The 115,343-nt window shown below is 47.1% G+C and carries 106 protein-coding genes, 1 tRNA gene and 2 pseudogenes (2 of these 109 running past the window's edge); 47 read left to right on the top strand and 62 right to left on the bottom strand.

The window, feature by feature from the left end:
* The 35 genes from aspS to ald form a co-directional block, all read left to right on the top strand.
* Positions 1–1,603, top strand: partial view of an aspartate--tRNA ligase gene (gene aspS / locus BN2373_RS06990; RefSeq protein ID WP_053943371.1) — the 3' portion only. It extends 176 nt beyond the left edge of the window; only the last 1,603 of its 1,779 coding nucleotides appear in the window; its start codon lies beyond the left edge, outside the window; its stop codon occupies positions 1,601–1,603.
* Positions 1,604–1,648: 45 nt separating this feature from the next.
* Positions 1,649–2,134, top strand: a complete 486-nt coding sequence (locus BN2373_RS06985) for a SoxR reducing system RseC family protein (protein ID WP_053943370.1) — start codon at positions 1,649–1,651, stop codon at positions 2,132–2,134.
* Entirely contained in the window at positions 2,127–3,452 is a 1,326-nt protein-coding gene (gene der, locus BN2373_RS06980) for a ribosome biogenesis GTPase Der (protein ID WP_053943369.1), read from the top strand. The genes BN2373_RS06985 and der overlap by 8 nt, the downstream gene beginning before the upstream one ends.
* Entirely contained in the window at positions 3,449–4,042 is a 594-nt protein-coding gene (plsY, locus tag BN2373_RS06975) for a glycerol-3-phosphate 1-O-acyltransferase PlsY (RefSeq protein ID WP_053943368.1), read from the top strand. Before der ends, plsY begins: the two co-directional genes overlap by 4 nt.
* A 6-nt stretch (positions 4,043–4,048) precedes the next feature.
* A complete protein-coding gene (locus tag BN2373_RS06970; RefSeq protein WP_053943367.1) occupies positions 4,049–5,242 on the top strand; it encodes a biotin/lipoyl attachment domain-containing protein in 1,194 nt (397 codons plus the stop codon).
* A gap of 21 nt (positions 5,243–5,263) precedes the next feature.
* Positions 5,264–5,956 (top strand): YggS family pyridoxal phosphate-dependent enzyme, encoded by a 693-nt coding sequence (locus BN2373_RS06965; protein WP_053943366.1) that lies wholly within the window; start codon positions 5,264–5,266, stop codon positions 5,954–5,956.
* A 9-nt stretch (positions 5,957–5,965) separates the two neighbouring features.
* Positions 5,966–6,478, top strand: coding sequence for a cell division protein SepF (locus BN2373_RS06960; protein WP_053943365.1), 513 nt, complete (start codon positions 5,966–5,968; stop codon positions 6,476–6,478).
* 139 nt (positions 6,479–6,617) lie between these two features.
* Entirely contained in the window at positions 6,618–7,115 is a 498-nt protein-coding gene (gene lspA / locus BN2373_RS06955) for a signal peptidase II (RefSeq protein WP_053943364.1), read from the top strand.
* Complete coding sequence (locus BN2373_RS06950; RefSeq protein ID WP_053943363.1) at positions 7,093–7,773, top strand: uracil-DNA glycosylase; 681 nt, start codon at positions 7,093–7,095, stop codon at positions 7,771–7,773. The genes lspA and BN2373_RS06950 overlap by 23 nt, the downstream gene beginning before the upstream one ends.
* Complete coding sequence (locus BN2373_RS06945; RefSeq protein ID WP_053943362.1) at positions 7,763–8,722, top strand: RluA family pseudouridine synthase; 960 nt, start codon at positions 7,763–7,765, stop codon at positions 8,720–8,722. Before BN2373_RS06950 ends, BN2373_RS06945 begins: the two co-directional genes overlap by 11 nt.
* 25 nt (positions 8,723–8,747) lie before the next feature.
* Entirely contained in the window at positions 8,748–10,238 is a 1,491-nt protein-coding gene (locus tag BN2373_RS06940; protein WP_053943361.1) for a YifB family Mg chelatase-like AAA ATPase, read from the top strand.
* A gap of 161 nt (positions 10,239–10,399) precedes the next feature.
* Complete coding sequence (locus tag BN2373_RS06935) at positions 10,400–13,789, top strand: adhesin domain containing protein (RefSeq protein WP_053943360.1); 3,390 nt, start codon at positions 10,400–10,402, stop codon at positions 13,787–13,789.
* Between the two features lie 270 nt (positions 13,790–14,059).
* Positions 14,060–14,617, top strand: a complete 558-nt coding sequence (gene efp, locus BN2373_RS06930; RefSeq protein WP_053943359.1) for an elongation factor P — start codon at positions 14,060–14,062, stop codon at positions 14,615–14,617.
* A gap of 30 nt (positions 14,618–14,647) precedes the next feature.
* The gene (gene nusB, locus BN2373_RS06925; protein WP_053943358.1) at positions 14,648–15,040 is read left to right on the top strand and encodes a transcription antitermination factor NusB; all 393 of its coding nucleotides are present in this window, start codon (positions 14,648–14,650) and stop codon (positions 15,038–15,040) included.
* Positions 15,037–16,269, top strand: coding sequence for an exodeoxyribonuclease VII large subunit (xseA, locus tag BN2373_RS06920; RefSeq protein WP_053943357.1), 1,233 nt, complete (start codon positions 15,037–15,039; stop codon positions 16,267–16,269). The genes nusB and xseA overlap by 4 nt, the downstream gene beginning before the upstream one ends.
* Positions 16,253–16,510 carry an exodeoxyribonuclease VII small subunit gene (xseB, locus tag BN2373_RS06915; RefSeq protein WP_053943356.1) on the top strand — a complete coding sequence of 86 codons (258 nt, stop codon included), beginning with the start codon at positions 16,253–16,255 and terminating at the stop codon, positions 16,508–16,510. The genes xseA and xseB overlap by 17 nt, the downstream gene beginning before the upstream one ends.
* Positions 16,494–17,435 carry a polyprenyl synthetase family protein gene (locus BN2373_RS06910; protein WP_053943355.1) on the top strand — a complete coding sequence of 314 codons (942 nt, stop codon included), beginning with the start codon at positions 16,494–16,496 and terminating at the stop codon, positions 17,433–17,435. Before xseB ends, BN2373_RS06910 begins: the two co-directional genes overlap by 17 nt.
* A gap of 16 nt (positions 17,436–17,451) precedes the next feature.
* On the top strand, positions 17,452–17,904 hold the full coding sequence (locus BN2373_RS06905) for an arginine repressor (protein ID WP_053943354.1): 453 nt from the start codon (positions 17,452–17,454) through the stop codon (positions 17,902–17,904).
* Positions 17,904–19,589, top strand: coding sequence for a DNA repair protein RecN (gene recN, locus BN2373_RS06900; RefSeq protein WP_053943353.1), 1,686 nt, complete (start codon positions 17,904–17,906; stop codon positions 19,587–19,589). Before BN2373_RS06905 ends, recN begins: the two co-directional genes overlap by 1 nt.
* Positions 19,590–19,609: 20 nt before the next feature.
* Positions 19,610–20,236 carry an NUDIX hydrolase gene (locus BN2373_RS06895; RefSeq protein ID WP_238379636.1) on the top strand — a complete coding sequence of 209 codons (627 nt, stop codon included), beginning with the start codon at positions 19,610–19,612 and terminating at the stop codon, positions 20,234–20,236.
* A 12-nt stretch (positions 20,237–20,248) separates the two neighbouring features.
* The gene (locus BN2373_RS06890) at positions 20,249–20,872 is read left to right on the top strand and encodes a site-2 protease family protein (RefSeq protein ID WP_074017981.1); all 624 of its coding nucleotides are present in this window, start codon (positions 20,249–20,251) and stop codon (positions 20,870–20,872) included.
* A complete protein-coding gene (locus BN2373_RS06885) occupies positions 20,873–21,667 on the top strand; it encodes a segregation and condensation protein A (RefSeq protein WP_053943352.1) in 795 nt (264 codons plus the stop codon).
* Positions 21,636–22,193: an SMC-Scp complex subunit ScpB gene (scpB, locus tag BN2373_RS06880; protein ID WP_053943537.1), complete on the top strand. Its 558-nt coding sequence runs from the start codon at positions 21,636–21,638 to the stop codon at positions 22,191–22,193. Before BN2373_RS06885 ends, scpB begins: the two co-directional genes overlap by 32 nt.
* Positions 22,183–22,959, top strand: a complete 777-nt coding sequence (locus BN2373_RS06875; protein WP_053943351.1) for a pseudouridine synthase — start codon at positions 22,183–22,185, stop codon at positions 22,957–22,959. Before scpB ends, BN2373_RS06875 begins: the two co-directional genes overlap by 11 nt.
* Before the next feature lie 2 nt (positions 22,960–22,961).
* Positions 22,962–24,266 (top strand): BaiN/RdsA family NAD(P)/FAD-dependent oxidoreductase, encoded by a 1,305-nt coding sequence (locus tag BN2373_RS06870; RefSeq protein ID WP_053943350.1) that lies wholly within the window; start codon positions 22,962–22,964, stop codon positions 24,264–24,266.
* Complete coding sequence (cmk, locus tag BN2373_RS06865) at positions 24,263–24,925, top strand: (d)CMP kinase (protein ID WP_053943349.1); 663 nt, start codon at positions 24,263–24,265, stop codon at positions 24,923–24,925. Before BN2373_RS06870 ends, cmk begins: the two co-directional genes overlap by 4 nt.
* The gene (locus BN2373_RS06860) at positions 24,913–25,509 is read left to right on the top strand and encodes a lysophospholipid acyltransferase family protein (protein ID WP_053943348.1); all 597 of its coding nucleotides are present in this window, start codon (positions 24,913–24,915) and stop codon (positions 25,507–25,509) included. Before cmk ends, BN2373_RS06860 begins: the two co-directional genes overlap by 13 nt.
* A gap of 21 nt (positions 25,510–25,530) precedes the next feature.
* On the top strand, positions 25,531–27,711 hold the full coding sequence (locus BN2373_RS06855; RefSeq protein ID WP_053943347.1) for a bifunctional 4-hydroxy-3-methylbut-2-enyl diphosphate reductase/30S ribosomal protein S1: 2,181 nt from the start codon (positions 25,531–25,533) through the stop codon (positions 27,709–27,711).
* A 79-nt stretch (positions 27,712–27,790) separates the two neighbouring features.
* A complete protein-coding gene (miaB, locus tag BN2373_RS06850) occupies positions 27,791–29,113 on the top strand; it encodes a tRNA (N6-isopentenyl adenosine(37)-C2)-methylthiotransferase MiaB (RefSeq protein WP_053943346.1) in 1,323 nt (440 codons plus the stop codon).
* A gap of 63 nt (positions 29,114–29,176) precedes the next feature.
* A complete protein-coding gene (mutS, locus tag BN2373_RS06845) occupies positions 29,177–31,834 on the top strand; it encodes a DNA mismatch repair protein MutS (RefSeq protein WP_074018040.1) in 2,658 nt (885 codons plus the stop codon).
* Positions 31,831–33,729: a DNA mismatch repair endonuclease MutL gene (gene mutL / locus BN2373_RS06840; protein WP_053943344.1), complete on the top strand. Its 1,899-nt coding sequence runs from the start codon at positions 31,831–31,833 to the stop codon at positions 33,727–33,729. The genes mutS and mutL overlap by 4 nt, the downstream gene beginning before the upstream one ends.
* 8 nt (positions 33,730–33,737) lie before the next feature.
* Positions 33,738–34,694 carry a tRNA (adenosine(37)-N6)-dimethylallyltransferase MiaA gene (gene miaA, locus BN2373_RS06835; protein ID WP_053943343.1) on the top strand — a complete coding sequence of 319 codons (957 nt, stop codon included), beginning with the start codon at positions 33,738–33,740 and terminating at the stop codon, positions 34,692–34,694.
* On the top strand, positions 34,691–35,980 hold the full coding sequence (locus BN2373_RS06830; protein ID WP_238379635.1) for a methionine gamma-lyase family protein: 1,290 nt from the start codon (positions 34,691–34,693) through the stop codon (positions 35,978–35,980). The genes miaA and BN2373_RS06830 overlap by 4 nt, the downstream gene beginning before the upstream one ends.
* Before the next feature lie 117 nt (positions 35,981–36,097).
* Positions 36,098–36,427 carry a LysM peptidoglycan-binding domain-containing protein gene (locus BN2373_RS06825; RefSeq protein ID WP_053943342.1) on the top strand — a complete coding sequence of 110 codons (330 nt, stop codon included), beginning with the start codon at positions 36,098–36,100 and terminating at the stop codon, positions 36,425–36,427.
* Between the two features lie 191 nt (positions 36,428–36,618).
* Positions 36,619–37,737 (top strand): alanine dehydrogenase, encoded by a 1,119-nt coding sequence (gene ald, locus BN2373_RS06820; protein ID WP_053943535.1) that lies wholly within the window; start codon positions 36,619–36,621, stop codon positions 37,735–37,737.
* Positions 37,738–37,787: 50 nt separating this feature from the next.
* Here ald and BN2373_RS06815 read toward each other — a convergent pair.
* Positions 37,788–37,870: transfer RNA gene (locus tag BN2373_RS06815), tRNA-Leu, on the bottom strand.
* A gap of 130 nt (positions 37,871–38,000) precedes the next feature.
* Between BN2373_RS06815 and BN2373_RS06810 the strand changes: the two genes are divergently transcribed.
* Genes BN2373_RS06810 through BN2373_RS06800 form a run of 3 tightly spaced genes read left to right on the top strand, consistent with a single transcriptional unit; the run spans position 38,001 to position 39,568 of the window.
* Positions 38,001–38,789 (top strand): threonine/serine exporter family protein, encoded by a 789-nt coding sequence (locus tag BN2373_RS06810; protein ID WP_053943341.1) that lies wholly within the window; start codon positions 38,001–38,003, stop codon positions 38,787–38,789.
* 9 nt (positions 38,790–38,798) lie between these two features.
* The gene (locus BN2373_RS06805) at positions 38,799–39,290 is read left to right on the top strand and encodes a threonine/serine exporter family protein (protein ID WP_053943340.1); all 492 of its coding nucleotides are present in this window, start codon (positions 38,799–38,801) and stop codon (positions 39,288–39,290) included.
* Positions 39,291–39,310: 20 nt separating this feature from the next.
* On the top strand, positions 39,311–39,568 hold the full coding sequence (locus BN2373_RS06800; protein ID WP_053943339.1) for a kinase to dihydroxyacetone kinase: 258 nt from the start codon (positions 39,311–39,313) through the stop codon (positions 39,566–39,568).
* On the opposite strand, the gene BN2373_RS06795 is transcribed toward BN2373_RS06800, so the two are convergent.
* Positions 39,565–40,560, bottom strand: a complete 996-nt coding sequence (locus tag BN2373_RS06795; protein ID WP_053943338.1) for a tyrosine recombinase XerC — start codon at positions 40,558–40,560, stop codon at positions 39,565–39,567. The genes BN2373_RS06800 and BN2373_RS06795 overlap by 4 nt on opposite strands.
* A 188-nt stretch (positions 40,561–40,748) precedes the next feature.
* Between BN2373_RS06795 and BN2373_RS06790 the strand changes: the two genes are divergently transcribed.
* From BN2373_RS06790 to BN2373_RS06765, 6 genes are all read left to right on the top strand, one after another.
* Positions 40,749–41,717 (top strand): AAA family ATPase, encoded by a 969-nt coding sequence (locus BN2373_RS06790; protein WP_053943337.1) that lies wholly within the window; start codon positions 40,749–40,751, stop codon positions 41,715–41,717.
* On the top strand, positions 41,714–42,922 hold the full coding sequence (locus BN2373_RS06785; protein ID WP_053943336.1) for a DUF58 domain-containing protein: 1,209 nt from the start codon (positions 41,714–41,716) through the stop codon (positions 42,920–42,922). The genes BN2373_RS06790 and BN2373_RS06785 overlap by 4 nt, the downstream gene beginning before the upstream one ends.
* Entirely contained in the window at positions 42,912–45,290 is a 2,379-nt protein-coding gene (locus BN2373_RS06780) for a transglutaminase TgpA family protein (protein ID WP_053943335.1), read from the top strand. The genes BN2373_RS06785 and BN2373_RS06780 overlap by 11 nt, the downstream gene beginning before the upstream one ends.
* A gap of 235 nt (positions 45,291–45,525) precedes the next feature.
* Entirely contained in the window at positions 45,526–47,217 is a 1,692-nt protein-coding gene (locus BN2373_RS06775; RefSeq protein ID WP_053943334.1) for a glutamine--tRNA ligase/YqeY domain fusion protein, read from the top strand.
* Between the two features lie 22 nt (positions 47,218–47,239).
* Complete coding sequence (locus BN2373_RS06770) at positions 47,240–50,062, top strand: YfhO family protein (RefSeq protein ID WP_053943333.1); 2,823 nt, start codon at positions 47,240–47,242, stop codon at positions 50,060–50,062.
* Positions 50,059–50,385 carry a hypothetical protein gene (locus BN2373_RS06765; RefSeq protein ID WP_053943332.1) on the top strand — a complete coding sequence of 109 codons (327 nt, stop codon included), beginning with the start codon at positions 50,059–50,061 and terminating at the stop codon, positions 50,383–50,385. Before BN2373_RS06770 ends, BN2373_RS06765 begins: the two co-directional genes overlap by 4 nt.
* On the opposite strand, the gene brnQ is transcribed toward BN2373_RS06765, so the two are convergent.
* The 25 genes from brnQ to rpsB form a co-directional block, all read right to left on the bottom strand.
* The gene (brnQ, locus tag BN2373_RS06760; protein WP_053943331.1) at positions 50,382–51,677 is read right to left on the bottom strand and encodes a branched-chain amino acid transport system II carrier protein; all 1,296 of its coding nucleotides are present in this window, start codon (positions 51,675–51,677) and stop codon (positions 50,382–50,384) included. The two genes, BN2373_RS06765 and brnQ, sit on opposite strands and share 4 nt — an antisense overlap.
* A 140-nt stretch (positions 51,678–51,817) precedes the next feature.
* On the bottom strand, positions 51,818–53,359 hold the full coding sequence (gene rny, locus BN2373_RS06755; RefSeq protein ID WP_053943330.1) for a ribonuclease Y: 1,542 nt from the start codon (positions 53,357–53,359) through the stop codon (positions 51,818–51,820).
* Positions 53,360–53,408: 49 nt separating this feature from the next.
* Positions 53,409–54,515, bottom strand: coding sequence for a recombinase RecA (recA, locus tag BN2373_RS06750; protein ID WP_053943329.1), 1,107 nt, complete (start codon positions 54,513–54,515; stop codon positions 53,409–53,411).
* A 52-nt stretch (positions 54,516–54,567) separates the two neighbouring features.
* Positions 54,568–55,122: a CDP-diacylglycerol--glycerol-3-phosphate 3-phosphatidyltransferase gene (gene pgsA / locus BN2373_RS06745; RefSeq protein ID WP_053943328.1), complete on the bottom strand. Its 555-nt coding sequence runs from the start codon at positions 55,120–55,122 to the stop codon at positions 54,568–54,570.
* A complete protein-coding gene (locus BN2373_RS06740; protein ID WP_074017980.1) occupies positions 55,106–57,448 on the bottom strand; it encodes a DNA translocase FtsK in 2,343 nt (780 codons plus the stop codon). The genes pgsA and BN2373_RS06740 overlap by 17 nt, the downstream gene beginning before the upstream one ends.
* 162 nt (positions 57,449–57,610) lie before the next feature.
* Positions 57,611–59,704, bottom strand: a complete 2,094-nt coding sequence (pnp, locus tag BN2373_RS06735) for a polyribonucleotide nucleotidyltransferase (protein ID WP_053943327.1) — start codon at positions 59,702–59,704, stop codon at positions 57,611–57,613.
* An 86-nt stretch (positions 59,705–59,790) separates the two neighbouring features.
* Entirely contained in the window at positions 59,791–60,711 is a 921-nt protein-coding gene (locus BN2373_RS06730; protein ID WP_053943326.1) for a diacylglycerol/lipid kinase family protein, read from the bottom strand.
* Positions 60,712–60,773: 62 nt separating this feature from the next.
* A complete protein-coding gene (gene rpsO / locus BN2373_RS06725) occupies positions 60,774–61,040 on the bottom strand; it encodes a 30S ribosomal protein S15 (RefSeq protein ID WP_019134364.1) in 267 nt (88 codons plus the stop codon).
* 102 nt (positions 61,041–61,142) lie between these two features.
* Complete coding sequence (locus BN2373_RS06720) at positions 61,143–62,078, bottom strand: bifunctional riboflavin kinase/FAD synthetase (protein ID WP_053943325.1); 936 nt, start codon at positions 62,076–62,078, stop codon at positions 61,143–61,145.
* 56 nt (positions 62,079–62,134) lie between these two features.
* Entirely contained in the window at positions 62,135–63,016 is an 882-nt protein-coding gene (gene truB / locus BN2373_RS06715; RefSeq protein ID WP_053943324.1) for a tRNA pseudouridine(55) synthase TruB, read from the bottom strand.
* A gap of 1 nt (position 63,017) precedes the next feature.
* Positions 63,018–64,010: a DHH family phosphoesterase gene (locus tag BN2373_RS06710; protein WP_053943323.1), complete on the bottom strand. Its 993-nt coding sequence runs from the start codon at positions 64,008–64,010 to the stop codon at positions 63,018–63,020.
* Positions 63,988–64,407, bottom strand: coding sequence for a 30S ribosome-binding factor RbfA (gene rbfA / locus BN2373_RS06705; RefSeq protein WP_053943322.1), 420 nt, complete (start codon positions 64,405–64,407; stop codon positions 63,988–63,990). Before rbfA ends, BN2373_RS06710 begins: the two co-directional genes overlap by 23 nt.
* Before the next feature lie 26 nt (positions 64,408–64,433).
* Entirely contained in the window at positions 64,434–66,659 is a 2,226-nt protein-coding gene (gene infB / locus BN2373_RS06700) for a translation initiation factor IF-2 (protein WP_053943321.1), read from the bottom strand.
* A gap of 9 nt (positions 66,660–66,668) precedes the next feature.
* Positions 66,669–66,926 (bottom strand): RNase P modulator RnpM, encoded by a 258-nt coding sequence (rnpM, locus tag BN2373_RS06695; RefSeq protein ID WP_053943320.1) that lies wholly within the window; start codon positions 66,924–66,926, stop codon positions 66,669–66,671.
* A 1-nt stretch (position 66,927) separates the two neighbouring features.
* Complete coding sequence (nusA, locus tag BN2373_RS06690) at positions 66,928–68,070, bottom strand: transcription termination factor NusA (RefSeq protein ID WP_053943319.1); 1,143 nt, start codon at positions 68,068–68,070, stop codon at positions 66,928–66,930.
* 8 nt (positions 68,071–68,078) lie between these two features.
* Positions 68,079–68,591 (bottom strand): ribosome maturation factor RimP, encoded by a 513-nt coding sequence (locus BN2373_RS06685; protein ID WP_053943318.1) that lies wholly within the window; start codon positions 68,589–68,591, stop codon positions 68,079–68,081.
* 97 nt (positions 68,592–68,688) lie between these two features.
* Entirely contained in the window at positions 68,689–72,726 is a 4,038-nt protein-coding gene (locus BN2373_RS06680; protein WP_053943317.1) for a PolC-type DNA polymerase III, read from the bottom strand.
* Positions 72,716–73,780: a flavodoxin-dependent (E)-4-hydroxy-3-methylbut-2-enyl-diphosphate synthase gene (gene ispG, locus BN2373_RS06675; RefSeq protein ID WP_053943316.1), complete on the bottom strand. Its 1,065-nt coding sequence runs from the start codon at positions 73,778–73,780 to the stop codon at positions 72,716–72,718. Before ispG ends, BN2373_RS06680 begins: the two co-directional genes overlap by 11 nt.
* Before the next feature lie 28 nt (positions 73,781–73,808).
* Positions 73,809–74,810 (bottom strand): M50 family metallopeptidase, encoded by a 1,002-nt coding sequence (locus BN2373_RS06670; RefSeq protein WP_053943315.1) that lies wholly within the window; start codon positions 74,808–74,810, stop codon positions 73,809–73,811.
* Between the two features lie 158 nt (positions 74,811–74,968).
* The gene (locus tag BN2373_RS08110; protein ID WP_420795657.1) at positions 74,969–75,727 is read right to left on the bottom strand and encodes a phosphatidate cytidylyltransferase; all 759 of its coding nucleotides are present in this window, start codon (positions 75,725–75,727) and stop codon (positions 74,969–74,971) included.
* Between the two features lie 23 nt (positions 75,728–75,750).
* A complete protein-coding gene (gene uppS / locus BN2373_RS06660) occupies positions 75,751–76,479 on the bottom strand; it encodes a polyprenyl diphosphate synthase (protein WP_082338335.1) in 729 nt (242 codons plus the stop codon).
* Positions 76,480–76,502: 23 nt separating this feature from the next.
* A complete protein-coding gene (frr, locus tag BN2373_RS06655) occupies positions 76,503–77,054 on the bottom strand; it encodes a ribosome recycling factor (protein WP_053943312.1) in 552 nt (183 codons plus the stop codon).
* A 51-nt stretch (positions 77,055–77,105) separates the two neighbouring features.
* A complete protein-coding gene (pyrH, locus tag BN2373_RS06650) occupies positions 77,106–77,822 on the bottom strand; it encodes a UMP kinase (RefSeq protein ID WP_053943311.1) in 717 nt (238 codons plus the stop codon).
* A 92-nt stretch (positions 77,823–77,914) separates the two neighbouring features.
* Positions 77,915–78,580 (bottom strand): translation elongation factor Ts, encoded by a 666-nt coding sequence (tsf, locus tag BN2373_RS06645; RefSeq protein ID WP_053943310.1) that lies wholly within the window; start codon positions 78,578–78,580, stop codon positions 77,915–77,917.
* 58 nt (positions 78,581–78,638) lie between these two features.
* Entirely contained in the window at positions 78,639–79,481 is an 843-nt protein-coding gene (gene rpsB / locus BN2373_RS06640; RefSeq protein WP_053943309.1) for a 30S ribosomal protein S2, read from the bottom strand.
* A gap of 269 nt (positions 79,482–79,750) precedes the next feature.
* Between rpsB and BN2373_RS06635 the strand changes: the two genes are divergently transcribed.
* Positions 79,751–80,590, top strand: coding sequence for a hypothetical protein (locus BN2373_RS06635; protein ID WP_053943308.1), 840 nt, complete (start codon positions 79,751–79,753; stop codon positions 80,588–80,590).
* A gap of 81 nt (positions 80,591–80,671) precedes the next feature.
* On the opposite strand, the gene BN2373_RS06630 is transcribed toward BN2373_RS06635, so the two are convergent.
* The 26 genes and pseudogenes from BN2373_RS06630 to rpmF form a co-directional block, all read right to left on the bottom strand.
* A complete protein-coding gene (locus BN2373_RS06630; RefSeq protein WP_053943307.1) occupies positions 80,672–81,406 on the bottom strand; it encodes a response regulator transcription factor in 735 nt (244 codons plus the stop codon).
* Complete coding sequence (locus BN2373_RS06625; RefSeq protein ID WP_053943306.1) at positions 81,400–83,112, bottom strand: sensor histidine kinase; 1,713 nt, start codon at positions 83,110–83,112, stop codon at positions 81,400–81,402. Before BN2373_RS06625 ends, BN2373_RS06630 begins: the two co-directional genes overlap by 7 nt.
* Before the next feature lie 48 nt (positions 83,113–83,160).
* Complete coding sequence (locus BN2373_RS06620) at positions 83,161–84,819, bottom strand: ABC transporter permease (RefSeq protein WP_053943305.1); 1,659 nt, start codon at positions 84,817–84,819, stop codon at positions 83,161–83,163.
* The gene (locus BN2373_RS06615; RefSeq protein WP_053943304.1) at positions 84,816–85,922 is read right to left on the bottom strand and encodes an ABC transporter ATP-binding protein; all 1,107 of its coding nucleotides are present in this window, start codon (positions 85,920–85,922) and stop codon (positions 84,816–84,818) included. The genes BN2373_RS06620 and BN2373_RS06615 overlap by 4 nt, the downstream gene beginning before the upstream one ends.
* Before the next feature lie 89 nt (positions 85,923–86,011).
* Positions 86,012–87,061, bottom strand: coding sequence for an extracellular solute-binding protein (locus BN2373_RS06610; protein ID WP_053943303.1), 1,050 nt, complete (start codon positions 87,059–87,061; stop codon positions 86,012–86,014).
* A 471-nt stretch (positions 87,062–87,532) separates the two neighbouring features.
* On the bottom strand, positions 87,533–87,775 hold the full coding sequence (locus BN2373_RS08105; RefSeq protein ID WP_420795656.1) for an LPXTG cell wall anchor domain-containing protein: 243 nt from the start codon (positions 87,773–87,775) through the stop codon (positions 87,533–87,535).
* Positions 87,687–87,887: a hypothetical protein gene (locus tag BN2373_RS08030; protein ID WP_053943302.1), complete on the bottom strand. Its 201-nt coding sequence runs from the start codon at positions 87,885–87,887 to the stop codon at positions 87,687–87,689. Before BN2373_RS08030 ends, BN2373_RS08105 begins: the two co-directional genes overlap by 89 nt.
* A gap of 55 nt (positions 87,888–87,942) precedes the next feature.
* Positions 87,943–88,653 (bottom strand): hypothetical protein, encoded by a 711-nt coding sequence (locus BN2373_RS06600; protein WP_053943301.1) that lies wholly within the window; start codon positions 88,651–88,653, stop codon positions 87,943–87,945.
* Positions 88,650–88,814 (bottom strand): hypothetical protein, encoded by a 165-nt coding sequence (locus tag BN2373_RS07905; protein ID WP_162200063.1) that lies wholly within the window; start codon positions 88,812–88,814, stop codon positions 88,650–88,652. The genes BN2373_RS06600 and BN2373_RS07905 overlap by 4 nt, the downstream gene beginning before the upstream one ends.
* A 298-nt stretch (positions 88,815–89,112) precedes the next feature.
* Complete coding sequence (gene topA / locus BN2373_RS06590; protein WP_053943299.1) at positions 89,113–91,206, bottom strand: type I DNA topoisomerase; 2,094 nt, start codon at positions 91,204–91,206, stop codon at positions 89,113–89,115.
* A 39-nt stretch (positions 91,207–91,245) separates the two neighbouring features.
* Positions 91,246–92,373, bottom strand: coding sequence for a DNA-processing protein DprA (gene dprA / locus BN2373_RS06585; protein ID WP_053943298.1), 1,128 nt, complete (start codon positions 92,371–92,373; stop codon positions 91,246–91,248).
* The gene (locus tag BN2373_RS06580) at positions 92,373–92,834 is read right to left on the bottom strand and encodes a YraN family protein (protein ID WP_162200062.1); all 462 of its coding nucleotides are present in this window, start codon (positions 92,832–92,834) and stop codon (positions 92,373–92,375) included. Before BN2373_RS06580 ends, dprA begins: the two co-directional genes overlap by 1 nt.
* Entirely contained in the window at positions 92,800–93,471 is a 672-nt protein-coding gene (locus tag BN2373_RS06575) for a ribonuclease HII (RefSeq protein ID WP_053943296.1), read from the bottom strand. The genes BN2373_RS06580 and BN2373_RS06575 overlap by 35 nt, the downstream gene beginning before the upstream one ends.
* Positions 93,461–94,312 carry a ribosome biogenesis GTPase YlqF gene (ylqF, locus tag BN2373_RS06570; RefSeq protein ID WP_053943295.1) on the bottom strand — a complete coding sequence of 284 codons (852 nt, stop codon included), beginning with the start codon at positions 94,310–94,312 and terminating at the stop codon, positions 93,461–93,463. The genes BN2373_RS06575 and ylqF overlap by 11 nt, the downstream gene beginning before the upstream one ends.
* Positions 94,313–94,371: 59 nt before the next feature.
* Positions 94,372–94,719, bottom strand: coding sequence for a 50S ribosomal protein L19 (gene rplS / locus BN2373_RS06565; protein ID WP_053943294.1), 348 nt, complete (start codon positions 94,717–94,719; stop codon positions 94,372–94,374).
* Positions 94,720–94,735: 16 nt separating this feature from the next.
* Positions 94,736–95,449: a tRNA (guanosine(37)-N1)-methyltransferase TrmD gene (trmD, locus tag BN2373_RS06560; RefSeq protein ID WP_202904633.1), complete on the bottom strand. Its 714-nt coding sequence runs from the start codon at positions 95,447–95,449 to the stop codon at positions 94,736–94,738.
* Entirely contained in the window at positions 95,439–95,960 is a 522-nt protein-coding gene (gene rimM / locus BN2373_RS06555) for a ribosome maturation factor RimM (RefSeq protein WP_053943293.1), read from the bottom strand. The genes trmD and rimM overlap by 11 nt, the downstream gene beginning before the upstream one ends.
* Complete coding sequence (locus BN2373_RS06550) at positions 95,953–96,192, bottom strand: KH domain-containing protein (protein WP_053943292.1); 240 nt, start codon at positions 96,190–96,192, stop codon at positions 95,953–95,955. The genes rimM and BN2373_RS06550 overlap by 8 nt, the downstream gene beginning before the upstream one ends.
* Positions 96,193–96,391: 199 nt before the next feature.
* Positions 96,392–96,640, bottom strand: a pseudogene (gene rpsP, locus BN2373_RS08025) (30S ribosomal protein S16); the annotation flags it as partial.
* 9 nt (positions 96,641–96,649) lie between these two features.
* Complete coding sequence (ffh, locus tag BN2373_RS06540; RefSeq protein ID WP_053943291.1) at positions 96,650–97,978, bottom strand: signal recognition particle protein; 1,329 nt, start codon at positions 97,976–97,978, stop codon at positions 96,650–96,652.
* A gap of 3 nt (positions 97,979–97,981) precedes the next feature.
* Complete coding sequence (gene ylxM / locus BN2373_RS06535; RefSeq protein ID WP_053943290.1) at positions 97,982–98,335, bottom strand: YlxM family DNA-binding protein; 354 nt, start codon at positions 98,333–98,335, stop codon at positions 97,982–97,984.
* 108 nt (positions 98,336–98,443) lie between these two features.
* The gene (gene ftsY / locus BN2373_RS06530) at positions 98,444–99,358 is read right to left on the bottom strand and encodes a signal recognition particle-docking protein FtsY (RefSeq protein ID WP_053943289.1); all 915 of its coding nucleotides are present in this window, start codon (positions 99,356–99,358) and stop codon (positions 98,444–98,446) included.
* Between the two features lie 2 nt (positions 99,359–99,360).
* Positions 99,361–102,903, bottom strand: a complete 3,543-nt coding sequence (gene smc / locus BN2373_RS06525; RefSeq protein ID WP_053943288.1) for a chromosome segregation protein SMC — start codon at positions 102,901–102,903, stop codon at positions 99,361–99,363.
* On the bottom strand, positions 102,896–103,630 hold the full coding sequence (rnc, locus tag BN2373_RS06520) for a ribonuclease III (protein ID WP_238379646.1): 735 nt from the start codon (positions 103,628–103,630) through the stop codon (positions 102,896–102,898). Before rnc ends, smc begins: the two co-directional genes overlap by 8 nt.
* Positions 103,623–104,657 carry a phosphate acyltransferase PlsX gene (gene plsX / locus BN2373_RS06515; protein WP_053943286.1) on the bottom strand — a complete coding sequence of 345 codons (1,035 nt, stop codon included), beginning with the start codon at positions 104,655–104,657 and terminating at the stop codon, positions 103,623–103,625. The genes rnc and plsX overlap by 8 nt, the downstream gene beginning before the upstream one ends.
* A gap of 111 nt (positions 104,658–104,768) precedes the next feature.
* Positions 104,769–104,951: a 50S ribosomal protein L32 gene (gene rpmF / locus BN2373_RS07715; RefSeq protein ID WP_074017978.1), complete on the bottom strand. Its 183-nt coding sequence runs from the start codon at positions 104,949–104,951 to the stop codon at positions 104,769–104,771.
* A 169-nt stretch (positions 104,952–105,120) separates the two neighbouring features.
* Here rpmF and BN2373_RS06510 point away from each other — a divergent pair, with 169 nt between their 5' ends.
* A complete protein-coding gene (locus BN2373_RS06510; protein WP_162200061.1) occupies positions 105,121–106,260 on the top strand; it encodes a nucleotidyltransferase family protein in 1,140 nt (379 codons plus the stop codon).
* Here the strand turns inward: BN2373_RS06510 and BN2373_RS06505 are convergent.
* From BN2373_RS06505 to BN2373_RS06475, 7 genes are all read right to left on the bottom strand, one after another.
* A complete protein-coding gene (locus BN2373_RS06505; protein WP_053943284.1) occupies positions 106,257–107,795 on the bottom strand; it encodes a Mur ligase family protein in 1,539 nt (512 codons plus the stop codon). The genes BN2373_RS06510 and BN2373_RS06505 overlap by 4 nt on opposite strands.
* A gap of 91 nt (positions 107,796–107,886) precedes the next feature.
* Entirely contained in the window at positions 107,887–108,357 is a 471-nt protein-coding gene (locus tag BN2373_RS06500) for a hypothetical protein (protein ID WP_053943283.1), read from the bottom strand.
* Positions 108,358–108,370: 13 nt separating this feature from the next.
* On the bottom strand, positions 108,371–108,889 hold the full coding sequence (gene coaD, locus BN2373_RS06495) for a pantetheine-phosphate adenylyltransferase (protein ID WP_053943282.1): 519 nt from the start codon (positions 108,887–108,889) through the stop codon (positions 108,371–108,373).
* Complete coding sequence (gene rsmD / locus BN2373_RS06490) at positions 108,880–109,434, bottom strand: 16S rRNA (guanine(966)-N(2))-methyltransferase RsmD (RefSeq protein ID WP_053943281.1); 555 nt, start codon at positions 109,432–109,434, stop codon at positions 108,880–108,882. Before rsmD ends, coaD begins: the two co-directional genes overlap by 10 nt.
* 27 nt (positions 109,435–109,461) lie before the next feature.
* A complete protein-coding gene (locus BN2373_RS06485) occupies positions 109,462–111,528 on the bottom strand; it encodes an ATP-dependent DNA helicase RecG (RefSeq protein ID WP_162200060.1) in 2,067 nt (688 codons plus the stop codon).
* Positions 111,529–111,542: 14 nt separating this feature from the next.
* The gene (locus BN2373_RS06480; protein WP_053943279.1) at positions 111,543–113,159 is read right to left on the bottom strand and encodes a DAK2 domain-containing protein; all 1,617 of its coding nucleotides are present in this window, start codon (positions 113,157–113,159) and stop codon (positions 111,543–111,545) included.
* Positions 113,160–113,168: 9 nt separating this feature from the next.
* Entirely contained in the window at positions 113,169–113,522 is a 354-nt protein-coding gene (locus tag BN2373_RS06475) for an Asp23/Gls24 family envelope stress response protein (protein ID WP_074017977.1), read from the bottom strand.
* A 147-nt stretch (positions 113,523–113,669) separates the two neighbouring features.
* On the opposite strand from BN2373_RS06475, the pseudogene rpmB reads away from it, so the two are divergent.
* Positions 113,670–113,855: pseudogene (gene rpmB / locus BN2373_RS08020) on the top strand (50S ribosomal protein L28); the annotation flags it as partial.
* Between the two features lie 238 nt (positions 113,856–114,093).
* On the opposite strand, the gene BN2373_RS06465 reads toward rpmB, so the two are convergent.
* Together BN2373_RS06465 and rpe are read right to left on the bottom strand one after the other, a co-directional pair.
* Positions 114,094–114,774: a thiamine diphosphokinase gene (locus BN2373_RS06465; RefSeq protein ID WP_162200059.1), complete on the bottom strand. Its 681-nt coding sequence runs from the start codon at positions 114,772–114,774 to the stop codon at positions 114,094–114,096.
* Positions 114,775–114,815: 41 nt separating this feature from the next.
* Positions 114,816–115,343 carry the 3' portion of a ribulose-phosphate 3-epimerase gene (gene rpe / locus BN2373_RS06460; protein WP_053943277.1) on the bottom strand. It continues 135 nt past the right edge of the window, so 528 of the gene's 663 nt are visible here — the last part of the coding sequence; its start codon lies beyond the right edge, outside the window; its stop codon occupies positions 114,816–114,818.

The following is a 115,343-nucleotide window of genomic DNA, read 5'->3' as shown; positions in this document are numbered from 1 at the left end:
AGACCGGGAAAGTCTTTATCAAAAATCAAAAGAGGTTCACCAGGAATATGTTCTGGCTGCAAGGGGAATAGTCCGGGAACGGTCAGCAAAAAATCCTGATCTTGCGACCGGGGACATCGAGGTGGAATGTTCAGAGCTGAGGATTTTGGATGTGGCAAAAACGCCGCCTATTTATATCAAAGATGATGATAATGCCAGTGAAGAAATTCGATTAAAGTACCGGTATTTGGACCTCCGTAAACCTCGGATGCAGGATATGTTGATCAAGAGGGCGGAGATCACCCGCTTATTCCGGGAATTCCTCCATGACCAGGATTTTATAGAAGTGGAAACGCCTTTTTTAGGCAAGCCAACTCCGGAGGGGGCCCGGGATTATCTTGTTCCCTCCCGTGTTAATCCCGGTTATTTTTATGCCCTGCCCCAAAGCCCACAGCTCTTGAAACAGCTTCTGATGATTGCCGGGACTGACCGCTATTACCAGGTGGCACGCTGCTTCCGAGATGAAGACCTCCGGGCAAATCGACAGCCGGAATTCACCCAGGTGGATATCGAAATGTCTTTTGTGGATATGGATGATGTGATGGCCATGAATGAAGAACTTTTGGCTTATCTCTTCAAGGAATTTAAGGGCATTGAACTGAAGCGTCCATTCCCTAAGATGTCCTACGATGAAGCCATGGCAAAGTATGGGTCGGATAAGCCCGACCTCCGTTACGGTTACGAAATTCACGACCTTTCCGGGATTGGCCAGACGACTGAATTTGACCTCTTGAATCTTTCGCCTGAGAGTGAGGATGCCGTATTAGGGATCAATTTTAATGGCTTAGCGGAAAAATATACCCGAAAGAAATTGGACAAACTCGCTTCCTATGCCAAGGGAATTGGAGCAAGCGGACTCCTTTGGCTGAAGAAAGACAAGGGAGAAATTTCGTCTTCCTTTAATAAATTCCTGACCGAAGACCTGATCGCTTACTTGGAGGAGGAAATGGGATTGGAAGACGGGGATTTAGCGATTTTAATGGTTGGCAATCGGTCAAAAATTCAAGAGTATTTGGGAATGGTCCGGGTTCATATGGCAGGAGAGAATCTGACCTTTGATCCGGATGATTTTGCCCTGACTTGGATTGTCGATTTTCCCATGTTTGAATACTCTGAAGAGGAAGGCCGGTACGTGGCCATGCACCACCCCTTTACCCATCCGGTGGAGGAAGATATTCCCCTTTTGGAAAATGAACCGGAAAAGGTTCGGGCTAAGGCCTACGATATTGTGATCAATGGCGATGAATGCGGTGGGGGATCCATTCGTATCAACAATGCTGACCTTCAAAACAAAATTTTTAACCTCCTGCAGTTAAGTCAGGAAGATATTGAGAATCGCTTCGGCTTCTTCACGGAGGCTCTTCAATATGGAACTCCTCCGCATGGAGGAATTGCCTATGGATTGGACCGTTTAGTAATGACCTTGATTGGCAGAGATTCCATTAAAGATGTCATCGCCTTCCCTAAAACCCAGACGGCCTCGGATTTAATGACCCAGGCACCGACTTCTGTCACCAAGGATCAGTTGGATGAATTACATCTAAGGGTTCAACTTGATCAATAGATCTTGACGGGTCACTTTCTATCGCTATGAGAAAGGGGACGCACCATGAAAAATAACGGATTTGTAATGGAAAATAAAGAAGGTCTTTCCCATATTCTGGTTTACCGGGAAGAGGCCTGTGGAAACTGTTCTGCTTCCGGTATCTGTAAAAGTAAGAAAGCCTCAACCCAGTGGGTGAGGAATTCTTTGGATGCCCAACCGGGGGATACGGTCTCTTTGGATATGCCCGACCATATCTTTATCGGTTCGGTTTTTATCCTCTATGTCTTTCCTCTCTTGCTTTTTCTTTTGGGCCTTTTGGTCATTTACATGACAACGAAGAATGAGATTTACTCTTTTCTGGGAGGAATGGTCGGGCTGGGCATCTTCTATATCATTGCTCGTCGTATCGATGGGTCATCTTCCCGGGATATGGTCAAGATGGTTCGGATTCTTTCTCAAGAGGAATTGGGAGCAGTGACCTCCTGTTTGGATAAGAAAGAAGATGACCACAAGGGTGATGAACGAGATTTGGGGGCTTCCCATGTCTAGGCCTGTTGTTGCCATTATTGGTCGCCCCAATGTAGGTAAGTCAACCCTTTTTAACCGGCTAGTTGGAGGACGGGTGTCCATCACCGAAGATACACCCGGTGTCACCCGTGACCGACTTTATCGGGAAGTGGAGTGGCAAAACAACTACTTCCTCCTCATGGATACGGGAGGTCTGGAAATGGGTTCTGATGATGTCTTTGCTAAGGAGATCGAAATCCAGGTGGATATGGCTCTGGAGACGGCGGATCTTATTCTTTTCCTCGTTGATGGTCGAGAGGGGGTTTCCAACCTTGATCGGATGATCGCTGATAAGCTCCACAAAGGAGGGCGGGATCCCCTCCTGGTTGTTAACAAGGTGGATACCCACCATACCCCGGATACTGTCTATGAATTCTATGAACTGGGCTTTTCCGATATGGCCATCATCTCTGCTGAACAATCCTTCGGTCTGGGTGACCTTCTTGACGATATCATGGATCGGCTTCCCAAAGAGAGCAGCCGGTCTATTGAATCGGATGCCTTGAAAATATCGGTTATCGGAAAACCCAATGTGGGAAAATCTTCACTGATTAACCGGCTATTAGGCGAGAATCGGATGATCGTCACCAACATACCCGGGACTACACGGGATGCCATTGACTCTTATTACGAAAGAGACGGAAAAGAGTACATCCTGATTGATACAGCAGGTATGCGCCGACAGCGGTCCATCGACAATTTGGTTGAGCGTTACTCTGTTATCCGGACTCTTTCTTCAGTCGACCGGTCTGAGATGTGTCTTTTTCTCATCGATGCGACTAAGGGGGTAACCGAACAGGATAAACGCATTGCCGGCTATGCCCATAATAATGCAAAGGCCTCCATTATTGTTGTTAATAAATGGGACCTCGTGGAGAAAGAAACGAATACCATGAAAGAGTATGAAGATAAGATCCGCAATGACCTGGCTTTCATGCCCTATGCACCGGTTGTTTTTATCTCCGCCAAGACCGGTTACCACATTCCTGCTCTTTTTGAGACGATTAACCGAGTGGATGAGAATTACTCCTTCCGCATGTCTACCTCTCTTTTCAACCAGGTTCTTCGGGATGCAACGATCATGAGTCCACCGCCCACAGATAAGGGAAAACGACTTAAGATTTACTATGGGACCCAGGTTACCACTCGTCCACCAAAGATTATTTTTTACTGTAATGATGCCGACATGTTTCACTTCTCCTATATGCGTTATTTGGAAAATACCATCCGAAAGAATTTTTCTTTTGAAGGCGTTCCCCTTGTTCTTGAAGCGAGAGAAAGAAAGGAGCGAGAAGAATGATTCATTTTCTTCTAATCATAGGTGCTTATTTACTTGGCTCATTCCCATCGGGTTACCTGGTCGGTAAGTGGTTGGGTAATAAAGATATTCGAAATTATGGGTCCGGAAATACCGGTGCGACAAATGCACTTCGGGTTCTAGGTCCTAAGGTGGGACTTATTACCTTCCTTTTGGACTTTTTTAAGGGAGCCTTTCCCTGCTTTCTTGCCCTCCATTTCCATCTGCCGGAGTGGACTCTTGCCTTCACCATGATCGCAGTGAGTTTAGGTCATTGTTATTCGATTTTTTTAGGCTTTAGCGGAGGAAAAGCGGTTGCGACTACCTGTGGCATCTTCTTCATTATGGACTACCGAATGCTGGTTGTCTTTGCGATTGTCTTCTTTATCCTTGTATTCACAACGGGCTACGTTTCCTTGGGCTCCTTAACATCCAGCTTATCAGGTGCAATTTTCGGCCTTTTCTTCTCTCCTTATGGTCCATGGGTCAAATTCGCTTTTCTCCTTTTGGTTGCCATTATCTTCTACCGTCACTCCTCAAATATCGGTCGTCTCCTCAGGGGAGAAGAGTCCTCTTTCAAAAAGAAAAAGTAGGTTTTTATGACCCACATCAAGTTTTCCGAGAAAAGTAAATTCTTTCTGGCCGGTCTCCTTGTTTTACTGATTCTGGTTTTTGTACTTTTTAGCCTCTTTGGCCATACCAAGGTCTACACGGTCATGCCCCAGGAAAACCTCCGGAGTGTGGAGGAAGGGGAGGGTCTCTTTGTCTTCTATCAATATGCACCTCTTCTTTATTCGGGAGAAGACATGAGTGGACTTGATGTAGATCTAAACCGGCGTTACCCTGACTTAACCCCCCTTGGCAAGTTACCGGATGCTCTTCGGAAAAAAGGAAAAGAAATTCTAGCTCATAGAGAGATGTTGAGAAGTAAGGGTGATCAGCTTGTCTCTGATCAATTTCATCATGAAGAGGAAAGAATTCTTCTACTTCCTTCAGCCATTGGCGAAGAAGGTGACCGAAAAAAATACACCACATCATTTTCAACGGCAGAGCGAGAGGGAAATCATCAATATCCTCTTTTAGGTGATGATCGACCGGTAGCTGACCTTAACGAGAAAGGAAGGGAATGGGAAGAGGATTATATTATCAAATGCCTTTCTTCAGGAAATATCCTTACCAGTCCCTATGGACGGGTTGTCCTTTCAACCGATGGATTAGAGGAGTTCATTACTCCTTCTATCCTCTCCGCCTTGGGGCCCGGAGATGTGAGAGGAAAAAAATTGGGCCTTCCTCAACGACAGAATGGACTAAGCTTTGTTGAAGACCGAGTTTTTTACCTCGCTGTTGATCTGGGGCAAAGTGTGGGGCAAAGAGATTTTGAAATTGGTCAAGGAATTGCCATTACCATTGATGGATCCATTGAATTGGAAGGACGTTTGGACCGAAAGGTTGAATCCAAAGAAGGAGAGTCTCTCTATATTTTTTCAATCCGGGATGGATTTTCACGAATTTCCTCAAAAAGATACTGCTCGGTCAGCCTTCTGAAGGGACAGGAAGATGCTTTTCTTCTTCCCATAGATACTGTGGCAAGTGACGAAAGGGGACAAAGCTATTGTTACCGCCTGGACCGAACCCATTCGGCAGAAAAGGTTCCGGTCACCATCTTGGAAAAAAAGGATAACCACCTTTATGTTTCGGCTAAGGCTCCCGAGGACCCTAAGCTTCCTCGGCTTTCCGCCTACGATCAAATTCTTTATCATCCGACCAAAATTCAAGAGGGAAAAAACTATTGATAATAGGAAAGGGGAAAGACCATGTCAGTGGGAGAGAACTTAAATGAGATTCAGGAACGAGTCAGCCGATCGGCTGAAAAATTTGGCCACCGATGGGAAGATATTCACCTGGTGGCAGTAACGAAGTTTGTGGACCGGGATAAGATCCAAGAAGCTATCGACTGGGGAATACGGGAGGTCGGAGAAAATCAGGTTCAGGAAATTGAACGCAAGATGGATTTTTTTCAGGGTGCCAGGATTCACATGATCGGTCAACTCCAATCCAATAAAGTTCGAAAACTGACCCGGGGAGTGACATTGATTCAATCCATTGATCGGAAATCTCTCCTCAAGGAAATGGATCGGATCGGCAAAAGAGAAAATATTATTTTTAAGGGTCTGATCCAGGTGAATAATGCCCGGGAAGAAGGCAAAGGGGGAATATACAAAGAAGACCTACCTGCTTTACTGGACTATATTGAGGGTCTTGACCATATTCAGATTGAGGGTCTGATGAACATCGCTCCTTTTTTGGATGATGTGGAAGAAGTCCGTCCCTACTTTCGAGATATGCGAAATTTATTCGAAAAAATTCAGAAGATAAGCTATAATCAAATCAAAATGAATATTTTATCGATGGGAATGACTCACGATTATGAAGTAGCTCTGGAAGAAGGAGCGAACATGGTTCGTATCGGACGAGCAATTTTCGGTGAGAGAGATTACAGCAAATAAGGAGGAAGCATGGGATTTTTTGACAAAATGAAAAACGTCATCGGTGTTGAGGATGACTACTATGATGATGATTACACAGATGATTTTGACCACGACTATGGACGTGAAGAGAAAGATGATTTAGAGACTCAGGAGCCCGCTTCTGCCCCCAGCTATTCTTCGACTTATTCCGCATCATCTTATACTTCCGGAACATCCACCAGCCGGCGGACCCCTAATGTCGTATCCATGGCCGGTGCAAATGCCAAAAACCGGATCAATATTCACGAAGCCATTGAATACGATGATGGTGCTAAGGTCATCCAGTCCATTGCCCAGGATAAAACTGTGGTTCTTAACCTGGAGCTGGTTGAACCTGATAAAAAGCAAAGAATTTTTGACTTTGTCAATGGTGGTCTTTTCGCCCTGGACGGAAAAATTGAAAAAGTCACCAAGGATATTTACATTCTTACACCCAAAGGTGTTCAGGTAGACAAAAAGACCAAGGAAACGGTCGAGAAGGATTCTCCCTACCAGCTTTAGTATTCATTCCACTTTGGCATTCCGTGCCCTACCGGTCGGAATGCCTTTTTTTCTTATAAAATGGGATATTTTGGGTCTCTGAAAAGGAATTTTGGGCCTATTTTGCCGCTCATTTCGTTTAAGATAAGGATGGTTACGTATGTTCATTGTGGTGATCAGCCTGGTCGCTATCGTTTTAGACCAGGCCAGCAAATGGTGGGTAGTCGAAAACCTTAGCTCAGGAAAAACAGCGCCGGTTTTGGGCTCATTTCTCGAGCTTTCTTACCTGGAAAATCGTGGTGTGGCTTTTGGGATGGGACAAAGCCTTGCTCCATTTTATCCCCTCCTGGCTCTGGCGATTATCATCGGGCTTCTTTACTTTTATAAAAAAGAGCTCAAAGGAAAATCAAGGGTTATCGACATGGCAATTGGTTTTATCGTAGGAGGGGCTCTCGGGAACGTCATTGACCGCCTTGTCCATTCTTTTGTGGTGGATTTTATCAGTCTCCACTTTGGGACCTATTCTTTCCCTGTTTTCAATGTTGCTGACTCTTTCGTCACGGTTGGCGTTATCCTTCTTCTTCTATATTTTTTCCTGGATGATCAAGAAGATAAAAGGAAAGGAGGAGAGAGCCATGAGCGTACAAATTGGAAATGACTGGGATGAAATTTTGGCCGGAGAATGGGAAAAGCCATATTATCGGGAATTACGGACTCTGCTTATTGAAGAATATCGACATTACACTGTATATCCTCCCGCTGACCAAATTTTCGATGCCTTAAAATACGTTCCTTTTAGCGATTGTAAATTGGTGATTTTGGGCCAGGACCCTTATCATGGCCCTAACCAGGCAAACGGCCTGTCTTTTTCTGTTCAAAAGGGTGTCCCTATTCCCCCCTCTCTTCAGAACATTTACAAGGAGTTGGAAGCGGATTTGGGCATTGCTCCTCCAAACCACGGTGACCTGACTTCCTGGGCAAGACAGGGTGTTCTCCTCTTAAATGCCTCTCTTACCGTCCGAGCACACGCTGCTAATTCCCATGCCAATATTGGTTGGCGGGTCCTGACCGACCGAATTATCCGAGCCTTGGGAGAACGGGAAAAACCCTTGGCTTTTCTACTCTGGGGGCGATTTGCTCAATCGAAGGCAAAATATGTAACCAATCCCCGATCCCTTGTTCTTGAATCTGCACATCCTTCTCCTCTTTCCGCCTATCGTGGATTTTTCGGTTCACATCCTTTTTCTAAAATTAACCGATTCCTGGAAGAATCAGGTCAAGAACCTATTGACTGGAGCATTCCCGATGCCTATTGAGGAAAAAAGGGATTGGATTTCCTTCCATCTCCTGGATGAGGATGAGCTGGGGGAGAGGCTGGACCGGGTACTTTCCAATCGCTTTGAGGACCTCTCCCGGTCCCAGATTGCTCGTGCTATAAAAACCGGTGCCGTTCAACTCAATGGAAGATTAGTTAAACCCTCTTATTCTGTCAACTACGGGGAAGAGGTCGATCTGGATCGCTCTTTTTTTATTCGGGCAGAAATTGGTCCCGAGGTCATGGATATTGAACGCATCTATGAGGATAAGGATATTCTTGTCATTAATAAAAAGGCCGGCCTTATTGTTCATCCCAGCGATCATATTCGGTCAGGGACTTTGGTTAATGGCTTACTTTATCTTAGAGATAAAGAAGGCTTAACCCTATCTGATCTGAATGGGGAAGAGAGGCCGGGTATTGTTCATCGTCTGGATGCGCAAACTTCAGGTCTCCTGATCGTAGCAAAGAACAACCGGTCTCACCGGGTTCTTGCACAAGCCTTCCAGGACCGAAAGGTAAAGAAGACATATCTTGCCCTGGCAGAGGGGGAATGGCCGGTCAGGGATTTTCAGGTTGACTTGCCTATAGGGCGTAGTCCATCTCATCCAAAACAAATGGCAGTCATTCAAGGTGGAAAAGAGGCGAAAAGCAGCTTTACCTGTCTGGCTCACCAGCCTAAAGCCAGCTTACTTCAGGTAAATATTGAAACGGGACGTACTCATCAAATTCGTGTCCACCTTGCTCACTATCATCATCCTATCATTGGAGATGGAGTTTATGGTTTTCGAAAGCAGAAGATAAAAACTGACCATCAGATGCTGCATGCATGGAAAGTGGCTTTTCACCATCCCGGTACAGGAGAGTGGATTCAATTTGAATCCGACCTCGACCCGGAATTTTATCAAGTTGCGGACCGGCTGGGATTATTGAAGGCCGGTATATGTTAATTGATGAGGAAGGAAAGGAAATGATATGTTAGGACGCACCATGACCTGTCAGCTTGACGGTCTATCGGTGGGGATTGTTCAGGTAGAAGCGGAGACCCTTGGCGGGTTCTCCGCTTTTTCTATTGTCGGTCTGGCCGGTCCCTCCATTCAGGAATCAAAGGAAAGGATTCGCTCTGCCATGCGGGCCTCCAATATTTCACTACCTCCGGGAAAGATTTTGGTCAATCTTTTCCCGGCGGATGAACGAAAAACCGGAACGCAATGGGATCTCCCCATTGCCATGGCCTTGGCTTCGTCCATGGGCATGGTTGACCCCAAAAAGATGGAGGGATCGGCTTTTATCGGGGGGCTTGGTCTGGACGGCAGTCTACGTCCCATCCCCGGAGCCTTGCAGATGGTTTTAGGTTTAGTCGGTAAAGTAAAAGAGATCTATTTGGAGGAAAGTCAGGCAAAACTGTGTTCCTTTATCGAGGGAATCACCGTGTACCCGGTAAGAAAACTGGACGGACTTCTCCATCACTTCAGAGGTCAGGAAGGAATCAGCCCCTGTCCTCGCCGGCCTCTTCCACAGAGTAAAGACTCGGATGAAAGCGTGCCTGTGAATTTTAAGGAAATAAAAGGACAGGGCGTCCTAAAAAAAATCATGGTTCTTTCCGCTATCGGACGGCATCATCTTCTTTTGATCGGTCCACCCGGTAATGGGAAATCCATGGCCTTAGAAAGGGCAGGAACCATTCAACCTGATCTAAAGGGCAAAGTACTTCGCGATGTTATGGGTATCCGGTCCATCTTTACCGGGACAGAGAAGACCATTCTTTCTACCCGTCCTCCGCTACTTATGCCCCATTATTCCATCACTCCGGCAGGCCTGGTCGGAGGAGGTAGCCCTATCCAACCGGGGATAATCACCCGTGCCCATGGAGGCGTTTTAGTCTTAGATGAACTTCCTCATTTTTCATCAGAGTGTCTCGATGCCCTCCGTTTACCTTTGGACCGAAAAGAGATTGCATTAACCCGAAACCATAGAACAAGGACCTACCCTTCAGATTTTCTTCTTCTTTCCGCCATGAATCCCTGCCCTTGCGGCTATTATGGTTCACCTGACCATGACTGTGCCTGCTCTCCCCACAGGGTCAGGACCTATCGGGGAAAAATCTCTCAACCGCTTTTGGACCGCTTTGATATGGTGGTTGAAGTGGGACCGGCAGAGAAATCGAGGGAGAATTCGTCTAAGGAGAAGGATTCAAAAACGATGAGAGAGGAAGTGGAGGAGGGGATCGACCGGATCCAATCGATGAAGGAGAGAGGACTTTGGCCCTTGGAGGTGAGCCGGGAAGGACACAGTTTTTTGGATGATATTTCCAGCTACTTTCATCTGTCAAGCCGGAGTAAGAGGAAGCTGATTTCCCTGGCAAGGACTATCGCAATCCACCGGGGAGGTGACAAAGTCTTGGATGAAGATCTTGCTCAAGCCTTTCAGTATCGAAGGGCCCGCTATAAGTATTGGGAAAAATAACAAATAGGCTATTCTGTAGATTTATGACTTCATTAAGGGTATAATAGGATTCCATAGTGAAGATTAAATGCATATATCTAGTGTTTTGTCAAGATGTCATTGAATATAAATCCAGATCTTTTAATTTTAGTTAAGTTTTAGAGAACCATGGAGGTGGAATTGTGAAGAATCAAAAAATCAAGCGTCAAGCAACTCGGACAATATTGGGCGTATCTTTGGCCGGCTTGGTAGTTTCCAGTGGACCAGTTGTCCAAGCAAACCCCATAGACTTGCCACAAAATTTGGAAGGAAAAGCTACTTATGGCCATGCAGATTCACGCAATGTACTTGCGGAGAGATTATTAGGCCTTGATATCAGCGAGGTAACTGTTCCCGGAAGACTTAGGGCTCCTAATGAAATTACTTGGCCAAACTATGCGGAAGATGAAGCTAAGATCAAAAACTTTAGCGGAAAAGAACGCTATCGCTCTACTCAAATGGAGCAAGGTAACGGCCCGGCTTTTACTATAAGCGCACCTGAGATGGATTATATCGATGGATTCCGCTACCAGACATTAGAGCCATCTGCAACCAGTGATGACAAGACTCTATGGGGGGTTGAGATTGAATTCAATAAGGAAAAGGGTCAAAGAACTTTTACTGATTTTTACTTTACGAACACTGGTGGGTTTGGTCGACCTACGTTGCTTGAAGCCGGAAAAATCCCAGCCAATGATGTAGGCAATAAGCTTTCGGATAAAGGCGGTTTTCACGATCCCACCTATAAAGCAAAAGCGGAGATAGACATATTCGCCAGTAATGTTAACAGGAACTTAAATCTTTATTCGACGAAAGATGACCTTGAACATATCAATAATATTGATAATAACAATACCATAATGGCATGGAAGGGAAACTATACCAAAGATAATCCAAACGGTCCAAAAGCGACCCAAGGGTCCAGTTCTGCGTTCGGATTCACCGTCAATCCATGGCCGAATGAGAACGACCAGCTTTCAGTCATTAAGCTGAATGGAAGTTATAATGATAAAATCTTTGTTCAAGGTCAAACGATAACTACCAGCATATCAGTAGAAAACCTTGATAATAATGCTAGAGAAAGACTGGTTGGCCAAGTCTACCACCCACTTACTGGCGAGATTGTACCCGGTGCCAAAGCCTATATCAATGACCAGGATAAAGTCGTTATTGAAATGCCTGAGGGTGCGGTCGATGAGAATGGAAAGATTAACGAAGATTCCATTTTCTATAGTGACCCTAAATACAAAGCTCTTCAAAACCTGGAAGTGAAATTCTTTGCCCGCCCTAGAACCGCAGAAGAGTTCAGAGCCATTGCGAAAGAGGCAAACTACGATGTAGACAACTACACATCAACAGGTGCCGGAGAAGCAACAATAAATCATAAGGGTCAAGATATAGTGATAGATAAGCAGGGCATTGACCGTTATGATCACTATAATCTTATCGGTAGTTTCAAGCTTAATCTTGACGATACCAGATATTACGATCAAGGATTTATTGATGGGAATAGTGATGATACATCAAAGCACACATCTTCCAAAGTTAGACCGGGAGAAGAGTTTGAAGTAAAGCTTTATGTTCCGGAAGATAAAAAAGATAAAGATGCATTTCCCAACCAAAAGACCCCTGAAGAAATGGAAGCGGCTAAGGATGAAAATCAGGCAGTAGGCTCGATTGATTGGCAATTTATTAATAAAATCAACAAAGGAAAGGAAGAGAAAGACCAGTGGAAGCTGGTCTATGATGAAAGCACTCTTCCAACAACCTTTAAAATTACTCCGCCGGCATCTGCTAAGGCTGGAGAATTTGTTGCCATACCTCTGACCTATACTTATACCAATGGATCTACTGATGTTCATTGGTTCCACTTTGTTGTTCAAGAGTCAACCAACAATAGGCCGGAATACTATGTCCAAGTTGAATATCCATCAGAAGAACAAAAATCAAACCCAAAAGTCCCGGAAGACGACAAGAAACTCAATCCCGTTAGCTACTCTATACCGGAAGGAACAGAGTTTAAGGATGATAAGGGCAATGTATGGACAGTTTCTATCAACGAGAAAACCGGTGAAGTTACAGCGAAACCGGATGATCCATCTCAATTTGACGGTGGCGAAAAACTTCAAGTTCCGGTAGTCGCTCATTATAAGGATCCAAATGATCCGGACAAGGATATTACGGAAGAAACCACCGCTGAATTTGTCATTAAAGAAAAATATAACCTTGATGTCCGATACAACGCCAAAGTCGGTAAAGCAGGTGATGAACTTTCATCGGATCTGATCGTAGATCAAAATGACAAGTTCAACAGAAAACCAACGAAATTCACCTTAGACTCTAATACCTTTACAGACGATAAAGGCAACACTTGGACTGTCACCATTGATGAAGACACAGGTAAGGTGACAGCAACAGTGCCGAATGCTGAAGAGGGTAAGACAATTGACGGTGCTTTGTTGAATGTTCCGGTAACTGCTCATTATTATGAAACCGGAAGTGATAACGAAATCGCTGCTAAAAAAGTGGAAGTTCAATTTATCGCTTCCGGCTCGGATGGAACTGTTGAAAAGACGGAAAAGATTCCTTTTCATTATGATGTCCAATATGATCCGGACTTCTATACAAATTATCCTGAAGCAACAGACAACTTCAAGATCGTAACTAAAGGAGAAGCTGGTGAAAAGAAAACGACTTGGACGATCAAGGACTCTCAAATTGTAGGAGAACCAAAAGAAGTTGTAACGAAGGAACCAGTAGATGCCGTAATTAAGGTCGGTCAAAAAGACTTTAATGGAACCTTTACCAGTAAGGAAACCAGTACGATTCAATTCAAGACCCAATATATTGTCGACAAAACATTAGAGCCAGGCGAAGTGGTCGTTGATCAGGAAGGCTCACTGGGTGAAGAAGAGGTGACAATTACCCATACCATTGAAAATGGTAAGCTTATCAAATCAGAAAAAGGCCAGCCAGTACAAACGAAGGAACCTGTCGACAGAATTGTTCGGGTTGGTGCGAAGCCAACTGAAGGCGAAATCACCTTCGACAGTGAACAAGCTTTTGATATCCAGGTAATTGAAGATCCTAACATGGAAGCCGGTAAGACGGAAGTCATCCAAGAAGGCGTCGTTGGGAAAACGAAGACTACGGTGAAGATTGAAAACAGTAAGGAAGTTTCCAGGGATACGGATACCATCCAAGAAAAGAAAGATAAGATCATCAAGGTAGGAACGAAGAAAGTCTGTCCAATCCCGGATGATCCGAAAGATCCCACGGACCCAACCTATCCAAAGGATCCAACGAAGCCGACGGATCCAAAGAACCCGACCGGTCAGGATAACCCGGGTGGTCCAGGGACAAAAAAACCAGGTGGTGAGAAGCCGACTACAGGAAAACAGAAGGCAAATTCAAAAACAAGCACTTCACCAAAGACCGGGGATGAAATGAATAGGTCATTGTATGCATACGCTGCTGGACTGGTAGGGTCTGCTCTTCTCGCTCTGGGTGTTCGTAAGAAGAGAAAGCAATAATTGAGGAATTGATGATTGTTTTGTTAAATGGGATTCTATAAAATGACTTAATAAAAACCGCTATAACGATGAGCTATCGTTGTTATAGCGGTTTTTTACTTATAACTTTTTAGAATAAGAAGAGAGAAAAAGGACATTTTCGGACGATTTTCTTTTGGAAAAGTAAAGAATAGCAGAGGCTTTTTTATACAGAAATTTCCGGAAAGATTGTATAATAATGAAACAATTGTTATAATAGCCTTGACTGTTTATTTCTATGAGGAGGTAATTATGATTTCAGCCAATGATTTGAGAAAAGGAACAACTTTTGTTTATGAAGGTGATGTTTATGAAATCATCGATTTTCAACATGTCAAGCCCGGGAAGGGGGCTGCCTTCGTTCGGTCTAAAATTCGTTCGGTCATGAGTGGAGGATCCAAAGAAGTCACCTTCAACCCCAATGACAAGTTTGAAGAAGCACGGATTGAAACCCGTGAGATGCAATATCTCTACAAAGATGGTAACCTCTATTATTTTATGGATCCTGAATCCTATGAGCAGATTCCCCTGGAAGAAAAAATGGTGGAGGAGGCGATGAAGTACGTGAGAGAGTCTGATTCGGTGACTATGCGTTTTTACCAGAACCAGCCCTTCGATGTTGCTCCACCAAACTTTGTTGAGCTTGAAGTAACCCAAACGGAACCCGGCGTAGCGGGAAATACGGCGACCAATGCCAACAAGCCTGCCACCGTTGAAACCGGTGCCACCTTTGATGTTCCTCTCTTTGTTAACATTGGCGATGTCATTAAAATTGATACCCGGTCGGGTGAATACCTGTCTCGTGTATAATTTCTCAGAATACCACCGGGGAGGTCCGACATGAAACGTGCGGAACAACGAGAGTGGTTGGTGAAAATCACTTATGAGGTCCTGTCCAACCAGTGCGAGATTGAAGATATTCCTCAACGACTGGAAAATTACGGTTTGCCCAGGGATAATACCTATTTGAATCAATCTCTCCTCTCTCTTCAAGAACATAGGGGAGAGATTAACCAGCGAATTGAAGATCGCCTGGTTGGCTGGACCCTTGACCGCCTCAGTTTGGTTGATAGGGCGATCCTCCAGGTAGCAACCAATGAAATCCTCTTTATGAAGGATATTCCCTATGCAGTTACGATCAATGAATGCGTGGACATTGCTAAGCGATTTTCAGACGATCAAGCTTACCGCTTTATCAATGGAGTCTTATCAGGGATTGTGAGCCAACAATGAGGAAGGCCATTACCGTATCCCAACTCACCCTTTACCTGGAAAGTCTCTTCAAGCGAGATGTTCACCTACAGGGACTACTGGTCAAAGGTCAGGTAGTCAATCTTAAAAAAGCCCGTTTTCTCTATTTTGATCTCCGGGATGAGACCTCTTTAATTCATTGTGTTTCCTTTGATCGATCCTTAGATTGGTCTATCATTCAGGAAGGCATGGAATTTCTGGTCACAGGCTCTCTAGCCCTTTATAAGGCGGGTGGGATTTATCAAATCCGTGTGACCGGTATCCATCCCATCGGCCAGGCAGCTGACTTCCTGGAGCTTATGGCACTAAAAAAGAAACTGGCGGAAGAAGGTCTGTTCAATCCGGACCGAAAGCGACCCCTGAAGGTTTACCCTCGAGGGATCGGCCTGATCAGCTCTGCCAGTGGGGCGGTCCTCCATGATTTTTGCAACGAGGTCAATCTCCGCTACCCCCTGGTCCCTGTTTATTTTGCCCCGGCTTCTGTCCAGGGTCAGGCGGCCAGCAAAGAAATTATTCATGCCTTGAGAGATTTAGTCACCTTCTCCGCCCAAAAGCCTATTGATGTCGTTGTTATTGCTCGGGGCGGAGGATCCGGCCAGGATCTTTCCTGTTTTAATGAGGAAGCTCTAGTCCGAGCCATCGCTCGTTCGCCCATCCCCGTTGTCACCGCTATCGGTCACCAGGTGGATACAAGTTTATCGGATCTGGTTGCCGATCGGAGGGCATCCACACCCACGGAAGCCGCCTCTCTAGTCACCCCGGACCGCCTACAGATTCTTCAGGAAGTCGATGGATGGTTGACCCGGGCTCAGTCTCAAACTCTGGAGATGATCCATCAAAGAAGAAGGAATCTTTTCCACCTCCAACAAAGGAGTGAAAACCTTCATCCCCGGGTACAGATTCACCATTCTCTTCTGACCTTAAATCGTCTACAAACCCGACTTAATCGGTTAATGCAAGACCAGCTTGACCAAAAGCGAGGATCACTTAACCAGCTAAAGACCTTGGCCTATGATCGCTATGAAAAAGTTCTGGAAAATAAAAACCAGGATTTGTGCGACCGGACGACCTGGTCTTTATTTCACATGGGGGGAGACTTGGTAAAGGGAGATGAGGAAGTAAATGTCGACAAGACCTATCTCTTGAAGTCCATGGCCTATACCTACCGGGTGGCCGTAGAAAAGAAGGAAAAAAATGACCCAGATGACTGATAACAAGCTAACTTTTGAAGAAGGGATGGTCCGGTTAAAAAAACTGGTGGAGTCCCTTCAAGACAATCATTCCCTGGAAGAAAGTCTGGCTATCTATAAAGAAGCTAAAGCTCTGGCCGGCCACTTGGAGGACCGGTTGGAGGAGGCTGAGCTTTCCGTTCGTCGGCTGGAAGGGGATCAAGTTGATGTCACCCTGGATTCTTCAATAGTAGGGGGACTTGACCATGGACGGATGGACTGATTGGAGTAAGGCATACCGAGATTTTACTTCTGTTTTCGACCAACACTTAAAGATGATCTTTTCCGAACTCGACCCTGACTGGATTAATCCTCTCAGGGAGGCTGAGGAAAGGATGATTTCCGATGAAGAAACGATAAATATGAGTCGGAGTTTGAAAATGGGAGAGGCCTACACCTATGCTTCCTTCGGAGGAAAGAGGGTTAGACCCTTTTTAATGGCTCTGGCTTATGGACTTAAGGGTTCAAATCCTATAAATAATTCAATTTTGCTTAATCTTGCGGCCAGTCTGGAACTCATTCATTCCTATTCCCTTGTCCACGATGACCTTCCTGCTATGGACAATGATAGCCTTAGGCGAGGACAAGACACCTGTTATATCCGGTACGGAGAGGATAAGGCAATTTTAGTAGGTGACGGCCTCCTCAACCTATCGATGGAAGTTGGTCTGAAAGCTTTATTAGCGGCTCCCCATAAAGAAAAGGAGAGACTTATCCGGGCTATGGGGGTTCTTTACCGCTTGTCCGGACTTCATGGAATGGTGGGGGGACAGGCTTTGGACCTCCGTCCCGACCTCATCCAATCCCCGTCTTGGGTCAAAGTTATGGTGGAGAAAAAAACATGTGCCCTCTTCATCGCAGCTTGTCGTATGGGGGTCATTTTAGGAGGAGGAAGCCCTGAGGAAGAAGATCGAGCCGGAGAATTTGGCTACCATTTGGGTATGGCTTTCCAGATGAAGGATGATATTTTTGACCGGGCTGAGGATAAGGAACGAAAGAAGAAAACTCTTGTTGACGACCTTGGGGTAGACGGTTTGCAATTGGCTTTGAAAAAGGAAACACAAACCGCCTTAGCTCTATTAGAGGGCTATGATCACCCTGAATTAATGATTGAATTTGCTCGAGCTCTGGTTGAACGCAATAAATAGAAGTGAGGAAGAAGCCATGAAAAAATATAACCGACAACGGTTGATCCTGGACCTGATTGAGAATAACAATGTGCAAACACAGGAAGAACTATCAGAACTCTTGAAAAAAGAAGGGGTAGAAGCCACCCAGGCTACCATCTCCAGGGATATCAAGGAACTCCGGATCACAAAAATTCAACTGTCCAATGGTCTCTATAAATATACTGTTTTGGACCCCATCCAGGATTCCCTGAATGAACGGCTAACCAATATTCTTCGCTCAGCGGTTCTTTCCGTTCATCATAATGAAAATTTGATCATCATTCAGACCGTTCTCTACTGTGCAGCGGTTTGTGGCATGGCCATCACCAACGCCAAGATTGAAAATATTGAAGGCATGGTTACCGGCATGGATACCATTTTCGTTGCTGTTGATGATAAGTCGAAGATCGATTTGACCGTTAAGGATATTCAGGAGCTCTTAAAATAATGCTAGATCAACTCCGGATAAAGAACTTTGCTCTCATTCAAAACTGGATCCTTGATATTGAAGATGGAGAGACCGTAGTCACCGGGGAAACCGGGTCCGGAAAGAGCCTTTTCGTTTCCGCCATCCAATATTTATTAGGGGGAACAATTGACAGGGAGACCCGCCGGACTCCTGACCAGGACCTGGTTGTCGAAGGTCTTTTTCGGATGGACCACATCACTGAGGATTTTCGTGATTTTTTACAATCTAACGATATTCCTTTGGATGAAGAAAGGACTTTCCTTGTTCGCCGGACGATGGATAAGAGGGGAAATCGCCAGCAGATCAATGACCGGGGGATCACTCGAAATCTCCTTCGATCTTTTAGTAGTTTTCTTCTTGATATTCATGCTCAAAATGCTCAAAGTCTTTTGAAATCCAAGGACCGCTATCTTCCTCTTTTGGATAGCTATTTAGGGGATCAGGCTGAAGAGATTAAATCTCAACTATCACTTCTCTTAAAAAAGCGTAAAGTTTACCTCTCCAAGCTGGAGGATCTGAATTTAGCTCCGGATGAACTGGCCAGAGAGAAGGACCTTTTAGCCTATCAGATTAACGAAATTCGCCAAGCGAAGTTGGAAGACATCAATGAGGATGCCTTAAACCGGGAATATCGCACCCTGGCGTCAGCTGAAGAGAGGGCAAAACTGTCCGGTCAGGCCCTTTCCGGCCTTCGGTCTGATGGTCAGTCCTTACGCTGGGGACTGCAGTCTCTGGCTCAGATTTTAGAGGACCTCTACCGAAAGGATCCGGACTGCCAATCCTTGAAGGATTTAGCCTGGCAGATGGAGGCTGAAGCAGAAAGCCTGGAAGATCAGATAGAGACCTACCGAGATAATATTCTCCTTGATGGACGGAGGATGGCTGAAATTGATGAAATTTTTCAGACCCTTCAATCTCTGCGGAAGAAATACGGGCAAAGTTTTGAAGACATTCTTGCCTATTTGAATCAGGCGGAGCGGAAAAAGAAAGAGTTGGACTCCATAGAAAGTTACCGTGCCTCCATTTTCAAGAAAATGAAGGATTTGGATGAGGAGATCCGAAATCAGGCGTTAAAACTTTCTCAACTCCGAAGGGAGTCTGCTAACCGGCTGGAAGATCGGATCCGGAATGAACTTCAGGAGATGGCCATCAAAAAGGTGGAGTTTTTGATTGATTTTCAACAAAAGCCGATTGGACCGGATGGTCAGGATGAGGTGGATTTCATGATTTCCACGAATCCCGGTCAAGCTCCCGAATCTCTTTCAAGGGTGGCCTCAGGGGGGGAAATGTCCCGGTTTATGTTGGCGTTCAAGATTGTGGTGGCTCAAATTCAAAATACACCCACTTTGATCTTCGATGAAATTGATACGGGCATCTCCGGACGGACAGCCCAGGTCGTCGCAGAAAAGATTGGCCGACTGGGTGAAGACCGGCAAGTTTTGGTCATTACCCATCTTCCCCAAATCGCTGCTCTGGCCGACCATCACCTGAAGATTGATAAAAAGGTGGAGAATTCCTTTACCTATTCCTGTATTCAGAACCTGAATTTCATGGAAAGAGTTGAGGAACAGGCTCGCTTGATAGGCGGAGCCCATGTGACGAAAACCACTAGAAAATCAGCGGAAGAAATGTTGAATCAAGCCCAGGAGCTCAAGCAAAACTAGAAGGGCGAGAGGAGAGAATAATGGCGGATAAAGACGATCATTTGGAAAGTATGATGGAAACAACGGTAAAATCCGATACCATCTATGATGGAAAAATCCTTACGCTCAAGGTAAATACAGTCGAACTTCCAAATATGAAATATGCAAAAAGAGAAATTGCTCTTCATGCCCGGGGGGTGGGCATCATTGCCCTGACGAACCGTGGAACGATGTATATGGTTCGTCAATATCGGGCCGGTGTAGGGGAAGTCCTTTTGGAAATTCCCGCAGGTCTTGTGGATCCGGGAGAAAGCCCCCAGGAAGCTGCTGTCCGTGAACTTCAGGAAGAAATTAAACGGCAGCCGGAAAGTCTGGTTTACCTTCTGGATGCCTATTCTTCTCCGGGATTTACCAACGAAAAGCTTTCACTTTTTCTCGCCCGCGGTTTGAATTACAGTCCTAAGGACCTGGATTCTACAGAATTTTTAGAAGTGGAAGAATACCCAGTAGAGGATCTTTTTGAGATGGTGAAGAATTTTGACATTGTTGATGCGAAGTCCATTATCGCCATCCAATACGCCTACTATGAATGCTACTTGCCCAATAGAGAAGAATTCCTGAAACATCGGGAAGGAATGTCAGCACAAAGGGATGACGATAATTTGTAGAAAGAGGCCTTAATGGTAAGGAATCTGGAAAATCTGGATATCATAGATACGGTGGCGATGATGGTTGCCTTGCTTTACACCATCGTTTCCCATGAGTTGGCTCACGGGGCGGTGGCTTATGCCAATGGCGATCCTACTGCCAAGGAAGCCGGTCGATTGACGCTGAATCCCATTCCCCATATTTCCTGGACGGGACTGGTATCCTTGTTGATTTTTCGTTTCGGTTGGGCCAAGCCTGTTCCGATCAATCCCTACCGGTTTCGAAAACGCCGCGTGGGTCTCTTGACAACTTCCCTTGCCGGGGTGATGACGAATTTGATTTCAGCTTTTATTGCCCTCTTTTTGCTTTCACACTTCTATGGACACTACTTACTCATTGATCGCCTGTTTACCTATATTGCAATCTATGGGGTTTCTTTTGCTGTTTTTAATCTTATCCCCATACCGCCTTTAGATGGATCCAAGGTAGTCATGTCTTTTCTGCCGGATGATTGGACAAATTGGATTTCTCAACGAGAAAGGTACTTTAACTACCTTCTCCTTGCCTTAGTTTTTACAGGAGTCCTCTCCAAGTTCATGATCCCTATTATTGACCGAATTTTTTCCTTTATGATTTCTTTATTTATGGGTGTATAAATGGCTGTTATTCAAGTCAATGGCCCTCATTACTCGGGCCCAATGGACCTTCTTCTTGACCTTATCAAAGAATCAAAAATTAACATTTATGATATAGAAATATCATCTATTACAGAAGAATACCTGGAAGCTATGCAGAGATTGTCGATTCCACCGGAGGAGGTCAGCGACTTCATCCGCATGGCAGCTCTCCTGGTCCTCATGAAAGCTCGGAGCCTGGTTAAGGATCAGGAGGAGACGGATGACGACCTTCCCAGCCGAGAGGAAATGATTGAGCGATTGATTCGTTACCAGGTTTATAAGGAAGTTGCCGGACGGTTGGGTAAAGCTTTTGACCGGGCCTCGCTTATTATGAGAAAGTTGCCCGAGGATTGGGCTAAGTACCGAAAGGATGAGGAAGTGATCCCGGAGGATCCCGGAGCCCTGTATTTTGCTTTTCAGGCTATTCTTCATCGAAAAGAAGAAGGAGAAAAGGAGGACTTTCAAGCCTACCGTATCCTTTCTCTGGAAAAGTATCCGGTAGAAAAAGTGGCTGCTGAGATACGAGAAAAACTTCGAACTGGACAACATTTTAGCTTTTTTGACCTTCTTCCCCTTGCCCAGTATAATCGCCCCAGAGCGATCGCCACATTTCTGTCTTTATTAGAGATGACACGGTCACGAACGATCAGGCTCAGACAGGAAGAGGGGGAGCCAGCCTTTCATGTGGAAGTGATTGACAAGGATAGATTAGAGGAAAAGGAGGAGGACGATGGAGGGGGAAATGAAGAAAAAAGAAACGAAGGGGATTATTGAAGCTCTTCTCTTTGCCTGGGGTGACCCCCTGGCTTTTTCTGAAATTGGAAGAATCGTGGGCATGAACCAGCGACAGGTCAAGGAAATACTGGATGAAATGGCCCAGGAATTCGATGAAGAGGGTAGGGGTTTGGTTATTCGTTTCTATGAGCAGTACGCTCAATTGACCACCAGAGAGGACGATTTCGAATACATTTCTCAACTTTACACCCAAACCCGAATGGACCAATTGACGAACTCTTCTTTGGAAACTTTAGCCATTATTGCCTATGAACAACCCGTGACAAGGATTGAAATTGATAACCTTCGGGGGGTGACCTCTTCCTCCACAATTGACACCCTTATGAAAAAGGGTTTAGTGGAGGAGGCGGGTCGTTTAGACCAACCCGGACGGCCCATCCTATACCAGACAACCCTTCGGTTTATGGAAAAATTCAACCTCCTGTCCTTAAGTGAACTCCCCAATTTTAATGCGGTTAAGGAGGCGATTTTGGATATGGAGGAAGGGCTATCCGATGCGGATTAACCGCTATTTGGCAAAGTGTGGTCTGGCTTCCCGCCGAAAGTCTGAAGACTTTATCCGGGAGGGAAGGGTGATGGTGGCCGGGAAGGTGATCCGCGACCTCTCCTACCAGGTTCAACCCGGTGACAAGGTTTTTGTTGATGGGAAGGAAGTCCGATTTGAAGAGGAGGCCTTCTTCCTCTATCATAAGCCACGGAAGGTCCTGGTTTCCCACCACGACCCCTTCCATAGCCGAGTGATCTATGAAGATTTGCCTAAAATAGATTCCCTGTTTGCTGTAGGACGTTTGGACTTCGATAGCGAGGGGCTTCTCTTTGTAACCAACCAGGGGGATTTAGCCCAGACTATTGCTCATCCTTCTTACCAAATGGACAAGGAATATTGGGCTCTTTTAGATCGCCCCCTGCCGGCGATTGATGATGCCTGGACAGAAGAAGGCCTGATCTACCAGGGAATCCAATATAAACCTGACCGGGTTGAATGGTTAAGTGAGGAAGACATCCTTTCTTCCTCCTATCATTTGCCGAATTGGCCACCCCGGGGGCCTCATCAAAGACAATTTATACGCCTCCAACTCCATGAAGGAAAAAAGAGAGAAGTTCGTCGCTTTTTCAAGGCCTTGGGCTATGAAGTCATTCGCTTGATACGAGTTCGCATTGGTCCTCTTGATTTAGGCGAACTCGGGCCGGGAGACTACCGGCCCGCCAAGCCGGAAGAAATTCAGGCTCTGGAGAATCAACTACAAATGATCCGGAATCAGAAAGGTTAAGCATGGTTCAAGACAAGAATAATATCCTGCCCCTGGCGATCATCGGCATGGGAGCTGCCGGATCCATGGCAGGAATAACTGCCGGTAAAATGGTGAAGACGGTTCTTTATGATGGCAATGAAAAGCTGGGTAAGAAGATTTATATCACCGGAAAAGGCCGGTGTAATTTAACCAACACAGCATCCATGGATCTCTTTCTCAAAAACGTCACCCGGAACCCCAAGTTTCTCTTTTCCGCCTTCCACCACTTCACCAATCTTGACCTCATGACTTTTTTTGAGGATCAAGGGGTTCCCTTAAAAGAGGAGAGGGGAGGGAGGGTTTTTCCCTCTTCCGACCATGCTTCAGATATCAATCGAGCTTTGGAATCTCGCCTAAAACAAGAAGGAGTAATCCTTCAGAAGAATTGGCGGCTAATATCCTTGGAGCCGGTAAGCCATAGCGATACTGACCAAGCTTCAACCCTCTATTCACTCCTCTTTGATGTTTGTGGGCAGAGGAGGAGAGTCTGTGCCCGAAAGGTGATCCTTGCTACGGGCGGCCTTTCCTATCCTTCCACCGGGTCAAGAGGGGAGGGATATGATTTTGCCCGTAAACTGGGACACGAAGTCACTTCTCTCACTCCTTCTCTTGTGGGAATCCGTCTTTGGGATCCCTGGATCCCTTCCCTCCAAGGCCTTAGTCTTCGCAATGTTTCTTTAGAAGCCAGGTTGGGGAAAAAAAGTTGGAAAGAGTTCGGCGAAGCCCTATTTACAAAACAAGGGATTTCCGGCCCCATCGTTCTAACTCTTTCTTCGCTACTTTCGGGTAGGAATTTGGATAAACTGGAACTGACCCTGGATTTCAAGCCGGCTTTGGATACTGCAAGCTTATCTCAGCGGTTAAAAAGGGAAAGAAAAAACAGCCCCAATCGTTCGTTGAAAAACCTTTTTGCTTCTTTCCTTCCTAAGTCCATCGTCCCGGTTTTTCTTGACCTTGGAGAGATGGATGGGGATAAACCCTTCCACCAAATGACTTTGGAGGAAGAAAATCACTTTATCCGGCTTCTTAAGAGTTTTCCCCTGACTTTTGCCGGCCTGGAAGGATTTAACCAGGCGGTCGTCACCAGGGGTGGGGTTTGTGTAAAAGAAATCAATCCCTCCACCATGGAATCAAGAATCTGTCCCGGCCTCTACTTTGCCGGTGAAATTTTGGATGTCGATGCCATGACCGGAGGTTATAACCTTCAAATAGCTTTTTCAACGGGCTACCTGGCCGGCCTTTCCGCCAGTCAGGTTTTAGCGGAGAATAACCAGGAGGAATTATGAAACGACAAGCTATCGCCATTGATGGACCTTCCGCTTCAGGCAAGTCAACGATCGCCCGATTATTGGCTGACCGTCTGAATATGGATTATCTGGATACGGGAGCCATGTACCGAGCTATCACCCTTTTTGTTCTGGAATCCGGTGCAGATCCGAACAATGAGAAGGAGGTTAATGCCCTGCTTGACCGGGTGGACATCACTTTTCAAAAGGGTGACATTTTCGTGAATGGCAAAAACTCCAGCCGAGAAATCCGGACGGATGCGGTAACAGGGGCCGTTTCCGCTGTTTCCTCCTATCAAAAGGTTCGAGAAAAAATGGTGGACCAACAGAGAAAGATCGCCGGCGATCAACCTGCGATTTTGGATGGACGGGATATTGGAACGGTTGTTCTCCCTGATGCTCTGTTGAAGATTTTCTTGACGGCTTCACCTGAAGTTCGGGCCCAAAGGAGGGTCAATGATGAGCGGTCATCTTCTACTATGGATTATGAAGCCATTCTTCAGGCGATTAAAAGAAGAGATCATTTTGACAGTCATCGGGCAATTTCCCCCTTACGCCCGGCAGAAGATGCCGTATACATTGATTCTTCAGAGATGACCATCGACCAGGTTCTCGAAAAAATCCAGGAACTCTGGGAGGAAAGACAATGTACCATGTGATCCGGGCAATCCTTCGCTTTCTGTGTTTTTTTGCCTTTCAAATTAAGGTGGTCAACCGACCCCATTCCGATCCCGATGAGGGACTGATCATCTGCCCCAACCACCAATCCATCATGGATATTGTGGTTATGGCTGTAACCTATCCCGGCAGGATAACCTTCGTTGGAAAAAAAGAGTTGGAGAAAAGTCCCCTGGCCTTTTTTTACCGGTCCATGGGTACCATATTTATTAACCGCGACAAGGTCGAAATGGAAACCATTCGGACCATCATCCACCGATTGGGAAAAGGAGAGACCCTCTGTATATTTCCTGAAGGAACCCGGGTTAAGGAAGTGAACCCCCGCAACATGAAAGAGGGGGTGGGCCTGTTCGTACAGCGGACCCAATGTCAAGTTTTACCGGTCCATATACAAGCAGACTATCGATTTCGGGGGAGAATTACCGTAGAATACCGGGATTTTTTGGATGCTCACGATGTGAAAGCTTTACCCCGTAAGGACCAGCGTCCCTATCTTTCGCAAAAAATATTCAATGCCATCTATGGGACGGATTATCCTATTAGTGATTTTTCGCAGAAGGACTAAACCGGAGATGAGGAGGAGAGGATGAAGATAAGGATAGCGGATTCCGCCGGTTTTTGCTTCGGTGTAAACCAGATCGACCGAAAAGCTTTAGAGGCCATAAAAAAAGACGGGAGGCTATATTCTTACGGGCCCTTGGTTCACAATCCCCAATACGTAAAAAAAATGAGGGATTTGGGAATTACTCCTATTGAAAATCTTAACCATATTGACCGGATTCCACCGAATTCCACATTAATCCTTCGGGCTCATGGTATAAAAAAAGAGGAAAAAGAGCTTTTGGAATCCAAAGGATTCCACCTGGTGGATGGCACCTGCCCTATCCTCTTATCGATCTATAAACGGGCAAAGAAGGCCAATTTTGAGGGCAGGCAGGTCGTTATCATTGGAGATCCTGACCACCCTGAGGTAGAGGCCATGAAGTCCTACCTGGATTCGGACACTCGGGTCATTCAGACAGAAGAAGACGGGGAAGCTTTCCGAGCTGATCGTCCACTGTACATCATTTCCCAAACGACAAATCGAAGGGATTATTTTGAAGCCGTCGGAGAAAAAATTTTATGTCATAATACCGGCGTTTTGGAAAATACCATATGCAACGCCAGCAGAGACCGCCAAATTGCCGCTAAAAAATTGGCTGAAGAATCCGATGCCATGATCGTCATTGGAGGCAGAAATTCTTCAAATACCGAGAAACTTTACCAGGTTTGCCGAAAATACTGTCCCAATGTGGTAAAAATCGAAAAATTTGATGATTTATCTTTGCAAAAATGGGCATTTTTTAATAGAATAGGGATTACAGCTGGTGCTTCGACACCAGATTGGATTATTGAGGAGGTCGTCAAAGGAATGGACAATTTTACAAGTGAAGATTTCATGGAACAAATCGAAGACAGTATGGTAAGAGTTTCGCCGAGAGATATTGTTAAGGGCGAGGTCATTACCGTAAAAGAGGATGAAGTGTTCGTTGACATCCACTTTCGTGCGGATGGCATCATCAAGTCAGATGAAATGACGGATGAAGAACAAGCAAATCCTAAAGAGGCCTTCCATGAAGGGGACGAGATCGACGTCTATGTCATCAAATTGGATGATGGTGACGGCAATGTGGCATTGTCGACACGTCGTGTTGAAGGGCTGAAACATTGGCAACAATTAGTGGATAAGTTTGAAGCAGGCGAGACAGTCGAAGCCTACGTCAGTGGTGAGAACCGTGGCGGTCTCGTTGTGAAAGTTATGGGTATCAACGGCTTTATTCCTGCCTCACAAATTACCACTTATTTTGTGAAAAACTTCAAGCAATTTGTTGGTCAGACATTGGATTGTAAAGTCCTTTCGATTGACGAGAGAAAACGCCGTGTTGTCCTATCCAGCCGTGCGGTTCGCGAAGAGCAACTGGATGATGTTTGGGAAAACATCGTGGTTGGTGAGCAAATTAAGGGCAAAGTCGTTCGTATGACCGACTTTGGTGCATTTGTTGATCTTGGCGGCGTTGATGGACTTATCCATGTTTCCGATATTGCATGGCAGAGGATTGAGAAACCTTCCGATGTTCTTACTGTGGGACAGGAATTAGAGCCTGTCGTACTTAAGGCTAATCGTGAACGCAATCGGATTTCTTTAGGTCTCAAACAACTTCAACCCAAACCGTTTGATGTCTTTGCCGAAAACAACAAGGCCGGGGATGTGGTGACCGGAAAAGTGGTTAACATGCTTGAATTTGGTGCTTTCGTTCGTCTGAAAGAAGGTGTCGAAGGTCTTATTCATGTTTCTCAGATTGCCAACCACCATGTTGAAAAGCCCTCAGATGAGTTGAATATCGGTGATACCATTGAAGTAAAAATTCTCGACATTGATACCGAACGTCAGAGAATTGCCCTTTCCGCTCGTGCCCTTCAGGAGCCTGAGGAGAAGGAAGAAGCCGGAAGAACCGCTGCACAGGATCCCTCTCGCTATGAAAGACCCTCACGCGATTCTGAGGATTTCAAGCCCAAGAGAGCACCGAAGAAGGAACATACTCCGAAGAAGCAGGAATCAACAATTGACTTCGAGTCTACTTCTGATATTGGAACCAACCTCGGTGACCTGATTGCCGCCAAACTGGGACAGACCGAAGAGACTATTCCTGCTCAGGAAAGCGAAGATAAAGGTGCAGAAGTTTCGGAAGAAGTGGAGAGTGCTGAGGATTCTTCCTCTGAAGAGTAAACAAATACCTTTAAGTAATAAATCTTTAAGAGGAAGCAGGCTTCTGCTTCCTCTTTTTATTCGAGACGAGGATGTGTAAATGAGGAAATACCATATCATCACCCATGGTTGCCAAATGAATGATCATGACAGCGAACGGATAGCGGCTATCCTGGAGTGCATGGGCTATGAAAAAACAGAAAATCCTGATCTTGCAGATTTTATTTTATTTAATACCTGCCTGGTTCGTGAAAACGCCGAACTCAAAGTTTTCGGTCAAGTAGGTGCATTAAAAGGATGGAGAGAGAAGGATCCGGACCGGATATTAGCGATTTCCGGTTGCATGATGCAGACGGGGCCAGCCGTGGAAATTATCCGTGAAAAATATCCCCAGGTTGATCTGGTCTTTGGAACAAAAAATATTGAAAAGCTTCCCCTTCTTCTCCATCAACTGAAAGAGGAAGGAAGAGTATTTGATACTTCCGCCTATTCTGTTGACGGGACGGACCAGGAACTACTCTTCGACCGAAAGAGCTCGTTTTCCGCCTATGTCAACATCATGACCGGCTGTGATAACTTCTGTTCCTATTGTATCGTTCCGTATGCGAGAGGTCGGGAGTCTTCCCGTCCACCACGTGAAGTTCTTGACGAGGTGGAATCTTTAGTTAAATCGGGTTATAAGGAAATTACCCTATTAGGACAGAATGTCAATTCTTATGGAAAAGACTTTCAGGTGGACTTTCCTTCCCTTCTCCGCAAGGTGGCAGAGACATCCGGAATTGATAGGGTTCGCTTCATGTCCTCCCATCCTAAGGATTTATCTGATGATCTTATCCGGGTCATGACTGAATTTCCCAACATTGAACGACACTTCCACCTTCCTCTCCAATCCGGGTCAAATAAGGTCCTTCAAGAAATGAACCGCCACTATACGAGGGATGATTATCTACATCTGGTTAATAAACTTAGAAGAGCCATGCCGGACATCACCATTACGACCGATATTATTGTTGGCTTTCCCGGTGAGAGTGAAGAAGATCACCAAGAAACCTTGGACCTCTGTCGCCAGGTGGAATTTGACAATGCCTTTACCTTCATTTATTCCATCCGTCCCGGAACCCGAGCAGGGAAGAGGGAAGACCAGGTTCCTGACGCAATAAAATCTCGTCGCTACCAGGAACTTTGTGATGTCCTCTATCCCATTTTTAATCGAAAAAATCGGGCTATGGTCGGAAAGAAAGTATATGTTCTTTTTGACGGACAATCAAAAAATGATCCGGAAAAAATTTCCGGAAGAGATTCCGGCTACCACCTCATCCATGTCCCCGGAGATGAGTCTCTTGTCGGACAGATTTGTGAAGCAGAGATTATTGAAGCAAATTCCTTTGCGTTGATGGGGAAGGTCCTGGACGTCAAAAAATAGAAGAGAAGAATATCTTCTGTCAGAACAATACTATGAATGACGGAATGGAAAGGGGGTGGAAATATGACATGGGACTATATCGATATAGAGACGCTATCACCGATGATGCAGCATTATGTATCAACAAAGCGAGCTTACCCGGATGCCTTGATCCTTTATCGGCTAGGTGATTTTTATGAGATGTTCTTTGAGGATGCAGAAGTCGCTTCTAAAGTTTTGGAAATCGCTCTAACCGGAAAATCTTGCGGTTTAGAGGAGCGAGCACCGATGTGCGGGGTACCCCATCAGGCCATCGAATCCTATAGCTCCAAGCTGGTCGATAAGGGATATAAGGTGGTAATCGTGGATCAAATGGAGGATCCTGCCCAAGCAGTGGGCCTGGTAAAACGGGCGGTTACCCGTATCCTAACCCCCGGTACCTTGACGGACACCGATGCTCTTGAGGGAAAAGAAAATAACTTTCTACTCTGCCTTTACTTTTACCTGAATAAAGCGGCGCTGTGCTATGCTGACCTGTCTACCGGAGAAATCGCAACGACAGAAGTTAACCTTAAGGAAGATCCGATAACCTTTGTCCGCAACTGGATGGCCACGATAAAACCTTCAGAAATCCTCATTCTGAATGATGAGAATAATCAGGAAATATTGGGAGCCCTGTCACCGGTTCTGGATAAGCTACCTGTTTTTCTGAGTCGCCTTGATGTGGATCCGAAAAAAGCTACCCAGGCCAGGGATAGGGTGGAGGGCTATTTAGGCCCGAGTGGAAGGAAGGAGGTGGAAAGGCATTTCGTCGCTGCGATTGCTGTGGCCTCTCTTCTCGACTATATTTACTCCTTCCAGGAGGAAAAGTTAAGCCACCTCAACCAGCTCCAATGGTTGGAAACCGATCGCTATATGCTGGTTAACGCAACCAGTCGTGAAAATCTGGAGTTGGATCGAAACCTCTTCAACCATACACGTAAAGGGAGCCTTCTGGATGTCATGGACAGGACCAAGACGGCAATGGGAGCTCGCCTTTTGGGTCAATGGTTGGATATGCCCCTTATGGATATCGGGGAGATCAACCGCCGTTTGGATCTTGTAGAGGCCTTCAAAGATAAGGTAACCCTCAGTCTGCCTCTTCGAGAAAGTCTGTCTAAAGTTTACGACCTGGAAAGGCTCCTTGGAAAGTTCTCCTACCAACGGGGAAATGCCCGTGATCTCCTTTCCCTGTCTCTTTCCCTTAGCCCTCTTCCGGAAATCCTTCGCTTGGTGGATACTTCAGACTCTAGCCCGGTCCGTACTTTCTTTGGTCACATGGACCCCCTGGCCGACATCAAAGACCTGATTGACCGGGCCATCGTGGAAGAGCCTCCCATCACCATCACGGATGGGGGGATGATCCGGATGGGCTTTTCAGAAGACTTGGACCGGATTCGGTCGGGCTCGGATGAAGCGAAAAAGGCCCTGGTGAAATATGAGGCTGAGGAAAAAAAGAGAACAGGAATTAACAACCTACGGATTATCTACCGGAAAAACGCCGGTTATTTTATCGAAGTCACCCAATCCAACCTGTCGAAGGTTCCCTCCAACTACCAGCGTAAACAAACCTTAAAAAATACTGAACGCTATACGACGGACTTTTTGGAGGCCCAGGCAGGGCGAATTACCGGAGATGAATCGGCGATTAAAGAAATGGAATACGCCATCTTTCAGAAGATCCGTCAGACCATTTCCGACCAGGCCATCCGGATTCAGGAAACAGCAAAACTTTTGGCCAAGCTTGATGTTCTTCTCTCTCTGGCTGCCTTAGCATCCGATGAGAACTATGTCCGCCCCCATTTTTACCCAAAAGGAAAGTCTTCCGGTCAGGACCGAATTACAATTGTTGAGGGGAGACACCCTGTTGTCGAGGTGATTCAAGACGAGGAATTTATCGGCAATGATCTGGATATTGGGGCTAAAGACAACCGGATCCAAATTATTACAGGACCCAATATGGCCGGCAAGTCCACATATATGCGGCAAAACGCATTGATTTTGATCATGGCCCAGATGGGATCCTTCGTACCGGCCAAGTCCTGCTCCCTTCCCATTACTGATAAAATTCTGACCCGGATTGGAGCCCGTGACCACCTCCAAAGAGGGGAATCTACCTTTATGGTGGAAATGAAAGAGATGGCGGAAATCCTGGATGAAGCCACTTCCTCTTCTTTTTTAGTCCTGGATGAAGTGGGACGGGGAACATCCACCAATGACGGTTTATCCATCGCTTATGCCATCTTGGAATACCTGGATGCTCATAAAAAACCCAAGACCCTCTTTGCCACCCATTACCATGAGCTGACCAGCTTAGCGAATAAACAGAATTCGATTAGCAATCGAAAGGTGGATATCAAAGAGGAGGAAGGTCAACTGATCTTTCTCCGCAAGGTAGTTGAGGGAATGACCGACCGGTCGTATGGAATCGAAGTGGCCAAACTCTCAGGTTTGCCTTCGGAAATATTGGTCCGGGCAAACTACATCCTGTCAAATATTGACGCCATCAATGACCTTTCCTTTGTCAAGGAGACACCCGAGATTTCCGACCACCAGGAGGACTTCACCGACTTCAAACGTCGAGCCTTTCTTCATTCCCTGGCAGAAATTAATATCAATGATCTTTCCCCGGTTCAGGCCTTGACGACCCTGGACGATTTGGTCCGTCAAGCACGGGAAATGACAGAGGAGGATGATCAATGATCCAACGTTTAGATGGAAAAACTATAGAAAAAATTGCTGCCGGTGAAGTCATTGAGGGACCACTCTCCGTAGTTAAGGAGGCGGTAGAGAATGCCATTGATGCCGGAGCTGATGACATTTCTGTAGATATCATCGATGGAGGAAAGAAAAAAATTATCATCACCGATAATGGAGTCGGCATCCCAAAGGACCAGGTCCCTCTGGCCTTTGAGCGTCATGCGACCTCCAAGATCCGAAACGTTGAGGATCTTTATCAAACCCTCAGCCTGGGCTTTCGCGGTGAGGCCCTGGCTTCTATACTGGCTGTTGCTCAGGTGACTTGTCGTACACGGACAGAAGACCAATCCTCCGGCTATGAATTCATTTTTGAAGAGGGAAAGAGCAGAGCGGTCAACCCCGTGGCCATGTCCGTAGGAACCCAGCTTGTGGTTGAAGATCTTTTTTACTCTCTTCCTGTCCGAAAGAAGTTTATGAAGTCGGATACCGCTGAAGGAAATAAAGTATCACGTCTGATGTATGCCTTTGCTGTGGGAAACCCGAATATTTCTATCCGCTATACGAGGGAGTCCAAGAGGATTTTCCAAACCCATAAAGACCGTTCCCTGGATGAAAATCTTATGGTTCTTTTCGGAAGTCAATACTTCCAATCCCTCTTACCCATTGAAGGCAAAAGTCCTCATTTCACCATCAAAGGTAGGATTGGAAATAACACCTTTTACCGGGGAAACCGACAGATGGAATTCCTCTATATCAATGGTCGCTATATTGTCGATGAACAAATTCAGGAAGTCGTGGAAGATATCTATAAATCCATCATTCCTAATGGTCGTTTTCCTGCCTATCAGATTTTTATTGAAACGGATGCGAAAAACCTGGAAGTGAATATCCATCCCAGCAAGCAGAAGATCACCTATGATTTCCCGGACGAACTGGTGGACCTCTTAAAGAACTTGATGACAAAGGCTTTGACCCATAAGCCTTCTCTTCCTGATGGTCAGGCAGAAAACCCTCATCAGGGCCTCTTCCGGGATCTATCTTCTGAAGATGCTTATCGGGAGATTGTTTCGTCTTATGCCTGGTCGGATACGAGTGCCTCTCCTTTAGGTGAGCTAAACCGGGCCTATGGTCCCGACACTGAACCCTCTCGGGATTATTCAAGGAGAATGGGGGAATCCGAACCTGACAGATCCGGAGAAGAAGCTCTGGAAGTTTTTGAGGATGACCAGGAGGTTCTGGATCTTTTCTCAGGTCAAGAGGACATAAACTTGCCGGAAAAGAATTCAAAGAACCCTGATGATTCCCTTCTTCCTCCCTATGATGATCTCAACTTTGTAGGCATTCTTTTCAAAACCTATATCCTTTTGGAAGACAGGGGAGGTGACCGGGTCTTCTACATTGACCAGCATGCTGCTCATGAAAGAGTTAACTATGAGCACTTTCGACAGATCATGAAAGAATCCAAACCCCATGTTCAGGTTCTCCTTGAGCCCCTGACCCTGGAGCTCAATGACCTCCAGCTAAGTGCTTTAGATGAGCGAAAAGATGCCCTGGAGGAGATGGGCTACCACTTTGACCTTTTTGGTGGAAAAACCCTCCTTTTGCGGGAAATTCCCCTTTTATTCAAGACTCCTCGTGATGACCGGATTTTTTATGATCTCCTGGATTTTGATATTCCACAGGAGTGGACGGATTTGGATGATATGGTCGATCAGTTAGCCATGAAAGCCTGCAAAGCTTCCGTAAAACAAGGCGACCTCCTCCATGCCCAAGAGGTGGAAGCCCTTTACAATGCCCTCCGATCCTGTGATTATCCCTTGACCTGTCCCCATGGTCGGCCAACGGTAATTGTAAGGACGAAACGAGATTTGGAAAACCGCTTCATGCGAAATAAATAGGGGAGACTATGGGAGAAAAAATTATTTTTTTAGTCGGCCCGACGGGAGTGGGAAAAACTTCTCTTTCCTTATCTCTGGCCAAGGCCATCCATGCCCAAATCATCTCTATGGACTCCATGCAGGTCTACCGGGGGATGGACATTGGGACAGCTAAGGCAACCCCGAAGGAGAGGGAGGAAGTGGTCCACTATCTCTTGGATGTGGTTGATCCCGGTGACCGGTTCACCGCTGAGGACTATCAGTCTCTGGCCTACCGGGCCATTGACAAGATTCGAAAACAAAACAAAGTCCCTCTGTTTGTAGGGGGAACCGGACTATATATGGATGCCATCCTGCATGATTTCCAGTTTGGTGGACTGAATATCAACAAGAATCTAAGAAAAAAGCTTCACGCTGATTATGAGAAGGAAGGAGGACAGGCTCTATTAGACCGTCTGGCAAAGGTTGACCCGGTCTCTGCTCGTACTCTTTTTCCCGGTGACCGAAAAAAGATCATACGAGCGCTGGAAATTTTTTACTCGACAGGCAAGCCCATGTCGGCGAAGAAACGGGAGGAGAACTTCTCTCCACGTTGGGAACCTCTGATCTTTATCCTGGACAAGGAAAGGCAAGAACTTTACCAAGACATTAACGACCGGGTTCTTGCCATGGTGGAATCCGGTTTAGTTGAAGAAAATCTGAGCTTACGTAACCGGCATTGGCCAAGGAAGTCCCAAGCAGCATCGGCCATTGGCTACCAGGAGGTCGGTTGGTATTTTCGAGGGTTAGTTACTGAAGGGGAAATGATCCGCCTGATCCAACAGTTTTCCAGGAATTATGCCAAGCGACAGGTGACCTGGTTTAAGCGTTATGACAATGCTTATCGTTTCAATATCGACAAGGAAACGAATCGGGAGGATATTCTCCGCCTGATGGTCGATTTAACAGAGAATTTTTTATCAAAAGAGAAGGAATCAACACAGTGAAAAAAACAAATGTACATGATATTTATCTTTCCTCTTTCGGTCTACGAGAAAATACCATTGAAAGAATCGAAAAGGCCGAAAAAAAGTTGCAAGCTCGCTTTAAGGCTTTAGAGGAAATCCGGTCCTACAACCAGCTCAAAGTTCTTCGAGCCCTTCAGGAAAATCGTCTTTCTCAAGCAGACTTTTTCTCAGCTACCGGTTATGGCTATGGCGATAGCGGTCGGGATAAGACGGAGGCCATCTTCCGGGATGTTTTTAAGGCGGGGGCCTGCATCGTTCGTCCCTCCATCGCATCAGGTACCCATGCTCTTTCTACCATTCTATTCGCCCTCCTGTCTAAGAGGGACCGGATGGTGGCCGTCACCGGTCAGCCTTATGATACCCTTCAGGAAGTCATTGGCGTTAAGGGGAAGGAGGTGGGTACCCTTCTGGAAAAAGGGGTCAACTATTCCGCCATCCCTCTCAAAAAAGGAGGGACCATCGACTATGATGCTCTTGACCTTGCCTTAAAGACGCCGGTTCGTTTGGTCGAACTTCAACGTTCCACCGGGTATACTGATCGAAGAGCCTTTACTATAGATGAACTGGGGCAGGCAATTTCCTTCATTAAAGCCCGACAGCCGAAGGCTATAGTTATGGTTGACAATTGCTACGGTGAGTTTACGGAAACCAGGGAGCCTATCGAAGTGGGAGCTGATATTATCGCCGGTTCTCTGATTAAAAATCCGGGAGGCGGAATTGCTGTCTCCGGCGGTTATATTGCGGGAAGGGAAGACCTGGTCAACCGCTGCATGAACCACCTGACCGCACCCGGTTTAGGCAAGGATACGGGACTTACCTTTGGAACGACCCGGACCACTTTACAGGGTTTATTCCTGGCCCCCCACGTTACCATAGAGGCATTAAAAGGTGCCCTTCTCTTTTGCAAAGTCTATGAAGATTTGGGCTATACCTGCTATCCTTCTTTGGATGATCCACGGTCGGATATCATTCAGGCCATTGTTTTGGAAGACCCTGACCGTTTGATTTCTTTTGTTCGGGCCATCCAGCAGGCAGCCAGTGTAGGAGCTGAGGTTGTTCCTTATCCCTGGTCTATGCCCGGATATAGTGACCAGGTTATCATGGCGTCGGGAGGATTTATCGATGGTTCCTCCATTGAGGTTTCGGCAGATGGTCCCCTTCGACCTCCTTACCTTGCTTACTACCAGGGGGGACTGGTCTATGACCAGGCCAAGCTTGCCCTTCTGCTTAGCATTCAATCTCTTGAAGATAGCAAAGAAATCTAGAAGTGATCTCGAAGAAAGTGATTTTATCACTTTCTTCTTTTTTTTTCTTGACAAAGAACATTTGTTCGTGTATTCTTAATACAGATCGAACAAATGTTCTTAAAAGGAGAAATCGTCATGAAAAAAAGAACTCTGATTGTTAATAAAAAGAGGTTTCTTACCTTCCTCTTTATTGCCGGCCTTTTTTTATTTTCCGTATTTTTTGCCTCTTTTAACTGGATGTCAAACCGAATGGCCTATGGGATGACGGAACAGGAAGTAAGAAAAAATCAATCCTATCAGAAGGTTATTGTTCAGGAAGGAGATACCGTTTGGGCCCTGGCAAAAGGACTGGCCAAAGGGAAGAATATTGATACACGTGATCTTGTTCGAGAAATTTATCGGTTAAATGATTTGGGTAAGTCGACCCTGCACCCGGGTCAACCCCTACTTATCCCAAATATTTAATAAATTAATGCTGCCCATAATAACGAGTCGGCCTGATCACCGGCTCGTTAGGCAGCGTTTTTTATTGCAAAAAATAGGATATTATTTCTCCCTATGTCTTCTCTTATGGTAAGCTTAAAAGGAGTTTTTCCCGGCCGAAAAGTTCTTGCTCGTCCGGTTGAAGGGAATTGAGGAAAGAGAGGATCTTTGCCATGAAAGTGGGCTGCGTAAGAGAGATTAAAAACAATGAATTTCGTGTAGGATTAACACCGGATGGAGCCCGGGATTTTATTGCCCATGGCCATGAGGTTTTTCTGGAAAAAAATGCCGGTTTTGGTTCCGGATTCCCTGATGAGGACTACCGGGTTCTGGGCGTAACCATTCTTGATCAAGCGGAGGAAGTATGGAACACTGTTGACCTTATGATCAAGGTTAAAGAACCTCTGAAGGAGGAGTATACCTTCCTTAGGGAGGGGATGATTCTTTTCACCTACTTCCACCTGGCTGCCGCTCCTGACCAGCTTAGGGCTCTTTTGAACCATAAAATCAAGGCGGTTGCTTATGAGACCATTGAAGATGAGGACGGATCCTTACCTTGCCTTGCCCCGATGTCCCAAATTGCAGGGAGACTCTCTATTCAGGAGGGGGCTAAATATTTGGAAAAGCCCTTTGGTGGGGCCGGGATCCTTCTTGCCGGTGTTCCCGGTACGCCCAAAGCCAATGTCGTTATCCTTGGAGCCGGGGCAGTAGGAACCAATGCCTGCAAGATTGCTTTAGGTATGGGAGCTAACGTTTCTATCCTTAACCGGTCAGTGAAAAAATTGGAATATCTGGATAATATTTTTGGAGCCCATGTCCAAACTTTGGTTTCCTCCGATTCCAATATTGAACGAGTCCTTAAGAATGCAGATTTGGTCATCGGATCTGTCCTGGTTCCCGGTGGATCAACCCCCAAGCTGATCCGCCGCCACCATCTCAAGATGATGAAGAATGGTGCCGTCTTTGTGGATGTATCCATTGACCAGGGCGGCTGTGCGGAAAGTTCAAGGCCAACTACTCATGATGACCCTATCTATATCGAAGAAGGGGTCATTCACTATTGCGTGACCAATATGCCGGGAGCTGTACCTAGAACCTCAACCATTGCTTTGACGAATGCCACGCTCAAATACGCCCTGAAAATAGCCGATATGGGTTTGGAAAAGGCAGCGGAAGAGGATATGGCACTGGCTAAAGGCGTTAACTGTTATCTGGGTGAATTAACCAATAAAAATGTCGCTGAGGCTACCCACCAGGAATATCTCCCATTAAAACAGGCAATCCACGCTTAATCCATTGAAATAGGCATAAAAAAAGAGGACCTTAAGGTCCTCTTTTTTTATGCGGGTGAAAGGATTTGAACCTTCACGAGATTGCTCTCACTAGTCCCTGAAACTAGCGCGTCTGCCGTTCCGCCACACCCGCATACTGGGTAACAAAGACATTATAAGAGATGATGAGGTAAAATGCAAGAAAATTTTTTGCCTTTTTGCCACTTTCTTTTTCCCATCCTCTGATATAATAAGCAAAGACCAAGAGGGGAGGAGGATGCTTGATGGAAACGGAAATTCGGGAGGGACAACTGCATAGTCGAGACAAAGAAATCCTCCAGATTGCTCTTTTAGCCGGGTCTATCTTGACCTCCTCAGCAGCAGAAACCTACCGGGTGGAAGATACGATGGAAAGGATCCTGGCTTTATCTGACCACCAGGAAGTCGATGTTGTAAGCCTGCTCACCGTCCTCATGGTAACCATTACCTTTGATGATAAAACCTATATTACGGCAACTAAGCGGATCAAGTCCCGTTTTTTTGATCTCTATAAAATCCAAAGGGTTAACGAGATCTCCCGAGCCTTGACATCAAATCAAATGACCTTGGATGAGGCCTACATGGACCTGGTTCTTCTTTCCACGCAAAAGAAGCAAGTACCCTACGCTAATTTGATGAATTTCCCCTTTGCCTGGGGCTTTTGTATGATGGGGGGTGGAGGGATCCTGGAGTCCTTTCTTGCCGGTGTTGCCGCTTTTTTGACGGTCATCATCGACTATGTCTTACCCAAGAATATCGACCAGACCTTTACCCCTGCTTTTTTCAAGACTGTTATTGCCAGTTTTTTCCTGGCTTTTTTCTCCAAGCTCATTCCCTCAGTCCGGATGGATCCCATGATTTTGGGCTCCCTCATCATGCTCTTCCCGGGAACAACCTTTACTAACGGTATTCGGGATATGATGAAGGGGGATTATCTCACTGCAGGCGGTAACCTGCTTTCCGCTCTGGCTACGGCCTTAGCCCTGGCTTTTGGAGCAGGTTTCTCTCTCTTAATCATCAATTGGATATTTTAGGAGGAGCCTATGATTGAAGATTTTTTCTTTTCCAATCCTTATCTATTCGTTTTTTGGGAGTGTTTGGGTGCTCTCCTTGGGGTGACCTTCTTCGCCTTAGCCTTAGGTGATTCATGGAAGATTTCCCTATCTGCAGGAGTCATGGCTTTTTTCGGTTGGGGTATCTATACTTCTACCTGGCAAAAAATCGGAATTGTCCCGGCGGCCTTTCTCTCCTCTGCTTTCATTGCCTGGTGTGCCCAGGAGGGGTCCAGAATATTAAAAGGACCGGTAACTCTTTTTCTGATCCCGGCTTTGGCATCTTTGGTCCCGGGCATGCAGCTTTTCCAGATGGTCGTGGGGTTCATTACCGGTGACTCCGGCTTAGCAAACACAAAAATGATGGAGACCCTTTCCTTAGCCTTGTCCATCGCTCTCGGTGTGATCATGGTGGAAGCCTTATACATTATGAAAAAAGGAATTGTCGATCGGATACAAAAACGAAATGCCTCCCGTTTTTAGGAGGCAAGAAAGGATGAAAAATGCAAGAGACGGAATATCGCTATGATACCCAGCTCCTCATTGAAGGAGAGAATCTGGATGAGGATGCTATTCATGACTATATCGAAGAAAACTTTCAAGGTGACTGCCTCCTGGCAGTGGGAGGAGACGATCTCATCAAAATTCACTATCACACAAATGAGCCTTGGGATGTCTTAAAATACTGCCGAAGCCTGGGCGAAATCTTTGATATTGTCGTAGAAGATATGGACCGGCAATCCCGGGGACTCAAGGGTTAATGTTCCTGGTCCCGGTCGGAACCGGGATGGGGGAGGTCCATTTGTGAAAGCGGGTTTTTTTCCATTCCCTGCTTAACCATAGGATCATCTACATGGGTGTAAATTTGGGTCGTGCCGATGGAGGCATGACCCAATATTTTTTGTAGGGTTCTGATATCCACTCCTTCTTTATACATCAGGGTTGCTGCCGTGTGACGAAGCTTGTGGACAGAATATCGAGTGGTATCAAAGCCGGCATCCCTGAGGATTTTTTCAATCCTGTGCTGGACAGCTCTTTGACTCATCCGCTTCTTTCGAGAGGACAGGAAAAGGGCACTTTCGCCAGCGACAATGGGGCGAACAGAAAGGTAAGAGGAAAGAGCAGCACTGAGGGCATCCGTAATATAGACAGTTCTTTCTTTGTCACCCTTACCGACCACGTTGAAGTGATCTTCCTTCAATGAATTGAGGTTGAGCGAAACCAATTCGCTCAGTCGAATTCCTGTCGTTAAAAAAGTCACCAGGATAGCCACATCTCGCAGACGGAAGAATTGATTTTCTTCCCGGCCGGCCTGGTCAATGAGCTGGATGGCTTCGGGAAGAGTTAGGTAGACCGGCTGTCTTTTCTTTTTTTTCGGCGAACTGAGTTTATCCATGGGATTTTTGTCGAGGACCTCTTCGATGACCACTAAATACTTAAAGAAACCGCGGAGGGCTGAAGTCTTCCTTGCTCGACGGTTAGCTGAGGGCATTTCTCCGTCTTCGCTGAAAGCCAGAAAGGCCTGAATGTCGTGAAGGTTAGCTGACTGAAGGTCTTCAAGATCCATGTCTCCAATGGGAATTTTTTCAAAATCCATACGGCGAAATTCCGAACCGCCCTTTCTCCGCCGAAGAAAGCGGAAGAAAGAGGATAAGTCATAGGTATATTCTCTAATTGTCGTCGGGGCAAGACCCCGTATCGTTTTTAAGTAATTGATATAATCTTCGAGAAGAAGTGGTAAGTAATCGGTCATGTGGTCCTCTTTTCTTTCTTCCTGCATTTTACCACAGAGGGGGAGGGAGGGGGAAAGCGGAATTTGTAGCCCGTCTTCTCATGAGGTATAATAACAAAAGATATGTAACAAAATAGATACAAGCTCAAACTTGTTGGATTTAGCTGTTTACCGGATAGAGTAATTTGTTTATTGAGGAGATATTGGTCATGAACATAGGAAAAATCACTGTTAAAGAGGCTGCCGACCTGACCCAGAAGATCACGGAAGACGTACTGGCATCCATCAAAGAGTCCGTTGTGGGTAACCAGATAGTTATTCGTAAAATGCTTATTTGTCTTTTGGCCGGCGGTCATGTCCTATTGGAGGATGTGCCCGGGATTGGGAAAACCACGGTTGCCAGAGCCCTGGCTCGTGCTGTCGGTCTGGACTTCCAGCGTATTCAATTTACCCCTGACCTTATGCCTTCAGATGTGACAGGATTTAATATCTACAACCCCAAGACATCGGAATTTGTCTTCCGTGAGGGAGCAGCCATGACACAGATCCTCCTGGCGGATGAAATCAATCGATCCTCTCCGAGGACCCAGTCAGCCCTTTTGGAAGCGATGGAAGAAGGCCAGGTGACCGTAGAAGGAAAGACATACATCCTGCCTCAACCCTTTATGGTCATGGCGACACAGAACCCGGTTGAACATGTCGGAACCTATCCCTTACCGGAAGCCCAAATGGACCGATTTATGATGCGTTTATCCATCGGTTATCCTTCAAAAGAAGAAGAAATGCTGATTATGGATAAGGATGCCCTTAAGCATCTCTCGGAAACGGTTCGCGTAGTTGCTGATGCCAATGAAATCCGCCAAATTCGTGACAGTGTGGAAAATGTCACTGCCTCAGATGAGGTTAAACGCTACCTCTTGTCCTTAACCCGGGGAAGCCGGGAGTCGGAATGGGTGGAGTTGGGGGTAAGCCCCCGTGCCTCCATCATGCTTCTAAAGGCCGCCTCTACCTTGGCTCTTATGGAAGGACGCACTTATGTAAAGCCGGATGATATTCAGCGGATGGCTCATGATGTCCTCGATCACCGGATGATCATGAAGGCCCAGGCTCGGGGACAGGGGATTTCTTCGGCCAAGGTTACTGACCGGCTTTTGAAAGAAATGGTTGCTCCCCGATGAAAGCAATCCGACCCCGCCTTATCTTCTGGGCTTTGGGTTGGCTGGTTCTACTCGTCCTGGCCAACCTGCAACTGCGGCCATTTCCCCATATTTTTATGATCTTTTGGACTCTTTTACCTATCCTGTCGATCATCTTCTCAAAATTGTCCGATCGAAAGCTCAAAGCCAATTTGACCATCCGACCTCAGGTTCTCAGCCGGGGGCAGGAAGGACATTGGATTTGCCAGCTGACCAACGAATCACCCTTCATGGCTTTTTTCCTTCTCTTTCCTGACTTGAAGATTGTTCAGGGGAAAAAGGAAAAACCCATGGAAGTCATGCTTCAAGCCAAGGAGAGCCGAAAAGTTGACCTGGCTTTCATGTTGCCTTTTACCGGAACCTATACCCTGGAAACTCAGGAGCCTATTTATGAGGACTTTTTGGGTTTTATTCGGATGTCTTTCGGTCAAAAGCGTCTTAACCACATGGCCCATTGTTATGCCCTTCCCAGTCTCAGTCAGGGAGAAGCCGGGTCCCGACTCACTGCACTGGCCAATGACCTCGGTGATCCCATCCAGAAAAAGAACATGACTTCGGTAACGGATGACCTTTTTTCCATCGACCCCTTAACACAGGGGGAGTCCATGGCCCATGTCCACTGGAAACTAACAGCCCGGCTCCAGGAGTTTATGGTAAAACGCTATTCGGATACCGAACAGGAACCCTTACGAGTCCTTGTTCACACTGCCGATGTCGAAGGACCGTCTCCCCATTTCATGCTGGCAAAAAAAACCACCCTTCACGGGGACCAGCTTGACCTCCTAAAAGACCGTAATTTTTTTCTGGATCAAATTTATACTTTTACAAAAACTATGCTTGAACGGAGACAGGTGGTTCGGATTTCCGACGTTCAGGGACAATATCAAACATTTCCTTCAATCGAGGAGGAAGGTAAACTCCGGCTTTGGTTGGCTAAACTTCCCTTTCAAAATAGAGGAATCACTTGGAAGATTGAACCGATGGGTGATAAGGCGCAGGTCATCTTCATCCAACGGTTTGATCAGGAATCCTTAGGTGCCCTGATCCAAGCTTATGAGTCAGGGGTTTATTTTATCTGCCTATCCTACCTGTCCATGAATGATCCAAGTATGGTTGATCAGGTAAAAAAGGCTGATTTTACCTGTTACTGGTTGGATGAAAAGAAGGGAGCTGGCCATGAAAAATAAAATAGAATGGGCACAGATCCTCCAATCCTGGTTAACCTCCTCCATTTTTGCCTTCTGTTTAAGTTATTTTAGTCTCCGCCTTGTCGGTCAGTATTCTTCTTCAATGAATCTTAACCTCCAAATCGGACTACTGATTATTCTATCCGTCTGTCTTCTTTCAGGAATCTTTTTTGATCACTGGAAAATTTCCTTGCCGGTCATCGGCCTTGCCCTTCTTTTTTTTATCGTCCAACTTTTCACCGGCTCAGATTTTCGGCTTTCTTTCTTATCTCCATCATTCTGGATGTCAAAAGAAGGTAGCTTTCAACAAGTTCTTGATTGGATTCAAGTCACCTCCCTTGATCATCCGGTAGCTATGCCACCGTTTCTACCCACGATTATTCTATTCGCTACCGCCCTTCTTTCCGTATTCACCATTTGGGCCCTGCCCATCCCCCTATTAAATCTTCTTTTTTTGATTGGTCCTCTATTCTTCATTGAAGACCTTACTCTTGATCCAAGGTGGATCTTCGCCCTCCTTGCCGGCCTGTTTTGCGTCTATGCTTCCTATGCCTTTCGCCAGGACCCGGCTGGAAGAGACCAGAGGCCTCCGATCACCTTCGGTTTAACCCTGGTCGGCCTGACCTTCCTTCTTTCACTGGTCATCCCCGCAGAGACCTTTTTTTATCCCGGACTCCATCGATTTCTTAATGACCGTCGGCCAATGGAAGGGGGAGAGGTAACTGCATTTTCCTTGAAAGAATTAGGTTTTTATCCCCAGGGAAATCTCCGCGTAGGCGGTCCCGTGACGCTTAATCAAGACCCCTATATGGATGTGGCAGCCGGACCCGATTCGCTCTACCTTCGCGGATCCAGCTATGATGCTTTTGATGGCCATTCCTGGTCCTATAAAGAAGAACAACGGTTGAAAGTATTCCCTTGGGATGAAAGTTTCTTTGATGATGTTACTTCAGAGAAGGCTCAGGCTTTCTGGTTTACGGATAAAACCATTCGAGATCAAGCCATTAAAGATAAGCTCATTCGACCTACAGTTCTTTATCAGAGAACCTATCGGGATAATAAGATTGTCTTTACTTCCGGGAAACCGGGACTGTTAGGACGCCTTCTTCAAGCCTCTGATCATCCTATCAATCTCTCCGACCCATTTGCCGGGCTTCGAATTGACACCGGCTTCTTATATAGTGATAGCGGGATGGTTATTTCCGAATCCCCCTATAACAAATTCGGTTTAGTCTCTGTTGACCATTTTATCCCTCTTGAGAAAGTGTCTGATCCTAAGAATCTTTCTGCCTATACACCAACGAAAGGAAAGGGGGAAAGAGGGCTGGAAAGTAAAGTTGCTGACTTGGATCCAACTCTCCATAAGATTGTCTATGGAGAGGAAAAGGACTTTTCCAGCCTGGTGACTCAAATTCATGATCACTTTTCCAATCGCTACAAATACAAGCTGGATGTCTCAAGAATTTCTGATGACGAATTGTTTATTGATAACTTTTTAACAAATAAAGAAGGCTACTGCGTCTACTTTGCCACAACCATGACCTTACTCCTAAAGGATCTTGGCTATGAAGCACGCTATTGCGAAGGTTTTGTTCTTCCTTTTATGGATATCGCCCAGGACGGGATGGCTTACCGTAGCCTGAATGCCAACCAGGCTCATGCCTGGTGTGAGATTCATATTGACGGTTTAGGATGGATTCCTGTCGAAGCCACACCATCTTCACATATGGAAAACCTATCCGGTTTATCCTTAAATCATACGGATAATAGCAGTGAAGAAGTATCTGAAGAAGAATCAACCGAGTCATGGGAATCTTCAGAAGAATCATCGTCTGAAGCCTCTGTAGATGAAGAAACTTCCATGTCAATGGACAATGATACCTCTGAGGACGAAAAATCGCCTAAAACGCATCTGAGCGCCTCTCAAGCGAAATTACTGGTTATGGCACTCATCATATCCATTATCATGCTTGGATTTTTCCTTGAAATCCAGGTAAAGCGACATCGTTGGGAAACTCGTCAATCACCGTTATCTCTGACCATGGCAAAGACAAAGAATAAGGAAACTATGGGAAGAATATGGGCCGAAATTCAAAGGATGACCAAAGAGGAAGGTCTAAAAGTCGAACGAAAAGATACGGTGAAGGACCTGCTGAGAAAACTCCAAGATGAATATCGTTGGGAAGAAATCGAAGCTGCCCAAGCCGGCCTTGAAGCATTCCGTTACGGAGAAGAAGAACCGGATAAGGAAGACCTCCAAGCTCTTCATCGGCTCTACGTCAAACTATCGGCTGAGCGAAAAAAGAATCTAACCAAGACCGCTTGGCTCTTTAGGGAGGTTCTTAAAGTTCCGAGACAAACCTGGTGATCGGTGACAATAGCTTCTTTCAGCAAGCCCCCTCTGTTGTCACAAAATATGTATTTTGTGACATAATTTAGCTTTTGAAATAAAAGACCCCGATTCGTCCTCCTCTCCCCTCCGAATCAATTTTGAGGTTGATAAGAGGAGACCGATATCATTTACCGGAGATACCAACTTCATGTTATGCCTTCATACGTGGTAAAATAGACCAATCCGAACAGGTCATTAGAGAGGAGTTTTTATGAATCCCAATATCGATACCAAGTCAATTCAGGATGATGCGTCCAGCAATTTCATCCATCAAATTATTGATGAAGAACAAAAGCCCGGCGGACGGACTTATGGACATGATATTCACACCCGTTTCCCCCCGGAACCCAATGGCCTCCTTCACATCGGTCATGCTAAGGCCATTTGCCTCGATTTCGGAACGGCAGAAAAGTACGGGGGCCTCTGCAACCTTCGTATGGATGACACCAATCCGGTAAAGGAAGACGAAGCCTATGTACGGGCAATCAAAGATGATATTCGCTGGTTGGGCTTTGATTGGGGTGATCGGTATTTTCACGCTTCAGATTATTTTGATCGGATGTATGCTGCCGCCCTCCATCTCATCCGCAGAGGTAAAGCCTATGTTGACGACCAAACGGCGGAGGAAATTCGAGAAAGTCGGGGTGATTTTAACCGACCCGGCAAGGAATCTCCTTATCGAAACCGGTCTGTGGAAGAAAATCTGGACCTTTTTGAGCGGATGCGGGCCGGTGAATTTCAGGATGGTGAAAAGACTTTACGTGCCAAAATTGATATGGCTTCCGGGAATATGAATATGCGGGATCCTGTCCTCTACCGGATTGCCCATAAACCCCACCATATGACCGGAACAAAGTGGTGTATCTATCCCATGTATGATTTTGCTCACCCTTTGGAGGATGCTTTTGAAGGGATCAACTACTCCCTTTGTACGGTGGAATTTGAAGCCCATCGCCCCCTCTATAACTGGGTTATTGAAGAAACCCAGGTAGAAAACAAGCCCCGCCAGATTGAATTTGCCCGCCTCAATATGACCTATACCGTCATGTCTAAACGTAAACTCCGCTACCTGGTTGAGGAAGGTTTAGTTGATGGTTGGGATGATCCCCGCCTCCCCACCCTAATTGGCATGCGGAGAAGGGGTTACACGCCTCAGGCTATTCGGAACTTCATCGATGCTGTGGGCGTATCCAAGACCGATTCCATCGTCGACTTCCAGTATCTGGAATACTTTGTCCGGGATGACCTCAACCAACATGCTCCGCGAGTGATGGGTGTACTTGACCCGGTCAAGTTGATTATTGATAATTTTCCGAAAGACGAGACCGTCCTCTGCACGGTAAAAAACCATCCGAAAGATGAATCTATGGGAACTCATCAGATTCCTTTCAGCAAAGAAGTTTGGATTGACCGGGATGATTTCATGATCGACCCACCCAAAAAATACTTCCGCCTCTTCCCCGGCAATGAAGTCCGGCTCATGAACGCCTTTGTGGTCAAATGCACCTCCTATGAGGCGGATGAAAAGGGCCGAGTGACCTGTGTCCATGCCGACTACGATCCCGATTCCCAGGGTGGGAATCCCGCTGACGGCCGGAAGATCAAGGGGACCATCCACTGGGTTCCGGTGAAAGAAGGGATCGAATGCCAGGTCAACCTCTATGACAAACTCTTCACTGTGGAGAATCCGGATGGGGATGACCGAGACTATACGGAGCTCATCAACCCGGACTCCCTCAAAGTTCTGAAACCCTGTTATGTGGAACCCTATTTGGCTCAGGAAGGCCGAAAACAGGTCCAGTTCATGCGGAAGGGCTTCTTTATTGAAGACACTAAGTCAACGGCTGACCATCGAATTTTCAACGAAATCGTCTCCCTCAGAGATTCGTATAAAGCAAAGTAAAGATTCATTAAAGGAAGTATCCATGAGTGAAAAAAAAGTTTATCGAGGCATGGACACCATCTTACAAGTACGGACCAAGCCCGCTTTCTCCAAGCGGGCTTTGATTCTTCTTGCCTCCTTTCTTCTGCCTATCCTGCTTTTAATTCCCGGCTTTGTGGTGTCCGGCATTTTCCCCTTCGGCCCCAACACCACCATGGCTGTGGACCTCCGCCATGAATATGTTGGCTTCTATGAGGCCTTTCGACACAGCTTTTCTGATCCGGGAGGCTTCTTTTACAATTGGACAAAATCTTTGGGCGGAGGGATGGCCGGTAGCTTCTCTTACTATATGCTGAGCCCCCTTCATTTGATCTTTTTCCTCTTTTCCAGGGAGGACCTCCCCTACGCCATTCAGATCGTCCAGTGTCTTAAGATCGGGCTGGCCGGTCTCAACTTCTCCATCTTTTTGATGGGCCACGAAAAAGGTCAGGATAGTAAGGTCATCCTCTTTTCCACTCTTTACGGAGTGCTTTCCTTTTCCGTTGCTTTTATGCTCAATCATATGTGGCTGGATGCGATCCTGATTTTTCCTTTAGTCGTATTGTTCTTAGAACGTCTATTGGAAGGGAAAAATCCTCTCCCCTATGTCCTTTCACTGGCGTATATGATTTGTGTGAATTACTATATGGCTTACATGGCCTGCTTGTTTTTAGGGGTCTATACCATCTTCAGCTTAATTCGTTCGCCCAGGGATAAGAGTTTTTCAAAAAAAGAATGGGTAAAGAACCGCTTTTTCCAGTTTGTCCGCTTCCTTCTTTATTCGGTCCTTGGAGCCGGTTTGGCTGCCGTTGTTCTCGCACCCACACTCTACTCCATTGTTCTTTCCAAGGGGTCCTACACCCAAAAGGTCTTGCCGAAAATTGAATGGAATTATCCGCCCTTGGACTTTTTTGCCAAATTGATTCCCGGTGCATTTTCCTATGACCAGGTTCCCTTTGGTTTGCCGAATATTTTTGTAGGAAGCTTGGTCAATGTCCTGATCATCCTCTACTTTTTTCAGAAAAGCCTTTCTTTCCGAGAAAAATTGGCAGCTTTCTTTGTTTTGGCCGTTCTCTATTTCTCCATGGGGATCGATGCCTTAAATTTAATATGGCACGGAATGCAGCATCCCCTCTGGTACATCTACCGATACTCCTGGCTCATGTCTTTTTTCATGGTCTATCTGGGTTATCGTTCCTATGTTCGGATACAATCAACCCGGCCCATAGGTTATCTTGTGGCTCTTCTCCTTTATGGTGGGCTCCTGGCCTATCTTTATACCAACCTCGAACGATTCAATGACTTTTTAACGCCCTACCACCTTGTGGCAACCGGGGTTATGGTCATTATCCTGGTTTATATGGTCCATGCAAGAGCATCTTCCCCGTCTCTTTCCTTCCGACGACAATTAACGGGAATTCTGGCTATGGTCACCCTGGTTGAGATGGGCATTCATGGAGCCTTCCTCACCGGTTGCTATGAGTACGAAAGCTACCAGCAATTCAGCTTTTTTGAGCAAGCCTTAGCTGAATCAACAAAGACACTGGCTCCCGGAAATAAAGAGTTTTATCGCATTGAAAAAGACTTCCAGCATGACAATAATGACGGTATGCGGTTCGGCTATCCCTGTCTTTCTCATTTTAATTCAGACTTGAACCGGACCACGGTCGATGTTCTGTCCGGTCTTGGTTTTCCGGTAACCTCCAATGCCGTCAACGGATCAAACCCCACTAAGCTAACTGATGGTTTGTTCGCTCTCCGCTATTACCTGGTCTCTACGGTAAAGGACAATGGGCAGGTTCCCTATTACTCTCATTTTCGAAAAAATTCATATCGTCCCGACTTACGGGATATGAGAAAAATAGGATCAACGCCATACATGGATATCTATGAGTTGGACCAGGCCCTTCCCCTGGGCCTTTTAGCCGAAGAAGGAATTCAGCACTTTCACTTCGGGCGGAAGAATCCCATGGACAGTCAAGATATGATAGCCAACTATCTGGATGGAAATCCCGGGTCGATTAACTACTTCCAAAGAGAAGCCTGTGATCTGACGGAAAGGGTAAATATGAAGGAAAGCCAAATGAATGATCATCTTTCCCGCTTCCGCCAGATTGAAGAGGGAAAAGAGGCTTTCCTTAACTATCATTTCAAAACAGAAAAAGGGGCTTCCTATTATCTTTCTGTATCTAATACGCTGAATAAGAAGAATTCTTCCCTTTATCTGAATGGAGACCTTCTCCCCTCGAAACGCAACTCCTCATCAAACTTTTCTCAAATTTACAACGTGGCGGCAAAATCCGATCCCACCCGTTTCCAAGACTTGAAAGTTAAGTTAGGTGAGAAAAAAAGTAACTTCACCATCAACAACATTTCCCTATTTCGCTTTAACGAGATGGCTTGGGATCAGGCTAAAAATTTCCAGAATGCCAATGGACTTAAGGTGACCTATTGGGAGGATACCTATCTGGAAGGACATTTTCAGGCTCAGAGAAACACCCCCTACCTTCTCCTTTCCATTCCCTATGATGAAGGTTGGGAGGTCTTTGTGGACGACCATATGGTCAACACCCAGAAGGGTCTGGATGGGCTAACTTTGGTCTCGGTTCCGGAAGGAAGTCACCGTCTATCCATGACCTATACTCCCCCCTATCTGAATTATGGAGCGATCACCTCTGCCCTTTCCCTGGTCGTTCTTCTTATTTTTGAAATGACCTACCTTCGCCTCAGACAGAATCGAAAGCGGAACCTCCGCCGGGGCAGCTTGCGTTATCTCATTGCCTATGATTCGGAGAAATCCATTATCAACAATGAGGTGAACAAATGAAACTTCGAACGACACGTACACTCCATATCCTGGCCCGTCTGGGGATGGTACTAAGCCTTATTCTCATTTTTATCGATAAAAATAAGGACCAGCTCCACCTGGTGGAGCCGGTCCTTTTCTTCCTTTTTATTCTCGCTGCTTATCTGGATTATAACCTATGGCGGTGTCCCCACTGCGGTTACCACCTGAGAAAGATGATCCCTTTCCCTTCTTCCTGTCCCCACTGCAAGCGTAGCATTTATCTGGATGATCGGGTCCATGTTGAAGAAGCCAAACGAAGACAAAAGGAGACAATGGATAAGGAAAAAAGATCCGGGAGTTAGTTCTTCTCTTTTAACCTGGAAACCAGGAAGCCCAGGCCTATTCCCACTAAAGAGAAGAAGATCCAGGAAAAACCATATTGGGCAAGAGGGATGTGGTCAAAGGCTTTAACTAAAGACAGATCCTTGAAGCCATAGGCCCGAATCCCATCCACTATGGAAGCGATAAAAGTAAAGCTGACGGAAAACTTATAAATCCAATGGCTAATTCGTCCATGATCTAAGAGGTTTAAGATGGTGAGGAGGATCATGACCGGATAAACGACGGATAAAAGAGGAGCGGATAAGGCGATGATTTGGTCGACACCTAAGAGGGAGATCACACAGGCAACCAAGGTTGTCACGATAACCATAAACTTATAGGGAATCTTTCCCTTGGTAAAATCCTGGAAAAAGCTGGAGGTGGCATGGGTCAGTCCCACGGAGGTCGTCAGACAAGCCAGGAAGGTACATAGGCCTAAGGCGATGTTGCCAAATGAACCCATGGTTAGTCCCACGATCTTTGTTAAAAGCTCTGTCCTTTGCATGGAAGGGTCGCCAAAAGAGGTGGAGATGGCTCCCAGATAGGTAAGACCTCCGTAGACCAGTCCCAAGAGCAGGCAGGCAATTCCACAGACCCGCGTCATGGTCCAGGACATCTCCTTAGTATCCTTAATTCCTAAATCTCTAAAATAGGTGATGAAGGTCGAGGCCATAATGACCGAGGTAATGGCATCCATAGTTTGGTAGCCTTCAACAAATCCGGCTCCCAGTTGTTGTCCAACTGCCTGAGTGGAAGGTGCTAGAGGAGAAATAATTCCCTTGACTAAAATAACAATAAGGATAAAAAGCAAGGCCGGCGTCATATAATTCCCAATAAAATCAACAACCGAGCTCCCGTTAATCGAGAAGAAAAAGGTCAGGGCAAAAAAAATCAGGGAAAAAAGAATATGGTTAAAGTCCGGAAAAAACGGAAGAACGGACATTTCAAACGTTGTCGCCGCAGTCCGAGGGATGGCGATAATGGGGCCGATTAAGAGCATGATGACAACGCCGAGCAGTACACCGAAGTTCTTAGAATATTTTTTACCAAATTCTCTCATATCGCCGTTACAGAAGATGGCAGATTGAAAACCAATAAAGATGAAAACAATTTCAGAAAGTAAAAAACCAATAAGGGCGATAGGCCAACTGGCTCCAGCCTTTAAGCCCATCATGGGAGGTAGAACTAAATTTCCTGCCCCAAAAAATATGGCGAACAGGGCTAAACCGGAAACGATCATCTGCTTAGTTGTAATTTTGGAGGATGGGTCCATTCTTCTCTCTCTTTCTACATCTTCATGAGAATCATTTTGGGTAACATTTCATAAGCTTTTACTATAATATCATTTTCCCACTTTTTTGAACAGTAAAAAAGAGCCTGTCGAACAGGACAGGCTCTTCCGGATTATGATTTTTATTTTGCAAAAGCTTGAGCACGGGTCTGACGAATCATATTGATTTTAATCTGTCCCGGATACTCTAAGTTTTCCTCGATCTTATGAGCGATCTCATTTGCCAGTACGGTCATTCGATCTTCAGAAACAGCTTCCGGCTTGACCATGATTCTTACTTCGCGTCCGGCTTGGATCGCAAAGGAATTTTCAATTCCCTGGAAGGAATTGGTAATGGCTTCAAGATCTTCCAGACGCTTGACATAATTCTCCATGGACTCCCGGCGGGCACCCGGTCTTGCCGCAGAAATGGCATCGGCAGACTGAACCAGAAGGGCTTCAATGGTGGATGGTTCCACATCATTGTGGTGGGACTCAATGCAGTGAAGAACTTCTTTTTTCTCCTTGTAGCGTCGAGCGGCTTTAACGCCCAGTTCGACATGAGGAGCATCGATTTCATGGTCGATAGCCTTACCAATGTCGTGGAGTAATCCTCCTCGTTTTGCGACCTTGACGTTGGCCCCCACTTCCTCAGCCAGCATGCCGGCAATATGTGCCACCTCAATAGAATGGCCAAGGGCATTTTGACCATAAGAAGTACGATATTTCAGTTTACCCAAAATAAAAACCAGCTCAGGATGCATATTTCGAATGCCCACATCATTCAGGGCTTCTTCTCCCGCTTTTTTGATCGTCTGATCGACTTCCGATTCTGCCTTCTTATAAAGCTCTTCAATCCGAGTCGGATGAATTCGTCCATCAGCGATGAGCTTTTCCAGGGCAACACGAGCTTTTTCCCGGCGAACCGGGTCGAAGCAAGAAAGAACCACAGCTTGAGGCGTATCATCAATAATTAAATCTACGCCGGATATGGTCTCAAAGGAACGAATATTACGGCCTTCTCGTCCGATGATCCTTCCCTTCATTTCATCATTGGGCAGGGAAACTACGGAAACGGTCGATTCGGCAACATAATCCGATGCGAAACGTTGGATGGTCCGAGTAACTATTTCCCGAGCCATATCCTCTGCTGTTTCTTCCGTTTTTGATTGGTAGTCTCTAAGAATCTGAGCCTGTTCATGGATGGTCTTGGCTTTCATTTCTTCCAAGACTTCATCCTTTGCCTGATCCTTCGATAAGCCCGAAATACGCTCCAATTCTTCCTGGTGTTTGATGAGAAGGGCATTTGCCTCTTCACGTGTTTCAGCCACCTTCTTCTGATCGGATTGGAGTTGGCTGAGTCGTCTTTCAAAACTTGCTGTTTTGGATTCCAGACTGTCTTCCCTCTTTAATACCCGACGCTCCATATCCTGGAGTTCATTCTGGCGTTTAAAGTATTGGGCTTCCTGTTCATCTTTCATCCGATGGATTTCATCCCGGGCTTCAAGCAGAGCCTCCTTCTTTGCCGTCTCAGCAGTTCGGTTCGCTTCGTCAACAATTTTCTTTGACAAAGACTTGGCCGATCCCACTTCTGACTCAAATTGATTCTCCTTTACCTTACCTCCGATAAAGAAGAAAGCAGCGGACCCGACAAGAAAGGCCAGGATAGGAATAAGTATATCCATCGTTCACCTCCTTTCATATAGATTGTAAAAGGTACATTTTTAAGAGAAATCAGTCGATGTCAAAAAATGCATCGTCGTCTCCTTTGTCACTCACTGAGGAAACGGCATTCTTCCGGTCGGAATCCTGGGATTCCGAGTCATTTTTTGAGTGATCGGACTGGATAGTAGTGCGGACTTTTTCTTCGATCTCTTTGAGAAGGTCTGGATTTTCCTCCAAAAAGGTCTTGGAATTTTCTCGGCCCTGACCCAACTTTACATCGTTATAGCTGTACCAGGCACCTGCCCGATCAACAATCCCCATGTCATTGGCGGTATCTAAAATCGTCCCGATATGAGAAATGCCACTACCATACATAATATCAAACTCCACTCTTTTGAATGGAGGAGCAACCTTATTTTTTACGACCTTAACTCGGGTCCGACTTCCTATTACGTCATTCCCATCTTTGATCTGTTCGCCCCGTCGGATTTCCAGTCGAACTGTCGAATAGAATTTTAGGGCAATGCCTCCGGTGGTCACCTCCGGATTCCCGTAAATGACCCCGATTTTTTGACGGATCTGGTTTAGAAAAAGAACGGTTGTATTCGTTTTGGAAACAATGGGAGTAAGCTTGCGTAAGGCCTGGCTCATCAAACGGGCCAAAAGTCCTACATGGGTATCCCCCATCTCCCCTTCGATTTCTGCACGAGGAACCAGGGCGGCAACGGAATCAACCACAACGATATCTATCGCATTGGAACGAACCAGAGATTCGCAAATTTCCAGGGCCTGTTCTCCATCATCCGGCTGAGAGAGGACAAGATTATCAATATCCACTCCCAAATTCTTCGCATAGCCAACATCAAGGGCATGTTCGGCATCGATAAAAGCAGCAATGCCACCCATTTTCTGAGCTTGAGCTACTGTTTCAAGGGCTAAAGTTGTCTTCCCTGAAGACTCCGGGCCGTATAATTCCACAATCCGGCCACGAGGAATTCCACCAATGCCCAAAGCAAGGTCAAGATTAATTGCACCGGTGGGAATAGCGGCAATTTCTGTATGGGGCATATCCCCTAATTTCATTACCGAACCCTTACCGAACTGTTTTTCAATTTTATTAAAAGCCGTCTGAAGGGCTTTATCGCGATCACTGGCATTCAAGTTTTGGTTGGCCATTCTTCCTCCTTCTTATAATTATAAAGAGTTCATTACTATCGATCAAATCAAGTTAGGCATTCTCCAAGTCAAGAACCTGCTTATTCTTGACCAGATAATCCAGGCCGGACAAAATTGTCAGAGCCAGGGCCAAATAGAGAAGAATCGTTGATATCTTGCCCAGGAAGGTCCAGGAAAACTGTTGAATCAAGAAGGGCTTAGACAGAAAGATGATAATCGTCACCATCTGGATGAAGGTCTTATACTTTCCCCACTTAGAAGCGGCAATCGTAATTCCATCTGCTGCCGCTAAGGTACGAAAAGCAGTGATCATCAGTTCCCTTGCTAAAATGACCAGGGCGATCCAACCGGCGACCTCTCCCCGGTCAACCAAGAGGATAAATGCCGCCTGGGTCAGGAGCTTATCCGCCAAAGGATCAATAAACTTTCCAAAAGTCGTGACTAAACCCCTTGATCTGGCCATACGCCCATCAATAAAGTCGGTGATGGAAGCCAGGATAAAGATGACCACAGGCCAAAGGCTCTCCTCAGGGAGCAAGTAGAAGAGGACCATAAAAAGGGGAATGAGAAGTATACGGACAATTGTAATTTTATTCGGCAGATTCATTGAGATTCCTTTCCTTCCATTGTTCGGGATCTTCCCGAACCAGAACTTCCCTGGGCTTGGATCCGTCCTGGGCGGAAACGGCACCGATGGATTCCAAGTCATCGATGATACGGCCGGCACGAGCATAGCCGATCCGGAAACGGCGCTGGAGGCCCGAAATAGATGTCGTCTCTTCATGGGAAATAAATTCCAGAACTTCATCCATCAGGTCGTCCATTGGTTCATCCTCCCCTCCCCCACTACTTCCGGAAGAGGCGTCTTTCTCAATTTTTTCAATAAAGCTGGTATCGTATTGTGCGTTGTGCTTTTCCTTAATAAATCCAACCACCTTGGATACCTCCTCATCGGAAACAAAGGCACCCTGCACTCTTTTCGGCTTGGGAAGGTTGGAGGGATAGTAAAGCATATCCCCCTTTCCAAGGAGTGTCTCCGCTCCGGCTTGGTCCAGGATGGTTCTGGAGTCGATGGAGGAGGAAACCTGGAAGGAGATGCGGGAAGGAATATTGGCTTTAATCGTCCCGGTGATGACGTCCACAGAAGGGCGTTGAGTGGCAATAATGAGGTGGATCCCACAAGCCCGGGCCATCTGGGCCAGTCGGGTAATATGGGCTTCCACATCTTTTGAGGCCACCATCATGAGGTCGGAAAGTTCGTCAATGATAACGACAATAAAAGGAAGCTTTTCCATTCCTTCTTCCACCCGGCACTTATCCCGATAACCCTGAATATCACGGACGGAAAATTTGGAAAACAATTTGAAACGTCTTTCCATCTCCTGTACTGCCGTGAATAGGGCCTTAGCCGCCTTCTTCGGATCGGTAACCACCGGGATAAGAAGATGGGGAATCTCATTATAGACCGACAATTCCACCACCTTCGGATCAACAAGAACCATCCTAAGGTCGGAAGGGGAATACTTGTAGATCAAAGAAAGAATGATGGTGTTAATACAAACAGACTTTCCTGATCCGGTTGCCCCCGCAATAAGAAGGTGGGGCATCTTTGCAATCTTAGCAACAATCGGTCTTCCTGAAATGGATTGACCCAAGGCAACAGGTAAGGCATCTTGAGCCTGACTGAATTCCGGTGCTTCAAAAATCTCACGCAGACTGACCATATCTGCAGAAGGATTAGGTACTTCAATACCCACGTAGGGCTTTCCGGGGATAGGTGCTTCAATCCGAATATCAGCGGCAGCCAAGGAGAGAGCAAGGTCATCAGCCAGGTTGGTGATCCGGGAAACCTTAACTCCTGCTGCAGGTTTGAGCTCATAAAGAGCGACTGTTGGTCCTCGCTGAATGGAGACCACCTCGGATTCTATGCCAAAGGAAGCTAAGGTTGATTCGATAATGCCCGCATTTTTTTTCAGCACCTGAGGGTTCATATCCGAAGAGTGGGCTGGCGGACGAAGAAGGTCAAGGGAGGGAGGAATGTAATCCACTTCTCCTTTATCCACAGAAAAGTTAAGTTCATCGTCAGCAGAATCAGCCGGTAAATCCTTCTTTACCGAATGGTCCTTCGATTGAGGGCGGGCATAGTCATTAATGGGGATAGGATCTTTTTTTATATGACTATGACCAACTTCTTTTTTATCTTCGTTCAATTCATCCTGACTTAGCTGTAGAAAGGAAGGCAGACCTTCCACAGGAGAAAGCCCCGGTGGAGCTTCTTCCCTTCTTTCATTAGCTAGCGGGAAGGGACCAGGAATCTCCTCTTCTGCCTTTTTACGACCAGAAGCTTTTCTGGCTTCCTTTACCGAAGTCCGAGTCTTATCGAAAAGACGGGAAAGTGCTTGACCCATGATGTGGAAAAACTCCATCAAACGAAGGTCAAAGAGGTGAAGAAGGAAGAAAAAAACGCAGAAAACAAAGAGAAGGTAAATTCCGATTGACCCGATTACCTTGGAAAAGAGAAAACCGAAAAAACCGCCAAAAAGTCCGGGGCCTCGCTTAATCAGTCCCCACTCCCCTGCCATTTCCATGGAGGTCTGAAAAGAGCCGTCAGGATTAACCTGGGTCCAAAGAATCAGAGATAGGCAGAAAAAAAGGGCGAAGACGTAGAGAACGCTTCCACCAAATTTTGTCCGCCACTGCCGGACCCATTCCGTGATGAGAAAAAGCAAAAAAAGGAGAGGAAATCCATAAGCCATAACCCCAAAAAGGGTGAAGAAAAAATCACCGACAGTAGCACCCACAATTCCCGTCATGGACTGGAAATAGATGGACACTCCCATCAGTAAAAAGAGGAAAACTCCAAAAAGTAAGAGCCCCTCTCTCCTCCCCTGTTTCTTGTGATTCTGTCTTTTTCGCTTGTTTTGACCCGCCATGAATCCTCCTAACACTACCGTTTATTATACCATAATGGAAGGAACATTTTCCTTACAAATGAGCCTTTCTCAAACTTGGGATAAGAAGAAACCCGGTAAAGAAAAAGGCTTGGACGAAAGTGTCCAAGCCTTTTTCTTCACCAAAAATAGTAAAAGAATAGATTAGAGAAGGTCCTTGCGAGAGAGATTAATCCGGCCCTGGTCATCAATTTCGATAACTTTCACCTTAACCTTGTCTCCAATGTTAACAACATCCTCAACCTTATTTACTCGTCTGTTTTCCAGTTTGGAAATGTGGACCATTCCTTCTTTTCCATAACCCAAATCAACAAAGGCACCGAACTTGAGGATCCGGACGACGGTTCCCTCATAGACATCGCCCACTTCTACTTCCTTGACGATGTTGTGGATAATCTGGCGAGTTCTTTCCCCGGACTCCCCATCGATGGACATGATGGTAATGAGACCATCATCATCGGTGTCAATGGAGGCACCGGTTTCATCAATGATGGAATTGATGGTTTTACCGCCCTTTCCGATGACATCACGAACTTTTTCCGGATCGATTCGCATGGTGATGATCCGAGGAGCGAAGGGAGACAGCTCCTTACGAGGCTCTGCTATGGCTTCAGCAATGACATCCAAAATTTCATACCGTGCCTTCTTGGCTTGATCCAGGGCCCTTGTCATAATTTCCTTGTCAATGCCCTCGATCTTAATATCCATCTGGAGGGCGGTAATTCCCTCACGAGTTCCGGCGACTTTGAAGTCCATATCGCCAAGGTGGTCTTCCAGACCCTGAATATCGGTCATGATCGAGGTTTTCTCTCCCTCTTTAATCAGTCCCATCGCAATTCCGGCAACCGGTGTTTTAATGGGAACACCAGCATCCATCAGGGCTAAAGTGGATCCGCAAATGGAAGCCTGGGAAGAGGACCCGTTGGATGACAGAACTTCTGAGACCACCCGAATGGTATAGGGGAAGTCTTCGAGGTCAGGAAGGACCGGTAAAAGGGCTCGTTCAGCCAAGTGGCCATGGCCGATCTCACGACGACCGGGTGACCGCATGGGTTTAACATCCCCTGTGCAGAAGGGGGGGAAGTTATATTGGTGGAAGTAGTTTTTCACGATCTCTTCCGCATGTAGACCATCGATGTATTCAACATCTCTTGGGCCGCCCAGAGTCACCACTGACATGACCTGAGTCTGTCCACGGGAGAAAAGACCGGAACCGTGAGTCCTGGGCAGAACGCCGGCTTCCGCATGGAGGGGGCGGATTTGGTCCATGGCCCGGCCGTCGGATCTGACTTTATCCTCGGTAATCAGGCGTCGAACCTCGTCACGGATGATCTCTTCCATGATCGTATCAATATCTCCCTTTTCCTGGGCAAAGTCTTCCCAATCAGCCGCTTCAAACTGGTCCATGGTATTCTTTTTAATTTGATCAATCCGGTCATTTCTGGTCTGCTTATCATCGGACCGGAGAGCTTGAAGGAGGTCTTCCTTACAGGCCCGCTCAACCCTGACCCTCAGCTGGTCATCGGGCTTATGGACAGAAAAAGCCATCTTTTCTTTCCCAACTTCTTCCTGAATCCCTTTGATGAAGCGACAGATGGCCTTAATTTCTTCGTGGCCGTAGAGGATGGCACCCAACATAACATCCTCGGAGAGCTCATTGGCTCCAGCTTCCACCATCATAATGGCTTCTTCGGTACCGGCTACGGTGAGATTCAAATCCGAATGAAGAGCCTGGTCCTCAGAGGGGTTAATGACGTATTCTCCATCAATATAACCCACGATAACCGCACCGGTCGGCCCATGGAAAGGAATATCTGAAATGGAAAGGGCAACGGAAGACCCGTTCATAGCGGCAATTTCAGGAGGATCTTCAGGGCTGACGGAAAAAACTGTGGCGATAACCTGAGTGTCATTCATATAACCTTCGGGAAAAAGAGGACGAAGAGGCCGGTCCATTTGTCGGGCGTTCAGGGTGGCTTCCTGTGACCCTCTTCCTTCTCTCTTATTGTAACCGCCGGGAATTCGACCAACAGCATAGAGTTTTTCCTGATAATCACAGGTCAGGGGGAAGAAATTTTGTCCTTCTCTGACTTCTTTCGAAGCGGTGGCTGTCGTTAAAACGGCAGTATCGCCGGCCTGGATCATACAGGCTCCATTGGCCTGTTCAGCATATTTTCCGATGGTCACGGTAAAGGCATTATCCGTGAGAGGGGATTGGTATTGGTACTCCTTAATCATGTTGCCTCCTATTGGCGGTTTCTAGGTGAAAATACACCCTTCGTAACGACGAGCATCTTTGAAATTCAACATTCTTATATTATACCCTACTTGTCATGAAAAATGGCCTTTGCTGGCTTATTCCCCAGAGGAGTTCGTATGGATAGCGCTTTGGGTAAAACTCGAATTTTGGCCTCTTTTCCCTTATCGCCTTCCTCCCCATCTAAGGTCCAAGCCAGGTCATCCCCGGAGATAAGATCGAGCCGGGTCGTCTGAAGACGGAGGATCAGAGCATTATCCCGACCGGCAATGAGGTCATGGAGGGCTCCCGCCAAGTCCAAGGGCTTGGCAGCGGCTTTGACCAGGAGGACTTCAAATAAGCCATCATAATAATCCGTAGGTCCCGTTATTGAAGTAAAACCGGCAACAGAATTGGAATTGGAAACCAATCCCAGGATAAAATCGCCTTCCAGATCCCCCCCGTCATAACGTAACTTAATTGAATGGGTTTTTATCTGGGTCAGGTCTTTAACCCCTTCAAAAAAATAAGCTAAACGACCTAAAAGATTCTTTTGATCCTGAGGTGTCCGATAGGCAACAGAGGTAAAAAGACCGAAAGCAGCAACATAGATAAAGGGTCGGTCATTCAGGCTACCTACATCAAAAAGAGAAGTTTTTCCCTGACAGGCTAAATTGATCAATTCTTCCCGATGGAGGTCACCCATACCTACTCCATTGGCAAAATCGTTGGTGGATCCGGAGGGAATATAGGCTAATTCCGGCTTGGGATTAAGAGACAGGAGGCCTGAGACCACCCGTGAAAGAGTCCCATCCCCGCCTAGACAGATAATAAGATCAACCTCTTGCCCAAATTTCTTGACAAAGACCTCCTCATCGCCTTCTTTTTGTGTCGCAAGGACAAAAGAAAGATAATTACTATCGGTCAATTGGTCAATCAGGGAGGGAAGAAAAAGACCGGATTCCTCTACACCGGCTACCGGATTAAAAATGATTAGGGCTTTTTTCATGTCTTTCTCCTCATCAAAAAAAAGAGTGCTCTGGGCACTCTTTTTCCGTCTATTGGTTTGGACTAGCCGCGCAATTCCAACTTTGCGATGATTTCGCGGTAGCGTTCGATGTCATTTTTCATCAGGTGGTCAAGGAGTCCCCGACGACGACCGATCATCTGATACATGCCCCGGCGGGATGAGTTGTCACCCTTATGACCACGGAGGTGTTCGGTCAGATCGGAAATCCGCTTAGATAAAAGGGCAATCTGAACTTCCGGTGAACCCGTATCATTTTCATCTTTACCAAACTCGCGAATAATTTCCTGCTTTTCTTCTTTGGTTAACATTCGATTCTCCTTTTCATTCTATCCTCCCAGTGCAAGACCAATTTCTCCACACCGAGCAAGAAGTACTTGAAAAGTCTACCATAAGATCAAGCCGAAATCAAGTTATCCACTCACTTTCCTGACCATTGACCGCAAAATTCTCTCATCGTTTTTAATCTGTTCAATCAGTTCCTCTGCATTTTGAAAGACCAGGTCTCCTCTCTCAAAGTAAAGGAATTGGAGATTGAAAACCTGCCCATAGAGGTCCCCATGAAAATCAAAAAGGTGGCATTCGATTTTAACTGGACCATCAAGGACAAAAGTGGGATTTGACCCGATATTGGTCATTCCGTAATAGGTTTTCCCTCCAACAGTGGACCGAGTCAGGTAAACGCCGTTTGCCGGCAGGATATAAGGGAAATCAAGATCAATATTTGCAGTGGGAAATCCCAAGTCCCTCCCCCTCTGTGCTCCGGGAACCACCTGACCTGTCATCCGGTAGGGGCGACCCAGCATGGCTTGTGCTTCCTCTACCCTTCCCTCTGCCACTGCTTCCCGAATTCTTGACGAGGAGATCCGTCCTTTCCCATCCTCCACATAAGGAAGAAGGGAAACCTGGTAACCCAGTCTGTCCTGCCCCTCAAGGAGGTCACTAACCCTCCCCTGGGCAAGGCGACCATAGGAATAATCCTGACCGCAAACGATGTGTTTGACATGGAGGCGGTCAAGCAGAAAGTCTTCCAAAAAATCTTTCTTATCGATGGACATAAAGTCATGGTCAAAGGTCTTCAAAAAAACGTAATCTAACCCCATCCGATCCAGGATTTCCAACTTATCCTTCAGGGAGGTCAGGTGACTAACCGGGCTATGGCTAATTTCTTCCAGAGTATGCTGCTTGAAAAGGAGAACCGAGGAAAGAATTTTTTCTTGGTGGGCATAATCCATGGCACAACGGATAAGAGCTTGGTGGCCCAGGTGAATCCCATCAAAATTGCCCAGGGCCATGGACTGGTCCCCGGGGAAAAATGCATCGTCTTGATCACAATCGATAATTTTCATCGTCATCCTTCAATCATTTCTATTCCTTTATTGTTATCCTCTAGTAGCTGTCTGACCTAGGCTAAAACTTTCTTCATCCGAAGCTTCTCTTTTTCACCGTCAAAATAGCCAAGGCCGATAAAGCCGTGAGGATCGTAAATTCTGTAGATTCTTTCGGGTGGGATCAGTGCTAGCTTAGGCTTGCTGATGAAGCCACCCAATCGAAGGGTCTTTCCTTCGGAAGAATTTACCGTTAAAGAGCGAATATGAGGAATGGATTGATCCATGGGAAGAAGGAAGGATTCGATCTCGTCCCTTTCCAGCCTTCGTAAACGGGAAATGGGAATAGCTCGGTCGATGGAGAATGGTCCAACCCGGGTCCGAACCAGGCGAGTGGTTGTTGCCCAGGTCCCCAAGGCCTTTCCCAGGTCATCTACCAGGGTTCGAATATAAGTCCCTTTGGAACAGGAGCAAGTAAAATCCAGCCCCTCCTCATAAAAGGCCAGGGGTGAAAAATTATAGATAGTAGCCTCCCGGGCCTTTCTTTCGACCTTTTTCCCCTGGCGAGCCAGATCATAAAGACGCTGTCCATTAACCTGGACGGCAGAATACATGGGAGGAATCTGTTGGATGGTTCCAATAAAAGAATTCATCACTTGGCGAATATCCTCCGGACTGAACCGGGTCCGGTCGGATCTTTCGATAACCCTTCCGCCCAGATCCAGGGTATCTGTCCGAATCCCAAAAACCAGGCTACCCTCGTAAGTCTTCCCCTGTTCACTGATATAATCGGCAAGTTTCGTGGCCCGGCCCAGACAAATGGGAAGAACCCCCGTGACTTGGGGGTCAAGGGTCCCGGTGTGACCCATTCGGCGTTGACCGGTCGTTCCCCGGAGGATGGCGACCACATCGTGAGAGGTCATCTCCTTTTCCTTAAAGACATTGAGAATTCCTTCCATTTCAGCCTTCCTCCTCAGAAGGCAGGAAGGCTGAAGGGTCTAAGCCTTCAAAGTAAGCCTTAACTTGATTCAGAGCTTCCTCCTTGGCAAAGGACAAGGAGGCTCCTGCAGCCTTAATATGCCCCCCTCCGCCGAAGGATCTGGCCACTTCTTCTACGTTAAAAAAGAGCTTGGAGCGGAAGGATAGTTTGGTTGATTCCTCCCCCATCTCCTTGATTAGACAAGCCACTTCCACCCCATCCAGATTGCGAAGAATATCCACAACGCCTTCTGCTTCGCCCATGGTAATGGAATAGCGGGATAAGTCTTCCTGGGTCACCGTGGCTAATGCAACCCTGCCCTCCTGTAGAAAGTCGGCTCGGTCAACGACAGCCCCCTCAAAAGCAAAAAGACGGGGGTCAAGGGATTGATATTCGTGAAGGTAGACCCAGTCCGGATCAGCACCCCGGTCTAAAAGATCCGCAGCAAGGCGGAGGCATCGGGCCCGTGCCGTATCGTACATGAAACGGTTGGAATCGGTCGTGATACCGGCAAAAAGAGCCGTAGCTGCCTCCGGAGGAATGAAAAAACCCTGGTCAATCAGATAATCTCCCAAAATCTCACAAGTAGAGGAGGCATCCTTCCTTTGACAGGTCAAATCACATACCCCTTCATTGACCTGGTGGTGGTCAAAGTTAATTGAGGTCTTCGACCGGTCTAAAAGTACACCAGCTTCTTTAAGACGGTCTCGATCGCCCAAATCGACCATGATGAAGAGGTCGTAGTTTTTATCCCTTTTGACCGCTTGTAAGCGGTCAAAACCCGGAAGGTAGGATAAGTGGCGTGGTCGTTCATTATGGATCATATCCACATCTTTGCCCAAGGCTTCCAAGGTCAGGCCCAATCCAAGAATGGACCCCAGACAGTCCCCGTCGGGGTTGACATGGCCTGAGATGGCGATCGAAGAAGCCTGATGAATTACCCGGGTAATCTCAGGCCAAATCGGATGGGTCATCACTTCCTCCCTCCCTATCCAAATCACCACGGGCCATCTGGCTTTCCCTGTCTTTTTGAATCACCCGGTCAATCAGAGCATCCATCTTCATCCCTCGCTCAATGGATTCATCCAGGTGAAAGCGAAGTTCAGGGATTTGACGAAGGTCTAGCTTTGTGGCCATTTGATTTTTCAGAAACCCGGCCGCTGCTTCCAGACCCTCAATCGTCTGTTTTTTATCCCATTCTTTTCCCATCACGGAAATAAAGGCATCGCAGTAAGAAAGGTCGGAGGAGACCGTGACATCCGTAACCGAGGTCATGGGTGCAATTCTGGGATCCTTCATATCGTAAATGATGGCATGGGAAAGGACTTTTTTTATTTCTTGAGAAATACGTCCCATTCGTTTATGGTTCATCTCTCTCTCCTTTCACCAAGGGCGATTCAGTCAAGCTTTTGAGCGACTTCCACCTCATGGAAGCATTCGATCATATCACCGACCTTGATGTCGTTATAATTGGCAATGCCCAGTCCACCTTCGTAGCCGTGTGCGACTTCACGGACATCATCCTTAAAGCGGCGAAGAGATGCAATATCCCCTTCAAAAATCACGACATCATTTCGGAGGAGACGGGCCTTATAATTCCGGACGATTTTTCCGGAGACCACATAAATCCCGGCAACTACCCCAATATTCGGAACCTTAAAGGTATCCCGAACTTCAGCACGGCCGCTGACTTCTTCGACAATATCGGGAGAAAGCATGCCCTCGATCGCCTTTTTGATGTCTTCGATGGCATCGTAGATGACCCGGTAGGTCCGAATATCGATGCTCTCACGGGCAGCCTGTGCGATGGCCCCTTGGTTAGGACGAACATTAAAGCCGATGATAATGGCATTGGAGGCCACGGCCAGCATGACATCGGATTCGGAAATCCCGCCGACAGCCCCGTGGATGATGTTCACCTTAACCTCATCATTGGAGAGTTTTTCCAGCGATCCGGCCAGGGCATCAATCGTCCCTTTAACATCCGTTTTGACAACCAGGTTAAGCTCCTTGAGACCTTCCTCAGAAATCTGCATGTGGAGGTCATCCAGGGAGACGTGGGTGGTCATATTCAACCGTTCTTTTCTTGCTCTTTCTTCTGCTCTGGCAGCAAATTCACGAGCAATCTTTTCGTCTTTTACCGCATAGATCTTATCACCCGCTTCAGGCAGGTCGGAAAGACCCATGATTTTTACCGGCATAGAAGGACCGGCCTTCTTAACCCGCTTGCCAAAGGAATCTTCCATAGCTCGGATGTGACCGGAGACCGTACCGGAGACGACATAGTCATCATTGGTCAAGGTTCCCTTTTGAACGAGGATGGAGGCGGTGGCCCCTTTCCCCTTTTCTAATTGGGCCTCAATAACAACACCCACAGCCGGACGTTTGGGGTTAGCTTTAAGCTCAAGGATTTCGGAAAGAATCACGACATTTTCCAAGAGATCCTGGATTCCTTCCTTGGTCTTCGCTGAAACGGGAACCATAATGGTATCGCCACCCCACTCCTCAGAGACCAGCTCGTATTCCATGAGCTCCTGTTTGACTCGGTCGGGATTTGCCCCCGGGCGGTCCATCTTGTTGATCGCGACAACAATAGGGACATCCGCAGCCTTGGCATGGTTGATGGCTTCCACGGTTTGCGGCATCACCCCATCATCCGCAGCAACAACCAGAATGACGATATCAGTGGTTTTGGCTCCGCGAGCCCGCATCTGTGTAAAAGCTTCGTGACCGGGGGTGTCCAGAAAGGTCAACTTATGACCGTCAACATAGGCAACAGAAGCACCGATATGCTGGGTAATTCCACCGGCCTCTCCTCTGGTGACAGCCGTTTCCCGAATAGCATCCAGGATAGAAGTTTTCCCATGGTCAACGTGACCCATGACGGTAATAACAGGTGGACGACCTTTCAGAGACTTGGGTGAATCTTCAAAGTCAAGTTGGTCAAAGATCTCATCCCGTGAGCTTTCTTCAGGCTCAGTAATTAGAACGCCGAAATGGTCAGCAACTTTTTCCGCCGTCTCAAAGGTGATCGATTCATTGAGACCGGCCATGATTCCCATCTTAATCAAGACAGTGATGACTTCCATGGCATCCTGGCGGATTACCTTGGCAAAATCCCCCACGGTAATTTCAGCAGGAATTTCGATAATGGCGTCAAACTCATCCTCTTCTTCCTGGGGAGCAGGCTTCTTCTCTTCCTTAGCCTTTCCCGGTTTTTTCGCCAGGTCTTCCTTTTGCGGTTGGGGCTTTTTCCCCTTACGGGCTTCTTGTCTGGCCTGTTTCTTTTTCGTTCTTGCCTTGGCCTGGTCTTTTAGCTTAATCTCCAGGCGTTCTTCTTCATCCTCCTCCACATCTTCCCGATTTTTCATCTTTTTATGAGAAGAAGTCTTTACTTTTTTCTTATGGGACTTCTTTTCCACGGAAGACGAATCAGATGACTTTTCCTTCTGATCACGAACATTTTTTCGGTTTTCCTGATAGATGGCTTTCACCTTATCAATATCTTCATCCTCCATAGTTGACATATGGGAGGGGTAGGTCAGGTTCAACTTTTTTTCCATCAAATCCCTTAGGGCTTTTGTGGGGACATTCAATTCTTTGGCAACTTCGTAAACTCTCATCGTCCACCTCTATTCTTGTGTTACATGCATAAGCTCCTCATAGATCTCTTGGGGCGGGTTTCCCCGAAGGGCGGAATTCAACCGCTTACTGTCCAGAACGTTTTGTATACAGACTTCTGACTTACAGATATAAGCCCCTCGTCCCGGCATCTTCCCCGTTCTATCCAGGGAAAAGTTTCCATCCTTATCCTTAACAACCCGGATAAGCTGGTCCTTTTCCTTCCTCTCTAGGCAAGCTAAACACTTGCGTAAAGGAGATTTTTTCATATTAGAAGACATCCTCCTCTACCGGGGCAACTTCCAAGCCGGCTTCCCTTTCAAGGTCCGAAGATGAAGAATCTTCTTCATCCTCCGACAACTCAAAAGCTTCAGGATCCTCAAAATATTGAGACTCTCCTTTAATATCAATCTTCCATCCGGTTAATCGAGCGGCAAGACGGACATTCTGCCCCTCTTTTCCGATCGCCAGGGATAATTGGTCATCCGGGACAACCACCACGGAAGTTTTTTCTTTCTCGTTGGTAATCACCCGAGAAACCTTGGCCGGACTCAGGGCATTGGCGATAAAGATCTGTGGGTCCGGATCATAAATGGTGATGTCCATCTTTTCTCCCCCCAACTCTTCAACAATATAGTTCACCCGACTCCCTTTATAACCGACACAGGCACCGATGGGATCAACATCACTTTCTGAGGAATAGACAGCCACCTTGGAGCGGGATCCGGGTTCACGGGCAACGGAATAAATATCCACGATGCCCTGGCCAATTTCGGGTACCTCCTGTTCGAAAAGGCGAATAACCAGGTTGGCATGGGCTCTGGACAGAAGAACCTGCGCTCCTTTAGAGGAATTTCTCACATCGGCTACATAGAGTTTTACCCGATCACCGGGTTTTAGATGTTCACCGGGAATTTGTTCTTTGGCCGGCACAATCCCCTCGGTTTTCCCCAGGTTAATAAAGACATTGCCTCGGTCAACCCGTTGTACCGTTCCGTTAATGATTTCACGGACCCGGTCGATATAAGCATCGTAGATGGTTTCCCGTTCAGCATCATGCAGTTTTTGGATAACAATATTTCGTGCGGTTCCTGCCGCGACCCGGCCGAAATTTTCCGGAGAGACCTCAACACGAACTTGACCGCCCACTTCTACGGAAGGATTCTTCGTCTTAGCTTCGGCCAGGGAAATTTCCGTAACGGGATCTTCCACTTCCTCAACAACATTGCGGAGGGAGTAAACTCGAATTTCCCCGGACTCCCTGTCCATAACTACATCGACATTGGTCCGGTCATCATAGTTCTTTTCATAGGATTTTTCCAATGCTTTTTCAATAGCCTCGAGGATCACCTCCTTGGAAAGCCCCTTACTTTTTTCTAAGGCATCCAAAGCCTCGATCAGATTCTCGTTCATACTTCCTCCTAAAATTCCAAGACTACTTTTATGCTGGCAACCTGGTCTCTGTCTAAAAAGACCTCCTGTCCAACCAGGTCTCCGGTCTTTTTTCTCTTTCCTTTTCTCTTTGACGGGTCTAGTTGCCGGATAAGGACACGGTAGGCCCGATCATCAAAATCCATAAGATCCCCTTGAAGGATCTTATTGCCCTCGAAAGATCCGTAGAACGTAAATTCCAATTCATGACCTCGGTAGATCTCCAGATAGCGGTCATTAGAGAGGGGGCGGTCCAGGTCAGGAGAGGAGACTTCCAGGTTGTAGGCAGAGTCCACCGGGTCCAATTCATCCAAAAGAGGGCTGAGAACATCATTGACCTTTTCGCAGTCTTCGATACCTATCCCATCCGGATGATAAATGTAAAAGCGGAGGGCCTTACCTGAGGAATCCCGGATGAAATCCACGTCCAGAAGTTCATAACCTGCCCGGCTCACCGGCTCAGCCAGCTTTACTCGAAGGTCGTTAAGGGTCTGTTTGTTCATGGATTTCCTCCTTAAAAAAACAAGAGCGGAAACCCGCTCTTGTTACACGCATCCTATCGACTTCTGTATTTTACCACATTTCCGAATAATGAACAAGTCAGAAACCGATGAAGAAGGACATCTGGTTGGATGCGGGATAGGGATCTAGAAGACCATTTTCTTCCAGGGAATCCATGCCGGACCGATTGACTCCTGTCCGGTCCTTGAAGTCCTTCTTGGAGATAAAGTCCCCCTTCGCTCTTTCCCGAACGATAGCTTCCCCCATAGCCTCTGATACGTTATCTAAAGCGGATAAGGGGGGAAGAACCTTATCTTCATCAGCCACGGTAAAGGAGGCAGCCTCCGAAGTCATGAGGTCAACCGAGTGGAAGGAGAGCCCTCTTGCCAGCATTTCTTCTACCACCTCCAGAAGGGTGATCTTTCCTTCGTTACCCTCTCCATCGTTTTTTAGTTCTTCCAGGGCTCTTTGTACGGCTTCCAGGTCGTTGACCAGGAAGGCTGTGGAGAAGTTGCTCAGCCTTTGCGTAAAGTAGGAGGCATAAAAAGCTGCAGGCTTATGGACTTTGAACCAGGCGATACGGAAAGACATCATAACATAGGCTGCCGCATGGGCCTTAGGGAACATGTACTGGATTTTCTGGCAGGATTCGATGTACCAATCCGGCACCCCGGTTTCCTTCATCTTGGGCAAATATTCTTCCGGAATTCCCTTACCCTTTCGAACCTTTTCCATGATTTTGAAAGAATCAAGCTTATCCATACCCATGGCAATCAGGTTATTCATAATATCATCCCGGGTGCAGATGGCGTGAGTTAAGTCGATCGTGCCTTTTTTAATCAGTTCCTGGGCGTTGTTAAGCCAAACATCGGTTCCATGCGACAGACCGGAAATCCGAACCAGTTCAGCAAAGGTGGAAGGTTTCGTATCCTTGAGCATGGACCGAACAAAGTTGGTCCCGAATTCAGGAATTCCTAATGATCCGTCTTGACTGTTGGAGTAAGGGGTCCGAGCATGTAAGGATTCACTCCCCGAAAAGAGGGCCATCGTGTCAGGATCGTCAAAAGGTATGTCCATAGGATCGATCCCGGTCATCTCCTCCAGTTGACGGATGATTGTCGGGGTTGTCTGACCCAACTCATCGAGCTTAAGAAGCTGTTCCTCGAGATAGCGGTATTGGAAGTGGGTGGTAATATCGGAATTGGGATCATCAGCCGGATATTGAATGGGTGTAAATTCATAAATTTCATTATCTTTAGGAACAATGATCAATCCGCCGGGATGCTGGCCCGTGGTTCGGCGAGTTCCCTCCATCTGTTTTTGGAGAAGAGATATTTTTGCCGGAGATAGAATCCGATCTTCTTCCGGAATATATCGAGCTTCCTGGTACTTTCGTATGAAACCATAGGCCGTCTTCTCCTGGACGCCGGAGACAGTGCCGGCTCGGAAGACCTTGCCTTGACCAAAAAGGTCCTCAGTATATTTATGAATGGTGGCCATGTATTCCCCGGCAAAATTGAGGTCAATATCCGGCTCCTTATCCCCATCAAAACCCAAAAATACCTCAAAAGGAATTTCCTGACCATCTCTTCCCATGTCACTTCCGCATCGAGGACAAACTTTAGGCGGAAGATCAAATCCAGACCCGACAGAGCCGTCTTCAACAAATTCGCTGTGACGACAGTGGGGGCAGATATAGTGGGGCGGAAGGGGATTGACTTCAGTGATACCGGCCGCAAAGGCGGCAAAAGAGGAACCCACTGACCCTCTTGATCCAACCAAATAGCCATCTGAATTGGATTTCTTAACCAGCCGCTCAGCAATGATGTATAGCGAAGCGTAGCCATGAGAAATAATGGAAGTGAGTTCCCGGTCCAGCCGACGATCAATCAGCTCGGGAAGAGGGGCCCCATAGATCTCCTGAATTCGTCGGTAACAGGTCTCTCTTAGCTCCTGATCAGCCCCATCCAGCTCAGGAGTAAATGTCCCATGAGGGATAGGGATAATCTTATCAATGGATTGGGCGATGCGGTTAGGATCGTCAATGACGACTTGCTTCCGGGTTTTCGCATCCAAATAGGAAAAAGCTTCCAGCATCTCAGTCGTAGACAGAAAACGGTAGCGGCCGTTGTGGTCGAAGTCGATATTTCTTTGGTAGTTAACCAGGATATTTCGAGCCAACCTCTCCCCCGGATCGAGGTAGGAGGGCATGCCGATAGCACAACAGGGAAGGTCTAAATCCCGGGCCAAACGGATGATGGTTTGAGTGATGTCCTTAAAATGATCCAGATCCGCTACCAATTCCTGACGGAGGGCTTTTTCCACGAAGGAAGGCGGTTGGATAATGAAAAAGTCATAGCGGGAGCCGATCTCTTTTAATTGTTCTTCCGGCCATCGCTTGGATATGGCTTCAAACAGATCGGAACCCACAAAGCCCGTCCCGTAGAGGAGACCCGGATGATTTCTCTCCAAAAGGGAAGCAGGAATTCCCGGACTCCGCCAGAAATAGTCCAGATTAGCTTGAGAGACCATGTGATAAAAATGCACCAGGGCCTCCTGTTTCTGCACGTAGACCAGAACTTCCTTCTCCTCATGTTTGGATAAGGGGAAGTCTGAAGGAATGGTATTTATCTCGGCGAGCGAAATCCCCCGACTCTTTACTTCTTCCCACATGGCCAAAAAGGCATCTGCTGTCGCCTGAGCATCGTCAATAGCCCGGTGGTGGTGGAAGGAGGGAACGTTAAGTTCTTTACATACCGTATCCAGTTTGTGGTTCTTCAGGTCGGGATGGAGGGCTCTGGCCATGCCCAGGGTATCCAGGGAAAGAGGCTGAAAGCGGAGACCCAAACGAAAGGCATTTTCCCGAATAAAGCCAATATCGAAGTCCACATTGTGGCCCACATAGGTGGATCCCTCCGAAAATTCAAGGAAGGCGGGAAGAACTTTTTCAATGGAATCAGCGGTCCGGACCATGGCGTCCGTAATGGAAGTCAGCTCCGTAATTCGGTCAGGAATCAAGCGGTTGGGGTTGACAAAGGCAGAGAATTCCCCCACCTTAACCCCTTCCTTTATGCGAACGGCTCCAATTTCAATGATAGCCTCCTGGAAGGGAGAAAAGCCCGTAGTTTCCAGGTCAAAAACGGTAAAATCTTCAGGAATTCGGTCCAGATCCTTGTTATAGGGGTTGACCAGGATTTTATGGGCGTCCCGGAGCACCTTAGCGTGGAGTCCATAGATTGCCTTAATGTCAGATTTTTCAAAAGCCTGCTGAAGGAGGGGATAGGATTGGACATTGCCGAAGTCCGTCATGGCAAAGGCCGTCATCTCCCACTCACGCAGCCTTTTTTTCAAACGGGGAATATCGATTAAACCCTCCATGGTGGTCATCTGGCTATGGACAGATAGCTCTACTCTCTTGATGGGAGCGGAATCGGTTATTTCTTCCGGAATAGATTTGCGGATTCCCTGGGCCATGAGAACCATGGACTGGTCAAAATCGTCATATTGGAGTTGACCACGAACCTGCACATAGTCTCCATTTTTGAAAGCCAAGGCCTTGTCGCTTTCTTTTTCCTTGACAAAAATCTTTCCTTTCTGACAAGCCCCCTCTTGATTAAAGAGGATAAAGCTGAAGATTAGACTGCCTTTTCTCGTCATCCGGGCCGCCACACCCAACAAAAAACCTTCAACCAGGCTCATTCCGGAAGCCTGGGTCAAGTTTTCCAGGGGAGTCAAGTCGACTTCCTTTTTAGGAAAACGGCCAATGACTCCATCCTTTGTATTTTTCTTTGAAGGGGTCTTTTCGTGTTTGACCAGACTCACTGCCTTCTGGTAAAATGCGGACTCATTTTCCCCTTCAAAAGAAATAGCTTCCGACTCGTTTACAGCATGCTTGTCAGGATCTTCCTCTTTTTTCTCATCTTGAGATAAATAAACAGGACAAGCAAAATAAGCGGAAAGCTCCCTTTCCACCTTCTTTCGATTGGTATCGACCATTTCAGCTGAAATTGTTAAAGAAAGAGCCTCTCTTTCCTGAGAATAAGAGGCTCCTATGATGTCAGCATCTAAAAACCCGCTTTCTTCATTCATCCCTTCGGGCTTTATTTGTATGATTTGATAGAGTTCCCTAACTTTCATAGTCCATCCGATCTATTTCTTCAAAGAGAGCATCCACCAATTCCTTCTCTGAAACCTGGCGAAGAACCTTCCCCTTGCGGAAAAGGACGCCGGCTCCTTTGTTGCAGGCGATCCCGATATCCGCTTCCTTAGCTTCCCCCGGTCCATTTACAGGGCATCCCATGACCGCCACAGTCAAGTTTCTGTCCATACCCTTCAATCGTTTCTCTACCTTCTCCGCTAAGCCGATCAGGTCGACTTTCGTCCGGGCACAGGTGGGACAGGAGACGAGGTTTGGACCCCATTGACGAAGGCCCAGACTTTTGAGGATTTCCATTCCGATGGAAACCTCTTGAACGGGGTCTCCGGTGATGGAAACCCGGATAGTATCGCCAATTCCCTGGTTAAGAAGAATACCCAATCCTACGGAGGATTTAATCGTCCCGGCAAAGGGTGGACCGGCCTCGGTAACACCCAGATGGAGGGGGCAGGAAGAGCGTTGGGCGAAAAGTTGGTTGGCCCGAACCATGGTCATGACATCCGAAGATTTTATGGAAACAGCGATCTGGTCAAAGCCTAAATCTTCAATGGCTTTCACTTCTTCCAGGGCCGAATAGACTAAAGATTCCTCGTTGACCCCATGATACTTTTCTATCATGGACTTATGGACTGATCCGGAATTCACTCCCACCCGGATAGGAATGGATTTCTTCCGGCAAGCCTTGACGATCCGCTCCAGGTCCTGTTGTGAACCGATGTTGCCCGGGTTGATCCGAAGGGCATCCGTTCCGTATTCAATGGCATACATGGCCAGGTCGGGATCAAACTGAATATCAGTAATAAAGGGGATATGGGTACGAGCTTTAATTTCAGGAATGGCTTTCGCATCCTCCAAGGAGTTGATTGCTGACCGGGAAAGATCACAGCCTTGACGTTCAAAAGCCAGGATCTGTTCAACTGTAGCGTCAACGTCCTTGGTATCCGTATTGGTCATCGACTGGACGGTGATGGGAGAACCTCCCCCTAGTGCTATGGTCCCGATGAAAAGTTTTCTCGTCTTATTGTGGGTCCACATGGCCCCTCCCCTCAACGGTTTCAACTAGCTACTGGAAGATGTTCCAGACGTCTTTAATCGATACAAGCAGGATCAGTGCAATCAGGAAGATGAATCCGGCAATGGTAATTTTGGATTCGATCTCCTTTTTTATGGGTTTGCCTCTTAACTTCTCCACCAGGATCAGAACCAGCTTGGACCCGTCCAAGGCCGGAATGGGGAGAAGGTTGAAAAAGGCCAGGTTAAGAGAAATATAACCCGTAAAAAAGAGGAGGGGAGCCATTCCTTCTTGGGCAGCATCACCAATTAGACGAACCACCCCTACCGGCCCAGAAAAAGAAGATAGTGAAAGTCCGCCTGTGAAGAGTTGGCCGATGGTAACGAAGATCATGACGTAAATGGAGACCATCTTGTCAAAAGCTCCTTTAAAAGCATAGGCCAGGTCCTTATCCCGGTCAGCAATGAAGCCCAGGAGGTAGTCTCCATTTTCCTCCCGGACGGGTTCAACGGACACATCGTGCGTGGCATTGTCCCTTAAGTAGGTCAGTTTGAGCTCTTCCCCCTTGCTTTCGTGGATCAACTTAGTGAGCTGGTCATAGGAGTCCACCGGACGATCATTGATGGCAGTGATGGTGTCCCCTACCTTCACTCCTTGCTGGGGAAGGTTTGAATTTTCTGAAAATTCCAGAATTCGAGGGACCGGCTTCCCTGTCATCCCAAAAAAGAGAACAAAGCAGATATAGCAAATGACCAGGTTCATCAAAGGCCCGGCTAGGATCGTCAGAAAGCGGCCGAGGGCAGGAGCCTGGTCAAAACTGTCCTCTGCATCCGATTCCTCATCTTCTCCTTCCATGGCACAAAATCCCCCTAGAGGGATAGCCCGCAAGGAATAGAGGGTCTCCCCCTTCTTCTTCTGAAGGAGGGCAGGACCCATGCCTACGGAAAACTCATTGACTCGGATACCCTGCTTTTTGGCCATGATAAAGTGACCGAATTCATGGAACAGGACGACCAGCATAAATACAATTAGTGCAGCAATAATTTTGATCATAAAAAACTCTTCCTTCATTCAGTAAACGACCCTGTCAATGTGCTCACCGATTAATATGGTCAGGGTGTAATTCAACTCGCATTCCATTGTACAAAAATCATAATGAACCATCAATATCAAGAAAGTATCAAGAGACTTTCATCCCGTCATGTGGCAAATTAGAATAGATAAAAGAAAAAAATGATCCATAGGTAGGGAATGGTGAAAATGACAGAATCAAATCGATCCAAAAAGCCGCCATGAGACCGCAAAATATGGGAAAAATCTTTGATTCCTGTCCTCCTCTTCAAGGAAGAAGCGAAAACATCACCCAACTGAGCAATGATGGATCCAAAGGCCCCGATAAGCAGCATAGGCATAAGTCGTAAATCCGAGTAGAAAAAACTCCCAATACCGCAGAGAATGATTGCTCCAACCATGCCCCCGATTGACCCCTCCAAGGTCTTATGGGGAGAAATTTGAGTAAGGGGAGTTCGCCCTATTTGGGAGCCTACCAAGTAGGCAAAAGAATCTGTACCCCAGGCAATGAAAAAAATAAAAAGGAGGTAGGTTTGTCGTTCTTTAGGAAAGAAGTAGACAAAACAAAAGAGAAAGCTGATGTAAATACTGGCAAAAAGAACCTCTGTCAGATTCTTAAGGGCATCATGGGGACGAAAAATGGACAAAATGAAAAGGATGAGGATAGCCAAGGTCCAGACTCCCAGATAAAGGGAAAGGTTGGACAGGAAGGCGGTAAGATTGGCAAAAAAATTCAAGGCCTGCCCCCAAATATGGTAGGGGGAAGTCCTGTCAGGATCCAGGGCATGGTAGACTTCTTCCAGGCAAATCAGGGTGATGATCTCAGTTCCCAGAAAAAGAAGCAGCCTGCTTTTGGAAAAGATGATGAGTAAAATAACCAGAAGGATGCCTGCTCCCATAAGCAATCTGGAAAAAAAGTTTTTCATGATTTTACCCCTCCAAACCGACGTTTTCGCTGGGAAAAAGACCTGCAGGCTTCCACAAGATCATTTTTTGAAAAGTCCGGCCAGTAACAATCCAAGAAGACAAATTCAGCATAGGCAGCCTGCCAAATCATGAAATTTGATAGACGAAGCTCCCCTCCAGTTCGAATAATCAAGTCCAAAGGCGGAAATTCCCTGGTATCCAGGAATCCATCCAGATCTCTTTCTGATAGGGATTCAGGATCAATACCGGCCTGATGAGCACGGTGGAAGGCACGTATAATTTCATCCCTTCCCCCATAATTCAAACCGATATTAATCACTAAGCCCTGGTTATCTTTAGATTTGTCCACCGCATATTGGACAGCCTTTCGAGCTGGAAGGGGTAAACGGGACATCTCCCCCATCACCGTAATTTTTGCTCCTTCATCCATGAGCTCCTTAAAGTGAATTCTCACCACTTCAATTAAGAGGCCCATCAATGCGGAAACTTCCTCTTTTGACCGCTTCCAGTTTTCGGTCGAAAAGGCATAAAGACTGAGGACTTCAATGCCTAATTCATCTGCCCACCGACAAGCTTCGATGACCTTGCTTGCCCCTGCTTTATGGCCCTCGGTACGGATAAGGCCCCGTTTTTCTGCCCAACGTCCATTACCATCCAAAATAATGCCTACATGGCGAGGGCCATGATGGCGGGCACCATCTTCCCTCTTTTCAAGACTATCCATACCGTCTCCCATCGTCCACCAAATCAAACTTCCATAAGTTCCTTTTCTTTTTTCTTGGTGATCTCTTCCATCTTTTCAATATACTTATCGGTCAGCTTTTGGAGGTCGTCCTCAGCTCGATAGCGGTCATCCTCTGCAATTTCTTTGTTTTTCTCCGCCTTTTTGATTTCTTCCATGCCCTCGCGACGAATATTGCGAACGGCAACCTTTCCTTCTTCCATCCGCTTATTGACTTCTTTTACCAGGTCCTTACGTCGTTCTTCCGTTAATTGCGGGAAAGGCAGGCGAATCATCGTTCCATCATTTGAGGGAGTGATGCCCAAATCAGAACTGATAATCGCCTGCTCAATCGGTTTGAGGTTAGTTTTATCCCAGGGGGTGATAGTGATCAGCCTTGCTTCCGGAACATTAATGGTAGCCGCCTGCTTGATCGGCGTGTTAACACCGTAATAGGAAAAGCTGATGTCATCGAGGAGGTTGGGATTAGCTCTACCGGCACGGATATGCTGAAAATCATACTCCAGGGCTTCCAGAGACTTTTTCATCTGACTTTCAAGTTCATTTTTTTTATACATATTGATTCCTTTCTCCTTAAGAAGTCGATATGCTGACTACCAGCATTTAATCTACTTATGATCACCGGTGATCGTTGTCCCCAGGTCTTCTCCCTGAACCACTTTCACCATGTTCTCCGGTTGATCAATTCCAAAGACCACAATAGGAAGGTCATTATCCATTGCCAAAGACGTAGCCGTTGAGTCCATAACGGTAAGACCCATGGTTAAGACGTCACGATAGCTCAGGTGATCGAACTTATGCGCATCCTTAAATTTATTGGGATCCTTGTTATACACTCCATCGGTCCCCTTTTTACCCACTAAGATGCAGTCCGCATCAATCTCTAAAGCCCTTAAGGCTGCTGTTGTATCGGTCGAAAAATATGGAAGACCCGTTCCAGCACCAAAGATGACAATCCGTCCTTTCTCAATGTGGCGAATGGCACGTCGACGGATATAGGGCTCAGCCACCTCCTGCATTTGAATGGCTGTCTGAACACGGGTTTCCAGGCCAAGATTTTCAAGTGAAGCCTGGAGGCGAAGAGCGTTGATTACTGTACCCAACATGCCCATATGATCCGAACTGGCTCGTTCAATGGAGGTTGAGGACCGGCCACGCCAAAAATTCCCACCTCCAACAACAATAGCAATCTCAATACCCAGTGCATGAACTTCCTGTATTGACCGGGCAATCCTTTCAATCGTTTCATCATCCAGACCCACATGGCTGGGCCCGGCCATGGCTTCACCGGATAATTTTAATACGATTCGTCGATAGGAAAACATAATCCCCTCCTTCATTGATCTCTATAATTTTACCATAAAAAAGAGGAAGGGTCTCAGACCCTTCCTCTTTAGAAAGTTCGAAAATTCGGCAATTAACCATTAATTTGCTTAGCCACTTCCTCTGCGAAATTTTCTTGTTTCTTTTCCAGACCTTCACCCACTTCGTAGCGGATAAAGCGACGGATGACGATGTTTTCGCCAATCTTGGCAATGAGTTCTTTACGAATAGTATCAACCGATTTATCGGTATCCAGGATGAACTTCTGGTCTAAGAGGCAAATCTCCTCATAGAACTTGCCCATACGGCCTTCCACCTTCTTCTCGGCGACGAAACGACGCTTATCCTCCGGAATATTCTGACCCTCATTCATGGCTTGCTGGGTCAAAATTTCCTTTTCGTGGTTGACTTCGTCCTCAGGAACGTCCGCCTGGGCAACATACTTGGGGTTCATTGAAGCAATATGGAGGCAGAGCTGGTGGACAAACTGAATGAACTCTTCATTACGAGCAGCGAAGTCGGTCTCCGTGTTCACCTCCACCATAACGCCAATCCGGCCATTATGAACATAGGTGTCGATCAGGCCTTCTGCAGCAATCCGGTCGCTCTTCTTTGCGGATTTAGCAATTCCCTTTTCACGAAGAATATCGGCGGCTTTTTCCACATCTCCATCCGCTTCGACTAAAGCTTTCTTGCAATCCATCATTCCGGCACCGGTCATCTCACGAAGTTCTTTTACCAATCCTGCAGTAATATTCATATTCGCTCCCTTTCTCTTTATTCAAATGTATTCGAACATCAACTAGCCTGCTGATGACTTATTCTTCTTCAGCGTGATCCAGTTCCTGACCCACTTCCACATCATCTTCAGAGAGATCAGGGGTCACTTCTTCGGCCTCTTGAGGTTCTCTCTCTTCTGCAGTCTCAGCCTGGTCATTCTCTGTTTCTTCAGCGGTCATCTCTTCATCATCCATCTGAACACCCTGTTTTCCTTCCAAAACCGCATCAGCCATGGTCTGGGTAATCAGTTTGACCGAACGAATGGCATCATCATTTCCGGGAATGGGATAGTCGACTTCATCCGGATCCGCATTGGTATCAAGAATGGCTACGACAGGAATGCCCAGTTTTTTGGCTTCATTGATCGCTATGTGTTCCTTCTTGGGGTCAACAATATAAATTAAATCAGGCAGACCGCCCATGTCTTTAATTCCGCCCAGGAAGCGGTCTAAACGCTCATATTCATGCTCAAGTTGAGCAACTTCCTTCTTCGGCAGAAGATCGAAGGTTCCGTCTTCAGACATTTTGGCAATTTCTTCCAGACGATCGATGGACTTGCGAATGGTTTGATAGTTGGTCAGCATGCCGCCCAGCCAACGCTGGTTGACATAAAACATATTGCAACGCTTAGCCTGGAGTTCGATGGAATCCTGAGCCTGTTTTTTCGTGCCGACAAAGAGAACCTTACCACCATCTTCTGCGGCTTGACGAACAGCTTCATAGGCATCGTCAATCATGCGGATGGTCTTTTGCAGGTCGATAATGTGGATCCCGTTTCTTTCAGTGAAGATATAAGGGGCCATCTTGGGGTTCCAACGACGGGTTTGGTGGCCAAAGTGGACACCGGCTTCCAGTAAAGCTTTCATAGATACGACGGACATAAAATTTCCTCCTATTGTGTTATACTTCCAGCTCTCTCAAATCCGCACCAATCACCGGGAAACCCGAATGACACACGGCTATGGATATTCGAGAACTGTGTGACATACCCGATTATTATAGCGTAAAAAGGTCAAAACGACAAGCGGAAAGGGGCATTTTTCAAGTTTCCGTTGTAGAGATACAATTGATGTGAGACCAAGAAGAAAAAAATATAGAGAGAAATCCTGTACAATGAAAGTGAAAAGCTAACAAAGAAAGGATTCTCTCTATGTCTACCAGTATAACAAAAACTCAGCGCTATCTTCCACATACTTTAGAAACGAGATTTCATGCGGTTAAAACGTATCGTTTAGGATATTCTGTCAGCTTCGTTATTCGCCGCTACAAGATCTCAAAAGCCTCACTCATGCGTTGGAATCGCCGCTTTGACGGCAGCCGGGAGTCACTAATGGACCGTTCCCACCGACCGAAAAGTCCGCATCCTACTGCCCATACGGAAGAAGAAATAACTTGGATTAAAAATTTCATTCGGCGAAATCCAACCATCTCCCTCATTGAACTCTACGCCAAGCTGAAATTTCAAAAGGGCTACCGCCGCCATCCCTGTTCATTTTTCCGTTTCCTTCGGAAACAGGGCTTTTACCAGCAAAAAGCCTCAAAGAAGAAACCCTATATTCCGAAGCCTTACGATACCCCGAAAGCCCTTGGAGTGAAGTGGCAACTCGATGTCAAATATGTTCCAAACGCTTGTTACGTGGGGAAAATGCCGGATCGATTCTTTCAATACACTGTCATCGATGAAGCCAGCCGAGAATGGTTCATTTACCCCTTCCGTGAGACCGATCGGGTACATCCTTTCGATCTTTACTGTCAAGAAAAGGGGATTGTGCACAAACTGATTCGGCCCAGGACACCAAGGCATAACGGAAAGGTCGAACGAAGTCACCGTAATGACAATGAGCATTTTTATGCTCATCTCTCCTTCTACAGTGATGAAGATCTGATTCTACAAATGAAGCGCAATCTCTACAAATCCAACCGACTATCTATGCAGACGCTACAATGGCTAACGCCTATGGAAAAAAGGACCCAATTACTGGCGGGCTAGCCCGCCAGTAATTAGGATAGCAAACGGGAGATCTCAACTTACTTTTTTGGTCTCACATCATTTACAAATGTACACCGATTCCTACCGGGGGAAAATCACATTTGGTGAATAGCCCGTGTATTTTTTGAAGACTTTATTGAAATATTTATAATCGGAAAACCCAACTAATTCTGCAATCTCGTAGAGCTTATATTGGCCGCTTTTTTGCAATTCTACCGCTCGCCGGATTCGATAATAATTTAAAAATGCGTGAAAAGTATACCCCGTTTCCGCTTTGAATTTTGCATTCAGATGGGTGCAGGAGATGTTCAACTCCTGGCTTAAATCCGTGAGGGAAATGCGCTCTGCATAATGATTGCGTATGTACTGCAACATGGCGTCGGCGTACTTATTTTTTAGGGACACCGGTTCTTCCGATGTCTTTATTGAAGGGGATGCCGCCTGATTTTCATGTGCCGCGACAATGCGTTTCAGACAGTCCTTCAATTCATTCTCGTCCAAAGGCTTCAGTAAATACTCGGTGACCCCGAGATGAATCGCCTGCTGCGCATAATCAAACTCACTGTATCCGGACAAAATAATGGAATAAAACGGACAAATGTCTTGCCCTTTTCGCAGCATTTCCAAGCCGTCCATATCCGGCATACGGATGTCGGTAATGACGATATCCGGGCGCAAAGCTTCAATCTGTGCAAGCCCTTCCGTCCCGCTGCCCGCCTCTCCAACCACGACACATTGGAGTTCCGTCCAATCCGTTTTATACAATAATCCGCGTCGAATCAGGTTTTCATCCTCTACCAGCAAAACCTTCAACATTTCTCCTGTACCTCCTCTTCATAGGGCAGATTCAACGTAACGGTTGTCCCTACACCCACGACACTTTCAATATGGAGGCCATAGGGTTCGCCATATGTCAGTCGAATCACTTTCTGAATGTTATACAACCCGATATGCGCCTTGTAATCTTCTTGATTCTCTTGACAAAAACTTGCCCGCAGCGCTTCAAGCTGTGCCTCCGAAATTCCCGCGCCGTCGTCTGTCACTGTGAAGCGCAAGCTTTCTCCCAGTTTTTCCACCTTCACGCAAATATGCAGCACTTGTCCGGGTTGATATCCATGCGTAATACTGTTCTCAATAATCGGCTGCAGTAAAAGCTTCGGCACCAAACATTCCATCAACTCTTCGGGAATATCAAACTCGTAGCGCAGACAGTTATTGTACCGCACCTTTTGCAGCAATAAATAATCATTGATATATTCGATATCGGTTTCTAAAGTAACTTTTGTATTGCAATAATTTACACTGTATCGCATAAGCGCAGCAAAAGAAAGTAGCATTTCCGATGCCGACTCCGGGTTCTCGCTGATCTGATATCGCACCGTTTCCATGACATTGTAGACAAAGTGGGGATTGAACTTATCCTCCAAATGTTTGATTTCCATCTGTAGACGTCGTTGCGACAATTCATTATTGTGCTGAATCAATGACTGAAACTGCTCATACAGCTCCTGCGATTCACGAGAACACTGCGGTGACAAGGCCGCCGTTCGAGGATCGTATTCCAGATGCTCGACAGCGCATTTCAATTCGCCAAGTTCCATCGCATTTTGTTTGGTAAAGGCACGCGTCAGCATACGCACAAGGACCACCACGACCAGGAGAAATAAAATAAAGAAACCCGCACTATAGCCAAGCCTTTGAAAGAGCATATCCAGGGGTGTTAAGGTGTACAGGCGCAGTGATTGCGACATCACATTGCCTGTGGCCATATAGAAGTAATTCTCGTCAATCGCCAGAATGCCGTTGGTTTCGCGCGAAAGCGTAAGTTTATTACTGAGCTGTTTATCCTGTGAATCCTTCTGAAGGTCCAGTGTTGTATAGACCACATTGTCATATAAATCTTTCAGAAGCACGGCGGAGGCGGTTTCTCGAAAAACGGCTTGGAAACTCTCCTCACGTAGGTTAAAAAACAGGTAGCCGACGGATTCTCCGTCGGTTCCCGGAATGGCGCGACAAAAAGAAAAATTGCACGCCTGCTCACGACTGAGAGGCGCCGTACAAACCGCGTGCAGCGTGGTCGAGGAGTCCCTACGCATGCGATCTGTCATGCGCGCAGCAAAAGCAGAATCGGCGAAAATCGATTGGTTTTCGGCGCTCAAATTCGAACAGCAGATCTGCATCTTCCCGTCCATCAATACGAAGTATGGTCGCAGCGTCTGTTGATTGGCAAAGGCATACAGTTGACGATTTGCTGTAAGACGAGTGGAGCCGGTGTCCTTTGTAACCGCCTTTTGAAGGGTCTCTTCTTCGGTCAGATCCACCAGCCCCTCATCATACACCGACAACTGTTGCGATAATGCGCGCTCCAGATTTCGGTTCTCCTTTTGACTGCCCTTCACGACAACCATAAAAAAGTTCAGGGCAAAGCCTCCTGTGTAGAGCAAAAAAACGACTGCCAAAATAGCCATCACATAGCGAATGAATGATCGGCGCAGCTGATTTTGAAATGATTCGCGGCGCATGACAACTCCTCTCCTTGCCTCCCCTTCATTCTACCATGTTGTATCTTATCAAACGCTTACATCCTTTTTCCCGCTAAATTTGAAAAACAGGAGTAAAGAGATAATCGAGGTGAGCGTCAATAATGTGGAATAGGCTGCTGCATTCCCGAAGTTACTGCGAATGACTTCCGAATAAATCGCTACGGTCAGCGTCATGGTTCGACTCGTATACAAGATAACGGAGGAACTCAATTCACTGATCAAAGTAATCCAACTCATGATGGCTCCCGAAAAAACACCAGGGAGCATCATCGGAATGGTAATGCGCAGGAAGGTGCGAACCTGTGAAGCGCCCAAACTGATGGAAGCTTCCTCAATGCTCGGACTGATCTGCCCGATAATAGCGGTGCTCGATCGGATGGTATACGGCATTCGTCGAATCGACAACGAAATAATAATAATGAGTGCGGTGCCGCCTAAAAGGAACGGAGGGCCGTTAAAAGCGTAAAGAAAAGAAATACCCAACACAGAACCTGGAATGATATAGGGGAACATCGTCAACACATCGAGTGCTGCCGTCAGAGGATTCTTCTTCCGTACGCAGAGATAGGAGATGAGAATGCCACATACCACGACAATGACAATCGCTACGAGACCAAAGAGATAGCTGTTTGTAATCGCAGAGGTATTGCTTTTTGCGAAAATATTTCGATAGTTGTCCAAGGTAAATTCCCCGGTAAACAGCGAGCCGTTTATGGTGCCGATAAAAGAGGTGACCAAGACCGTCAACTGCGGCAACGCCGCTATCAGCGTTACAAAATAGACTACGATATGGGCAACGGTTCTGCGCCATCCGCGCCGGTCCTCCGGTTCCATCGGTTTCAGTGCGGTCATGGAGTACGTGAAGCGTTTCCCCAGAGCTTTTTGAATGAAGAAAAAGAAGAGCGCAATAAGAATCACGATCAAGCACATCGTTGCAGCAAAACCGTCATTTGTACCGACTTCACCCATAAACTGTGTGTATAACATGACCGGAAATGTCTTATAGCCCTCACCGATAATCATGGGTGTGCCGAAGTCCGCAAAGACACGCATAAATACGAGCAAGGATCCTGCCAGCAGGGACGGCATTACGAGTGGGAAAATAATTTTCGTAACACGCTGGAATTGATTGCAACCCAAGCTTTCTGCCGCCTCATTCAGGGAATTGTCTAAGTTTTTCATAGCCCCGGATACATACATGTAAATCAAAGGAAATGATTGCAATGAGAACACAAGTACAATGCCGGCGAAGCCGTAAATCCCTTGCAACTGTACACCGAAAATCCCATTGATCAGGCGCGTGAAAAATCCGTTGCGCCCCAAAAGCTGAATCCAGGAATACGCACCGATAAAAGGAGGCGACAAATAAGAAATCACAATTAAGATATTAATCAAACTTGCGCCACGAATTTTTACACTGCGCAACAAGTACGCCATGGGGACGCCGATCAGTGCTGCAACAAGGGTGGACACCACCGTGACCTTAAAGCTGTTTACCAGGGTTCCCCAATAATATTGTTTTGCAAAAAACTTTGTAAAATAACTGAGGTCCACTTTTCCATCGGTAAATAAACTCTTGATCAATAACATGCCGATCGGATAAATGACAAATAGCAGGAACAGTGCCAGCAACACAAGCGTCAACACCGTCCACATATTAAAACGTTTTTCACCCGCATAGGTCATAGCAGCTCCTCCCGAATAATCAGAGATTTTTCGCCATCTGCAGTAAATAGATTGATCCGTTTTGGCTTGACACGCAACCGCACCTCCGTTCCATTTGGAATGACCGCCCACTCGTCGCTGTCACGAATCGCTTCAATTTCCTGACCAGAGCGCAACGATAAGAAATAATGCGTTGTCGTTCCGAGAAATACGCTGCTGCGAACGGTTGCATGAAGCCCCTCCCCACCCTCTGTGGAGAGAATGAATTCTTCGGGACGCACGGCGATCAACACCTTTTCTTCATGGACGGCTTCCTGGCTTATGTTATCCATGGACACCTTATAGTCATCCTTTATAAAGTCGATTTCCGTATGACCTTCCACGCGACGGATCGTTGCGTCAAGAAAATTGGATAATCCGATAAAGTTGGATACAAAACGATTTGCAGGGCGCTGATAGATCCGGGGCGGGGTGTCAATTTGTTGAATAACACCACTATTCATTACCGCAATGCGATCGGAAACAGCCAATGCTTCTTCCTGATCATGCGTGACATATACCGTTGTGATGCGAAACTGCTGCTGAATCCGCTTAATCGCATTGCGCATTTCCACGCGAAGCTTGGCATCCAGATTGGATAAGGGTTCATCCATCAGCAATACTTCCGGCTCAATGACAATCGCCCTTGCCAATGCCACGCGCTGTTGTTGCCCGCCGGATAAATTCGCAGGCATGCGATCTTTCAAATGATCAATTTTGACAATTTTTAATATTCGGTTCACTTTTTGTTCGATTTCGTCTTTGGGCATCTTTCGATTGCGCAATCCAAATGCTACATTATCAAAGACACTCATGTGTGGAAATACGGCGTAATTTTGAAACACCATTCCGATATTGCGTTTATTCGTAGGAATATTATTAATGACACGGTCGTTAATCTTAAACGTGCCGCCCTCAATGGAATTAAATCCGATAATCATTCGTAAAAGCGTTGTCTTCCCACAACCGGAAGGACCGAGTAATGTAAAGAATTCCCCGGGTTTCACCTCCAGGGAAAGTCCTTTGATAATCGTTTCCTTCCCATAGCGTTTTACGGCATTTTCAACAGTAATCGTAGCGCCCATTGTCTTTGTTCCCTTTCTTTTCTTATATGCCTAAAAATATACGGACCTACGAAGTGCAATCGCAGGTCCGTTGAAATGTGCTATCCAGCTTAGTGCGCATCCTCCAAGCACTCGCTATACTTTTCCGTAACGGCAGCTTTGTTAGCAGCAACCCATTCTCCGTCATAGGACTCCAAACGATTGATTTCGCTCCATGGTGTAAGGCTGTCATTCAATTGAACATCCTGGCGCAGCGGACGCACGGTCAAATTTTTTCCAACATAGCTTTGGCAGGCATCGCCCAACATATAGTCCACAAACTTCTTGGCGTTTTCCATATGAGGCGCTCCCTTGATGATGGAGACACACTGTCCGGACATCAGAGCACCCTCTTTCGGAAATACCACCTTGACGGCTACCCCGTCGCGAACATAGGCCGCTGCCGGGTCTTCCCATGTCAGACCGACAATGTACTCACCTTCCGCAACGCCCTTGTATACCTGAGAAGAGCTCGTAAGGCTGACCCCGTCCAAGTTTTCTACAAGGCCGGACGCCCACTTCCATGCATCTTCGGACATCGGATCTCCATTGCCCATATCGTACAATCCGGCGATTAAACACTGAAATGCGGAACTGGAATTGACCGGATCACCGGCGGCAATCTTTCCCTTTAGCGCTGGATTCAATAAATCGGCAAATCCTTCAATTTTCAGATCCCCGGCAAGATCCGTATTCACGATGAAAACGGTGGGGTCGCAGAAAGCCGGGGAAGAATATCCCGTAACATTTTTATATCCCTCCATCATTTTTTCGTCTTCCGGAGAAACATATTTTTCAAAACAATCCGTGTAATCCTTCAGCATCGACTCATCCGCCGCCCAGCAAATATCGCCCTGCGGATTTTCGGCTTCGGAGCGTACGCGCTTCAAAACTTCACCGGTGCCGCCTGTAACAACCTCTACATGGATTCCCGTTTCCGCTTCAAAGTTCTCAATAACCGCATTATTCAAGCTCTCACTTCTTGCCGTATATACAACCAGCGTTTGTGCATCATCCGTCTGCGCTTCTCCTTCCGGCTTTGCTTCTTGATTGCCACAGCCGGCCAGCAAGCTTAAAGATAATACACTGATGAGTGCCAACAACCTTTTCCCCTTCTTCATTGTTCTCCTCCTTATTTCTTGAATCTACTTTCTTACTCTTTGGGGCATACCTTTTCCCCATCGGATGCTTTTACTGTACTATACATAAAACGTGAAGTACATCCCACAAAACACAACCTTTGGGGGTAATATTTACAACTTTCGGCTCTTTTTAAAGAAAAACATGGGTTTTCCCTTTGATTTTGACTTCGGAAACCGATCGATCTAAGTGCCTCATTCCCCATGTACGAATCGTTCTCCCACGGCTTCTCATTTCTCTATGGAGCAGTTGCGCATCATCGTCCGTTTCCTCGTGCACATGTTTCCGGGACATGCCTTTTTCTAACTTGGGAAATGAATTTGATGGAATGCCTCGGTAACAGCTCTTTTAGAAAGCATACCGAACACCCGCTCACAAAAAAGCAGTTCTCGGAATTTTCGAGATCTGATTTCAAGCTATTCACAAAAGTCGAAGTGTTTTCTTACAAACTATTACTTCGATTCGTTCGCATGCTGCCGATTTTTCCGACGGCTGACGTATAGCGCCGCCGCGGCAAGAATTCCAACACCCGCTACAGAAGCAATGTTATCTCCCGTTTTCGGGGAGCCGCCAACGCGCGCGCCTTGCGCGGTTCCGCCTTGCGGTCTAGATTGATTCGAATTCCGCGGATTCCTCGGTCGATTCGGCTGAGACGGATCCTGTGGATTCGGTTGATTCGGGTTTTCCGGATTCACCGGCGGTTTCGGGTTGTCCGGATTCTCCGGGTTCACCGGCGGTTTCGGCTGATTCGGATTCTCCGGGTTCACCGGCGGATTCGGATTGTCCGGATTTTCCGGGTACTTGCATGGCACCAAAACGTACAACGGAACACGCACAACGCGCGACGAGCCGTCCGCAAAGGTTACGGGATGTAGGAAAATGTCGATCCGCCGTTTTGGATGGCCTTCTCAAATGCTTTCTCGTGCTTCTGCATCGCCTGCTTTTCTTCGCCTTCGGGATAATCATCCGCATGGACAAAGGAGAGCGTCGAACCTTCCGGTTTTGCCACTACGCCGGGTTGATCATAGTCATTCAATTGCGGCGTCACGTCAACCGTCGTCACAAGCCAGCCCAACGGCACATCCGGAAGCTGCTGAATCGGCAGCGCTACAAGGTCATAAAGTGCGGTTATGGTCGTTTCCTCGCGGAACTGGTCGGTAATCAGCTTATCCCAATTCTTGAATACATAGTGCGTGGATGCTCCGTTCGACACCGCAACCGGAGCCGCCGCTTCAGATATTTCAAGCTCGTCGTCTGATGCTGCACTTTCTTCCGGTGCCAAGTTCTCGCTTACCGACTCTTGCAATGTCGGTTCTGCTTCTTCGGGTACTTCCGGTTCCAATGCATTTTCTTCCGACGATGCATTCTCCGGCGCAACACTCCCTGCTTCGTCCTCCCCGTTTGCCGCATTAAACATCGCTACGTTTTGCGGTGCGCTCATGGCATTCGCAGCAGAAACTTCTCTCCCTACCGGATCATTGACCGGTATGTGGACAAACACATCCGGATTGACATGAAAAATCGACCGCGTGGGATCTTCCGCTTTTTCGGTTGGATCTACGATGACCTTCACGTAATTTTCCGGCGTGCCTTCCGGTTTCGAACCGTCTTCCTTGCCGGAATGACATTCGCATTTACCACCACGGGCACGTCAAGTAAATGAATGCTGCCGTCCTTATAATGCACCTTCACCTTCGCCAACGACGGTTCGTCCGGTGAATGTGCCTGTGCCATATCCGGATACTCCTCAACGGCGATGGTCTCGATCTCCGCACCGTTAGCCGGTTGGATCGCAGCCTTATAGTCCTCGGGTTGGGCAAACGTACCACATATGTGGTGATCGTCTGTACCGATGGAAGGCCTGATCTTTACCAAGCTTCAAAGTAGGACCTGTTCTTAAGTCGTGGAATAATAAACGTAATCCATGGCTTCTCCTTATGTGTTTTTGTCGCTATTAACACTCAGCAGATTAGCCATGGATTTTATTATTTGTTGAATTTTATTTTACAAGTCGCCGTCTCCACCCCTTATTTTAGGATTTTTTCTTGTCTTTCTTCCCTTCCCTTTGGTCAAAATTATGGTTAGGACAATCCTCATTGGCACAGATGACCACATCCTCCCGTCGGTTCTTCCGGTGGACCAGGAGGTCACCACACTTGGGGCAGGTCTCTCCTGTCGGCTTATCCCATGTGGCATAGTCGCATTTGGGGTAGTTTTGACAGCCATAAAAGACCTTCCCCCGCTTGGAGACCTTTTCGATGATTTCCCCTCCGTCCTTGGGGCACTTCACCCCTATTTTTTTTACAATGGACTTGGTGAAGGTGCAGTCAGGGAAATGGGAACAGCCGATAAATTTGCCATTCCTCCCATGCTTATAGACAAGGTCATGGCCACATTCCGGGCACTTCTCCCCGGTTGGCTCATCCTGAATTCGGTAAGACCGGTCATCTTCCTTGGCCTTGGCCAGGTTCTTTTCAAAGACGGCATAGAAATCGCCTACCATCTTTTGCCAATCCAGCTCCCCATCAGCCACCTGGTCCAAGCGGTCCTCCATTTGAGCGGTAAAGTTGATGTCAATAATCTTTTCAAAATTTTCTTCCATAAAGTCATTGACTTTTCTTCCCAGCTCAGTGGGCTGGAAGCGCTTATCCTCTAACTTGACATAGAGTCGCTTTTGGATGGACTTGATCACCTGGGCATAGGTGGAGGGTCTTCCAATGCCATTCTTTTCCAGCGTCTGCACCAGAGAAGCCTCGCTGTAACGAGCGGGGGGTTGAGTGAAATGCTGACGCTTGTCCAGTTTGATTGCTTTGAGATTCTCTCCCTGAGTAATCTCGGGAAGGATGAGGGACTTCTCCTGAACGGGCCACACCTTCTGAAAGCCATCAAAATTTGGTTCGACTCCATTCACCCGAAAGATCGCCCCTGAATTGACCAAATCCACGCTGGTTGCTTTATAAGATGCGGATTTCATCTGCGAAGCGAGGGCACGCCGCCAAATTAAGTCATAAAGACGGAATTGGTCGTTGGTTAAATAAGACCGGATACTTTGAGGATCCCTGGAAACGTCGGTAGGGCGGACCGCTTCATGAGCATCCTGCTGGTTTGCTTTTTTTGCCGCATAGGAGATTCCCTGAGTGGCGTAGGTCTTCCCATATCGATCAATAATATAAGTCTTGGCGGCAGAAGTGAATTCCTTGGACAGACGGGTAGAATCGGTTCGCATATAGGTAATCAGACCTACTTCCCCATGACCGGTCGACAATCCCTCATAGAGCTGCTGGGCGACCATCATGGTCTTGGATGTGGAGAAATTCAAGCGACGAGAAGCTTCCTGCTGGAGGGTGGATGTGGTGAAAGGCGGATAGGGACGCTTCCGTCGGGTCTTTTTTTCTACTGATTTCACTGTAAAATCGGCTCCCAATTGATTGATAAGAGCCTGAGCTTCCTGTTCAGTAGACAAGTCCACTTTTTTTACTTTATTGCCCGACTCCAACCCCTGAAACTGACTCTCAAAATTGATCTTATTCTTATTATGCGTCGCATGAAGCGTCCAATATTCCCTAGGCTTGAAATTTTCAATTTCTCTTTCTCGGTCAACAATAATCTTCACCGCAACAGATTGAACCCGACCGGCAGACAAACCTGACTTGACTTTTTTCCAAAGAATAGGAGAGATTTCGTAGCCTACGATCCGGTCCATGATCCGCCGACCCTGCTGGGAGTCAACCAGGTCCATATCGATAGTCCGAGGGTGGTCTATCCCCTCTTTCACCCCACTGGGCGTGATCTCCTGGAAAGAAACCCTGTTCTCTGCCTTGGGATCCATACCGAGAATGTGAGCAAGATGCCAGGAAATTGCCTCCCCCTCACGGTCAGGGTCGGTGGCAAGGTAGGTAATATTGGCATTTTTCTTGGCTTTTTTTAAGGCATTGATTGTAGAGCCTTTCCCCCTTACGTTAATATATTTAGGCTCAAAATTATTTTCAATATCTACGCCAAATTGACTTTTGGGCAAATCTCGGAGGTGACCCTTAGAAGCTAATACTTCATAGTCTTTTCCGAGAATCCTAGATATGGTCTTTGTTTTGGTCGGTGATTCCACAATCACAAGCTTCTTGGTCATAATCCATCCTGTCTATCCGAATTCATCATTGAACAAACTTCATAAAATACTTTCCCGAATCTGATAACGGCCGGACAAGTCCTTTTCGATAAGCCCTTTCATTTCCATCAAGGTCAAAACCGTCCAGATGTCGGAAAGCTCTCCGCCCAGCTCCCGAATTAAAAGTTCGGGATACATGGGCCCGGAAGATAGCCTATCATATATCAAGACCTGGTCCCTTGGCAAATTGTGATTCTTTGATTTCGTTTGATGTGGTTTGGTGGGGATTCTCCCTTTCAGAGCCATCAATATATCTGAGGGCTTCTGGGCTAAGATAGCTCCCTGCTGGATGAGCCAGTTACAACCGGAGGACCGGGGTTGATTGATGTTCCCCGGTATAGCAAAGAGGTCCCGCCCCTGGTCACCGGCAAAACGAGAGGTAATCATGGTCCCGGACTTTTCCCTGGCTTCCACAACCAGGGTGGCTATGGATAAACCGGATAGGATACGATTACGGTTCTTGAAATGGTACTTGAGGGGAGGACTGCCCGGAGGATATTCGGTTAAAATTGCCCCCTCCTGGCAGATCTTTTTTGCCAGATCCCGGTGACCGGCCGGATAGACCCGGTCGATTCCGCAGGCCATAACAGCCAGGGTCTTTCCCTTGGCTTTCAGGGCACCCCGATGAGAGGCTGCATCAATTCCCAGGGCCAGGCCGGAAACAATGACCAGGCCTGCCGATGCCAAAGTCTCAGCGAATCGGTTAGCCACACTTAATCCATAGCTGGATGCATTTCGAGTCCCTACCATGGTAAAAAAAGGCCCCGACAAGACCTCCTGTTTACCCCTACCGAAGAGGACAGCCGGGGGGTTGATCATTTCCCGAAGAAGAGGCGGATAGGTGGAATCCAAATAGGTCAGGGTCCAATAGGGGGTGGAAGATTCACCAGTGATTCCTGGACCCCTTGTCCTGAGGTCTTTCCCCTCTTCCGTCTTCCCCTCCCTCAAGTGCTTATAGATTTCTGCTTCTCTACCGGACAAAGAGGGCAATTCCCCATCCCCTTCTTCCGACTTCAAAAGGGCGATCAAGGCCCGGGAAATTGCCATAGGGTCATTGCCTGATAAGGAGAGATCAATCAGCCTCTTTCGCAGTATTATTTCTTTCTCCGGGCTCTCAGGCCAAGCCATTACGCCCCCTCTTTCAAGGCAAAGGCATTGGGGATACAATGGATTCTTCCCTCGCTTAGGCTCACCTCAACTACATCAAAAAGGTAGTAGGTCCACCGCTCTCTTCCCTCGAAACGGGATAAAAAATGAAAAGCGGTTCGTCGGATTTTATTTCTTTTTCTCCGATCGACGAAATCCGCCGGCCGGCCATAGGTAGATCGGGTTCGTGCTTTGACCTCCACAAAGCGAAGACAGTCTCCCCTGCCGACAATAAGATCAATTTCACCAAAAGGACAATGAAAATTTCTTTCAAGGATTTGAAATCCACGAGACGCATAATAGCTGGCAGCGGCATCCTCCCCCCACCGGCCTTTTTCGTCCACGCTCATCCGGCTTACTTTCTCTTTCCAACCTGATGGGTCTCTTCTTATTGCCTGGTTGGACTCTCTATTTTCGGTTTTGGTCGTCTTTATATTGTGCATGCCTAAATAATCCCTCTCTGTGGATAAACGACATGCGGTGAATGGGCAATAGTCCATATTTTTCAATTGCCTGGTAGTGGAATTTGGTTCCGTAACCCTTATGGTTCTCAAAACCGTATTCCGGGAAATCTTCGCCATACCGGACCATCATCCGGTCTCGAGTGACCTTGGCTATGATAGAAGCACAGGAAATGGCATAAACACGGTCATCCCCCTTGATAATCGATCGCTGAAGCAAGGGAGTATCCACATGCTCCGCATCGACCAAAACCAGGTCAGGTACCACCGGATTCCCCTCTTTATCATGGAGGCTTTCCAAAGCATCCTTCATGGCAGCCAGGGTGGCCTGACGGATATTCATTTGATCAATCGCCCGTTCATCCCGCATCCCAATCCCCCATGCCAGACATTGAGAAAGAATCAAATCATATAAGGATTCCCTTTTTTTCTCTGTCAACTTTTTGGAATCCTTGACACCTGGAAGAAATTTTCCGCTCGGCATAATGATAGCACAGGCAAGAACCGGTCCGGCGATAGGACCTCGTCCCACTTCATCGATACCGCAAACCAAATTGTACTCTTCTATTTCTTTTTCCAGGGTCATCTGATCTTCAGGGCTCCAAGAGTCACGTTTCATCCGAATCCTCCGCTTCTTCTAAACTGATTCGTCCAAGCCTGCCCTTCTGGAAGTCATCGAATAGACGAGCGGATACCCGATCGTAGTCGATATAGCCACCAACCATGGCTCCCATCTTTTGTCCGATAAAGTCCATAGCCTCCAATTCGGACAAGCCGGAGGGCAAATTATAGCGGTTTACCAGAGCTTCCTCATAGTGGTCCAGCAGAAAGTGGAGAAAGGCATAACCGACCTCTTGAAGGTTGAGGACTTCTTCCTTGATTGCCCCCGTCCAGGAAAGATGAAGGCCTTGGGTCTTCTCCATCTTCTTCACCATAATACCCGGGGTATCCAGGAGGAGGAGGTCGGTCGGAGTCTTAATCCACTGGTTCGCTGTGGTTACACCCGGACGATCCCCCGTTTTAGCACTTTTTCGACCGGATAACTTATTGATAAATGTTGATTTTCCGGAATTGGGAATTCCGAAAACCATCATCCGAATTTCCCGATTTTTCAGGCCTTTTTGTCTTCTTTTTTCCAGCATGGACTGACATAGGATTTTCGCCCTCTTTTCCACCAGGCTTGAAAAGTCGTCATCTCTTGCATTGAGGGCAAGAACGCATTGGTCCTTATCCCCCAACTTATCCATCCAGTCTTTCGTTTTAGAGGGATCAGCAAGGTCAGCCTTATTCAGAATAATCAGTCTGGGCTTGGATGCGGTCATCTCTTCCAGCACTCGGTTTCGTGAGGATAGGGGAACTCGGGCATCAAGAACTTCACAGGATAAGTCCACCTGGTCGTATTGAGCCTGTATCCTGTCCGTTGCCTTCTTCATATGTCCCGGAAACCAGTTTATATTCATGGGACCTCCTTCCTTGAAAAAAACCAGCGTCTGGTTGAACCAAACGCTGGCGGAAGTTTTTAATATTCCTTCTTTTCCTTAACCTTAGCCCGCTTACCCACACGGTTTCTGAGATAAAAGAGCTTGGCCCTGCGTGCCTTACCGCGGCGAGTGGGTTCAATCTTCTCCACTCTCGGGGAGTGTACGAGGAAAGTACGCTCAACACCCACACCATAGGACAAGCGGCGAACGGTGAAGGTTTCATTAAGGCCGCCACCCTGTCTTTTGATGACTGTTCCTTCAAAAATCTGAATACGCTCACGGGAACCCTCTTTGACCCTATAGTGGACCTTTACCGTATCGCCCACGCGAAATTCAGGCATTTCCTCTTTCATCTGCTCCTGTTCGAGCTTTGTAATGTAGTCCATTCTTACCTCCTCAATATTATCTCGAAAGATTCTTCTTCGATGGTATGTTCTCTTGGCAATATTTTTGGTATAAATCAGGTCGCTTCTTTCTGGTATTTTCCAGAGCTGAAGCCTCTCTCCACTCGTCTATGGCCTGGTGGTTTCCGGACAGGAGAACCTCAGGAACAAGATAACCCCGAAAATCTCTCGGCTTGGTGAATTCGTCATGCTGGAGAAGACCATTGGCCAAGGAATCACCAGGTGCAGACTCCTCATTTCCCAGAACGCCATCAATCCAACGAACTACGCTATCCATTAAAACCATGGCGGGCAGTTCACCACCGGTTAAGACGTAATCACCTATAGAGATCTCCTCATCCACAAAATGGTTGACCACCCGAGAATCTATCCCTTCGTAGTGGCCACAAAGAAGGACGAGATGGGGCATTTTTGCCAGGTCTCTGGCCTTGTCCTGGTCCAGGACTCGTCCTTGGGGAGAAAGATAGATGATATGACCATCGTCCCCCTTAACCGATTCCAGGGATTCCACAACCGGTTCAGCCTTCATCAGCATACCGGGAGCTCCCCCAAAAACACTGGCATCAACTGTCCGATGTTTATCATAGGTGAAGTCACGAATGTTGGTGACTTGGATATCCAACTTCTTGTCTTTCATTGCCCGACCAATCACCCCATAGGATTCCATGATGGAAAAAAGATCGGGAAAAAGAGTCAGGATATCAATTTTCATCAAAAAGTCCTTCCCATTCATGGATAACAATCCGGTGAGTATTCAAATTGACTTCCCGAATAAAGGCCTTGACAAAAGGAACAAGGATCTCCTGACCTCGGTAACGGATGGCAAGAACGTCATTTGCCCAGGTGGACATGACGGACTCCACCCTCCCCCGGTTCAAACCTTCTTCGTTCACCACGTCCAAACCTTCTAAATCCAGGACATAAAAGCGGTTGTCCGGCAGGTCAGAGAGGTCTGCCCGATCAAGATAGAGAGAATAATCTCTCAAGGCTTCCGCACCATCCGGATCCTGACACTCTTCAAAATAAAGGATACCGAAGAGGCCGTCCTCCGAATAGGATTTCACCCGATACTCCTGACCTGCTTCTTTTTTCCCCGGTCCTATAGCAAGGATGGTCTGACCTTCATGAAAGCGGTCGGGGCGGTCATCGGTAACTTTGACCTTGAGCCCTCCTCTTATCCCGTGAGGACGGATAACCTGACCCAAAAATACCAAATCACTCATCGAGAGAAGCGATCTCCAAGCTGACTTTCACATTTTCTTTAATCGCACATGCTTTGAGAATTTGTCGCATAGAATTAGCAATCCGACCCTGTTTTCCAATGACCTTGCCCATATCTTCAGAATTTACCTTCAGGGTCAGGTCAACGACACCACCTTCGGAATGCTCTTCAATTTGAATATCCTCTTTGTGGTCAGCCAGGCTCTTTGCCATCATCTCCAATAAATCTCTCATGGGATTATTCCGCTTCTACTTCCGTGGCTTCTTCAGCTTCTTCAGCATCCTCAGACTCTGCAGGCTCGGCTTCAAGGTCTTCTTCGGCCTGAGCATCTTCTTCCGGAGCTTCTACTGTCTCTTCCTTGGGAGGCAGGGGTTCAGCATCATAGTGCTTTTTCGGTTTAGCCTCATTGGAGCAACCCTGCTCAATAATTCCCTCACCATCGTAAACTCCGTACTCCTTGAAGAGACGGTTCACGGTGTCGGAAGGTTTCGCACCATTCCTCATCCATTCCTTAACTTTGTCGGCGTTGATCCGGAACATCCGAGGCTCGGAGATGGGGTTATAGAAACCGATCTCTTCAATGAATTTGCCCTTGACCGCCCGACGGGAGTCGGCGACAACAATCCGGTAAAAGGGTCTCTTCTTTGCACCAATGCGTTTCATTCTAATTTTTACGGCCATGCATTCCTCCTACTTGAAAAACCGCTGAAAGAGGTTTTTCTTGTTCTTCTGCAACTTGTTCATTTTCTTCATCATCTTCTTCGTCTCCTTAAATTGCTTGAGGAGACGGTTGACGGTCACCGGAGATGTTCCGGATCCCTTTGCGATACGCTCACGCCTTGAGCTGTTTATCATATCGGGATTTCTGCGTTCTTCGTCGGTCATCGACGTGAGGATCGCTTCAATGCGGACAACCTGTTTGTCATCCACATTCATTCCCGCTATCGCCTTTTGATTCAGCCCCGGAATCATACCTAAAAGATCTTCCAGGGGGCCCAGCTTTTTCATCTGCTGGATCTGATCATAAAAGTCATTCAGGTCCATCTGGGACTTCCGGAGCTTGTCTTCCATCTGTCGGGCTTTTTCCTCGTCCAACGAGGCTTCCGCCTTTTCGATCAGGGTAAGTACATCTCCCATTCCCAATATTCGGGAGACCAGTCGGTCAGGATGAAATTCGGACAGGTCGTCCAATTTTTCACCCGTCCCCACCAGCTTGATGGGCTTTTCCGTTACGGCTCTGACGGACAGGGCCGCTCCTCCTCGGGCATCGCCATCCATCTTGGAGAGGATGATACCGGTAAGCTCTATCTCTTTATTGAAAGTATCCGCGACATTAACAGCTTCCTGACCGGTCATGGCATCAACGACCAGGAGGGTTTCCTGAACAGGAACCGCTTCCTTGATGTCCCGGAGCTCCTGCATAAGATCCCGGTCAATTTGCAAACGGCCTGCCGTATCGATGATAGCAATGTCGTGTCCGGTTTTTTTTGCTTCCCAGACCCCCTCTTTGGCAATGTCCACAGGAGACTGGTCAGTCGGTCGGGTAAAAACCTGGGCTCCCGCCTGTTTTCCTACCACCTTGAGCTGGTCAACGGCAGCAGGACGGTAAACATCACAAGCGATCAGGAGTGGACGGTGACCCTTTTTGATATATAGCTTAGCCAGCTTTCCCGCATGGGTAGTTTTCCCTGCCCCTTGGAGTCCGCATAGGAGGATGACCGTAGGCGGGGAGGAATAAGTCAAAGCCTGGTTGTCATCGGCCATGAGGTCAATCAATTCCTCACGAACAATTTTGACGACCATCTGTCCCGGCGTTAAGGACTTCATGATGTCCTCGCCCATAGCCTTTTCTTTGACGTTTTTTACAAATTTCTTGACCACCTTATAATTGACGTCTGCTTCCAGGAGGGCCAGGCGAATTTCCCGCATGGCTTGATCAATATCATTTTCTGAAAGACGTCCCTTGCCGGTAAGCTTGGCGAAGGTGTTTTGTAAGCGGTCCGATAGATTTTCAAACATGAATCAGCCTTCCCTCCTTTCCTTAAAGAGGATGGTATTGAGTTGGTTGATAAGAGGTTTGATTCGACCGGCATCCTCAGGATCCAGTCCACCGACTGTCCGGTCCAAGTCTTGCAAAATTGACTGGCAGGCTAAGACCATCTCCACATGGTGGACCTTATCCTCCATCTTCCTCAGCTTGGTTCGGGCTTTCCGAACCTGGTCGGAAACCGCCTGCTTGGAGATCCCGGCATTATCAGCAATTTCCTGGAGGGAGAGGTCGTTAAAATAATAAGCTTCCATCAGGTCTTCCTGGTTATCCGTTAACAAAGAACCGTAGGCCGATAGGAGTAAGCCGATCTCAATAATTGGGTCCATGACTCTTCCTCCTTTTATCAACGTTCCTATTCTAAACAGGAAAGCCTCCTCTGTCAAGTCTTTTTACTTGACAGAGGGGGCTTTTATTGTAAAAGCTTTCAGACGGTACTAGGAAAAGATCGCTTCAACAAAGGACTTTGGATCAAAGGGACGAAGGTCGTCCATTCCTTCCCCCACTCCAATCCATTGGACCGGAACCTGACATTCGTATTGGAGAGGATAGACCACCCCGCCTTTTGCTGTGCCATCAAGTTTGGTTAAAACTAAACCGGTCATTTTTGTCACTTCATTAAAGGCTTTTGCCTGAAGAACGGCATTTTGTCCCGTAGAAGCATCCAGGACAAGAAGGGACTCTAAATAGGCCTCCCCATACTCCCGCTCAATAATAGAATGAATCTTTTCCAATTCCTTCATGAGATTCTTCTTATTATGGAGACGACCTGCCGTATCGATAATCAGGACATCGCTGGACCGGTTCTTAGCCTCCTGAATCCCATCAAAGACAACCGAAGCAGGATCAGAACCCTCTTCTTTTTTTACCAGGGGAACGCCGACCCGGTCAGCCCACATTTGGATCTGGTCGATGGCAGCAGCCCGAAAAGTATCTCCGGCACAGAGGAGGACGGACTTCCCTTCACCCTTAAGATAATTGGCAATCTTCGCAATGGTGGTCGTTTTCCCTACCCCGTTGACCCCGATAACCAATAAGACCGTAGGGCCTTGTCGATGAACAATATCCGTCACCGAAGAATCAGTCAAAAGCCTTTCCGCCATAATCTCTTTAAGGGCGGCAATGACTCCGTCTGTTTCCCGAATCCGATCCTTTGCCACCTTGTCCCGAAGGTCGTCTATGATGGCCATGGAGGAATCAAAACCGATGTCTGCCATCACCAGGGTCTCTTCCAGGTCATCAAACATCTCATCGTCGATAGTCGCCCGGCCATGGACAATATCATCCACCGCACCCGCTAAACTATCTCTCGTCTTGGACAATCCCTCTTTCAGTTTGTCAAAAAATCCCATTCCTATGCACCTTCCCCTTTCATCTCCTCTTCAATCTGGTCAAAGCGTAAAGACACTACCCGGGTAATTCCCTTATCCATAGTAATTCCGTACAGCATATCCGCCGGCTCCATGGTCGTCTTTCGGTGGGTGATGATGATAAATTGAGTTCCCTCCGTCAATGTTTTTATAAATCGAACATAGCGACCAATATTAGCCTCATCCAGGGAGGCATCGATCTCATCCAGGAAGCAGAAGGGTGCAGGATGGATGGAAAAGATGGCAAACATGAGAGCCAAAGCCGTCATTGACCGCTCCCCCCCGCTCAAGAGGGCAAGGGATTGCAGTTTCTTTCCCGGTGGCTGAGCCTGGATGTCGATCCCGGCTTGAAGAGTATCCTCTGAATCCAGGGTGAGCTTGGCCCTGCCTCCGTTGAAAAGAACCTGGAAAATTCGATTATACTCCTCATTGATCTCCTGGAAGGCCTGTTGAAAGCGGTCTTTCATGACCCTGTCCAGATCACTGACCATCTCCCGAATATCCTCTTCCGAGACCTTCAAATCCTTGACTTGCTGGTGGAGAAAATCAACTTCTTTGGCCAATTCATCATAGGCCTCAATTGATTCATAATTGAAGAAGCCGATCTTGGAAAGGTCTTTTTTAATCGCATTAACCTTTGCCCTGGTGGTATCCACCGGAACAAGTTTTTCCAAACGCTCCTCAACGGCTTCCAGAGATAAGTCGTAACTTGCCCGATAATCCTCTCGGATCTCCACCTTCCGGTTCTTCACCTGGTCCAACCGAATACCCAGCTGGTAGTCTTCCTTCTCCAGTTCATTTTTCGCGGACAGAGCTGCTTCTTTTCTTTTGACCTGATCAGCAACCTTCTCCTCTAAGTCAGCTCTCTCACCTTCCAATCCCTTTCGGTCAAGAAGGACTTGTTGAGCCTCTCGGGACCAGGCCTTTTCTTTTTCCTCAGCTTCTTTAAGAAAAATTTCATTATTTTCTTTTCGGGCAAGAAGTGCGGTCTTCTCTTCATTCTCCACCTTATTTTCCTGAAGACTGACCTCCAGACGTTCCAGAATATCGGCTAACTTGTTCTTCTCCAGAACCAGATCTCTTTCTTTGAAACTGAGACGGTCTTTCAAAAGGGCTTCTTCCTTTTCCCTTTCATGGGCCTGAGTAAGGGACTCCCGGGCTTTTTCCATTGCCTTGTCCAGGGCTTCCCGGGCCATATCTCTATCCTTAACCAGATTCTTTTTTTCTTTTTCATAGGCCTCAAGAGAAAAAGTGGTTTTTTGTTGTAAAAAAGTCTGTAAGCGGTCGAAGGCATCCCGGCATAAACCAATTTTTGTAGAAACCTCCGCCCCCTCTTCCAGGAGCTTCTCTTTTTCCTCCCTGATCCGGTTTAATGAGCGGTCAAGTTCCTCCCTTTTTCCCAAAAGAAGGGCCCGTTCATCCTCTGCCTGCTTAAGGAGATTTTCGACTTGGGCAATGTGTTTGTGGAGAGATTGGATCTCCTCCTCCAATTTCTTTACCTGGATCTCTCGATTGAGCAGGGATCCCTCATTACCCTGGTAGATTTTGCCGCCGACCATGGATCCCCAGGAATTAATCACATCTCCATGGAGGGAAACGATCCGGATTCCGGGAAGCTTTTTCTTTGACAGGGCAACGGCATCGTCCAGATCTTTAGTAAATACCGTTTTTGCTAAAAAATGCTCAAGTATGGGACGGAGGTCCTCGGGAAACTGAACCGCATCCATACCCATACAGGCGATTTCCCTTTCCGAGAGCTTGGCGGGACGAGAACCCCTGATTCGATCCTTTGGAAGGAAGGTGATCCGACCAATCCCCTTTTTCTTCAGCACCTTGATCAGAAACTTCCCGTCCTCCTGGCTCTCTACAACGATATTTTGTAGGGCTGAACCCAGGGCAACATCAACTGCTCTTTCGTAAGATGGTTTCACTTCAATAAGATCTGCCAAAGGACCGACTATCCGCTGACCCACTTCCCTATCCCGTTCGCCTAGACGGAGGAGGTCTTGCACAGAGCGGTGGTAACCCTCAAAGTTATCGATAAGAGATTGGAGGACCTGGCGGCGAGACTTCCTGGCAGCCAGTTTTTCCAAAAGGGTCCGATGGGTTTCCTGGGCCTGACGAGTCTTCTCTTCTCCGGCTCGAAGGTCTTCAAGAACCTGCGTGAGGCCTTCTCCCGCTTGTTTAAGATGCTCTGTTAAGTCCTTTTGGGACCGATCAATCTCTTCTTTTTGATGGACCAGTTCCTTCAAGCGGCCTTCTTCTTCCTGGGCTGCTTGTCGCTTTTCTTCCTGATCGACTTGCAGTTTTCGGTCCTGGGCCTGGACTCTCTCCTTCTCGTATTCCAGGAAGGACAATCTCTCCCGGATTTTTTCCAAACGGCGACGGGCCTCCTCAGCCAGGTCCTTCTCTTCCTCATCATCTCCCTCTGAGGCAAGTCGGGAGACTTGGACCTTTAATTCTTCCACTTCCCGAGTTAAGCTGGCAATGGACTCCTTGACCCGGTCTCGATCTTCCTGAAGATCCCTTACACGACTTGACCGGTTTTCAAGACTTTGGCTGATTCTTTCCAAATCACCGGTAAAAAATTTCACCTGTTCCTGACGAACGGAGACTTCTTGACGGAGGGCTGACATCTTGTTTTCTAAAAGTCGGGATCGATTTTCCAGTTCCCCAAGCCTGGCCTGTCCCTGGTCAATGGAAGACTGAAAAGGAGCAAGGAGAGCAAGACAATGGTCTAATTCCTCCTGAACATTCGCAAGATCCTTTTTTACTCTTGTCCGGTCAGCGAAAATCTCCTCTTCCAGCCGGTCAGCCCGGTCAAGCTGACTCTTGACCAGAGAAAGCTCATGCTGGTTAAGTTCCCTCGTCAGAGCGACTCCCTTGCGTGCGTTATCCGCCTGTTGTTTGAGAATTCGAGCCTCCTGCTCTTTTCCTCTCAGATCTAACCGAAGCGAGGCCAGGTGAGCTTCCGTCTTTTCCAAACGGTCGAGTGCTTCCTTCTTCTTGTACTTAAATTTGGCAATACCGGCTGCTTCATCGAAAATCGCCCGCCGATCATCGGACTGGTTGGAAAGGAGGTCTTCAATTCTCCCTTGTCCGATAAGGGAATAGCCCTCCTTGCCAATGCCCGTATCAAAAAAAAGGTTGCGGACATCCTTCCGGCGAACCTGGTTCCGGTTAATCAGGTATTGACTTTCCCCGGACCGATAAACCTTACGAGAGACCGTCACTTCCTCATAAGGCAGGTCAATTCCCCCATCCGAATTATCGAAGGCAAGGGTTACCTGGGCCATGTTCATGGGCTTGTGCCAACGGGTCCCGGCAAAGATGACGTCCTCCATTTTTTCACCACGAATGGACTTGGCGGAAAGCTCTCCCAGAACCCAGCGAACGGCATCTGAAATATTTGATTTTCCTGATCCATTGGGGCCGACAATGGCCACAAAGTCCTTGTCAAAGGAAAGACGGGTTTTCTCCGCAAAGGACTTAAACCCATACATTTCCAGATATTTCAGCTTAGACAATCGTGTCACAACCTTTTCTATTTATTGTCTCCAGGGCAAGCCTGGCTGCTTCCTGCTCGGCTGCCTTCTTGGATTTTCCTTCACCCTGGGCGATCTTTCGCCCGTCGATGTAAACCTGGATGCGAAAAATCTTATCGTGTGAAGGTCCTTCTTCTCCCACCAGCTTATATGCGAAAGTCTTCCCTGCCTTTTGGACTTTTTCCTGGAAGGCCGACTTGTAATTAAAGAAAAGAGAATGATCCTTCTCCTCCATACTTTCCAAGCTGGGAAGGTAGCTTTTCATGGTCTCATAGAGAAAATCATATCCCCCGTCCAGGTAAATGGCTCCGCAAAGGGCCTCAAAGGAGTCGGAGACAATCGAGTCCTTCTTTCGCCCACCCTGAAGTTCTTCCCCATTTCCTAATAGCAAAAGATCCGGAATTCCCCAGGTCCGTCCCAAATAGGCAAAGGACGGTTCACAAACCACCCGGATTCTTTTCTTAGTAAGTACACCTTCGGGATCGTGCGGAAAAGCTCGATAGAGAAGGTCTGATACCAGAAGTTCCAAGACGGCATCTCCCAGAAACTCCAGACGCTCATTGGATTCCGGTTCCTCCTGCTTGCACTCATTCACAAAGGAGGTATGAACAAGAGCCCGATCTAAAAGGGTCCTTTGGCGAAAGCGGTAACCCAAACGGTTCTGGAGGTCTTCCAAAGCCTGGTCTCTTTCTTTTCCCTGCTTATTCATGGTCACGCTCGATTTCAGGTCCGCCATTGATTTGGGCCATAACCGTGCTTAACTCGTCTTCCAACTGTCCTTCCGCTTGAGCATCGGCGTAATCCAAAGCTTCTTGAATTGACCGGGCAAAGGTCTCCGGTCCCACATTGCCATGTGCCTTGAAAACAGGTTTCCGGGAACCCAGCAGGGGCGCTCCGCCATGTCGGGTGTAATCCAGGACCGAAAGTTTTTTCTTCAAGGCCTTTTTCAAAAGAAGTCCACCAAGCTTGGTACCCCCACTCTCCATGATCGATTCCTTGATCAGGCCAAGGAGGGTAGCTGCTGTTCCTTCTGCCGTCTTCACCGCGACATTTCCGGAAAAACCGTCGCAGACCAGGACATCGCAATCCATATGAAGAAGGTCTCGAGCTTCCACGTTTCCGATGTAAAGAAGGTCGGTTTTGCGGAGTAGGTCAGCCGTCTTTAGGACCCGATCATCTCCCTTATGATCCTCAACACCAACACTCAGACTGCCTATCCGGGGTTGTTTAATGCCCAAGCCGGTTTTTGCAAAGGCTGAGGCAAGAACGGCAAACTGGACCAACATTTCCGGTGTGGTATCCATGTTTGCTCCCGCATCGGCCAGAATAATATCCTTACCGGTCACATTGGGCAGGATCGCTGCCAGACAACAGCGCTTGACCCCTTTCAGGCGTTTGGTGATAAAAGTTGCCCCTGCCAGAAGGGCTCCGGTCGACCCTGCCGATAAAAGAACATGAGCATCCTCGGCATTGAGTCGGTGAAATGCCAGAACCATAGAGGAATCCTTTTTCCTTCGAATGGCCATTACCGGTGATTCTTCGTTGGAGATAGCCTGGTCGCAATCGATCCATTCAATCCGGTCGCCATAATCCCGAAGAAAGGGAGAAAAATCATCCCTGGGACCGATAAGTACGGCTTGAAAACCAGGATTTTTTTTCATGGCCAAGGCCAAACCCTGAGCCACCATCTTGGGTCCTTGATCTGCCCCCAAACCGTCAATTACAATCTTCGTCATCATATCTTCCTTATAATTAAGAAATAGCTATTGTCGGGTCACCTGTTTCTTCCGAACGATAAAAAAAAGAGTGTAGACCCTAATCGGGGCACTACACTCTAGTCGGTCAAACTAATCGTTAACTTGGACGACTTCTTTGCCATCATAGTAACCGCATTCGCTGCATACCCGATGGGGTAGTTTCGGCTCACCACAGTTAGGGCAAGTTTGGGTCGCATACGTCTTTAAGCGATAGGATGAAGCTCTTCTTTTATCTCTTCTGGTCTTAGATGTTCTCCGCTTGGGAACTGCCATGTCAAACACCTCCTTGAAAATAGTCTCGTTATGGATAACATAGAAATTATAGACTTGAAGCCCATCTTTGTCAAGGGCTCACCGACCTGATAGAATGTCTTATCGCCCTGTTCGACAACTCACCCTCTCCGAAAAGCCGGAGGAGAATACTTTTTTGAAAGGATCCTTTATGAAAGTCAAAGGCATTATCTGTGAACTCAACCCCTTCCATGAGGGTCACCGCTATCTTATCCGCCGGGCCATGGAGGGAGAAGATGTCGAGTCAACCTGCCTGGTCGCCGCTATGTCCGGCCCCTTCGTCCAACGGGGAAGTCCGGCCATATTGGATAAGTGGACCCGGGCCAGAATAGCCATCCTGGAAGGCTTTGACCTGGTCCTGGAAATCCCGGCCGCCTACGTCCTTCAATCCGCTCACAGCTTTGCCCACGGAGGAATCAAAACCCTGTCTCTTTTGTCTGCCTTCGATTCTTTGGTTTTTGGCGTGGAAGAAACCTTCTTTACTGAAAAATTTCGAAAGGGTCTTAGCCGGTTGGAGGATAAAGAAATCCAGGACAAAATCCGAAAAGATCTGCATGGCGGTCTTTCCTACCGCAGGGCCATCAGCCGGATCCTGGACATTGATTTAGAACCCAACACAATTTTAGCCATGGAGTATATTGCCCTGGCCAAAAAGCTTTCTCTTCCCATCCAATTTGAAGCCATCGTCCGTCAGGGGATGGGCTACCACCAGATGAAAATGGAGGGGGCTTATCCTTCCGCTTCTGCCATCCGTCAGGCCCTCTTTGAAGGCCGGATGAATAAATGGGATTTACTTAACGGACAAGAGATCCGCCGGGAAAGCTTTACGGAATCCCTGGACCTCCTGGGATCCTATTTGAAGCTCAGGGAGATTCTGGATCCTATCGATTTTTCTCTCTCCCCCCTCTTTGAGACCGGAATGGACTTCCGCTTAAAATCCTGTCTGGAAAAAACATCCGGCGTAGACCGGGCTCTCCTGAAAGCAGGCAATAAAAGGCAGTCTGTCTCCCGATACCGGCGGATGCTGGTAACCGGCCTGCTTGAGCTGAAAAAAGGCAAGATCCCTCCGATTTCCTTCCTCAGGCCCCTGGCCTTCAATGAAAAAGGGAGACGCCTCCTCCGGTCCCCTTCCTGCCCGGTTGTCCAAAAATTACCCTCTGCGAGCCTGGATGGCCCGGAAAATGACCTGATGACGGTCAACCTCAAAGCCCAGGCCCTCCAGGAATACCTCCTGGGCCTTCCTCCTAAGATGGACTACCATCAAAGCTTTTTTATTTCTACTTCACATTAGCTCCGGACTTCCGGGGCTTTTTCTTTATTAAGAATTTTCCGGTCAAGGTCTTGTACACAGGCTCTTGCTACCTCGGTATCAGGAACCATGGGCTGACTACCTTGCCCAATGGACTGGCTGTCCTCATCCCCCTTTCCCAGAATGAGGATGAGGGTTTTTCTCCTCTCCCTTTCATAGCGGGCCCGGCCTGAGCGGAAAGCCGCTTGGATTGCTCCCTCCCTGTCCAGATTAATCTCATAGTGTCCTCCTACCCGGTCCAGGGAATGGGCGATCTCCTGAGCAATTGTCATAGGATCCTCATCATAAGGATCCTCCAGGGTCACATAGGCGTAATCCATGGTCCGACCAACCAGGAGACCCAGGTCATTCCGCCGATTAATGGCCTTTCTGCCGGGTGAGCCGAAAACAGCAACCTTATAGTAGTCCGGATAAAGACGGTCCATCTCCCGGAAAAGGACCTCATAGGAAAGCTTGTTGTGGGCATAGTCCACAATCAGACAGATCGTCCGATCAGAGGTCTCAAAACGCTCGGTACGCCCCTGAACGTGGGCAGAAGCTAAGCCCTGCTTGATTGTCTCATAAGAGACGCCCGCCCTCCGGGCCATGGCGATAGCCATCAGAGCATTTTCAGCATTATAGTGACCCAGGGTGGGAACATGAACCCGCACTTTCTCCCTTCCTTCTTCAACCTCCATAATGAATCCTGCATCCACATCTTCCGCCACCCGACCCTGAAAATCTCCGCCTTGACCCAGGGATAGGGTGGTCACTTTGGGACAGGATTCTGCTCTCTTCATGACTTCATCCAGATGGTCTGTCCCTAAGTTAACATAAGCCTGATCAGCCCCTTCGAAGATCTTCAGCTTGGATCCGAAATAATCGGCGAAATCTTTATGCTCAATGGGAGAAATGTGGTCTTCTGAGATGTTCAAAAATCCGGCATGGTTGAAGCGAAGGCCCTTGGTTCTCCGGTACTTCAACGCCTGGGAGGAAACCTCCATAACCACCCGGTGACAACCGTGGTCCCGGCAAGCTGCCAAGGTGGCATAGAGTTCCAGGGGTTCAGGCGTAGTAAGATGGGAAACCCGGACGTCTTTTCCATCATAGGTCATGGTTGAAGCTAAAAGACCGCAGGGACCTTCTTCTCTCTCCATCCCAAATTGTTGAAGGATGGAGTGAAGGTAGGTGGCAGCGGTGGTCTTCCCTTTCGTCCCTGTAATAGCGAACAGGTCAAGATGGCGATCAGGATAGCCATAGTATAGGGCAGCCATAGGGGCCAGGACCTCACGAAGATCCTTTACCGGTAAAAAAGGAATGGGAACCCCATAATCTTTTTCAGCGATATAGGCAATCGCTCCCTTTTGAATGGCTGAGTCGAGATAGGAAGGCTTAAAGTGGGCTCCCTTGCAGATAAAAAGGCAGGAATCTCCCACCTCTCTGGAATCATAGGTGACCTGATTGACAGGGAGGTCAGCCCAGGCCTGGTCGGCTGAAATACCCATAATATGGGCAAAATCCTTCAAATAGAGGGGCATGGTCTTTCCTTTCTAAAAAAATAAAGGGGATAGGTTGACCTATCCCCTTAGTGGTTGAATTGTAAAACCAGGTCCAAGGTGTCTTCCAATATTAGTGGAGTTCCTGACGGTTCCGGTCAAGCTCATGAATCACAGCATTGAGGTTTTCCTGGGTGTTGGCGAGAATTTCGTCAATATAAGCAAAGGTGGATTCGCGAATCTGCCGAGCTTGCTCCTCAGCCTTTTGAACAATATGCTCTCCGGTCTCGGTGGCTGCTTGGGTAATCCGATCCTGAGAAACCAATTCTTCAAAACGGGCCTTGGCCTGGGCATCGATCGCATCCACCTGCTGTTTTGATTTTGCTTCGATTGCAGCAGCCTGATCGTTGGCTTCCTGAAGAATCCGATCCTTTTCGTCATTGACCCACTTTGCCTGGCGGATTTCTTCCGGCAGAGTTTCGCGGATCTCTTTGATAATGTCAAAGACTTCATCCGGGTCGATGGAAACCTTCTTCGAAAATGGAATATTGGTTGCATCCGAAAGGACGTCTTCGAGTTCTTCAATGAGTTGCAAAATATCCATAGTTATCCCCCTACTATAAGCATTGTATTTGCTTCATTTTCTCTTCCACAACCGGGTCTGAGAAAAACTTCCTATAAAGCTTTCTTGCCACCGAACACGGAACCAAGCCCGAAATATTTCCCCCGTAGGATGCAACTTCCCGTGCATAGGAGGAGGAAATAAAAGAGTACCTGGTCTCCGTCACCAAAAATAGGGTTTCCAGGCCGGGATACAAGGAGTGGTTCAAAGCAGCTAACTGTCTTTCGTATTCATAATCTGATGGAGTCCGGAGTCCCCGAAGAACGGCATCAGCATCTTTCAACCGATAATAATCAGCGAGCAAACCGGAGAAAACCTCCACCTCAACATTATCAATATCATATAACAGTTCTTCAAGCATTTCAATTCTTTCCTCGGTCGGAAAGAGAGGCTGCTTCTGGTTGTTTTCCAGGACAGCAACAATGACTTCATCGAAAAGGGAGGCCGCTCTCTTGATGATATTGAGGTGGCCAAGGGTCACCGGATCAAAGGACCCGGGAAAAATCACTCGCATTGGTCTAACTCCTTCAGGATTTGAATCTGATTAAATTTATGGACCCGGTGCCGGAGGACGGTAAAGGCCGGAGGGATAGTAATTTCTTCTTCACTGGAGCTTTCAACCACAAGGATGGCCCCCGGAGTGAGAATCCTCTTTTTTGTGATTAAATCCAAAGCTTCTTCCACCATCTTCATCCTGTAAGGCGGATCAAGATAAACTAAATCAACCTTTCGGCCTAAATCGTCCAACCGCCGTCGGTAATCCCCGTGAAGAATGAGAGACCGATCTTCATAGCGGGTTTTCTTCAGATTCTCTTTGATCACGCCCACCATAGGTCCGGACTGTTCGACAAAGATGGCAAAATCACAACCTCTGGAAAGAAATTCAATCCCGATTTGTCCGCTTCCCGCAAAAAGGTCAAGGCAGGTCAGTCCTTGGCGAATAGGACCCAGAATGTCAAATACCGTTTCCTTAACTTGATCCCGAGTGGGCCGGGTCTTCTGACTTTTTCGGGGGCCGATCAAAGTCATTCCCCGCCTTTCGCCGGATATTACCCGCATGATCTGTCCTTTCTCCCTTTCTGGGGCTTAGTTTCTGGAAATATGGGCTATTTTTTCCATTTTATCAAAAATTGCTGTCCGGAGGGGATCTTTTATTGCATCCAAGGCGTGCGAATCACCTTCCAAAATACCTGGCCCGAAAGCTCCTGTCAGGATCCGTCCTGCTTTCAAAAACAAGGGATGGTCAGGCCTGGTCAAAAGATCTTGCAGTCCCCGGAGCCGGTCAGGGAGGAAGCCGTGCTGGCTCTCCCCAAAAGGATCGCCTCCGCCCCGAAGGGACAGATCCTTCTTAGCAATTTCCAAACCGTCTTCGGTGGAGGCTAAAAACTTCAGGCGGCCCAGGGCTGTCTTGGACGGCTTATGGTAAACAAAGACCGCATAAGACTTATCCTTCCCCCTTCCCACTCTTCCTCTTAGCTGGTGGAGCTGAGACAATCCAAAGCGGTCGGCACAAAGAACCACCATCAGACGGGCGGTAGGAACATCCACCCCCACTTCAATCACCGTTGTGGAAACAAGAATGGGGGTCTTCCCCGAAGCAAAGGTTTCCATGACCCTTTCTTTTTCAGGAGCCGGCATAGGCCCGGTCAGAGCGGCTACCTTTACCCGGTTTCCATAATAAGACCTTGCCCGCCGGCAGACTTCCTCAACTGACCAGAGGGAGAGGTCATCCTCCCCTCCCTCGATCCGAGGACAAATGATGTAGGTTTGTCCTCCTTCTTTAGCCAACTTCTCCGCAAAAGCAAAAATCCGTTTTTCATACCGCCGGTCCAGGACAAAGGAATCCACAGTCTGACGACCTGGAGGTAGACCTTTGAGTCGGGTCAGATCCAGTTCTCCCATAGCCACAAGTTCCAGGGTCCTGGGGATGGGCGTGGCGGAAAGGACATAGGAATTGGGCAAGATGGCTTTTTCCTGGAGTCGGGACCGTTGGTGAACACCGAAACGGTGCTGCTCGTCAGTCACTACTAAAGCCAGGGAAGAAAAAACCAGGCTATCTTGAAAGAGAGTATGGGTTCCGATATAGAGACCGGCCACCCCTTCTTGGGCTGCTTTTTCCACCTCTGTCCTCTCCTCCCGGTTCGATGAGCCGGTTAAAAGAAAAAGAGGAAGGTCCATTCCGGCAAAAAGGACCTTTGCCTTGTCAAAATGCTGACGAGCCAGAACCTCTGTAGGGGCCATAAGGGCGGATTGATAGCCATTCATGGCGGTTAAAAAAGCTAAGGCAAAGGCCAGAACCGTTTTTCCCGATCCGACATCCCCCTGAAGAAGGCGGTTAGCCGGGCGGGGAGACAGAAGATCACCAACCATTTCATCCAGGGCTTCCCCCTGTCCGGATGTCAGTTCAAAAGGAAGAGCCTGAAAAAAGGGCTGAAGGGATTTTGCCTCCATATAAGGAGCTTTCTCATCAAGCCGGCGGGCACGAACCATAGATTTAGCCAGAAGATCCAACATGGCTAAACGAAGGCCCACTCCCTCCATACCGGAGGCCAAGTCTTCCTTGGAAGACGGGAAGTGGATTTGACGAAAAGAATCCAAAAGTTCAGGAAGAGGGATAGAGCGGATGAAATCGGAAGGAAAGGGGTCGATTTCCTCATTTTGAAGACATTTTAAGGCCTGGTGAACCGCATTCACCCGGAGATCCTGGGAAAGTCCCTTGCAGAGTCGGTAGACCGGGCGGATACCCAGAAAGACCTCCATCTTTTTATTATTCTTCTTGTTGACCAGAGAAGGATTAACCATACGGTCCTTCTCCGGGTCGTAGCTTCCATATAGGAAAAAGGAATCTCCACAATGAAGATTCCTTCCGATATAAGCCTGGTTATGAAAAACAACGGTTAAACTTCCCGTATCATCCGAAAAAGAAAGCTTTTGGATGGATTGACGGCCCTTAAAGCGGATTAAACGACCGATTGAGGTCAAACGAGCCTCCACGAGCAAGTCCGATTTATCCTCAATCTTGGCCAGGTCATCAATCGTATACACTTGGGACCGGTCTTCATATCGAGTAGGAAAATCCCAAATCAGGTCTTCCACGGTGAAAATACCCAATTCCTGAAAAAGGGCGGCTCTCTTCGGACCGATCCCATCCAAGCGAGTAATTTCCATCATTCGATTGAGAAGATGTAGGAATAGGTAGGCTGACCACCATAGACAATATCCACATCTATCATGGAATAGGCCTTGGATACCGCCTTTTCCACTTCTCTTTTATCCTCCTGGCTGACCCCTTCACCCAAGTAGATCGTCAAAAGAGAAGCATCTACATCGATATATTTTTCCAGAAGATCCAAGACCAGATCCCTATCGTTCTTTCCGGTTAGAACGATTTTCCCATCAATAAGACCAATCCTATCGTCTTTCTTAATCTCCATCCCCTCCACTGTCGTATCCCGAACAGCATAGGTAACCTGGCCTGTGATGACCTGGTCAAGGCTCTCCGTCATGGCAATTCGGTTTTCCTCATCGGACAAGTCCTCATCATAATGGAAAAGAGCGGTAATCCCTTGTGGGATGGACGTGGAGGGAATGACAATGACCTTGGAAGAGGATAGTTCATCCACTTGGTCGGCAGCCAAAATGATATTTTTATTGTTGGGAAGGAGATAGATCGTGTCGGCATTCACTCTTTCCACTGCATCATAGAGTTCTTTTGTCGAGGGATTCATCGTCTGTCCCCCGGAAACGACCTCGTCAACCATAAGTTGGTTAAAGACTTCCTTAAAGCCTTCACCAAGGGCAACAGCAACAAAACCGACCTTTGATCGAGCCTTCTTTTCCTCCATTTCTCCCTCATCGGAAACCGGCTGATATAATTTTGCATCAACGTGAACCAGATTCAATTCCAAAATCCTAGCCCGTCGGAGGATGGAAGCGATCATCGCTTCAGGACGGTCACAGGAAGCCTGGACCAGGAGGCCCTGCCCGGCATGTTCAACCATTTCAACGTGACCATGGTGGTTCATGTGCCTGACCAGTCGGTCTTCTTCAATCCCCTCCACCTTAACCTTGAGGAAGTAGTCATATTGATGAGCCTGATGAGAATCCCGTTCAAAGTCCGTGATCTCCATGGCATTTCGTTTTACCGGTTCTGCTTGAAGAAGTTGACTCAGATCTTTATCCGTTATTTTCTCCACAAAGCCGGTCAAAAGGTGAACCAGGCCTTGTCCCCCCGCATCAACTACCCCGGCCTCCTTCAGAGCCGGCAACATTTCCGGAGTCTTTTGCAAGGTCACCGAGGCCTGTTGGAGGGATCCGATCAGAAAATCGTCCAAATTGGGGTTTTCCCCATTCCGCTCCGCATATTCAGCCAGGCTTCGGGCAACGGTAAGCATGGTCCCTTCCGTAGGCTTCATGACGGCCTTATATGCCTTCTCCTTAGCCGACAAGAAAGCTTGAGCAGCTAGCTTGGTATTGAGAATTTGGGTTCCCTTCAATGCATCGGAAATTCCTCGACAAAGCTGGGAAAAAATCACGCCCGAATTTCCTCTGGCTCCCATCAGGGTTCCGTTTCCAAGAGCCTTAGCATAGGCGGAAACACTGTCATCCTTGGCTTTTTGGACATATTCCATGGCAGAGGCCATAGTCATGGTCATATTGGTTCCGGTATCCCCGTCCGGGACAGGAAAAACATTCAATTCATCAACTTCTTCTTTGTGGGCAAGAAGGGATTCATAGGCAGCCTGGAGGGCATCCCGAAATTCTGCCCCATTAATATATTCCATTCTTACTCCTTAGAAACGGATCCCCTGGATATATAATTCCACGGTCTCCACCTTTATTCCGGTGGATTCTTCCACACTATAGGTTATCTTTTCAATCAAGTTCTGAGCAACAGTCGCAATCCGTATCCCGTATTCCATGATCACCTCAATTTGTATGATTACGGAGCCTTGGTCAGTGGGGATTACGGTGACTCCCTTGTTCATATTTTCAATGCCCAGGAGCTCATACAGTCCATCTTTGGCATTTCTGGCAGCCAACCCGACTACGCCATAGGATTCCATGGCCGCCTGGCAAGCGATATTGGAAATCACTCGGTCATCCAATAAGATGGTCCCAAGTTCATTAGTTATTCTGGATACCATAGATCCTCCTCATCTATTCATCAAATCAGTTCATTCTTAAGAAAACAATTCTAACTCATTATATAAGAGCCGGCTAGAACTTGCAAAGGAACCCGAGCCTTGCTATAATGTCATAGTTAGTTCATGCATGAAAGACGAGGAGGAAACATGTCAAAAGTTTGTGATGTTTGCGGTAAAAGAAAAGCATCAGGTAACAACGTTACTTTCTCCCATAGAGGTATCAAACGCACTTGGACTCCTAACCTTCGCAAGGTAAGAGTTTATGATGAAAAAGGTACACCTAAGAGACTGAATGTTTGCACACGTTGCCTGAGAAACGGAGCAGTTAACCGGGTTAAGCCCGCAACCGGCGATTCCGAGATGGGTCTCCTGTTTACTGAAGAGGCTGAAAACGTCCAGGACGTTACTGTTGACGAAGAATCGGAAGTCAATCCTGAGAATCCGGTGGATGAGCAAGAGACTGAAGAAACAGAAGAAGCCTAAACTCCATCCTAAGACAAGAATTAAAAAATCCCCCTGGTCCTGAACTCGAGACAGGACCAGGGGGATTTTTTATGAAAATGACAGAAAATCAAGCATCTTCCCCATCTTTAGAATAAAAGCAGTAAACTCCTCCACTCTCAGCCTGGACCTTAACTCGGTTTTGCGGTGAAAGGATATGGTTAGACACGGCCCGGGAGGTTCCGGCCACGAGAGGGAAGTCATCGATATTGTACTCAAAGCCTTTCAAGGACAGGCGAAGGTCGGGATCCAAAGTAAAAAAGGAAACATAAACATTATCTTCAGGTTTTTCCAATGTATAAGAACCGGCCGGCAAAAAGCGGATTTGGTTGTTCCTGCCTTCCATCCGGACTTCCATCCCCCGTTTACTGAAGGCCTCCAAAAGAAGAAGGTTGGAAAAAGAATGATCCAGCCGGGACCCCGTTCCTCCTAAAAAAAGAACCTCTCGAAATCCCAAATCCCAAAGGATTTTCAAGGCCAGCTCCGAATCCGTGTCATCCTTATGGGGTGGAAAAGTTTCAAAGGTTGTCCCCTTTTCCTCCCAGGATTTTCTATCGATCGGATTGGAAAGCTGAGTTGAGGAGTCAAAATCCCCCACCACCAGGTCAATGGGGACATTATAGTCTTTGATTCGGTCAAAACCCCTGTCGGCACAAATGATAAATCTTGCTTCATTTAACAAACCGGCCATCCGGTCCGGTTGAGGAAGGTCTTCTCCCCCGGCCACCAGAAGAGCCTGATGATTAGTCATCGAATCCATCTTCTTTCTCTCTTTCTCCGGTTTTTTCCGGATTAATAGCGACCGAAAATCTCCAGAAATTCACGGGCATTTGTTTTGGTTTTTCCGGGAGAAAAAACAGCGGATCCTGCCACCAGCCAGTCTGCACCTGCTTTGATGATCTCTTCCACATTATTTTTCTTAATCCCCCCATCCACTTCCAGAATAATTTCACGGCCAGACCGGTCAATTCTCTCTCGAATATCTCGAATCTTGTTTAGGGTGGAAGGGATAAAGGATTGTCCGCCAAATCCGGGATTAACGGACATCACCAGAATTAAATCCACTTCATCCATAAGATAAGCAAGAGCCTGGGTAGGCGTTCCGGGATTCAAAGCCAGACCGGCCTTCATCCCTAAAGCATGAATAGCTTGGAGAGTACGGTGGATATGGGTAGATGCTTCCAGGTGGACCGTTACCAGGTTGCAACCTGCCTCCCGAAAGGATTCCAGGAAACCATCGGGTTCTTCCACCATAAGGTGGGTATCAAAAAACAGTTGCGTCTTCGGACGGAGTTTTTGTATGACCCCGGGACCAAACGA

Origin of the sequence: Kallipyga gabonensis (assembly GCF_001286805.1) — a bacterium.
GTDB classification, from domain to species: domain Bacteria; phylum Bacillota; class Clostridia; order Tissierellales; family Peptoniphilaceae; genus Kallipyga; species Kallipyga gabonensis.
This window is presented reverse-complemented; position numbering and strand designations above follow the sequence as displayed.

Bases quoted from the DNA above. Each gene is read 5' to 3' on its own strand.
- BN2373_RS06985 (WP_053943370.1), top strand. From the start codon at position 1,649: ATGAAAAATAACGGATTTGTAATGGAAAATAAAGAAGGTCTTTCCCAT.
- der (WP_053943369.1), top strand. From the start codon at position 2,127: ATGTCTAGGCCTGTTGTTGCCATTATTGGTCGCCCCAATGTAGGTAAG.
- plsY (WP_053943368.1), top strand. From the start codon at position 3,449: ATGATTCATTTTCTTCTAATCATAGGTGCTTATTTACTTGGCTCATTC.
- BN2373_RS06970 (WP_053943367.1), top strand. From the start codon at position 4,049: ATGACCCACATCAAGTTTTCCGAGAAAAGTAAATTCTTTCTGGCCGGT.
- BN2373_RS06965 (WP_053943366.1), top strand. From the start codon at position 5,264: ATGTCAGTGGGAGAGAACTTAAATGAGATTCAGGAACGAGTCAGCCGA.
- BN2373_RS06960 (WP_053943365.1), top strand. From the start codon at position 5,966: ATGGGATTTTTTGACAAAATGAAAAACGTCATCGGTGTTGAGGATGAC.
- lspA (WP_053943364.1), top strand. From the start codon at position 6,618: ATGTTCATTGTGGTGATCAGCCTGGTCGCTATCGTTTTAGACCAGGCC.
- BN2373_RS06950 (WP_053943363.1), top strand. From the start codon at position 7,093: ATGAGCGTACAAATTGGAAATGACTGGGATGAAATTTTGGCCGGAGAA.
- BN2373_RS06945 (WP_053943362.1), top strand. From the start codon at position 7,763: ATGCCTATTGAGGAAAAAAGGGATTGGATTTCCTTCCATCTCCTGGAT.
- BN2373_RS06940 (WP_053943361.1), top strand. From the start codon at position 8,748: ATGTTAGGACGCACCATGACCTGTCAGCTTGACGGTCTATCGGTGGGG.
- efp (WP_053943359.1), top strand. From the start codon at position 14,060: ATGATTTCAGCCAATGATTTGAGAAAAGGAACAACTTTTGTTTATGAA.
- nusB (WP_053943358.1), top strand. From the start codon at position 14,648: ATGAAACGTGCGGAACAACGAGAGTGGTTGGTGAAAATCACTTATGAG.
- xseA (WP_053943357.1), top strand. From the start codon at position 15,037: ATGAGGAAGGCCATTACCGTATCCCAACTCACCCTTTACCTGGAAAGT.
- xseB (WP_053943356.1), top strand. From the start codon at position 16,253: ATGACCCAGATGACTGATAACAAGCTAACTTTTGAAGAAGGGATGGTC.
- BN2373_RS06910 (WP_053943355.1), top strand. From the start codon at position 16,494: ATGGACGGATGGACTGATTGGAGTAAGGCATACCGAGATTTTACTTCT.
- BN2373_RS06905 (WP_053943354.1), top strand. From the start codon at position 17,452: ATGAAAAAATATAACCGACAACGGTTGATCCTGGACCTGATTGAGAAT.
- recN (WP_053943353.1), top strand. From the start codon at position 17,904: ATGCTAGATCAACTCCGGATAAAGAACTTTGCTCTCATTCAAAACTGG.
- BN2373_RS06895 (WP_238379636.1), top strand. From the start codon at position 19,610: ATGGCGGATAAAGACGATCATTTGGAAAGTATGATGGAAACAACGGTA.
- BN2373_RS06890 (WP_074017981.1), top strand. From the start codon at position 20,249: ATGGTAAGGAATCTGGAAAATCTGGATATCATAGATACGGTGGCGATG.
- BN2373_RS06885 (WP_053943352.1), top strand. From the start codon at position 20,873: ATGGCTGTTATTCAAGTCAATGGCCCTCATTACTCGGGCCCAATGGAC.
- scpB (WP_053943537.1), top strand. From the start codon at position 21,636: ATGAAGAAAAAAGAAACGAAGGGGATTATTGAAGCTCTTCTCTTTGCC.
- BN2373_RS06875 (WP_053943351.1), top strand. From the start codon at position 22,183: ATGCGGATTAACCGCTATTTGGCAAAGTGTGGTCTGGCTTCCCGCCGA.
- BN2373_RS06870 (WP_053943350.1), top strand. From the start codon at position 22,962: ATGGTTCAAGACAAGAATAATATCCTGCCCCTGGCGATCATCGGCATG.
- cmk (WP_053943349.1), top strand. From the start codon at position 24,263: ATGAAACGACAAGCTATCGCCATTGATGGACCTTCCGCTTCAGGCAAG.
- BN2373_RS06860 (WP_053943348.1), top strand. From the start codon at position 24,913: ATGTACCATGTGATCCGGGCAATCCTTCGCTTTCTGTGTTTTTTTGCC.
- BN2373_RS06855 (WP_053943347.1), top strand. From the start codon at position 25,531: ATGAAGATAAGGATAGCGGATTCCGCCGGTTTTTGCTTCGGTGTAAAC.
- miaB (WP_053943346.1), top strand. From the start codon at position 27,791: ATGAGGAAATACCATATCATCACCCATGGTTGCCAAATGAATGATCAT.
- mutS (WP_074018040.1), top strand. From the start codon at position 29,177: ATGACATGGGACTATATCGATATAGAGACGCTATCACCGATGATGCAG.
- mutL (WP_053943344.1), top strand. From the start codon at position 31,831: ATGATCCAACGTTTAGATGGAAAAACTATAGAAAAAATTGCTGCCGGT.
- miaA (WP_053943343.1), top strand. From the start codon at position 33,738: ATGGGAGAAAAAATTATTTTTTTAGTCGGCCCGACGGGAGTGGGAAAA.
- BN2373_RS06825 (WP_053943342.1), top strand. From the start codon at position 36,098: ATGAAAAAAAGAACTCTGATTGTTAATAAAAAGAGGTTTCTTACCTTC.
- ald (WP_053943535.1), top strand. From the start codon at position 36,619: ATGAAAGTGGGCTGCGTAAGAGAGATTAAAAACAATGAATTTCGTGTA.
- BN2373_RS06810 (WP_053943341.1), top strand. From the start codon at position 38,001: ATGGAAACGGAAATTCGGGAGGGACAACTGCATAGTCGAGACAAAGAA.
- BN2373_RS06805 (WP_053943340.1), top strand. From the start codon at position 38,799: ATGATTGAAGATTTTTTCTTTTCCAATCCTTATCTATTCGTTTTTTGG.
- BN2373_RS06800 (WP_053943339.1), top strand. From the start codon at position 39,311: ATGCAAGAGACGGAATATCGCTATGATACCCAGCTCCTCATTGAAGGA.
- BN2373_RS06795 (WP_053943338.1), bottom strand. From the start codon at position 40,560: ATGACCGATTACTTACCACTTCTTCTCGAAGATTATATCAATTACTTA.
- BN2373_RS06790 (WP_053943337.1), top strand. From the start codon at position 40,749: ATGAACATAGGAAAAATCACTGTTAAAGAGGCTGCCGACCTGACCCAG.
- BN2373_RS06785 (WP_053943336.1), top strand. From the start codon at position 41,714: ATGAAAGCAATCCGACCCCGCCTTATCTTCTGGGCTTTGGGTTGGCTG.
- BN2373_RS06780 (WP_053943335.1), top strand. From the start codon at position 42,912: ATGAAAAATAAAATAGAATGGGCACAGATCCTCCAATCCTGGTTAACC.
- BN2373_RS06775 (WP_053943334.1), top strand. From the start codon at position 45,526: ATGAATCCCAATATCGATACCAAGTCAATTCAGGATGATGCGTCCAGC.
- BN2373_RS06770 (WP_053943333.1), top strand. From the start codon at position 47,240: ATGAGTGAAAAAAAAGTTTATCGAGGCATGGACACCATCTTACAAGTA.
- BN2373_RS06765 (WP_053943332.1), top strand. From the start codon at position 50,059: ATGAAACTTCGAACGACACGTACACTCCATATCCTGGCCCGTCTGGGG.
- brnQ (WP_053943331.1), bottom strand. From the start codon at position 51,677: ATGGACCCATCCTCCAAAATTACAACTAAGCAGATGATCGTTTCCGGT.
- rny (WP_053943330.1), bottom strand. From the start codon at position 53,359: ATGGATATACTTATTCCTATCCTGGCCTTTCTTGTCGGGTCCGCTGCT.
- recA (WP_053943329.1), bottom strand. From the start codon at position 54,515: ATGGCCAACCAAAACTTGAATGCCAGTGATCGCGATAAAGCCCTTCAG.
- pgsA (WP_053943328.1), bottom strand. From the start codon at position 55,122: ATGAATCTGCCGAATAAAATTACAATTGTCCGTATACTTCTCATTCCC.
- BN2373_RS06740 (WP_074017980.1), bottom strand. From the start codon at position 57,448: ATGGCGGGTCAAAACAAGCGAAAAAGACAGAATCACAAGAAACAGGGG.
- pnp (WP_053943327.1), bottom strand. From the start codon at position 59,704: ATGATTAAGGAGTACCAATACCAATCCCCTCTCACGGATAATGCCTTT.
- BN2373_RS06730 (WP_053943326.1), bottom strand. From the start codon at position 60,711: ATGAAAAAAGCCCTAATCATTTTTAATCCGGTAGCCGGTGTAGAGGAA.
- rpsO (WP_019134364.1), bottom strand. From the start codon at position 61,040: ATGTTAACCAAAGAAGAAAAGCAGGAAATTATTCGCGAGTTTGGTAAA.
- BN2373_RS06720 (WP_053943325.1), bottom strand. From the start codon at position 62,078: ATGAAAATTATCGATTGTGATCAAGACGATGCATTTTTCCCCGGGGAC.
- truB (WP_053943324.1), bottom strand. From the start codon at position 63,016: ATGGAAGGAATTCTCAATGTCTTTAAGGAAAAGGAGATGACCTCTCAC.
- BN2373_RS06710 (WP_053943323.1), bottom strand. From the start codon at position 64,010: ATGACCCATCCGATTTGGCCTGAGATTACCCGGGTAATTCATCAGGCT.
- rbfA (WP_053943322.1), bottom strand. From the start codon at position 64,407: ATGAACCATAAACGAATGGGACGTATTTCTCAAGAAATAAAAAAAGTC.
- infB (WP_053943321.1), bottom strand. From the start codon at position 66,659: ATGAGAGTTTACGAAGTTGCCAAAGAATTGAATGTCCCCACAAAAGCC.
- rnpM (WP_053943320.1), bottom strand. From the start codon at position 66,926: ATGAAAAAATCTCCTTTACGCAAGTGTTTAGCTTGCCTAGAGAGGAAG.
- nusA (WP_053943319.1), bottom strand. From the start codon at position 68,070: ATGAACGAGAATCTGATCGAGGCTTTGGATGCCTTAGAAAAAAGTAAG.
- BN2373_RS06685 (WP_053943318.1), bottom strand. From the start codon at position 68,591: ATGAACAAACAGACCCTTAACGACCTTCGAGTAAAGCTGGCTGAGCCG.
- BN2373_RS06680 (WP_053943317.1), bottom strand. From the start codon at position 72,726: ATGAAAGTTAGGGAACTCTATCAAATCATACAAATAAAGCCCGAAGGG.
- ispG (WP_053943316.1), bottom strand. From the start codon at position 73,780: ATGTGGACCCACAATAAGACGAGAAAACTTTTCATCGGGACCATAGCA.
- BN2373_RS06670 (WP_053943315.1), bottom strand. From the start codon at position 74,810: ATGATCAAAATTATTGCTGCACTAATTGTATTTATGCTGGTCGTCCTG.
- BN2373_RS08110 (WP_420795657.1), bottom strand. From the start codon at position 75,727: ATGGGAGCAGGCATCCTTCTGGTTATTTTACTCATCATCTTTTCCAAA.
- uppS (WP_082338335.1), bottom strand. From the start codon at position 76,479: ATGGATAGTCTTGAAAAGAGGGAAGATGGTGCCCGCCATCATGGCCCT.
- frr (WP_053943312.1), bottom strand. From the start codon at position 77,054: ATGTATAAAAAAAATGAACTTGAAAGTCAGATGAAAAAGTCTCTGGAA.
- pyrH (WP_053943311.1), bottom strand. From the start codon at position 77,822: ATGTTTTCCTATCGACGAATCGTATTAAAATTATCCGGTGAAGCCATG.
- tsf (WP_053943310.1), bottom strand. From the start codon at position 78,580: ATGAATATTACTGCAGGATTGGTAAAAGAACTTCGTGAGATGACCGGT.
- rpsB (WP_053943309.1), bottom strand. From the start codon at position 79,481: ATGTCCGTCGTATCTATGAAAGCTTTACTGGAAGCCGGTGTCCACTTT.
- BN2373_RS06635 (WP_053943308.1), top strand. From the start codon at position 79,751: ATGTCTACCAGTATAACAAAAACTCAGCGCTATCTTCCACATACTTTA.
- BN2373_RS06630 (WP_053943307.1), bottom strand. From the start codon at position 81,406: ATGTTGAAGGTTTTGCTGGTAGAGGATGAAAACCTGATTCGACGCGGA.
- BN2373_RS06625 (WP_053943306.1), bottom strand. From the start codon at position 83,112: ATGCGCCGCGAATCATTTCAAAATCAGCTGCGCCGATCATTCATTCGC.
- BN2373_RS06620 (WP_053943305.1), bottom strand. From the start codon at position 84,819: ATGACCTATGCGGGTGAAAAACGTTTTAATATGTGGACGGTGTTGACG.
- BN2373_RS06615 (WP_053943304.1), bottom strand. From the start codon at position 85,922: ATGGGCGCTACGATTACTGTTGAAAATGCCGTAAAACGCTATGGGAAG.
- BN2373_RS06610 (WP_053943303.1), bottom strand. From the start codon at position 87,061: ATGAAGAAGGGGAAAAGGTTGTTGGCACTCATCAGTGTATTATCTTTA.
- BN2373_RS08030 (WP_053943302.1), bottom strand. From the start codon at position 87,887: ATGCAAGTACCCGGAAAATCCGGACAATCCGAATCCGCCGGTGAACCC.
- BN2373_RS07905 (WP_162200063.1), bottom strand. From the start codon at position 88,814: ATGGCACAGGCACATTCACCGGACGAACCGTCGTTGGCGAAGGTGAAG.
- topA (WP_053943299.1), bottom strand. From the start codon at position 91,206: ATGACCAAGAAGCTTGTGATTGTGGAATCACCGACCAAAACAAAGACC.
- dprA (WP_053943298.1), bottom strand. From the start codon at position 92,373: ATGGCTTGGCCTGAGAGCCCGGAGAAAGAAATAATACTGCGAAAGAGG.
- BN2373_RS06580 (WP_162200062.1), bottom strand. From the start codon at position 92,834: ATGCACAATATAAAGACGACCAAAACCGAAAATAGAGAGTCCAACCAG.
- BN2373_RS06575 (WP_053943296.1), bottom strand. From the start codon at position 93,471: ATGAAACGTGACTCTTGGAGCCCTGAAGATCAGATGACCCTGGAAAAA.
- ylqF (WP_053943295.1), bottom strand. From the start codon at position 94,312: ATGAATATAAACTGGTTTCCGGGACATATGAAGAAGGCAACGGACAGG.
- rplS (WP_053943294.1), bottom strand. From the start codon at position 94,719: ATGGACTACATTACAAAGCTCGAACAGGAGCAGATGAAAGAGGAAATG.
- trmD (WP_202904633.1), bottom strand. From the start codon at position 95,449: ATGAAAATTGATATCCTGACTCTTTTTCCCGATCTTTTTTCCATCATG.
- rimM (WP_053943293.1), bottom strand. From the start codon at position 95,960: ATGAGTGATTTGGTATTTTTGGGTCAGGTTATCCGTCCTCACGGGATA.
- BN2373_RS06550 (WP_053943292.1), bottom strand. From the start codon at position 96,192: ATGAGAGATTTATTGGAGATGATGGCAAAGAGCCTGGCTGACCACAAA.
- ffh (WP_053943291.1), bottom strand. From the start codon at position 97,978: ATGTTTGAAAATCTATCGGACCGCTTACAAAACACCTTCGCCAAGCTT.
- ylxM (WP_053943290.1), bottom strand. From the start codon at position 98,335: ATGGACCCAATTATTGAGATCGGCTTACTCCTATCGGCCTACGGTTCT.
- ftsY (WP_053943289.1), bottom strand. From the start codon at position 99,358: ATGGGATTTTTTGACAAACTGAAAGAGGGATTGTCCAAGACGAGAGAT.
- rnc (WP_238379646.1), bottom strand. From the start codon at position 103,630: ATGAATAAGCAGGGAAAAGAAAGAGACCAGGCTTTGGAAGACCTCCAG.
- plsX (WP_053943286.1), bottom strand. From the start codon at position 104,657: ATGACGAAGATTGTAATTGACGGTTTGGGGGCAGATCAAGGACCCAAG.
- rpmF (WP_074017978.1), bottom strand. From the start codon at position 104,951: ATGGCAGTTCCCAAGCGGAGAACATCTAAGACCAGAAGAGATAAAAGA.
- BN2373_RS06510 (WP_162200061.1), top strand. From the start codon at position 105,121: ATGAAAGTCAAAGGCATTATCTGTGAACTCAACCCCTTCCATGAGGGT.
- BN2373_RS06505 (WP_053943284.1), bottom strand. From the start codon at position 107,795: ATGCCCCTCTATTTGAAGGATTTTGCCCATATTATGGGTATTTCAGCC.
- BN2373_RS06500 (WP_053943283.1), bottom strand. From the start codon at position 108,357: ATGGATATTTTGCAACTCATTGAAGAACTCGAAGACGTCCTTTCGGAT.
- coaD (WP_053943282.1), bottom strand. From the start codon at position 108,889: ATGCGAGTGATTTTTCCCGGGTCCTTTGATCCGGTGACCCTTGGCCAC.
- rsmD (WP_053943281.1), bottom strand. From the start codon at position 109,434: ATGCGGGTAATATCCGGCGAAAGGCGGGGAATGACTTTGATCGGCCCC.
- BN2373_RS06480 (WP_053943279.1), bottom strand. From the start codon at position 113,159: ATGGAATATATTAATGGGGCAGAATTTCGGGATGCCCTCCAGGCTGCC.
- BN2373_RS06475 (WP_074017977.1), bottom strand. From the start codon at position 113,522: ATGGTATCCAGAATAACTAATGAACTTGGGACCATCTTATTGGATGAC.
- BN2373_RS06465 (WP_162200059.1), bottom strand. From the start codon at position 114,774: ATGACTAATCATCAGGCTCTTCTGGTGGCCGGGGGAGAAGACCTTCCT.